The organism is Pseudomonas sp. B21-047 (assembly GCF_024748775.1).
GTDB lineage: Bacteria > Pseudomonadota > Gammaproteobacteria > Pseudomonadales > Pseudomonadaceae > Aquipseudomonas > Aquipseudomonas capeferrum.
Window position 1 is genome coordinate 2,215,373 of the sequence record NZ_CP087169.1, and the last position, 114,417, is coordinate 2,329,789.

The 114,417-nt window shown below is 58.1% G+C and carries 99 protein-coding genes and 3 pseudogenes (1 of these 102 running past the window's edge); 50 read left to right on the forward strand and 52 right to left on the reverse strand.

Annotation, left to right across the window (positions count from 1 at the left end; genetic code table 11):
- Window positions 1-2,398, forward strand: partial view of a TonB-dependent siderophore receptor gene (locus tag LOY26_RS10220; RefSeq protein ID WP_258714680.1) — the 3' portion only. The gene continues 80 nt to the left of window position 1, outside the view; only the last 2,398 of its 2,478 coding nucleotides appear in the window; its start codon lies beyond the left edge, outside the window; it ends in the stop codon at window positions 2,396-2,398.
- Between the two features lie 11 nt (window positions 2,399-2,409).
- On the opposite strand, the gene LOY26_RS10225 is transcribed toward LOY26_RS10220, so the two are convergent.
- A complete protein-coding gene (locus LOY26_RS10225) occupies window positions 2,410-2,850 on the reverse strand; it encodes a GNAT family N-acetyltransferase (RefSeq protein ID WP_186659974.1) in 441 nt (146 codons plus the stop codon).
- A 219-nt stretch (window positions 2,851-3,069) separates the two neighbouring features.
- Between LOY26_RS10225 and LOY26_RS10230 the strand changes: the two genes are divergently transcribed.
- The gene (locus LOY26_RS10230) at window positions 3,070-3,549 is read left to right on the forward strand and encodes a cysteine hydrolase family protein (protein WP_258714681.1); all 480 of its coding nucleotides are present in this window, start codon (window positions 3,070-3,072) and stop codon (window positions 3,547-3,549) included.
- A gap of 106 nt (window positions 3,550-3,655) precedes the next feature.
- Complete coding sequence (locus LOY26_RS10235; RefSeq protein WP_258714682.1) at window positions 3,656-5,506, forward strand: DUF3857 domain-containing transglutaminase family protein; 1,851 nt, start codon at window positions 3,656-3,658, stop codon at window positions 5,504-5,506.
- Window positions 5,507-5,591: 85 nt separating this feature from the next.
- Here LOY26_RS10235 and LOY26_RS10240 read toward each other — a convergent pair whose 3' ends face one another.
- From LOY26_RS10240 to LOY26_RS10260, 5 genes are all read right to left on the reverse strand, one after another.
- Window positions 5,592-8,042, reverse strand: coding sequence for a TonB-dependent receptor (locus LOY26_RS10240; protein WP_258714683.1), 2,451 nt, complete (start codon window positions 8,040-8,042; stop codon window positions 5,592-5,594).
- A gap of 96 nt (window positions 8,043-8,138) precedes the next feature.
- Window positions 8,139-9,086, reverse strand: coding sequence for a FecR domain-containing protein (locus LOY26_RS10245; RefSeq protein ID WP_186659982.1), 948 nt, complete (start codon window positions 9,084-9,086; stop codon window positions 8,139-8,141).
- Window positions 9,087-9,088: 2 nt separating this feature from the next.
- Window positions 9,089-9,619: a sigma-70 family RNA polymerase sigma factor gene (locus LOY26_RS10250; RefSeq protein WP_186659984.1), complete on the reverse strand. Its 531-nt coding sequence runs from the start codon at window positions 9,617-9,619 to the stop codon at window positions 9,089-9,091.
- A gap of 96 nt (window positions 9,620-9,715) precedes the next feature.
- Entirely contained in the window at window positions 9,716-12,517 is a 2,802-nt protein-coding gene (locus LOY26_RS10255) for an amino acid adenylation domain-containing protein (RefSeq protein WP_258714684.1), read from the reverse strand.
- A 138-nt stretch (window positions 12,518-12,655) separates the two neighbouring features.
- Window positions 12,656-13,354 carry a pirin family protein gene (locus LOY26_RS10260; protein ID WP_033697268.1) on the reverse strand — a complete coding sequence of 233 codons (699 nt, stop codon included), beginning with the start codon at window positions 13,352-13,354 and terminating at the stop codon, window positions 12,656-12,658.
- 175 nt (window positions 13,355-13,529) lie between these two features.
- Between LOY26_RS10260 and LOY26_RS10265 the strand changes: the two genes are divergently transcribed.
- The 4 genes from LOY26_RS10265 to LOY26_RS10280 all read left to right on the forward strand — a co-directional run bounded on the left by LOY26_RS10265 (window position 13,530) and on the right by LOY26_RS10280 (window position 19,572).
- On the forward strand, window positions 13,530-16,046 hold the full coding sequence (locus tag LOY26_RS10265) for a UvrD-helicase domain-containing protein (RefSeq protein ID WP_186666078.1): 2,517 nt from the start codon (window positions 13,530-13,532) through the stop codon (window positions 16,044-16,046).
- A 215-nt stretch (window positions 16,047-16,261) separates the two neighbouring features.
- Window positions 16,262-17,182 carry an alpha/beta fold hydrolase gene (locus LOY26_RS10270; RefSeq protein WP_186659992.1) on the forward strand — a complete coding sequence of 307 codons (921 nt, stop codon included), beginning with the start codon at window positions 16,262-16,264 and terminating at the stop codon, window positions 17,180-17,182.
- Between the two features lie 76 nt (window positions 17,183-17,258).
- Window positions 17,259-17,693 (forward strand): VOC family protein, encoded by a 435-nt coding sequence (locus LOY26_RS10275; protein WP_258714685.1) that lies wholly within the window; start codon window positions 17,259-17,261, stop codon window positions 17,691-17,693.
- A gap of 199 nt (window positions 17,694-17,892) precedes the next feature.
- Window positions 17,893-19,572, forward strand: coding sequence for an MFS transporter (locus tag LOY26_RS10280; protein WP_258714686.1), 1,680 nt, complete (start codon window positions 17,893-17,895; stop codon window positions 19,570-19,572).
- A gap of 68 nt (window positions 19,573-19,640) precedes the next feature.
- Here LOY26_RS10280 and LOY26_RS10285 read toward each other — a convergent pair whose 3' ends face one another.
- Together LOY26_RS10285 and LOY26_RS10290 are read right to left on the reverse strand one after the other, a co-directional pair.
- Window positions 19,641-20,210 carry a hypothetical protein gene (locus LOY26_RS10285; protein ID WP_186659998.1) on the reverse strand — a complete coding sequence of 190 codons (570 nt, stop codon included), beginning with the start codon at window positions 20,208-20,210 and terminating at the stop codon, window positions 19,641-19,643.
- 83 nt (window positions 20,211-20,293) lie between these two features.
- Window positions 20,294-20,680 carry a VOC family protein gene (locus tag LOY26_RS10290; protein ID WP_186660000.1) on the reverse strand — a complete coding sequence of 129 codons (387 nt, stop codon included), beginning with the start codon at window positions 20,678-20,680 and terminating at the stop codon, window positions 20,294-20,296.
- A 215-nt stretch (window positions 20,681-20,895) separates the two neighbouring features.
- Between LOY26_RS10290 and LOY26_RS10295 the strand changes: the two genes are divergently transcribed.
- Window positions 20,896-21,801, forward strand: coding sequence for a LysR family transcriptional regulator (locus LOY26_RS10295; protein ID WP_033697274.1), 906 nt, complete (start codon window positions 20,896-20,898; stop codon window positions 21,799-21,801).
- A 31-nt stretch (window positions 21,802-21,832) separates the two neighbouring features.
- Here the strand turns inward: LOY26_RS10295 and LOY26_RS10300 are convergent, their stop codons facing one another.
- Window positions 21,833-22,306: a YMGG-like glycine zipper-containing protein gene (locus LOY26_RS10300; RefSeq protein ID WP_047583536.1), complete on the reverse strand. Its 474-nt coding sequence runs from the start codon at window positions 22,304-22,306 to the stop codon at window positions 21,833-21,835.
- 166 nt (window positions 22,307-22,472) lie between these two features.
- Here LOY26_RS10300 and LOY26_RS10305 point away from each other — a divergent pair, with 166 nt between their 5' ends.
- On the forward strand, window positions 22,473-23,690 hold the full coding sequence (locus LOY26_RS10305) for an MFS transporter (RefSeq protein WP_186660002.1): 1,218 nt from the start codon (window positions 22,473-22,475) through the stop codon (window positions 23,688-23,690).
- A 13-nt stretch (window positions 23,691-23,703) separates the two neighbouring features.
- Here the strand turns inward: LOY26_RS10305 and LOY26_RS10310 are convergent, their stop codons facing one another.
- The gene (locus tag LOY26_RS10310; RefSeq protein WP_186701760.1) at window positions 23,704-25,485 is read right to left on the reverse strand and encodes a phosphoethanolamine transferase CptA; all 1,782 of its coding nucleotides are present in this window, start codon (window positions 25,483-25,485) and stop codon (window positions 23,704-23,706) included.
- Window positions 25,486-25,735: 250 nt separating this feature from the next.
- Between LOY26_RS10310 and LOY26_RS10315 the strand changes: the two genes are divergently transcribed.
- Window positions 25,736-25,897, forward strand: a complete 162-nt coding sequence (locus LOY26_RS10315; protein ID WP_186660006.1) for a DUF2986 domain-containing protein — start codon at window positions 25,736-25,738, stop codon at window positions 25,895-25,897.
- 20 nt (window positions 25,898-25,917) lie between these two features.
- On the opposite strand, the gene LOY26_RS10320 is transcribed toward LOY26_RS10315, so the two are convergent.
- On the reverse strand, window positions 25,918-26,295 hold the full coding sequence (locus tag LOY26_RS10320; protein ID WP_186666073.1) for a hypothetical protein: 378 nt from the start codon (window positions 26,293-26,295) through the stop codon (window positions 25,918-25,920).
- Between the two features lie 174 nt (window positions 26,296-26,469).
- Complete coding sequence (locus tag LOY26_RS10325) at window positions 26,470-27,075, reverse strand: biliverdin-producing heme oxygenase (RefSeq protein ID WP_186660010.1); 606 nt, start codon at window positions 27,073-27,075, stop codon at window positions 26,470-26,472.
- Between the two features lie 137 nt (window positions 27,076-27,212).
- Between LOY26_RS10325 and LOY26_RS10330 the strand changes: the two genes are divergently transcribed.
- Window positions 27,213-27,704 (forward strand): GNAT family N-acetyltransferase, encoded by a 492-nt coding sequence (locus tag LOY26_RS10330; RefSeq protein ID WP_033697279.1) that lies wholly within the window; start codon window positions 27,213-27,215, stop codon window positions 27,702-27,704.
- Window positions 27,705-27,707: 3 nt separating this feature from the next.
- Here LOY26_RS10330 and LOY26_RS10335 read toward each other — a convergent pair whose 3' ends face one another.
- Complete coding sequence (locus tag LOY26_RS10335) at window positions 27,708-29,087, reverse strand: APC family permease (RefSeq protein ID WP_186660012.1); 1,380 nt, start codon at window positions 29,085-29,087, stop codon at window positions 27,708-27,710.
- A gap of 354 nt (window positions 29,088-29,441) precedes the next feature.
- Between LOY26_RS10335 and LOY26_RS10340 the strand changes: the two genes are divergently transcribed.
- The 4 genes from LOY26_RS10340 (at window position 29,442) to LOY26_RS10355 (ending at window position 33,869) form a co-directional block, all read left to right on the forward strand.
- The gene (locus LOY26_RS10340) at window positions 29,442-30,227 is read left to right on the forward strand and encodes a response regulator transcription factor (protein ID WP_258714897.1); all 786 of its coding nucleotides are present in this window, start codon (window positions 29,442-29,444) and stop codon (window positions 30,225-30,227) included.
- A 45-nt stretch (window positions 30,228-30,272) separates the two neighbouring features.
- On the forward strand, window positions 30,273-31,655 hold the full coding sequence (locus LOY26_RS10345) for an aspartate aminotransferase family protein (RefSeq protein ID WP_033697281.1): 1,383 nt from the start codon (window positions 30,273-30,275) through the stop codon (window positions 31,653-31,655).
- A 54-nt stretch (window positions 31,656-31,709) separates the two neighbouring features.
- Entirely contained in the window at window positions 31,710-33,203 is a 1,494-nt protein-coding gene (locus tag LOY26_RS10350; protein WP_258714687.1) for an aldehyde dehydrogenase, read from the forward strand.
- A gap of 219 nt (window positions 33,204-33,422) precedes the next feature.
- Window positions 33,423-33,869, forward strand: coding sequence for a GNAT family N-acetyltransferase (locus LOY26_RS10355; RefSeq protein ID WP_258714688.1), 447 nt, complete (start codon window positions 33,423-33,425; stop codon window positions 33,867-33,869).
- Here the strand turns inward: LOY26_RS10355 and LOY26_RS10360 are convergent, their stop codons facing one another.
- Together LOY26_RS10360 and LOY26_RS10365 are read right to left on the reverse strand one after the other, a co-directional pair.
- A complete protein-coding gene (locus tag LOY26_RS10360; RefSeq protein ID WP_258714689.1) occupies window positions 33,870-35,690 on the reverse strand; it encodes a DAHL domain-containing protein in 1,821 nt (606 codons plus the stop codon).
- Window positions 35,687-36,652 carry a cytochrome-c peroxidase gene (locus LOY26_RS10365; protein ID WP_258714690.1) on the reverse strand — a complete coding sequence of 322 codons (966 nt, stop codon included), beginning with the start codon at window positions 36,650-36,652 and terminating at the stop codon, window positions 35,687-35,689. The genes LOY26_RS10360 and LOY26_RS10365 overlap by 4 nt, the downstream gene beginning before the upstream one ends.
- 137 nt (window positions 36,653-36,789) lie before the next feature.
- Here LOY26_RS10365 and LOY26_RS10370 point away from each other — a divergent pair, with 137 nt between their 5' ends.
- Window positions 36,790-38,142 (forward strand): HD domain-containing phosphohydrolase, encoded by a 1,353-nt coding sequence (locus tag LOY26_RS10370; protein WP_258714691.1) that lies wholly within the window; start codon window positions 36,790-36,792, stop codon window positions 38,140-38,142.
- A 33-nt stretch (window positions 38,143-38,175) separates the two neighbouring features.
- Here LOY26_RS10370 and LOY26_RS10375 read toward each other — a convergent pair whose 3' ends face one another.
- The 6 genes from LOY26_RS10375 to LOY26_RS10400 are packed head-to-tail and all read right to left on the reverse strand — an operon-like array spanning window position 38,176 to window position 45,040.
- Window positions 38,176-38,547 (reverse strand): RidA family protein, encoded by a 372-nt coding sequence (locus LOY26_RS10375; RefSeq protein WP_186660031.1) that lies wholly within the window; start codon window positions 38,545-38,547, stop codon window positions 38,176-38,178.
- A gap of 27 nt (window positions 38,548-38,574) precedes the next feature.
- On the reverse strand, window positions 38,575-39,267 hold the full coding sequence (locus LOY26_RS10380; RefSeq protein ID WP_258714692.1) for a DUF3726 domain-containing protein: 693 nt from the start codon (window positions 39,265-39,267) through the stop codon (window positions 38,575-38,577).
- 2 nt (window positions 39,268-39,269) lie between these two features.
- The gene (locus LOY26_RS10385) at window positions 39,270-40,964 is read right to left on the reverse strand and encodes a hypothetical protein (RefSeq protein WP_186666056.1); all 1,695 of its coding nucleotides are present in this window, start codon (window positions 40,962-40,964) and stop codon (window positions 39,270-39,272) included.
- Between the two features lie 27 nt (window positions 40,965-40,991).
- Window positions 40,992-42,542 (reverse strand): BCCT family transporter, encoded by a 1,551-nt coding sequence (locus tag LOY26_RS10390; protein WP_186660037.1) that lies wholly within the window; start codon window positions 42,540-42,542, stop codon window positions 40,992-40,994.
- 55 nt (window positions 42,543-42,597) lie between these two features.
- Complete coding sequence (locus LOY26_RS10395) at window positions 42,598-43,584, reverse strand: dipeptidase (RefSeq protein WP_186660039.1); 987 nt, start codon at window positions 43,582-43,584, stop codon at window positions 42,598-42,600.
- Between the two features lie 13 nt (window positions 43,585-43,597).
- Window positions 43,598-45,040 (reverse strand): aldehyde dehydrogenase family protein, encoded by a 1,443-nt coding sequence (locus LOY26_RS10400; protein ID WP_258714693.1) that lies wholly within the window; start codon window positions 45,038-45,040, stop codon window positions 43,598-43,600.
- 95 nt (window positions 45,041-45,135) lie between these two features.
- Between LOY26_RS10400 and LOY26_RS10405 the strand changes: the two genes are divergently transcribed.
- Complete coding sequence (locus LOY26_RS10405; RefSeq protein ID WP_258714694.1) at window positions 45,136-46,017, forward strand: LysR family transcriptional regulator; 882 nt, start codon at window positions 45,136-45,138, stop codon at window positions 46,015-46,017.
- 33 nt (window positions 46,018-46,050) lie between these two features.
- Here the strand turns inward: LOY26_RS10405 and LOY26_RS10410 are convergent, their stop codons facing one another.
- Complete coding sequence (locus LOY26_RS10410; protein WP_033697288.1) at window positions 46,051-46,875, reverse strand: aldo/keto reductase; 825 nt, start codon at window positions 46,873-46,875, stop codon at window positions 46,051-46,053.
- Window positions 46,876-47,122: 247 nt separating this feature from the next.
- On the opposite strand from LOY26_RS10410, the gene LOY26_RS10415 reads away from it, so the two are divergent.
- Window positions 47,123-48,001 (forward strand): DMT family transporter, encoded by an 879-nt coding sequence (locus tag LOY26_RS10415; RefSeq protein WP_186666099.1) that lies wholly within the window; start codon window positions 47,123-47,125, stop codon window positions 47,999-48,001.
- Window positions 48,002-48,013: 12 nt separating this feature from the next.
- On the opposite strand, the gene LOY26_RS10420 is transcribed toward LOY26_RS10415, so the two are convergent.
- Window positions 48,014-48,919: a LysR family transcriptional regulator gene (locus LOY26_RS10420; protein ID WP_033699993.1), complete on the reverse strand. Its 906-nt coding sequence runs from the start codon at window positions 48,917-48,919 to the stop codon at window positions 48,014-48,016.
- A gap of 382 nt (window positions 48,920-49,301) precedes the next feature.
- Between LOY26_RS10420 and katG the strand changes: the two genes are divergently transcribed.
- From katG to LOY26_RS10435, 3 genes are all read left to right on the forward strand, one after another.
- Complete coding sequence (gene katG / locus LOY26_RS10425; RefSeq protein ID WP_186660051.1) at window positions 49,302-51,560, forward strand: catalase/peroxidase HPI; 2,259 nt, start codon at window positions 49,302-49,304, stop codon at window positions 51,558-51,560.
- Between the two features lie 221 nt (window positions 51,561-51,781).
- Entirely contained in the window at window positions 51,782-52,993 is a 1,212-nt protein-coding gene (locus LOY26_RS10430; protein WP_033697291.1) for a M24 family metallopeptidase, read from the forward strand.
- A 123-nt stretch (window positions 52,994-53,116) separates the two neighbouring features.
- Window positions 53,117-54,451, forward strand: a complete 1,335-nt coding sequence (locus LOY26_RS10435; protein WP_033697292.1) for an MFS transporter — start codon at window positions 53,117-53,119, stop codon at window positions 54,449-54,451.
- A gap of 52 nt (window positions 54,452-54,503) precedes the next feature.
- Here LOY26_RS10435 and LOY26_RS10440 read toward each other — a convergent pair.
- Window positions 54,504-55,497 (reverse strand): annotated as a pseudogene (locus LOY26_RS10440) (GlxA family transcriptional regulator).
- A 183-nt stretch (window positions 55,498-55,680) separates the two neighbouring features.
- Between LOY26_RS10440 and pssA the strand changes: the two are divergent.
- Both pssA and LOY26_RS10450 read left to right on the forward strand, forming a co-directional pair.
- Window positions 55,681-57,011: pseudogene (pssA, locus tag LOY26_RS10445) on the forward strand (CDP-diacylglycerol--serine O-phosphatidyltransferase).
- An 83-nt stretch (window positions 57,012-57,094) separates the two neighbouring features.
- Window positions 57,095-58,261: a GGDEF domain-containing protein gene (locus LOY26_RS10450; RefSeq protein ID WP_186660053.1), complete on the forward strand. Its 1,167-nt coding sequence runs from the start codon at window positions 57,095-57,097 to the stop codon at window positions 58,259-58,261.
- A gap of 42 nt (window positions 58,262-58,303) precedes the next feature.
- On the opposite strand, the gene ppnN is transcribed toward LOY26_RS10450, so the two are convergent.
- Window positions 58,304-59,677, reverse strand: a complete 1,374-nt coding sequence (gene ppnN, locus LOY26_RS10455) for a nucleotide 5'-monophosphate nucleosidase PpnN (protein WP_033697295.1) — start codon at window positions 59,675-59,677, stop codon at window positions 58,304-58,306.
- Window positions 59,678-59,832: 155 nt separating this feature from the next.
- On the reverse strand, window positions 59,833-60,894 hold the full coding sequence (locus LOY26_RS10460; protein WP_258714695.1) for a YeiH family protein: 1,062 nt from the start codon (window positions 60,892-60,894) through the stop codon (window positions 59,833-59,835).
- Window positions 60,895-61,006: 112 nt separating this feature from the next.
- Here LOY26_RS10460 and LOY26_RS10465 point away from each other — a divergent pair, with 112 nt between their 5' ends.
- Complete coding sequence (locus tag LOY26_RS10465; RefSeq protein WP_033697297.1) at window positions 61,007-61,894, forward strand: LysR family transcriptional regulator; 888 nt, start codon at window positions 61,007-61,009, stop codon at window positions 61,892-61,894.
- A gap of 89 nt (window positions 61,895-61,983) precedes the next feature.
- On the opposite strand, the gene LOY26_RS10470 is transcribed toward LOY26_RS10465, so the two are convergent.
- The 4 genes and pseudogenes from LOY26_RS10470 to LOY26_RS10485 form a co-directional block, all read right to left on the reverse strand.
- Window positions 61,984-62,676, reverse strand: coding sequence for a DUF421 domain-containing protein (locus LOY26_RS10470; RefSeq protein ID WP_033697298.1), 693 nt, complete (start codon window positions 62,674-62,676; stop codon window positions 61,984-61,986).
- Between the two features lie 12 nt (window positions 62,677-62,688).
- The gene (locus LOY26_RS10475) at window positions 62,689-62,925 is read right to left on the reverse strand and encodes a hypothetical protein (RefSeq protein WP_186659415.1); all 237 of its coding nucleotides are present in this window, start codon (window positions 62,923-62,925) and stop codon (window positions 62,689-62,691) included.
- An 81-nt stretch (window positions 62,926-63,006) separates the two neighbouring features.
- Window positions 63,007-63,534: pseudogene (locus tag LOY26_RS10480) on the reverse strand (nicotinate phosphoribosyltransferase); the annotation flags it as partial.
- A gap of 216 nt (window positions 63,535-63,750) precedes the next feature.
- Window positions 63,751-64,056 carry a winged helix-turn-helix transcriptional regulator gene (locus LOY26_RS10485; protein ID WP_258714696.1) on the reverse strand — a complete coding sequence of 102 codons (306 nt, stop codon included), beginning with the start codon at window positions 64,054-64,056 and terminating at the stop codon, window positions 63,751-63,753.
- A 468-nt stretch (window positions 64,057-64,524) separates the two neighbouring features.
- On the opposite strand from LOY26_RS10485, the gene LOY26_RS10490 reads away from it, so the two are divergent.
- Window positions 64,525-64,947 carry a hypothetical protein gene (locus LOY26_RS10490; RefSeq protein ID WP_258714697.1) on the forward strand — a complete coding sequence of 141 codons (423 nt, stop codon included), beginning with the start codon at window positions 64,525-64,527 and terminating at the stop codon, window positions 64,945-64,947.
- 150 nt (window positions 64,948-65,097) lie between these two features.
- On the forward strand, window positions 65,098-65,649 hold the full coding sequence (locus tag LOY26_RS10495; RefSeq protein ID WP_258714698.1) for an HAD domain-containing protein: 552 nt from the start codon (window positions 65,098-65,100) through the stop codon (window positions 65,647-65,649).
- 1,855 nt (window positions 65,650-67,504) lie between these two features.
- Here the strand turns inward: LOY26_RS10495 and metC (LOY26_RS10500) are convergent.
- Window positions 67,505-68,674: a cystathionine beta-lyase gene (gene metC, locus LOY26_RS10500; protein ID WP_258714699.1), complete on the reverse strand. Its 1,170-nt coding sequence runs from the start codon at window positions 68,672-68,674 to the stop codon at window positions 67,505-67,507.
- 348 nt (window positions 68,675-69,022) lie between these two features.
- On the opposite strand from metC (LOY26_RS10500), the gene LOY26_RS10505 reads away from it, so the two are divergent.
- From LOY26_RS10505 to kefC, 7 genes are all read left to right on the forward strand, one after another.
- Entirely contained in the window at window positions 69,023-70,501 is a 1,479-nt protein-coding gene (locus LOY26_RS10505; protein WP_258714700.1) for an amino acid permease, read from the forward strand.
- Between the two features lie 113 nt (window positions 70,502-70,614).
- Window positions 70,615-71,175 carry a TetR/AcrR family transcriptional regulator gene (locus tag LOY26_RS10510; RefSeq protein WP_063427219.1) on the forward strand — a complete coding sequence of 187 codons (561 nt, stop codon included), beginning with the start codon at window positions 70,615-70,617 and terminating at the stop codon, window positions 71,173-71,175.
- Window positions 71,176-71,896: 721 nt separating this feature from the next.
- Window positions 71,897-72,229, forward strand: coding sequence for a carboxymuconolactone decarboxylase family protein (locus LOY26_RS10515; RefSeq protein ID WP_014860758.1), 333 nt, complete (start codon window positions 71,897-71,899; stop codon window positions 72,227-72,229).
- A 43-nt stretch (window positions 72,230-72,272) separates the two neighbouring features.
- On the forward strand, window positions 72,273-73,379 hold the full coding sequence (locus LOY26_RS10520; protein ID WP_014860757.1) for an alkene reductase: 1,107 nt from the start codon (window positions 72,273-72,275) through the stop codon (window positions 73,377-73,379).
- Window positions 73,380-73,409: 30 nt separating this feature from the next.
- Window positions 73,410-73,628, forward strand: coding sequence for a 4-oxalocrotonate tautomerase family protein (locus LOY26_RS10525; protein WP_014860756.1), 219 nt, complete (start codon window positions 73,410-73,412; stop codon window positions 73,626-73,628).
- A 110-nt stretch (window positions 73,629-73,738) separates the two neighbouring features.
- A complete protein-coding gene (gene kefF / locus LOY26_RS10530; protein ID WP_258714701.1) occupies window positions 73,739-74,260 on the forward strand; it encodes a glutathione-regulated potassium-efflux system oxidoreductase KefF in 522 nt (173 codons plus the stop codon).
- Window positions 74,261-76,096, forward strand: coding sequence for a glutathione-regulated potassium-efflux system protein KefC (gene kefC, locus LOY26_RS10535; protein ID WP_014860755.1), 1,836 nt, complete (start codon window positions 74,261-74,263; stop codon window positions 76,094-76,096).
- A gap of 21 nt (window positions 76,097-76,117) precedes the next feature.
- Here the strand turns inward: kefC and LOY26_RS10540 are convergent, their stop codons facing one another.
- The 7 genes from LOY26_RS10540 to LOY26_RS10570 all read right to left on the reverse strand — a co-directional run bounded on the left by LOY26_RS10540 (window position 76,118) and on the right by LOY26_RS10570 (window position 82,290).
- Window positions 76,118-76,447: a co-chaperone YbbN gene (locus LOY26_RS10540; protein ID WP_063427272.1), complete on the reverse strand. Its 330-nt coding sequence runs from the start codon at window positions 76,445-76,447 to the stop codon at window positions 76,118-76,120.
- Window positions 76,448-76,510: 63 nt separating this feature from the next.
- Entirely contained in the window at window positions 76,511-77,209 is a 699-nt protein-coding gene (locus tag LOY26_RS10545; RefSeq protein WP_181097899.1) for a DsbA family oxidoreductase, read from the reverse strand.
- Between the two features lie 3 nt (window positions 77,210-77,212).
- Entirely contained in the window at window positions 77,213-77,803 is a 591-nt protein-coding gene (locus LOY26_RS10550) for a TetR/AcrR family transcriptional regulator (protein WP_063427213.1), read from the reverse strand.
- Between the two features lie 92 nt (window positions 77,804-77,895).
- Complete coding sequence (locus LOY26_RS10555; RefSeq protein ID WP_063427211.1) at window positions 77,896-78,669, reverse strand: SDR family NAD(P)-dependent oxidoreductase; 774 nt, start codon at window positions 78,667-78,669, stop codon at window positions 77,896-77,898.
- Window positions 78,670-78,760: 91 nt separating this feature from the next.
- Window positions 78,761-79,315 (reverse strand): OsmC family protein, encoded by a 555-nt coding sequence (locus LOY26_RS10560; protein WP_014860752.1) that lies wholly within the window; start codon window positions 79,313-79,315, stop codon window positions 78,761-78,763.
- 931 nt (window positions 79,316-80,246) lie between these two features.
- Window positions 80,247-80,897, reverse strand: a complete 651-nt coding sequence (locus LOY26_RS10565) for a response regulator transcription factor (RefSeq protein WP_258714702.1) — start codon at window positions 80,895-80,897, stop codon at window positions 80,247-80,249.
- 31 nt (window positions 80,898-80,928) lie between these two features.
- A complete protein-coding gene (locus LOY26_RS10570; protein WP_181097902.1) occupies window positions 80,929-82,290 on the reverse strand; it encodes a cache domain-containing protein in 1,362 nt (453 codons plus the stop codon).
- 295 nt (window positions 82,291-82,585) lie between these two features.
- Here LOY26_RS10570 and LOY26_RS10575 point away from each other — a divergent pair, with 295 nt between their 5' ends.
- Both LOY26_RS10575 and LOY26_RS10580 read left to right on the forward strand, forming a co-directional pair.
- The gene (locus LOY26_RS10575) at window positions 82,586-84,643 is read left to right on the forward strand and encodes a carbon starvation CstA family protein (RefSeq protein ID WP_181097903.1); all 2,058 of its coding nucleotides are present in this window, start codon (window positions 82,586-82,588) and stop codon (window positions 84,641-84,643) included.
- Between the two features lie 14 nt (window positions 84,644-84,657).
- Entirely contained in the window at window positions 84,658-84,858 is a 201-nt protein-coding gene (locus tag LOY26_RS10580) for a YbdD/YjiX family protein (protein WP_014860748.1), read from the forward strand.
- A gap of 83 nt (window positions 84,859-84,941) precedes the next feature.
- Here the strand turns inward: LOY26_RS10580 and LOY26_RS10585 are convergent, their stop codons facing one another.
- The 4 genes from LOY26_RS10585 to metC (LOY26_RS10600) all read right to left on the reverse strand — a co-directional run bounded on the left by LOY26_RS10585 (window position 84,942) and on the right by metC (LOY26_RS10600) (window position 89,451).
- Complete coding sequence (locus LOY26_RS10585) at window positions 84,942-85,391, reverse strand: DUF1641 domain-containing protein (RefSeq protein WP_181097904.1); 450 nt, start codon at window positions 85,389-85,391, stop codon at window positions 84,942-84,944.
- Window positions 85,392-85,421: 30 nt separating this feature from the next.
- Window positions 85,422-86,612 (reverse strand): FAD/NAD(P)-binding oxidoreductase, encoded by a 1,191-nt coding sequence (locus tag LOY26_RS10590; RefSeq protein ID WP_121161181.1) that lies wholly within the window; start codon window positions 86,610-86,612, stop codon window positions 85,422-85,424.
- A gap of 77 nt (window positions 86,613-86,689) precedes the next feature.
- Complete coding sequence (locus LOY26_RS10595) at window positions 86,690-88,120, reverse strand: amino acid permease (protein ID WP_258714703.1); 1,431 nt, start codon at window positions 88,118-88,120, stop codon at window positions 86,690-86,692.
- Between the two features lie 122 nt (window positions 88,121-88,242).
- A complete protein-coding gene (metC, locus tag LOY26_RS10600) occupies window positions 88,243-89,451 on the reverse strand; it encodes a cystathionine beta-lyase (RefSeq protein ID WP_181097906.1) in 1,209 nt (402 codons plus the stop codon).
- Between the two features lie 152 nt (window positions 89,452-89,603).
- On the opposite strand from metC (LOY26_RS10600), the gene LOY26_RS10605 reads away from it, so the two are divergent.
- A complete protein-coding gene (locus tag LOY26_RS10605) occupies window positions 89,604-90,062 on the forward strand; it encodes an Lrp/AsnC family transcriptional regulator (protein WP_099429028.1) in 459 nt (152 codons plus the stop codon).
- A gap of 92 nt (window positions 90,063-90,154) precedes the next feature.
- Here the strand turns inward: LOY26_RS10605 and LOY26_RS10610 are convergent, their stop codons facing one another.
- The 6 genes from LOY26_RS10610 to LOY26_RS10630 all read right to left on the reverse strand — a co-directional run bounded on the left by LOY26_RS10610 (window position 90,155) and on the right by LOY26_RS10630 (window position 94,700).
- A complete protein-coding gene (locus LOY26_RS10610; protein WP_258714704.1) occupies window positions 90,155-91,048 on the reverse strand; it encodes a DMT family transporter in 894 nt (297 codons plus the stop codon).
- A 77-nt stretch (window positions 91,049-91,125) separates the two neighbouring features.
- Window positions 91,126-91,524, reverse strand: a complete 399-nt coding sequence (locus LOY26_RS27035) for a thioredoxin family protein (RefSeq protein ID WP_408980761.1) — start codon at window positions 91,522-91,524, stop codon at window positions 91,126-91,128.
- A 17-nt stretch (window positions 91,525-91,541) separates the two neighbouring features.
- Window positions 91,542-92,090, reverse strand: coding sequence for an OsmC family protein (locus LOY26_RS10615; RefSeq protein WP_258714705.1), 549 nt, complete (start codon window positions 92,088-92,090; stop codon window positions 91,542-91,544).
- 51 nt (window positions 92,091-92,141) lie between these two features.
- Entirely contained in the window at window positions 92,142-92,837 is a 696-nt protein-coding gene (locus LOY26_RS10620; protein WP_181097909.1) for a DsbA family oxidoreductase, read from the reverse strand.
- Between the two features lie 94 nt (window positions 92,838-92,931).
- Window positions 92,932-93,264, reverse strand: coding sequence for a carboxymuconolactone decarboxylase family protein (locus LOY26_RS10625; RefSeq protein WP_014860742.1), 333 nt, complete (start codon window positions 93,262-93,264; stop codon window positions 92,932-92,934).
- Between the two features lie 683 nt (window positions 93,265-93,947).
- The gene (locus LOY26_RS10630) at window positions 93,948-94,700 is read right to left on the reverse strand and encodes a S9 family peptidase (protein ID WP_121161193.1); all 753 of its coding nucleotides are present in this window, start codon (window positions 94,698-94,700) and stop codon (window positions 93,948-93,950) included.
- Window positions 94,701-96,059: 1,359 nt separating this feature from the next.
- On the opposite strand from LOY26_RS10630, the gene LOY26_RS10635 reads away from it, so the two are divergent.
- From LOY26_RS10635 to LOY26_RS10645, 3 genes are read left to right on the forward strand one after another with little or no spacing between them, the layout of a single operon-like run.
- Window positions 96,060-96,293 (forward strand): hypothetical protein, encoded by a 234-nt coding sequence (locus LOY26_RS10635; protein ID WP_258714706.1) that lies wholly within the window; start codon window positions 96,060-96,062, stop codon window positions 96,291-96,293.
- 45 nt (window positions 96,294-96,338) lie between these two features.
- Window positions 96,339-96,899 carry a DUF4041 domain-containing protein gene (locus LOY26_RS10640; protein WP_258714707.1) on the forward strand — a complete coding sequence of 187 codons (561 nt, stop codon included), beginning with the start codon at window positions 96,339-96,341 and terminating at the stop codon, window positions 96,897-96,899.
- Entirely contained in the window at window positions 96,874-97,425 is a 552-nt protein-coding gene (locus LOY26_RS10645; protein WP_258714708.1) for a GIY-YIG nuclease family protein, read from the forward strand. The genes LOY26_RS10640 and LOY26_RS10645 overlap by 26 nt, the downstream gene beginning before the upstream one ends.
- A 202-nt stretch (window positions 97,426-97,627) precedes the next feature.
- Here the strand turns inward: LOY26_RS10645 and LOY26_RS10650 are convergent, their stop codons facing one another.
- Window positions 97,628-98,002: a hypothetical protein gene (locus LOY26_RS10650; RefSeq protein ID WP_258714709.1), complete on the reverse strand. Its 375-nt coding sequence runs from the start codon at window positions 98,000-98,002 to the stop codon at window positions 97,628-97,630.
- A 1,066-nt stretch (window positions 98,003-99,068) separates the two neighbouring features.
- Here LOY26_RS10650 and LOY26_RS10655 point away from each other — a divergent pair.
- The 7 genes from LOY26_RS10655 to LOY26_RS10685 all read left to right on the forward strand — a co-directional run bounded on the left by LOY26_RS10655 (window position 99,069) and on the right by LOY26_RS10685 (window position 108,182).
- On the forward strand, window positions 99,069-100,250 hold the full coding sequence (locus LOY26_RS10655; RefSeq protein WP_180688403.1) for a metallohydrolase: 1,182 nt from the start codon (window positions 99,069-99,071) through the stop codon (window positions 100,248-100,250).
- Entirely contained in the window at window positions 100,247-102,475 is a 2,229-nt protein-coding gene (locus LOY26_RS10660) for a Mov34/MPN/PAD-1 family protein (protein ID WP_258714710.1), read from the forward strand. Before LOY26_RS10655 ends, LOY26_RS10660 begins: the two co-directional genes overlap by 4 nt.
- 153 nt (window positions 102,476-102,628) lie before the next feature.
- Entirely contained in the window at window positions 102,629-103,711 is a 1,083-nt protein-coding gene (locus LOY26_RS10665; protein ID WP_258714711.1) for a ComEC/Rec2 family competence protein, read from the forward strand.
- Window positions 103,708-104,532 carry a hypothetical protein gene (locus LOY26_RS10670; protein ID WP_258714712.1) on the forward strand — a complete coding sequence of 275 codons (825 nt, stop codon included), beginning with the start codon at window positions 103,708-103,710 and terminating at the stop codon, window positions 104,530-104,532. The genes LOY26_RS10665 and LOY26_RS10670 overlap by 4 nt, the downstream gene beginning before the upstream one ends.
- Before the next feature lie 240 nt (window positions 104,533-104,772).
- Window positions 104,773-105,834: a competence protein ComEC gene (locus tag LOY26_RS10675; RefSeq protein WP_258714713.1), complete on the forward strand. Its 1,062-nt coding sequence runs from the start codon at window positions 104,773-104,775 to the stop codon at window positions 105,832-105,834.
- A 433-nt stretch (window positions 105,835-106,267) separates the two neighbouring features.
- Window positions 106,268-107,002, forward strand: coding sequence for an HNH endonuclease (locus LOY26_RS10680; RefSeq protein WP_258714714.1), 735 nt, complete (start codon window positions 106,268-106,270; stop codon window positions 107,000-107,002).
- A gap of 280 nt (window positions 107,003-107,282) precedes the next feature.
- Entirely contained in the window at window positions 107,283-108,182 is a 900-nt protein-coding gene (locus LOY26_RS10685; RefSeq protein ID WP_258714715.1) for a DUF5677 domain-containing protein, read from the forward strand.
- 482 nt (window positions 108,183-108,664) lie between these two features.
- Here the strand turns inward: LOY26_RS10685 and LOY26_RS10695 are convergent, their stop codons facing one another.
- Both LOY26_RS10695 and LOY26_RS10700 read right to left on the reverse strand, forming a co-directional pair.
- Window positions 108,665-109,357: a hypothetical protein gene (locus tag LOY26_RS10695; protein WP_258714717.1), complete on the reverse strand. Its 693-nt coding sequence runs from the start codon at window positions 109,355-109,357 to the stop codon at window positions 108,665-108,667.
- A gap of 178 nt (window positions 109,358-109,535) precedes the next feature.
- A complete protein-coding gene (locus tag LOY26_RS10700; protein WP_258714718.1) occupies window positions 109,536-109,754 on the reverse strand; it encodes a hypothetical protein in 219 nt (72 codons plus the stop codon).
- 336 nt (window positions 109,755-110,090) lie between these two features.
- Between LOY26_RS10700 and LOY26_RS10705 the strand changes: the two genes are divergently transcribed.
- From LOY26_RS10705 to LOY26_RS10720, 4 genes are all read left to right on the forward strand, one after another.
- The gene (locus LOY26_RS10705) at window positions 110,091-110,321 is read left to right on the forward strand and encodes a hypothetical protein (protein ID WP_258714719.1); all 231 of its coding nucleotides are present in this window, start codon (window positions 110,091-110,093) and stop codon (window positions 110,319-110,321) included.
- A 24-nt stretch (window positions 110,322-110,345) separates the two neighbouring features.
- Window positions 110,346-111,029 carry a metallophosphoesterase gene (locus tag LOY26_RS10710; RefSeq protein WP_258714720.1) on the forward strand — a complete coding sequence of 228 codons (684 nt, stop codon included), beginning with the start codon at window positions 110,346-110,348 and terminating at the stop codon, window positions 111,027-111,029.
- 158 nt (window positions 111,030-111,187) lie between these two features.
- A complete protein-coding gene (locus tag LOY26_RS10715; protein ID WP_258714721.1) occupies window positions 111,188-111,439 on the forward strand; it encodes a hypothetical protein in 252 nt (83 codons plus the stop codon).
- A 250-nt stretch (window positions 111,440-111,689) separates the two neighbouring features.
- The gene (locus LOY26_RS10720) at window positions 111,690-112,850 is read left to right on the forward strand and encodes a PIN domain-containing protein (protein WP_258714722.1); all 1,161 of its coding nucleotides are present in this window, start codon (window positions 111,690-111,692) and stop codon (window positions 112,848-112,850) included.
- A gap of 79 nt (window positions 112,851-112,929) precedes the next feature.
- Here LOY26_RS10720 and LOY26_RS10725 read toward each other — a convergent pair whose 3' ends face one another.
- On the reverse strand, window positions 112,930-114,102 hold the full coding sequence (locus LOY26_RS10725) for a phospholipase D family protein (protein ID WP_258714723.1): 1,173 nt from the start codon (window positions 114,100-114,102) through the stop codon (window positions 112,930-112,932).
- Window positions 114,103-114,417 lie beyond the last annotated feature (315 nt).

Below are 114,417 nucleotides of genomic sequence, written 5' to 3' on the forward strand. Positions count from 1 at the left end.
ACTGTTCAGCATCACCCTGGCGACCCCGCTGGCTGCGGTGATGATTGCCCAGCCCGCCGTCGCCCAGGCCCGCGCCGATGCCGCGTTCGACATCCCGGCCGGCCCGCTGGGCTCGGCGCTTACCCAGTTCGCGGCAGCGGCAGGGGTGACGGTCTCCTTCGAGCCGTCCTACGTCCAATCGCTGAGCTCACCCGGCTTGCATGGCCGCTACAGTGCCGAGGCCGGCCTGCGCCAACTGCTCGTGGGCAGCAAATTGCAGGTGCTGCGCCAGGCCAATGGCAGCTACTCGCTGCTGCCCATGGTCGGCGATGCCGCGACGCTGCAACTGGACAGCACCAGCATTACCGGCACCGCCGTGGAATCGGCCTATGGCCCGGTAAACGGCTATGTCGCCACCCGCAGTGCGACAGGCACCAAGACCGATACACCGATCCTGGAAATACCCCAGGCCATCAACGTGATCACCGCCGACCAGGTGCAGGCCCAGGGCGCGCGCAACCTGACCCAGGCACTGCGCTACACGCCGGGGTTGGCCACGGGCGGCTTCACCGACCGCAACACCATTGCCGACGAAATCACCAGCCGTGGCTTTGCCCCGACCCCGCTGTACCTGGACGGCGCATACGTGCCGTATGCCGGCAGCCTGGGCGGTGCACCGCAGATCGACCCCTACACCCTGGAGCGCATCGAGGTGCTCAAAGGCCCCTCGTCGGTGCTCTATGGGCAAAACCAGCCGGGCGGGCTGATCAACATGGTTTCCAAGCGCCCGACCCGCGAGCAGCGTAGCCAGGTCAAGCTGGGCGCCGGCAGCTACAACCGCGCCAACGGTGCCTTCGACACCAGCGGCCCCTTGGATGAGCAGGGCGAGTTTACCTATCGCCTGGTCGGTGTTGCCAACAAGGGCAACGAACAGGTGGCCCACGCCCATAGCGAACGCCTGCTGCTGGCACCCAGCCTGACCTGGTCGCCGAACGAGGACACCTCCTTCACCGTGCTGGCGCAGGTGCAGCGTGACGACGGCGCTGCCGATTACCAGTCGCTGCCGATGATCGGCTCGCTCAAGCGTGGCCCGACGGGCCAGCACATCGACCGCGACTTCTTCTCGGGCGACTCGCACTACAACGATTACAAGCGCAACCAGTACATCTTCGGCTATGACTTCACTCACCGCTTCAGCGATGACCTGGCCGTGCGTTCGACGGCGCGTTACACCGATGTGCGGGATCGCTACAAAGGGTTCTACCTGCGTAGCTTCGTCTCGGACGGCGACAGCGTCGATTACACCCGGGCCAACCGGGTCAAGCTCGACTGGCGCCAGCACAATATCGCCTACACCCTCGATAACAACCTGGAATACAGGTTCAACACCGGCGCGCTGCAGCACACCACGCTCGCAGGTGTGGACTACCGCCACTTCTCGCGCAAATACGATGGCTACAACGCCTACAACGTGTTGCCGGTCGACCTGTATGGCAAGAACAACTACGACACCAGCAGCGTGACCCCGGTGCTGGACACCCAATGGGACAACACGGTTCGCCAGACCGGTGTGTACGTGCAGGACCAGATCAAGCTGGACCAGTGGATCCTGACCGTGGGCGGCCGCCAGGACTGGGCCGAAATCGACAACAAGGACCTGCTGGCCAAGAGCATCGCCTCGCAGCGTGACAACAAGTTCACCGGCCGTATCGGCCTGACCTACGTCACCGAATTCGGTCTGGCGCCTTACGTCAGCTATTCGCAGTCGTTCTTGCCGACGCTGGGCACGGACTCCGCTGGCAAGTCGTTTGAACCGACCGAGGGTGAACAGTACGAAGTGGGGGTGAAGTACCAGCCGGCCGAGGGCACATTGCTGACCGCCTCGGTGTTTCAGGTCACGCAGAAGAACGTGCTGACCCAGGACGACGACAACCCCCAGTACCAGGCGCAGGATGGCGAGGTACGTTCGCGCGGCGTTGAACTGGAGCTCAAGTCCACCCTCGACAATATCGATGTGCTGGCCGCTGCAACCTACATCGACTCGTTCTATATCAAGAGCAACTATGGCGACCAAGGTAACCGCAGCGAATCGCAAGCGCCGGTTTCGGCCTCGCTGTGGGTGGATTACCACTTCACCCAGGCCATGCTCAATGGCCTGACATTCGGCGCAGGCGCACGCTATACCGGCCGCAAACCGGGTGACTCGTCCAATTCGTTCGACGTACCGGCGTATGCGGTATACGACGCCACCGTCAGCTACGACATGGGCAAACTCGACCCAAGCCTGCGCGGCCTGCAGGCCAGCGTGAACGTGCAGAACATCTTCGACCGCGAGTACGTGTCGGACTGCAACTATGCGTTCGGTTGCTACTATGGCCAGGAGCGCGTGGCCTCGGTGGAGATGACCTACGATTGGTGACCGGCGCGATTTCAGGAGAGGAATTTGACAAAGATGAGCTCTGGATCACCGTCATCCAGGTTGTCGATCTGCCCACTCCTGATGAAACCGAGTTGAGCCAGCACACCCTGCATCGGCGCATTTGAAGCATTGGTCGACGTGAACAGCTTGCCACCCCGGCACTGCGACTCCAGTGTGCGCATGATGGCCGCCGCGATACCGCGGCGGCGTGCCGATTCCTTCACCACGACCAGCGCAATGAACGGTTGATCGAAGAAGGTATCGTTGAGCACGCCATACCCTGTCAGCTGGGATGTATCGTGCGCGTCTGCGGCCACCCAGCATTGGCCGTAGGCGACCGCGTCTGCAATGAATGTTTGCCGTTGCCGATCACCCCGAGCGATCGCGTCCAGCGCAAAAAGCGCCTCGACGTCCTCGGGCTGGGCGAGTCGTATGGTTGATCGCAAGTCCATTATTGTTCACCTCTAGGCGTGCGTGCGCGATGTAAAAACTGCAGGTTCTTATGAATCAAATACGATGCATATAAGGCAGTTTTCAGAAAAATGCACCGTATACGATGCAGGGCGCATCGTCGGCAGCCTCGATGAGGGTAGAGCGCCCGTGCTATCAACAAACCCCAGCACGGGCGCCACGTTATACTTGGCGCCTTTTGCCCGTGGCCGGAGAGCCCTATGCGCCAGGTTTTGCTTATCGTCGATGTTCAATCCACCTTCAGCCCGCCCGAATGGTTGGTAGACGGTTTGCGGCGGTTGTCGGCGAACATCCCGACCGTCGCCTCGGTCGAACTGCACGATGAGCAGGTCACGCCGTTTCAGCGCCAGCTTGGCTGGCACCCGGCGGCCGAGGACGAGAGCCTGATCGAGGCGGACCAGGTGTTCGTCAAGCATGGCTACGGGCAGACCATCGAAACCCTCGAGTACATCAAGCAGCTGGGCGTGGAGCGGGTACTGGTGTGTGGCATGCAGACCGAAACCTGCGTGCTTGCCGCTGGCTTCGCCCTGTTCGATGCAGGGCTGGCGCCTACGCTGGTGACCGACATGACGGTAGGGTCATCGCTGGACAGGTCCGGCCAGTTGGGCATCGACCTGTGGAAGCATCACTTTGGCCAAGTGACGACCACTGCTGAAGTGCTGGCCTCGCTGCACGGGTGAGGGCAAAAGGCGCTAGCGGTGCAATCATTTTGCCATCGTCATTCGTCAATGAGTATCATTGTCGATTGATGGCAACTTTGATACACCTGGATCGAGAAGGATCTCCATGCTGAAAAAGTCTTACCTTGTGGCTGTGCTGCTGCCGGTTGCCATGAATTGGTGCGCCCTGGCGCACGCCTTCACCGACGGCACCGACCACTCCGCGACCCTGGAAAAGGTCGAGCAGACCTTCGTGGTGCAGATGGATGGCAGTAATCGTCTGGACGTCGACAGTGTGCTGTTGATCAACGAGGAGCGCGCGATCAAGGCCAGTGCCCAGCGCCCGGTGAGTTACAACCGGTCGCTGGAAACCCTGGATGTGATCGAGGCGTACACGCAAAAGCCCGATGGGCGCAAGGTGATGGTGGATGCCGCGCACATCAAGGAGCAGCAGGAGCAGGCATCCGCGCAGGCGCCGATGTTTCAGGACAGCGTCAACAAGGTGATCATCTTCCCTGAGGTTGCGGTGGGGGACCGTCTGGTGCTGCGTTATCAGCGCAACCGCTTCACGCCGCTGTTCCCTGGCCAGTTCGAAGACATCACCGTGCCGGAATTCCACCCGGTCGGGCAGTTCACGCTCATCTATGACATGCCTGAGGGCATGCCCCTGCAGGCTGATGCGCGCAACTTCAAGGCGTCGCTGCCGGCGGCTGCGCCAGGGCGCAAGGTCTATCGCTGGGATTACGTGCCGGCGGACCGTGCGCGGATCGAGGCGAGTGCGGTGTCCTACCTGGACTACGGGCACTACCTGGCGGTGTCGACATTCACCGATTTCAAAGCGTTCGCCCAGGCCTACCAGGCACGCGCCAAGGTCGAGGTCACGGCACCGATCCGCGAGTTGGCGCAACGCCTCACGGCCCATTTGCCCACCACGCGGGAAAAGGCACTGACGCTCAGTGACTGGGTGCGTGAAAACATCCGTTATGTCGCCGTGTATGTCGGCGCCGGTGGGGTAGTGCCGCACGCGGCGCAAACCGTGCTGGATAACCGTTACGGTGACTGCAAGGACCATGTTGCCCTGCTTGAGGCGCTGCTGACGGCGGCGGGGATCAAAAGCACGCCAGCCCTGATCAACCTGGGCAACGCCTACGTGTTCCCCAAGGTGCCCGCGCTGGGGGTGTTGAACCATGTGATCACCTATGTGCCGAGCCTGGACCTGTACCTGGACTCCACCGACCCGTCGATCGCCGCGGGCTACCTGCCGTTGGCCGTGTTGAACAAGCGGGTGCTGCTGACCGCGACGGGTGAGTTCGGGCGAACCCCGGCCATCCAGCTCAACAAGGTTTCCAGTGACTTGCAGTTCAAGGTCAAGGGCGATGGTGGCGCAGACTTCACCAACGTCGCGACCGTGCAGGGTTGGGCCAGCGAGGTCAGCCGCTATGGTGTGAAATCGATGAAACCGGCGGACCGCGACCTGCTCGTCGAGAAGGTGCTCGGTGCCTATGGGCAGCGTGGCAGCGGTACCTTCGAGGTGCGCCCGAGCAACGCCAATGGCGACTTTGTCAGCACCGTCGATGGGCGCACGGAAAACCTCGTCAACCTGCCAGGGCCTGTGGGCATGGTGGCCTTGAGCAGCCTGGCGGGGGGGATCTCGCAGAACGTCTACAGCTTTGCCATGGAGAAGGAACGCAGCCAGCGCTTCGTGTGCATTTCCAATGACACCGTGGAAAAGTCGCGCTTCGAATTCCCGCCTGAGGTCAGTGTGCTGGCGATCCCCAAACAAGTGCGTCTGCAGGACGCCAACGTTGAGTACAGCGCGCAGTATGCCCAGGAGGGCAATGCCGTAGTGATCGAGCGGCATTTCAAGTTCAGCCGCCCGGATGTGGTCTGCTCACCTGAAGATTTTGCCGCCATGAAGCCGGCCATCGAGGCGATGGTCAGGGACCTGCAGAGCCAGATCATCGTACAGGCCAGCTAGCCCAATCTGGCCGCCCCTGCAGCGCCGCCTCCTGGATCAATACGTAGCCATTGATTCATGAGGGGCGCTGCAGGTGGGGGCTTGCTCAGAAGTCCCAGCGGGTGGTGACCATCAGGTTGCGTGGCTCGCCATAGTAGGTGGTACCGAAGTTGCCAAGCCCGGTCAGGTACACCTTGTCGAACACGTTGTTGGCATTGACCGTGAAGCTCAGGTGCTCGCTGTACTGGTAGCGGGTCATCAGGTCCACCAGGGTGTAACCGCCTTGCTTGATGCGTGTGTAGTCGTTGGCGGCCGGGCTGTAGATGCTGCCGTAGAACCCACTCTGCCAGCGCAGCCCACCGCCGACGGTGATGCGGTCCAATGCGCCGGGCAACCGGTAGGTGTTGAACAGCCGCGCCACATGCTCAGGCTTGGTGGTCGCCAGCGGGAAGCCGAACAGGCGGTTGTCGTCAGCGTCGCGCGTACGGGCGTAGGTGTAACCGGCGGTGATGTTCCAGCCCGGGGCCAGTTCGCCTGCCAGTTCCAGTTCGACGCCCTGGGTGGTGGCACCGTCGATGGCGGTGTAGATGCCCTCGTTGGTGACCGGGTTGGTGCCCACCGAGGAGGCGACGTTGTCTTGCTCGATACGGAAGAACGCCAGCGTGGCGTTCAGCCTGCCATCGAAATAGGCGGCTTTGAGGCCTGCCTCATAACCATCGCCTTCCACCGGGTCGAGGGTGGCGCCGCTGACGTCCTTGTAGACTTGCGGCTGGTAGATCGAGGTGTAGCTGGCGTACACCGAGTACGTGTCGTCCAGGTCATAGACCACGCCGGCGTAAGGGGTGACGACGCCGTGCTGCTTGTAGCTGGCGTGGGTGTCATCCAGGGGCGAGGTCGGGTAGTAGTCCTGGTCGTCGTTGTACTTGAAGGTGCTGACCCGGGTGCCGAGGATCACCGAGAGGTTGTCGGTCGGCTTCAGGCGGGTGGCCACGTAAGCGCCGTTCTGGCTCTGGGCGGTGGTGTAATCGCCGTTCTTCGGGAAGTCCTGTTCCGCAACCTTGCCGTTCCAGTCGAAGATCGAGCCCGGTACCTGGGCGAAGGCGCTGCCGTCGTAGGTGTCGCCGGTCAGGCGCGAATGCGAGGTCATGAAGCCTGCGACCAGCTCATTCTGACGGCCGAACAGGGTGAAGGGCCCCGACACACTCAGGTCTGCGGTGTTCTGCACACGATGCCCTTCCCAACGCCCCCAATAGAAGAACATGCCTTCGCCGGTCGTGGCGTCGGGGTTGCCCCCACTGGCTGATGCCAGGCGGGTGTCATGGTCGCTGATCATGTGGTTGAGGCTGAGCTTGACCTTCCAGTCGTTGGCCAGCGCCTGCTCCAGCGAGCCGAAGTAGGTGGTGGACTGGAAGTCGCGGCGGCTCCAGTCGGCCCCCGGGTTGTGCGAGCGCGAGAAGTCGGTGCGGCTGCCGTCGGAGAAGTACGTCGGGTTACCGGTCCAGGACGAGCCGCGCGGGGTGGTGGTCTGGTTGTCGATGCCGAAGGTGAGCAGCGTGTCGGGCGTCAGGTCGGCTTCGAGAATGCCGTAGTAGACGTCCTTCTTCTGTTTGTAGTGATCCAGGTACGACTTGCGGTCCTGGTAGGCGCCGACGAAGCGGCCGCGCACGTTGCCGCTGGCATTGAGCGGGCCGGAAATGTCACCTTCGGTGCGGTAGTTGTCCCAGGAGCCAGCGCTGGCGGTGATCGAGGCCTTGAAGTCGTGGGTAGGCTTCTTGCGGATCAGGTTGACCGTGGCGGAGGGGTCGCCGGAGCCGGTCATCAGCCCGGTTGCGCCCTTGATGACTTCCACGCGGTCGTAGGCGGCCATGTCGACATGGGTCGCGCCTTCGTCGTAGACGCCGTCATAGATGGTGTTGACGCCATCGTACTGGTAGTTGGTGATGGCAAAGCCGCGCGCGGAATACTCCATGCGCTCGCTGTCATACGCCTGCACCGAAACTCCGGGGGTGTTGCGCAGCACTTCGCCGATGTCTTGCGAGCCGTGGTCGTCGATGGCCTGGCGGGTTATCACGCTGACAGACTGGGGCGTCTCGCGCAGGGTCAGCGGCAGCTTGGTTGCGGTGGTGGAGCCACCGGTGGTGTAGCTGCCAGTGCCTTCGGTGATGTTGCCCAGGCCTTGGCCGTCGATGCGGCTTGGGGCCAGTTCAACCACGTCACCCTGCTGGGTGGTGAGCAGCAGCGAGTAGCGGCCGTCGCTTTCCTTGACGGCCTGCAAGCCTGTGCCGCTGAGCAGAATCTGCAGGGCCTGGTCGACCGGGTACTGGCCATTCAAGGCCGGCGAGCGTTTACCGCGTGTCCACTGGGTGTCGAACGACAGCACAATGCCGGACTCTGCAGCGAACTGGGTCAATGTTTCGCCCAGGTCCCCTTGCGGCAGGTGGTAGTCATGCGCTTGCGCGGCGCAGGCTGCGCCCGGCCCACCGAGCAGAACAGTCAACAGCAGGCAGGTGCGCAGGTCTGGCGCGCTGAAGGGCCTGAGAGTGAAGCGGCAGGTCATCGTCGAGGTCTCGGAAAGGTAAAGAGGCAGCCACAGCTGGGGTTACCTATGAGTCGGATGAGCCGCGCGAAAGTGATCAGGCATTTTGCGTTTATTTCATGCGGCGGTAATCGTCACCCAGAAACGCGTGCGGCGCTGCACCTGCACCGGCAAGGAGGTAGCCAGTGCCCGCAAGATCTGTTCGGTATCATCGAGCCGGTAGGTGCCGCTGATGCGCAGCCCAGCCACCGACGGCGCGCAGTGCAGCCAACCTGGCCGGTACCGTGAAACCTCGGTGACGAAGGTGTCCAGGCGTTGGTCATTGACGATCAGCAAGCCTCTGCTCCAGGCGTCTGCGGCGTTGGCCAGCGTCTGCACAGCCGAAAAGCCCTTGCCATCGAACTGGCAGCTCTGGCCGCCGTGCACCTCCATGGCCTGGCCCGAGGCGAGCGTCACACGTGCCTGCTGGCCAAACACATCGAGCTTGCTGGCGTCATCGAACAGCCGCACGCAAAAGCGGCTGTGGCCAGCCGCGATGCTGCCGTGCCGGGTCACCACGCTGCAGCGTTGCTGCTCTGGCACCTCGACCATGATCTCGCCCTGGCGCAGCCGCACATACGGCTGTTCGCGGGTGTCATCGATATCAACTGCCGAGGCACTGTTGAGCAGCAGCGTGCTGCCGTTTTTCAGGGTCAGTGAGCGCTGTTCACCCACGCCACTGCGTACATCAGCCAGCAACGGTGAATACTGCATTTCGCGATAGCTACCCAAGCCCAGTGCACTGCCACCCAGCAGCACCAGCCCGGCCTTGACCACGCGGCGGCGGGTGGCGTGGCGGCCATGCGCCGCCAGCGACAGTACACGGCTGGTGGCCGGGGCAGGGGTTGCGCTCATGCGGGTCTGCAAACGTTCGGCCTGCTGCCAGGCCCAGGCATTGGCGGGCGCAGCGTTCAGCCATGACTGCCAGGCGCTATGGTCGCTGGGCTGCACTTCACCGCTGTTGAGCTGGCTGTACCAATGCGCGGCCTGACGCAGGGCTGTGCGCTGCTCGGCACTCAAAGCCATGCTCACTGGCCGTGGGTCAGGCTGTAGATCATGCAGTGTTCCGCCGCTTTGGCAATGTAGCGGCGCACCGTCACTTCAGAGACGCCCAACTGGGCGGCGATGCGTTTGTACGGCATGCCATCGACCTGCGACAGCAAGAATGCCTCCCGCACATTGGCGCCAAGCGCTGCCAGCATCGCATCCAGTTCAAATAACGTTTGCAGCAGCGAAAAGCGTTGTTCGGCCGAGATATCCAAGGCTTCGGGTTGCTCGGCCAGTACCTGCAGCCAGGCCCGCTCCAGGTGCACCCGGCGCAGGTGGTCGATCATCAGGCGACGGGCGATCGTGGCCAGGTAGCCCTTGGGTTCGCGGACCGCTTCGAGCTTGGCCGCCGCATCGGCGGCCGTCATCACGCGAACGAACACGTCCTGGACCAGGTCCGCGGCCAGGTGGGTACAGTTGACCCGAGGTGTCAGCCAGCCGTGCAGCCATTTGCTCTGCGCACGGTAGAGCTGGCTGACCTGGGAATTGAGGGCTACGTCCGGGGTGCTCATCCATGCCGCCTGAAAAGAGTTGCAAATGTTAATGGTTCGCATTTTATGCAAAGTGTTTCAGGCTTGGCAATCACCAGCGGGCGGGCAGTGCCTTGTTCATGAGGAGGTCGCGCGTTCCAAGGCCTGCGCTGCGCGCGCCTTCCTGCTCACGTGCCAGCGTGTCAGTACGCCGCGCAGCAGGGTGTTCCAGCAGTAGCTCAGCACCACGCCACCGACAAGCGCCAGGGCCACCGCGAACAACGGCTGATCGTAGATGTGGCGCGCCAGCGACTGGAACTGGAAGTGCGTCAGGTAGATGAACAAGGTCGACGACGCGATCATCGCCCCCGCCCTGGCAACCACGCCCGGCACGGGCACAGCGCGGAACCAGATCAAGGCGAGCATCGCCGGCAGGGCAATATCGATGTAGCTGGCAAACGCCTGCCAGCCGATGCCGGCAATGGCCACCAGGTCCAGTTCGGCAATCAGCAGTACCGCCACTGCACTGGCGACGCCTTTGCGCAGCATCGAGTCGGCGTAGTGAATCGCCATGCCCAGCACCATCACCGCCAGGTAATGCTGGGGCACGCGGTTGAGCAGGGCCGTGGCGTCGAAGACGAAATGGCTGAGCAGCAGATCCGCCACCACCAGCGCGCAGGCGGCCATGGTCAGCCAGCGGAACGGGTTGGCAAGGATCGCCTTGCGCACGCGTTTGAACGACAACACAAGGCCAATGACCAGGATCATCTGCACCAGCACTTCGATGTACCAGTAGGCGAAGATACCGACCTTGTCGGGGGGGAACCAGTTGGAGATCAACAGCAGCGATTGCCAATGTACCTGGTCGAACAGCGCCTGAACCAACACCGTATAGGCAATGGTCGGCACCGCGATGGCTGCCACCGACTTGACCAGCATACGGGCGTCACCGCGCTCGTCGATGGCCTTGAACTGGAACCTGGCCAGGCTGATGCCAGAGATCAGGAACAGCACCGACGTCTCGCCTGCGATCCGCCATTCGGAAAACACCTCCAGGTGGCCAACCACAATCAGGATGATGGCGATCATCCGCAGGAAAACCGGCACCTCCATGACCCGCATCGACCACTTCGAGGCCTTGCTGCGCTGCTCGGCCAGTTCGGCCAGGTCCTGGACCGGGATCATTTCCCAGCGATCCGGCAGGTGGCCGATCAGTTCTTCCAGCACCATCGACGCGCGCACGAACGACAATGAATCGCCGCCGAGCTCCACGAAACTGAGCCGGGCATCGATGCGCGAGGCCTGCAGGATCTGTGCCCAAGCGTCGGTCAGTTTCAGGGCGAGCGGTGACAGTGGCCGCGTGGCCGCGTTGTCGAGGGTGTCGCTGCTGTCGAACGCCGCTGGCAAGGCGCGTTTGTCGACCTTGCCGTTGGGTGTGAGGGGGATGCCGGGCACCAACAGGAACATCGCCGGCACCATGTAGTCGGGCAGCATGCCCGCCATGGCTTGGCGCAGTTCAGCGGTGGCTACGGGGTGCTCGGCAACGCAATAGGCAACCAGCCTGACCGTCGCGTTGTCGTGGTTGGCCAGTACCACGCACTGTTTGATGCACGGATGCTGGCACAGGGCATTTTCGATTTCCGCCAGTTCGATGCGGTGGCCACGAATTTTCACCTGGCTGTCGCCGCGCCCCAGGAAGCTGGCGCTGCCATCGGCCAGGTAAGTGCCGAGGTCGCCAGTGCGGTAGCAGCGGTCGGCCTGGGCGCCGGTGAAGGGGTTGGCCACGAACTTTTCTGCGGTCAGTGCCGGATCACCCCAATAGCCTAGCGACAGGTAGGGGCTGCGGATCAGGATTTCCCCGACTTCGCCGGCTTCGACCAAGCGGTTGGCTTCATCGATGATCAACAGCTGCGCGCCGTCTATGCCTTTGCCCAAAGGGATGCGGCTGTTGTCGGCGCCCGGGTCGAGTGGGTGGTACGCCATGGCCTGCGGCGTTTCGGTGGTGCCGTAGAAATTCACACTACTGGCGTTGGGCGCAATCGCGCACACCTGCTGGTACAGCGTAGGGCTGAGTGCATCGCCGCCCCAGAACAGGTAGCGCAGGCGCTCGAACACCTGCCCGTTCATGCGCGCGCCGGTTTCGATGAGCTTGCCCAGGGGCGGGGTCAGGTGGATGACCGACAGGCCGTGGTGGTGTATCCAGGCGGCCAGGCGCGACGGGTCGGTCAGGGTTGCCTGGGCCGGGCAGACGACCGTTGCGCCGATCGACAACGGCGTGAACACGTCCCGGTAGACCGGGTCGTGGCCCAGGCCCGAGAGCAGGGAAAAACAGTCGCCGCGGGTAAAACCCTGCTGCTGCACATGCCAGTCGATGAAATGCACCAGGGGCGCGTGGTGGGTGATGATGCCCTTCGGTTCGCCAGTGCTGCCTGAGGTGAAGGTGATATAGGCCGGCTGCGCGGGGCTAACCTCAGGCAGGGGCGACTGCTTGCTGGCGATGTGTTGCAGTGCTTGGTCGGGGCAGGGCGGCACGTTGACGGTGCGGGCAAGGCTTGGCTCGACCTGGGCATCGCCACAGCGCAAGACAAAGGCTGGTTGGAGGGTGTGGATGATCTGCGCAATGCGCGCAGCAGGGTAAGCGGCGTCGGCTACGGTGAAGGTCAGCCCGGCGCGCAAGGCGCCGAGCATGGCATACACCAGCGCGGCACCACGGCTGGCGACGATTACCAGCCGATCGGTGCCATTGGCGCCGTTTTCCAGCAGGTACGTGGCAATGCCCTGGCTGATGCGGTCTAGCTGGCCGTAGCTGCAGGTGGCGTCGTGGGCGATGATGGCGGTGGCATCGGGCGAGTGCTTTGCTTGCTCCACAAAGGCGTGAAAGATCGGGCGCTCGGCGCGATATTCCAGGTTCTGCGTCGGGTTCGGGCGCATATCCGGCATGTTGGGTGTTTGCTCCGCATCAACGGCAGGGGGTTGGCTGGATAGCACAACGCTAGTGCAGGCTGGCGTTTGGCGCCAATGCCCCTGCGGTGATTGTGTTGAGGCGGAATTTTGGGGCCGCTTCGCAGCCCCAGATCCTCAGGCAACATCCACCAGCACGATCTCGCTGTCTTCGATGGCCGTAACCCGCAACACTGCTTCTTGCTCGATGGCCAGCCCATCACGTGCCTTGACGCGCACGCCGTTGACCTCCACCACCCCCTTGGCCGGCACCAGATAACCACGGCGCCCGGCATCAAAGCGGTACTCGGCGCTTTCCCCCGCCTGCAACGTCGCAGCCACCAACCGTGCATCGGTACGAATCTGCAAACTGTCTTCGTCACCTGCACGTCCACTGGCCAGGGTCACGAAGCCTTCGCCACGTTCTCCTTTAGGGAAGGGCCGGCTGCCCCAGGTCGGCGCATCGCCCACCCGCTCAGGCACCACCCAGATCTGGAAGATGCGCGTATCGACGTCCTCCAGGTTGTACTCGCTATGGACGATGCCGGAGCCTGCACTCATTACCTGCACATCACCCGCTTCGGTACGGCCTTTGTTACCCAGGCTGTCCTGGTGGGTGATCGCGCCTTCACGGACATAGGTGATGATTTCCATGTCCCGGTGCGGGTGCGACGGGAAACCGCTGCCAGCCGCAATCAGGTCGTCGTTCCAGACTCGCAGGTTGCCCCAGTGCATACGGGCGGGGTCGTAGTACTCGGCAAACGAGAAATGGTGATGGGCATCGAGCCAGCCGTGGTTGGCGTGGCCGAGGCTTTCGAAGGGTCGCAGTTGCAGCATGGTCGTGCTCCTTGAATGGGTGGAATGGGGCCATGATGCGTCAAAGAAAGATCGAAAATAAGCGTAAATATCGGCTAAATATAATCAATTAAATTGATTGTTCTGGGTGCGGTGTTTTATCCGTTTCATCGCCTAATCCACTGATCTGCAAGCATTCGCTGGTGATTTTTAGTAGATGCGGCGAACATGGCACGCTGATTTGTTTTCCATCGGAGTGACCGTGGCCCACGAGCATCCCCAGGCGCCTGCCGACCTGACCCCACCTGCCCAGTTACCCTGGTTTCGCCGCCTGGCCGCCCGCCTGCTGGGCCGAGGCCTGAGCCGCCTGCAAGCCCAGCATCGCGACTCCTGGTTCCTCGGCCATGCCACGGGGCAGCGCAGTGGCCATGAAGACGGTGTGCGTGAAGGCTTCGAGCGCGGGCGGGTAGAAGGCTACGAGGCGGGGCGACAGGTGCTGGTCATTCGCGATACCCGCCCCGATACCGCCGCCGTGCCCGGCCAGGACAACAACCTTTTCGACGACTGGCGCCTGCCGTTGACCGCCGAACTGAAAAAGCGCTTCAAGGCAGATGTGGCGCAGCGCCTGCCGGCCGAAGCGCAACCCAGTGCGGCGCAGTGGAAGCTGATTTTCAGCGACACCCCCTCCACCTGTGTGGTGGCCGGGGCCGGGGCGGGCAAGTCGACCTCGCTGGTACTGCGGATTCTGCTGCTGCGCCATTACCTGGGCTACGAGCTGGATGCGATGACCGTGGTCACCTTCACCCGCGAGTCGCGCAGAGACTTCATCAAGCGCCTGTTGCAGGTGTTCGCCTTGTGGCAGATCGACCTGCAGCCCGCGCTTGCCCGTGAGCTGGTGCGCACCTTCCATTCGCGCATCTTGCCGCTGGTACGCAGCCTGCCAGGCTTTGGCCAGGTGCGTGCGTTCGAGACGCTGGGCAACGAGATGCCGGCCGGCCGTGAGGCCGAGGCCGAGAGCAACCCGTTCGACCTGCGCCTGAACGATGCGCAACGCCAGCAGCTCAACCTCTGCTACAGCACCTTGCTGGGCGAGAACCCGCGTTTCGCCGAGCTTGTTGGCCTGTTGCGCAGCGAGGCGTTGCAGCTCAAGCCGCTGGACCCCAACCACCCCGATGTGCAAAAGCGTGCGCAGGTGACGCAGTTGGCCGCCCAGCGCGACGAAGAGCTGTGCGATGTGATCGAGGACCTGTGGTTCGCTGCAGGTGCCTGGCCGATCAAGGGCATCGAGCCGTGTCGCGACACGCTCGAAATCCGCGGCAGCCGCTTCCATGTGCATGGCCGCCTGCAGGGGCAGGGTGCCTGGGTGGTGCTGGGCTTCGACCCCGCAGAGAGCGCGCAGTACCAGCGCCCCGGCGCCAAGCTGGCGGTGCGTGCCGAGTGGGCGGTCAAGCGCACCCTGTTGCAGGCGTTCTGCGACAAGCCCCTGATCTGGCTGGACAACTATGCAGCCGCCCGGCGTTTGGCTGCGTCCCTGGCCGGTGATGCGGTGGCCGGCCCCGGGTTCGAATACAAGGTCAAGGGTGAACTGGCCCCGGCACCGCTGCTCGACGCCTTTGTCGGCGCCGCCAACTTCATCGAAAACCTGGGCCTTGACGTGAGCAGCGCCGTGGCGGCGATGAGCTTCCCGGCAGGCGACAGCGACGGCCTGTTCTTCGAAGCGTTGGCCTTGTACTGGAAAGCCCTGGAGGCACATCTGCTGAGCCAGTCGCCACCGGTGATGAGCTACAACCGCATGTTCGCCCTGTTTGGCGAGAACAACCCGGAAAACCTGCAACTGCTGCCCGACCCCTTGCTCAGGCCGCTGGCGCACCTGATGATCGACGAGTTCCAGGACGTTTCGCCGCAGATCGTCAGCTGGCTGCGTGCCAGCCTTGCCGAGATCCGCCGGCGCGGGCCGTCGATGCACACCGGTCGTAACGCCCAGCATTCCTCGCTGTTGTGTGTGGGGGACGACTGGCAATCGATCTATGGCTGGCGCGGCAGTTCGCCGAAGTACTTCATGGAGTTCACCAAGGCATTCGTGTCGCCGGCCAACACCCGGGTGATGATGGTCGAGAACTACCGCTGCCAGCAGCAGGTGATCGACGCTGCCGAGTTCCTGGTCAAGGGCACCCCGGCGATCACCGGCAAGAAGGCCCGGGCCAGTGGGCCAGCAGCCGAGTTGCCGGGCTCGCCGGTCAAGGTGTTCGACCGTGATGAGGCGGCGCTGGGCGAGACCCTGATCGAGCATTATCAACGTGGCGAGTCGGTGATGATGCTGTACCGCAAGGGCAGCGACAAAGCCCTGATGAACGAACACCTGCAAGCGGTGCTGCACGCCGAGGCTGGATTGCCCGCCGAGCAGCGTCGGCTGCGGCAGCTGACTTATCACAGCGCCAAAGGCTTGCAGGCCGATGCGGTGTTCATGCTCGGCGACTGCCAATACCTGACCAGTTCGCCCTACAAGAACCAGGTGTATCGCTTGGCCGGCCTTGGTAAGCCCGGTGATGCCCAGGCATTCGATACGGCGCAGAAGGAAGAGGTCCAGCGGCTGGCCTACGTGGCGGTCACGCGTGCTGTCAGGCACTGCTATTGGCATGTGGAAGCGGCCAACAGCGAAGCGCCGGCGGCGCCCCGGGCGTCGGGCCAGGTGGATGGCCGGCAGGCCTTCTTCGAGGACCTGCGCGGCCAGTGACGTGCATGGGTGCACGGGTTTGAACCTGAGGGTCGGTGACGGCTAAGTCACAGTCGGTGACGGGCCAATCAGTCGCCTGCCGTTACGCCAAGGTAACCTGTCGGAGCCCCGTGCGGCCCGGCGCAAGGGTTGTCGCTGGCGATCTGCTTCGAAGAGGCCGGCGGCGTATTCGGCCTGGTGGGGTCGTGCCAGGCTTCAAGTCAGGAAGCGTACCCATGCGTGCAACACCCAAGGATCACCTGCTTGACCTCAATGGCATCCAGATTGCCATACGCTGCTGGGGCCCGGAGGACGGCATTCCCGTGCTGGCCCTGCATGGGTGGCTGGACAACGCCGCCTCGTTCGAGCGCCTGGCACCGATGCTCGATGGCTGTTTCGTGGTGGCCCCCGACCTGGTCGGCCATGGCCGTTCGGACCATCGTCGCCACGACAGTGGCTACTACCTGTGGGAGCACGCCGAGGACATGCTGGCGGTGACCGACGCCCTGGGCCTGGCGCAATTTCATGTGCTGGCGCACGGCATGGGCACCGGCGTCGCATCGCTGCTGGCGGCCATGACCAGCGGTATCGCCAGCATGGTTTTCCTCGATGGCATGGGGGCGCCGTTCACGGTCGCCGAGGATGACCGCGTACAGCACCTGGCCCGCGCCTATCGGCTCAAGCGCATGGTTCAGCGCAGCCAGTTGCAGGGTTTCTCCGAGCCCGATGCGAGCCGTTTCGACAGCCTCGCCTCTGCCCTGGAGCAGCGGCGCACGCGTCTGGATGGCGAGCTGTCGGAGGGCGCCGCACGGCTGCTGGCGCAACGCGACCTGTTGCAGCTCAGCGATGGCTATTGCTGGCGCCACGACCCGCGCCTGGTGCTGCCCGAGCCCATGCCGTTGACCGAGCGCGAAGCCTGTGACCTGCTCGGCCAGATCCGCTGCCCGCTGTACTTGATGTTCGGTCGGCAAGGCGCTTTCAGCGGCAACGCCTTTGCCCAGCGTGAGGCGGCCTTGCCCAGCCATGCCAAGGTTTCCTGGCACCCCGGCGGGCACCACTTCCACCTGGAGTCGCCCGATCGGGCCCTGGTCGATCAGCTTCTGCGGTTGTTGGCGCGGCACGAAGGCGGGGTACTGCAGCGGTTGGTCAACGAGTAGCGGGCAATGGCCAGCGCGCCGGGTACTGGGCTATGGTGGCGGTTCACCTCGCGCAGACGCCACAAGGAGCCCCCACATGCGACCGTTCGCCATCAAGCACATCGACCACCTTGTGCTGCGGGTCAGCGACCTGCCGCGCAGCATCGCCTTCTATGTGGATGTGCTCGGCTGCACAGTCAGCAGGGTGCGTGAAGACCTGGGCATGGTCCACCTGGCCACGGGGGCGGCGATGATCGACCTGGTCACGCTGGACGGTGTGCTGGGGCAGCCCGGTGGCGCTGCGCCGGGCGCAGAGGGGCGCAACCTGCATCATTTCTGCCTGCGTATCGAACCCTTCGATGAACAGGCATTGACCGCTTACCTGCGCGCTGCGGGGGTGCAGGTGGAGCCTGCCGAGAAGCGCTACGGCGCCGAGGGCGAGGGGTTGTCGTTGTATTGCTTTGACCCGGACGGCAACCAGGTCGAGCTCAAAGGGCCGATTCCGTCTCCCGAGGCGTCGAAAAGGCAATGACGTGCCCGTTGTGCCAGTTCGCCATCACGGCGGGTGGATATCCCGGTAAAGCCGATTATGCTTCAGATACTTGCTGCGATCCGAGGCGGCCCGCCTCGTCGTGCTTCGCGCAACCAATGAAAGCCCTAGGGCCTGGGTGCGACGGTGAAATGGGTGTGAGGTGCTCCGGCCTGGGATAACAACAAGACGGAGGCAACCCATGGCGGTTATCGACAGCGCATCCACGGGCAGTAGCGCGCCCCAACGCGGTATTACCCGGGAGGAGCGCAAGGTTATCTTCGCCTCGTCCCTGGGCACAGTGTTCGAATGGTACGACTTCTACCTGTACGGCTCACTGGCCGCGATCATCGCCAAGCACTTCTTTGCCGGCGTCAACGAGACCACCTCGTTCATCTTCGCCCTGTTGGCGTTTGCCGCAGGCTTTGCCGTGCGGCCGTTTGGCGCCATCGTTTTCGGCCGCCTGGGCGATCTGATTGGGCGCAAGCACACCTTCCTGATCACCATCGTCATCATGGGCCTGTCCACCGCGCTGGTCGGGTTACTGCCCAGCTATACGACGATCGGCGTGGCGGCGCCGGTCATCCTCATCACCCTGCGCCTGCTGCAAGGCCTGGCACTGGGCGGTGAATACGGAGGGGCGGCAACCTACGTGGCCGAACATGCGCCCAAGGGCCGGCGTGGCTTCTTTACCGCCTGGATCCAGACCACCGCTACCCTGGGCCTGTTCCTGTCGCTGCTGGTGATCCTGGCTTGCCGCACGGTCCTGGGCACCGAGGCCTTCGAAGCCTGGGGCTGGCGCATTCCGTTCTTGCTGTCGATCCTGTTGCTGGCCATCTCGGTGTACATCCGCATGCAGCTCAACGAGTCGCCGGTGTTCCTGAAGATGAAGGCCGAGGGCAAGGCGTCCAAGGCGCCACTGACCGAATCGTTCGCCCGCTGGGAGAACCTCAAGGTGGTGATCATGTCGCTGCTCGGCGGTACCGCCGGCCAGGCCGTGGTGTGGTACACCGGGCAGTTCTATGCGCTGTTCTTCCTGTTGCAGACATTGAAGATCGACCCACAGACCGCCAACCTGCTGATTGCCGGTTCGCTGCTGATCGGCACGCCGTTCTTCATCATTTTCGGCAGCCTGTCGGACCGCATCGGGCGCAAGAAGATCATCATGGCTGGCTGCATCATCGCGGCGCTGACCTACTTCCCGATCTTCAAGGCGCTGACCGAGTACGGCAACCCCGACGTGTTCGTCGCCCAGGAGCAGAACCCGGTAGTGGTGGTGGCTGACCCCGGCCAGTGCGCGTTCCAGTTCGACCCGGTGGGCAAGGCCAAATTCACCAGCTCCTGCGACCTTGCCAAGAGTGTGCTGGCCAAGCGCGCGATCCCTTACTCCAACGAAAAAGCCGAGCCTGGCAGTGTGGCGCAGATCCGTATCGGCGAGCGGGTGATCCCGAGCTTTGACGGCCGCAGCTTGGCCGCAGCCGACTTCAAGGCGCAGAACGATGCCTTCACCGCCACCCTTGGCGGTGCGCTGAAAGAGGCGGGCTACCCCGAGAAGGCCGACCCTGCGAAAATCAATTATCCGATGGTGCTGTTGCTGCTGACCATCCTGGTGATCTACGTGACCATGGTCTACGGGCCGATTGCGGCCTGGCTGGTGGAGCTGTTCCCGGCGCGCATCCGTTACACCTCGATGTCGCTGCCGTACCACATCGGCAACGGCTGGTTCGGCGGCTTCCTGCCGACGGTGGCGTTTGCCATGGTGGCGGCGACCGGGGATATCTACTACGGCTTGTGGTACCCGATCGTGATCGCGCTGATGACGGCGGTGCTGGGGATCTTCTTCATGCCGGAGACCAAGGACCGGGACATCAGCCACACCTGATCCTGTCGCTGTATGCAGGAGCGCCCTGGCACGGGCGCCCCTGCAAGGGCGCATGGCTGGAAGCGGCGTCAGTCGAAATAGCCCCGCAGGGTAAAGGCGTACCCGGTATCTACCTCTGCGGCTTCAGCCCGGCTCCAGCGCTTGCTCAAGACGAACTCGAACGCCGGCTCGTACAGCCCGTCGCGCACCACCGCACCGCCGAGCACCTCCACGTCGTACCAGCCATTTTCCAGCTCGATGATCGGCCTCCCCGGCGCCTGGTAGCGTGCCAGCAGGTCGCCGAGGGTCTTGTTGGTGAAGTGCTGCAGGATGCGCCAGGTATAAAGCATCACCGCACGGTGCTCGACGTGCAGTACATACCCAGAACGCTGATGCTTCAGCCGGCTGCCCGGTTCACGCAGGGCGGGTGGGTGGCCATCGAGGGTGAAGATGATCCGGTAGGGCAGGTTGTCGATGCCCGCCATGGGTAGCACCACGCCTTCGCGTACTGCCTGATCGCCGCTGTCGTCATGGGTGAATGCGTGGGCCAGGTCGTCGGCCAGGCCGTTTTCCTGCTTGAAGCGTTCGAGTAGCTGGATGTCACCGACCAGGAAGTAATCGATCAGGTCGTTGAGGACTTCACTGAATTCGTGGCGCATTTGTTTTCCTTGTCAGGTGCGCAAGTGAGCAATGGCAACGCTAGCGGAGGGCGGGCCACAGGTGCCCGCCGGGCGGGCGGTTGCTAGTGTTTCTGGGCGATCTGGATCAGGTTGCCGCAGGTGTCGTCGAACACTGCCACAGTGACCGGCCCCACCACTGTGGGGGGTTGGGTGAATTGCACGCCGGCCGCGCACAACCGGGTGTACTCGGCCTGGATGTCGCGCACGCCGAATGAGGTGACGGGAATGCCGTCTTGCTTGAGCGCTGCCTTGTACACCTTGGCTGCGGGGTGGGCATCGGGTTCGAGCAGCAGCTCGACGCCATTGGGGTCGTGAGGTGAGGTGAGGGTCAGCCAGCGGTGCCGGCCCAGGGGGATGTCATGTTTGGGCATGAAGCCGAGCACGTAGTGATAGAAAGCCAAGGCCTTGGCCTGGTCGTCGACAAGGATGCTGGTGACCACGATCTTCATAGGCACACACCGTTTGCGGGGCTCGTTCACTCTTAGTAAAGACGCTCGGGCCTATTTGACCAGTGGCAGGCTTCACAGGGCGCCAGTCGCCGGCTACAAAAAACATGCTCAAGCCATAGGTAAATCCTTCATCGGCCGATCCCCCGGCAGCCAGGCCGCACGTTACAGTGACAGGCAAAATCCCCGAGCGCCCAGACAGCGCCAGAGAGGTACCTGTGGCTTCCTATACCTTGCGACAACTCAAGTATTTCGTCACCACCGTGGAGGCCGGCAGCGTCGCCGAGGCCTCGCGCCAGCTGTACATCGCCCAGCCGTCGATTTCCACGGCAATCAAGAGCCTGGAAGAAAGCTTTGGCGTGCAGTTGTTCATCCGCCACCACGCCCAAGGTGTGTCATTGACCCCCAGCGGCAAGCGCTTTTACGCCAAGACCAAATCGCTGCTGCAAATGGCCCACGAGTTCGAGCAGAACGCACTGGCTGACAACGACACCGTGGCCGGGCAGATCGACATCGGCTGTTTCGAAACGGTGGCGCCGCTGTACCTGCCGCGGCTGATCGCCGGTTTTCGCGAGCGTTACCCGGGCGTCGATATCCGCCTGCGCGATGGCGAGCAGCAGGACCTGATCCAGGGCCTGACCGCCGGCACTTTCGACCTGGTGTTTCTCTACGACCACGACCTTGATGGCACGATCGAGGCCGAGCCACTGATGCCGCCGCAAAAACCCTATGTGCTGTTGCCCGAAAAGCACCGCTTCGCCGGGCAAAGCCAGGTGTCGCTGCGCGACCTCTGCCCCGAGCCGATGATTCTGCTGGACGTGGCACCCAGCCGTACCTACTTCGTCAGCCTGTTCAACGAAATGGGGTTGACCCCCAACATCGTCTTCAGCTCGCCGTCGATCGAGATGGTGCGCGGCATGGTCGGGCAGGGGTTCGGCTTTTCGTTGCTGGTGACACGCCCGCATTCGGAGTGCACCTACGACGGGCAGCGCCTGGCGATGGTGGACATCGCCGAGCCGGTGGCGCTTTCAGGGCTGGCGGCAGCCCGCTTGAAGCGGGTACAGCTGACCAAACCGGCGCAGCTGTTCGTGGAGTTCTGCCGTGAAGAACTGGCCAAATTCTGATGCGCGCCGCTGGGCTGACCGTGCCTGAGGGTCAAGGGTTGAGCTGATACCCGCGCCCCTGCAAGCAACCACTGTACGCGCTGGCATGGGCCGAGCTCTGCGCCTGGTCCTGCGTGCGCCGATCCTCTCGACGGTCCTGGCGCTGGCGCATGCCACCGACCGCAGCCCCGGCGGCGGCGGTTTCACCGGCACGGTTCTGCCGGTACGCCTGCTTGGCATCGTCACTGGCCCGGTCATACACCTCGTCATGCTGATTGCCACGCACCTGCGCACCTACGGCACCTGCGGCAGCACCTGCCGCTGCACCGCGAACCCGGCCACCGACGTGGGCATCGCTGGAAGTCGCGGTGCTGTTCGCGGCATTGGTTGCGACGCTATTGCACTCATTGATGTCCTGTTGCATCTGCTGGCTGCTCTGGCCCTTCAGCGGCACCACTGTCTGCGCCTGGGCGGCAGGTGCTGTGCATAGCAGCACCAGCAGGTAACTCCAAGTAAACGAACGCATGGCACACCTCCTGTGGGCGTGACCCCCTTTCACAGGATAGTCCGTGCGAAACAAAACACCGACTGCTCTCGGACTTGCGGGCCGTTTTACATTCATTGCGTATGATAATAAGATCATAATCATACGAAGTGTATGTAAAACGTTTTTTCCTTAAGGAGAGCCGATCATGCTCAGCCCCTACCGCCAACTGTTCCAGGCCAAAGGCACGGCAGGTTTTGCCCTGGCTGGCCTGGTGGCTCGCTTGCCCTTGCCGATGATGGGCATCGGCATCATCACCATGTTGGCGCAACTGCGCGGCAGCTATGGCCTGGCGGGCGCCGTGGCGGCGACGTTCGTGTTGACCTATGCGCTGATGTCGCCTCAGGTGTCCGCCCTGGTCGATCGGCACGGCCAGCGCCGTGTGCTGCCTGTCGCTGCCGCCTTGAGTGTGCTGGGCATACTGTTGCTGTTGGCGTGCAGCGGGTGGCAGGCGCCTGACTGGAGTCTGTTCATCGGGGCCGCGCTGGCAGGCTTGATGCCCAGCCTGTCGGCGATGGTGCGTGCGCGCTGGACGGCGCTTTACCGGGGTACACCGCAGTTGCAGATGGCCTATTCGCTGGAAACGGTACTCGACGAACTCACCTTCATCGCTGGGCCACCGCTGTCGGTAGGGCTGTGCGTGGGGCTGTCGCCCCAGGCCGGGCCCTTGGCTGCGGCGGTGCTGCTGGCGATCGGGGTGTTCGCGCTGGTCGTTCAAACCGGCACCGAGCCAGCGGTGGACGCAGACGCAGGCGCTTTGAATGGTCAGGGGTCGGTGTTGCGGCGCTTGGAGGTACAGTTGCTGGCACTGTTGATGGTAGCCATGGGGGTGATCGTGGGCAGCGTCGATATCGTCAGTGTGGCATTCGCCGAACAGGCCGGCATGCCGGCCGCGGCCAGCCTGGTGCTGGCGTGCTACGCCATTGGCTCATGCGCGGCGGGGCTGGTGTTCGGTGCCTTGAAATTGCCAATGCCGCCGCACCGGCTGTTGCTGCTCGGCGGCCTGGCGACGGCGGCGACGACCCTGCCGTTGCTACTGGCGGGCAGCGTTTTCGCGCTTGCAGGCGCCGTGCTGTTGGCAGGCCTGTTCTTCGCACCGACCCTGATCGTGGCGATGTCACTGGTGGAGCGCAGCGTGCCCGCGCACCAGCTCACCGAAGGCATGACCTGGCTGTTGGCCGGGCTGAATGTCGGCGTCGCGCTGGGGGCTTTGGCCTCAGGGCAGGTGGTCGACCTGCTGGGGGCCACGGCGGGCTACCAGGTGGCCGTGGCCGCAGGGGTTGCCGTTGCACTGGTTGCGCTGTGCAGTTACCGGCGCCTGGGCGCGGTGGCCGGTGCGGCACTGCCAGGCGCTTGCACCGGTTGATAGCACCGGTCGATCAGTTGAGGTTGTTGCCTGGCTGCGCCTTGGCGCTACTGGCAGTCTCCTGCACCCGTGCGGCCTTGTCCTGGGGCAGTTTGTCGAACTCGCGCAGGCCGTTGTTGCGGTAAGGGTCACCGATCCAGCGCGGCGCCACCACGAACTGCGAGTTGACGATGCTTTTTGCCGGCTCGTAGTGGTCATAGCTGAGCCCGGCCAGGTCGGACAGGGTGTGGATCAAGTGCGAGCTGCTGTAGGGGCGGTTGGCCATGGCCTGCAGGTCGCGTGGGTGGGCCGCCTGCCAGCTCGGCGAGGTCCAGAGCAGGAACGGGATGGTGTACATCGGTCGGGTCGGGGCACCTTCGTTGCGCCCCAGGCGGTCATGATCGCCAGAGCTGTAGACATCTTCGCCATGGTCGGAGAGGTACAGCAGGAAGCCGTTGGGGGTACTGGCCGAGTAACGCTTGATCAGGCTGGCGACGACGTGGTCGTTGTAACGCACCGCGTTGTCGTAGAAGTTGTAGGTTTCTGCCTGGCTCTGCGTCAGCTTGGCCGGTACGCCCTGGCGATCGCTGAAGTGCTGGTAGGTTTTCGGGTAACGGTAGCGGTAATCCATGTGCGTACCCAGCAGATGGATGATGATGAACTTGTTCGGTGCAGGGTCTTGCAACGCCTTCTGGAACGGGTCCAGCACCACCTCGTCGTACTGGCTGGCATTCTGGTTGCGCTGGTTGTTCAGGTAGACCGGTGCGTCCGTTTGCTGGGAGAAGGTGGTCAGCATCGTGTTGCGCTTGGTCATCGTCTGCTGGTTGGTGATCCAGAAGGTCTTGTACCCCGCCTGTTTCATCAGGTTGATCAGCGACGGGTCGGTGAGGAAGCGGTCCGGGTGCTGTTCGTCACCGAAGGTAAGGATCTGCTGCATCACTTCGATGGTGTAGGGGCGCGGCGAAACGACGTTTTGAAACACTGTCAGGCCCTTGTCGCTGGCCGCCAGCGCGTCGAGATTCGGTGTGGTATCGCGCGGGTAGCCATACAAGTGCATGTGCTCGCGGGTGGTCGATTCGCCCAGCACCAATACCAGGGTGCGCGGTGTGTCACCGCTGCTGTTGCGCAGGTTCTGCAAGGGCGGCAGCGCGGCGTTCTGTGCCAGCAGCTGCTGCATGTTGTTCAGTTGCTGGCGATATTGCTTGTAGCCAACCAGCAGTTGCCAGGGCACGGCGGGCTCCATGCGCTGCTGGACCTTTTCTGCGGCGTCGAGGAAGTTGCGTTCCTGGGTAACCATCTGCTTGTAGAAGGGGTAGACCAGGTTGGCCAGCAACAGCAGGACAACTACCGGGATTCGGCTGCGCATAGGCAAGGTGACCGGGCGCACGCGTTTCCACAGCACCACGGCAACCAGGCTGTACAGCAGCAGCGCCAGGCCCAGCCAGAGGCTGAAATACTGGCTGAAGTATTCGCCGGCCTCGGCGGTGTTGGACTCGAACATCACGAAGATGACGCTTTGCGAGAACTCCTGGCGATAGATGCCGAAGTAGCTCAGGCCTACCAGCGAAGCGCCCCACAGCACCAGGCCGATGACCGCCGAAGTGGCCCGGGTGAAGCGCGGCAGCAGCAGCACCGGGGCCAGCCACAGGCTGCTGAGGAACAGCGCATCGCGAAAACCGGCAAACCCTGTGGTACCGCTGAACAGCAGCAGCGCTTGGGTTACGCCGGAAAAATACCAGAAGAACAGCAGGAGCCAGCCCAGGCCGGCCCAGTCCACCCGTTTGCGCGGGGAGGGGGTTGTTGTAGTGTCTGACACGTATGCCTCGTTGAACCTTGGCAGCCACCCAATGTGCGGGCGGCCGGAAAGGGCGTGACGCTAATCTGATGGCTGTGAAAATAACGTCAATGCCGTTGGCAAGGAGGCCCAGCCGTATTGCGCCATTGCGCGAACTGCCAAGGGCGCCAACGCCTGTCCTGTAATGGCTGCGATAACTTAACCCGTGGTCCCCGCCACGCGTGCAGGTATGATGTCGGCAGCGTAACCAGACCTACAGGCGCAGTGGAATATGAACCGTCGTAAAAAGATCAAACAGTTGATGCAGGCGCATGCCAAGAAGGCCAGTGCCAAGCTGGCGCCCAAGAGCAAGCCCAAGTACATCAGTAAAGCCGACCGGTTGAAGCTGGCAGCCGAAGCTGCCGAGGGTGCGGTTGTAGACGCCCAGAGCTGAGCGGGTGAGGGCTGGACGTATCAACGGCGATAGTAACGATGGTCGTCCTGGTAGCGGTGATGCATCGCCCGCTCATGATGACGTTCCCAGTCCCGCCGGCGTTCCCAGTCGCGACGTCGCTCGGCTTCTCGGCGGGCTTGTTCCCGGCGCCACTGGTCCCGGCGCCAGTCGCCTCGGTGATCGTGCCAACGGTCGTCGTGCCGGTAGCGGTCATCATGGGCGAGCAAGGGCGCTGAGTGCTCGCCAGCCAGGCTGGCCACGCTGGGCCAGGGGGATTCGGCAGGGGCTGCGACAGGCGAGGCAGCGTTCGGGGTTTTCATTTGTGATGCGGATGCCGAGCCCACCGCCGCGAAGGTGAACAGGCCGAGAAGCATCAACCGTGCGACATGCATTTTCATCAGCGAAGGCAACCTCTGGTAAACCATTTTTCCTGAGCACATAGACCTTTAAATTGGGAAAAGTTCTGGTGAGGTAGGTTTGATGGTTGTCTTGGGCTCGGGTGCTCGCGCGGTGTTTTGGGGGTTCCTGGCTTGAGGTTTTTAGCGCCTGTGAGATCCAATGCCAGGCACCAGTCAGCCCCCCACACCGTCACCCCCGGCAAACACCGCACGCAAATGCCCCCGATAACTGTCAAACGCCGCAATCACCCCTACAATCGCCTCAGCCTCTTCCCCGGCATCAAGTGCCAGGCCATCAACCCTGGCAACAAACTCCCGCCAGTGCAGGGCACGCCCGTCGGGATGGGGCGCCAGGTGCCGAGCCCCCTGGTTGCCGTCAAGGCCCAGGCGCTGGGTTTGCTTGAACAAAAACGCCGCCCCAAGGTTCGACCCCTCGCTGCAATACAGCCAACCCAAAGCCTGGGCCGGGCTGGCAATGACCGTCGGCGGCGCCGAAGGCAGCGCCAGGCCCAGGTCAAGCAGATCGCGCTCGACCGCCGCGAAGCGCGACAATTGCATCAGCCCTGGCAGGCGATCGTTGAGCAACTCATCGTGGTACAACGCCAGCAGGCTGCCATGGAAGCGGTGTTGCACCTGCAGAAAGCGCGCATAGCGCTCACGGTCTTCGAAGGGGCGTGCGGCCATGACCAGTTCATCGACACTGTCGTGGTCGCGGCTGCTGGACGCCTTCAGGCGCGCGCAGCGGCCGGGGACGGTGAGACGCGTGGCGGTTGCAGTCATCGGGGATTTCCATGTCGAAGTGGCAAAAGGAGCATGGTAATAAGATCACTCAGCCTAGGAAACGATCCTGTCACGCCGAAAATAAACGGCAGTGATTTATCATGCAGTCTGTTGTCATGTCCCAAAGGAGTCAGCGCATGAGCGCCCCCCAGTTCCGCAACCCCGAACCTACCGACGCTGAACGCTGCTACGCGATCGAAATCGGCGCCTATGAAGGGGATGAAGCGGCAACCCTGGAAAAAATCCGCACCCGCATCGCGCAGTACCCTGAAGGGTTCCTGCTGCTCGAAGCCGAGGGTGAAACCGTCGGCTTCATCAACAGTGGCTGTGCCCATGACGTGGTCATGTCCGACGAAGCCTTCAAGGAACTGGTCGGCCATGACCCGGCGGCGCCCAACGTGGTGATCATGTCGGTCGTGGTCGACCCCGCCCATCAGGGCAAAGGCTATGCGAAGCTGCTGATGGGCGCGTTCATCCAGCGCATGAAGGCGCAAGGCAAGCAGACCATCCACCTGATGTGCAAGGAACAGCATGTCGCGTTGTACGCCAAGCTCGGCTACGCCTACGTTAAACCGTCGCCGTCCGACCACGGCGGCATGGCCTGGCACGAAATGCTCATGACGCTCTGAGCGTCATTCGGCCATCTGCAACTCGGGCAGTTTCACCCGAAACGCCCGGGTCAGCCCGAGCAGGCAGAGGAAGCCCACGGCCATCCAGCACAGCCCGATGGTGAACGACAGGCTCGACAGGCTGCTCCACAGCCAGAGCGTGCTGAGAAACCCCAACCCTGGAATCGCGCCATACAGCAGGTAATTGCGGGTGCCGCGCAGCTTCTGGTCGACCAGGTAGTGCTTGACCACCGCCAGGTTGACTGCCGAAAAGGCGAACAGCGCACCGAAGCTGATCATGTTTGCGACTGTGTCCAGGGTGATGACCAGGGCGATCAGCGAGAGGATGCTGACCAGCATGATGGCCGCAGCCGGTACGCGTTTTTTCGTCACCAACTGGCCGAACACCCCTGGCAACGCACCATCGCGGCCCATGGCGAACAGCACCCGCGACACGCTTGCCTGGGAGACCATGGCCGACGCGAAGCAGCCGGCCACGTAGGTGGCGGTAAACGCCGTCACCAGCAGTTCACCGCCGACCCGGCGCATCACGTCCACCGAGGCCGAATCGGGGTCGGCGAAGGCGCCCCACTCGGGGAAGACCCTCTGCGCGCAGTACGACACCACCAGAAACAGCAGGCCACCGATCAGCGACACGGCCATGATCGCCAGTGGGATGCGAAACGTCGGGTTGCTGGTTTCCTCGGCCATGGTCGAGACCGCGTCGAAACCAAGGAACGACAGGCACAGCACCGCGGCACCGGTCATGATTAGCGGCACGCTGAACCCTTCGTGGTGGAAGGGGGCAAGCAGTGACACCGGCGCCGATTGACCTGCCAGGTTGTTGATCGACAAGCCGACGAACACGACGATGAACACCAGTTGCACAACCACCAGGATCCAGTTGACCCGGGTAATCGACTCGATGCCGATCAGGTTGAGGAAGGTCACCAAAGCGATGGAGCCGGCGACCCATACCCAGGCGTGGATGGCCGGGAAGTACTCCGACATGTAGATGCCGATCAGCAGGTAGCTGAGCAACGGCAAAAAGATGTAATCGAGCAGCAGCGTCCAGCCGGCCATGAAGCCGATGTGGGTGCCAAATGCCTTGCGGGTGTAGGTGTACACCGAGCCGGAGTAGGGGTGCGCCTGCACCATGCGGCCGTAGCTGTAGGCAGTCAACAGCATGGCGGCGAGGGTCAGCAGGTAGGCGGTGGGCAGGTGCCCCTTGGTCATCTGGGTGACCAGGCCATAGGTGGTGAACACCGCCAGGGGCACCATGTAGGCAAGGCCGAACAGCACCAGGGCGCTGAGCCCCATGGACTTTCTGAAGCGGCCGGAAGACGCGGAGGGTGACGAGGCGTTGGCGGAGTGGGTCTGGGCCGTAGTTGTTGTTGTATGCATTGCGAACTCCTGAAATCGGATGCAGGACGCCGCAGTATGCGAGCGGGCTCGATACTGTTGAGGGGCCATGAAAGGAGGCTGGGCCAGCTTGGGTTGCGCAGCCCTCAGGGGTGGGGCCGGACGATGCTCCCATACCCCGGGCCTGCTCGAAATCACCCTTTGGGGTGAGCCGCTGGTCGCCTGAAAACGCTCACCCCAAAGGGTGATTTCGGTCTTCGCCTGGCCATGGGAGTATCTGGAAACAACGCGCCGCCCCGACGGCGATACCGTTTTCCCGCTACCGGCAGATTTCCAGTGACCAGTGATCAATTGGCTTCAACACAGTGGTTCGAGCACATTGCCAGGGTTACCGACATGATCGGCCAACCGGGCTTTGCCGCCACCTTGTTCGCAGCGCTCGGGGTGATCCGGCCCATCCAGGCCACCACGGTCTACCTCTACCCGCATGACGGCATGCCATGCGCGTTGTTCGAGCAGGATGACAAGGCTCCCTGGCAGCCAGAAGGCAACGTCAGCCGCTACCTTTCCGGCTTCTATCTGCTCGACCCGTTCTACGGCGCCTGCGTCGAGCAGGTCGCGTCGGGCTGCTATGGCCTGTTCGACGTGGCGCCCGACCACTTCGAAGTGAGTGAGTACTACCAGTCGTTCTACCGCCATTCACACCTGGAGGATGAGCTCAATTACATCCTGCAGGTCGCGCCCGGCCAGAGCCTGGCAGTGTCGCTGGCCTTCACCGACAAGTTGGACGCCCCAAGCCGCGACCTGTTCGGGCGCATCACGCCCTGGGTGCTGGCGGTACTCAGCAAGCACTTTGCCGGGCTGGGCAGCCGCGGTGGGCGTTTCGAGAATGTGCTGGAGCAACGCATCCATGCCGCCCTCAACAACTTCGGCAGTTCGTTGCTGACGATGCGCGAATGCCGCATTGCCCAGCTCATCTTGCGTGGCCACTCGACCAAGTCCCTGGCCGAGCGCCTGGGGGTTTCGGAAGACACCATCAAGTCACACCGCAAGCATGTCTACGCCAAGCTCGACATCGGCACGCAGTCCGAGCTGTTCTCCTTGTTCATCGACGCGCTGGCCAATGCCCAGGGCGTGCTGGGCAAGGACCCGCTGGAAAGCTACATGGGCAGGCTGCGCTGAGCGCAGTCGCCTCGCCCGCCCCTATAACCACAAGGAAACCCGCCAATGAACGCGCCTTTTGCCCCCAAACGCCAGACCCGTGACTACCAGGCCGCTGACGCGGCGCACCACATTCATGCCTTCCTCGACCAGAAGGCGCTCAATGCCGAAGGCCCGCGGGTCATGGTCGGTGGCGAACGGCTGCACCTATGGGACAGCGAGGGCAAGCGCTACCTGGACGGTATGTCGGGCCTGTGGTGCACCCAGTTGGGTTACGGCCGCAAGGACCTGACCGCCGCGGCCGCCGCACAGATGGACCAACTGGCCTACTACAACATGTTCTTCCACACCACCCACCCGGCGGTGATCGAACTGTCCGAATTGCTGTTCAGCTTGCTGCCAGGCCACTACAGCCATGCGATCTACACCAACTCCGGGTCCGAGGCCAACGAAGTGCTGATCCGCACCGTGCGCCGTTACTGGCAGGTGGTCGGCCAGCCGAACAAGAAGGTCATGATCGGCCGCTGGAACGGCTACCACGGCTCGACCCTGGCGGCCACGGCCCTGGGCGGGATGAAGTTCATGCACGAGATGGGCGGGCTGATCCCGGACGTGGCGCACATCGACGAACCGTACTGGTACGCCGAGGGCGGTGACCTGACCCCGGCCGAGTTCGGCCGGCGCTGCGCGCTGCAGCTGGAGGAGAAGATCCTCGAACTGGGCGCGGAAAACGTCGCAGGCTTTGTCGCCGAACCCTTCCAGGGCGCTGGGGGCATGATCTTCCCGCCGGAAAGCTACTGGCCCGAGATCCAGCGCATCTGCCGCCAGTACGACGTGTTGCTGTGTGCCGACGAAGTGATCGGCGGCTTTGGTCGCACCGGCGAGTGGTTTGCCCATGAGTATTTCGGTTTCGAGCCGGACACGCTGTCGATCGCCAAGGGCCTGACCAGCGGCTACGTGCCCATGGGTGGCCTGGTGTTGAGCAAGCGCATCGCCGAGGCACTGGTGGAGCGCGGCGGGGTGTTTGCCCACGGCCTGACCTATTCGGGCCACCCGGTGGCGGCGGCGGTGGCCATCGCCAACCTCAAGGCGCTGCGTGACGAAGGCATCGTGCGTCAGGTCAAGGACGACACCGGGCCGTACTTGCAGCGCATCCTGCGCGAAGTGTTCGCCGACCACCCGTTGATTGGCCAGGTGCAGGGTGCCGGCCTGGTGGCGGCGCTGCAGTTTGCCGAGCACAAGCCCAGCCGCAAGCGTTTTGCCAACGAGAACGACTTGGCCTGGCAATGCCGCACCTTCGGTTTCGAGGAAGGCTTGATCATTCGCTCGACGTTGGGGCGGATGATCATGGCGCCGGCATTGGTGGCCAACCGCGCCGAGCTGGACGAGCTGGTCGACAAGACCCGCATTGCCGTGGACCGCACTGCCAAGTTGGTGGGCAGGCTCTGAGTATCTGGGGCCGCAAGGCAGCCGCAACATCCAAGACAGTCGTATGGAGCGCAAATGAAAAGTCTCGAATACTGGCAAACCCGCGCCGCAGGCCTGCGTTTTATCGACAAGGCCTTGATCGGCAGCCAGCAGGTGAGCGCCAACTCCGGCGCCACCTTCGCGGCCATCAACCCGGCCACCCAGCAGGTGCTGGCGCAGGTTGCCGCCTGCGCTGAGGCCGAAGTCGACCTCGCGGTGGCCTCCGCACGGCGGGCCTTCGAACAGGGCGCGTGGTCGCGCATGGCCCCGGTCGAGCGCAAGAAAGTCCTGCTGCGCCTGGCCGAGCTGATCATGGCCAATCGCGAAGAGCTGGCACTGCTGGACTCGTTGAACATGGGCAAACCGGTGATGGATGCCTACACCCTCGACGTGCCTGGCTCGGCCCATGTCTTCGCCTGGTACGGCGAGGCGCTGGACAAGCTGTACGATCAGGTGGCCCCCACGGCGCCCAACGCGCTGGCTACGATCACCCGCGAAGCGCTGGGCGTGGTCGCCGCCGTGGTGCCGTGGAACTTCCCGCTCGACATGGCCGCGTGGAAGCTTGCGCCGGCACTGGCCGCCGGCAACAGCGTGGTGCTCAAGCCTGCCGAGCAGTCACCGTTCTCAGCGCTGCGCCTGGCGCAACTGGCGCTGGAGGCCGGTTTGCCGGAAGGCGTGCTGAATGTGGTGACTGGCCTGGGTGAACAGGCGGGTCGGGCGCTGGGTTTGCACCCGGACGTCGACTGCCTGGTGTTCACCGGCTCTACCCAGGTCGGTAAATACTTCATGCAGTACTCGGCGCAGTCCAACCTCAAGCAGGTCTGGCTGGAGTGTGGCGGCAAGAGCCCGAACCTGGTGTTCGAAAACTGCCAGGACCTGGACCTGGCGGCGGAAAAAGCGGCATTTGGCATCTTCTTCAACCAGGGTGAGGTGTGCTCGGCCAATTCGCGCCTGTACGTGCAGCGTTCGATCCACGATGAGTTCATCGAACGCCTGCAAGCCAAGGCCCGCCAATGGATGCCAGGCAACCCGCTGGACCCTGCGAGCCGCGCGGGTGCAATTGTCGATGCCGAGCAGACCGGCCGCATCAAGGCCGCCATCGACCATGCGCACGAGCAGGGCGCCCGGCTGGTGTGTGGTGGCCGGCGCCTGACCCTGGGCGGGTCGGACAACTACATCGAGCCGAGCATTTTTGCCGGGGTCGAGGCGAGCATGAGCCTGGCCCGGGAGGAAGTGTTCGGGCCGGTGCTGGCGGTCAGCGCGTTCGACAGCGAGGAGCAGGCCGTGCGCTTGGCCAACGACAGTGTCTATGGCCTGGCCGCGTCGGTATGGAGCGATGACTTCAACCAGGTGCATCGCGTGGCGCGGGCGTTGAAGGCGGGCACCGTTTCGGTCAATACGGTGGATGCGCTGGATGTCACGGTGCCCTTTGGTGGGGGCAAGCAGTCGGGGTTTGGTCGCGACCTGTCGTTGCATTCGTTCGACAAATACTCGCAGCTCAAGACCACTTGGTATCAGCTGCGCGCGTGACGCAGGCCAGTTCATACGTATGCGGCGCCTGGCTTGGGGTTGGCGGTGGTGCGGAGATCGAGGGCAGCCCGCCCCCCGAAAAACCAAGACAGGCACCTAGCCGCCATCGCCCTATCTCCCGACATGAGGCCAACGGCCAAGGCTGAGCCACAGGTAGGGCGTGCGCCGCACCCGTGAATGCATGCATTATCCGGTTTCGACAAGACAAGGACGACGACCGTGCAAGTACGCAAGCTGACCCACGATGACCTGCCCCACGCCAGCGCCCTGTGCCTGGATGCATTCACCCAGGCCGTTGCGCCCTCGCTGTCGGCACAGGGGGTGGAAACCTTCGCCAAGGTAGCTGCGGCGCAGGCGTTTGCCGAACGCATGGCCGGCGACAACCTGATGCTGGTCTGTGTCGCAGAGGGAGTGATCACCGGGCTGATCGAACTCAAGCAAGGGCGCCACGTGGCGATGCTGTTTGTCGCGCCGAGTTGGCAGCGTCGGGGCGTGGGCACGCGCCTGATGAACGCAGCACTGGAGCAGGCGAGAGCGGCGGTAGTGACGGTCAGCGCATCGTTGAGCTCGGTGGCCGCCTACCAACGCTACGGATTCGCACTGGCAGGGGATGTAGGCGAGATTGCCGGGCTGGTCTATCAGCCGATGGAAAAGCGCCTGCCTTGATCAACGAATGGCCGCTTGTGCCTGGCGCACCGGCAGTTCGACCCTGAACGTGGTGCCCACGCCGACCTCGCTGTGCACATGGATCTCGCCGCAGTGGCGCTTGATGATGCCGTACGACAGCGACAAGCCCAACCCGGTGCCTTGGCCGACCGGCTTGGTGGTGTAGAAAGGGTCGAAGATCTTCTGCAGGCTTTGTGCAGGAATGCCGCAGCCATTGTCGGCCACTTCGATCCACACCTTGTCGTCGTTGGCGCAACCGGTGCGCACGGTGATGGTGCCACGCTCGGTGCCCATGGCGTGGGCGGCATTGACCACCAGGTTCATGATCACCTGGTTGATTTGTGACGGCAGGCACTCGACCTCTGGCAGCACACCGTATTGCTTGACCAGGTCGGCCTTGTACTTGAGCTCGCTGGCTGCGATGTTCAGGGTCGAGTCGATGCCCTGGTGCAAGTTGGACCATTGCCAATCCTGGCTGCTGTCCACCCGCGAAAAGTCTTTGAGGTCCCTGACGATCTGCCCGACGCGGCTGATGCCGTCCTTGGACTCACTGATCAGCAACGGAATATCGTCGAGAATGTATGCCAGCTCCATTTCGCTGCGCAGCTTCACCAAGCTCGCCTGCAGCGTCGCCGGTCCGATGGCCGGCTCTGCGTCACGGTAGGCCTTGAGCATGTCCTGCAAGCGGGCGAAGTAGCTGCCCAGCGCCCCCAGGTTGGAGGAGACGAAGCCGATTGGGTTGTTGACCTCATGGGCGATGCCCGCCGCCAGTTGGCCAAGGGAGGCGAGTTTTTCTGATTGCACCAGCTGGCTTTCGAGCAGCTTGCGTTCATCGATCTCGCGCTGCAGCGCCGCGCTGGCCTGGGTCAGTGCCTGGGTGCGGCGCGCGACCCGTTGTTCCAGTTCATCGTTGGCGACTACAAGCGCGCGGTTGACCCGGTTTATCTCGCCGAAGCTGCGCAACAGCCACACCGCCATGTACAGCAACAGCAAGACCAACAGGGTAGAGAACACCAGCAGGTAGAAGTGGTAGCGCTGATTGACCAGCAGCGCCGTGCGTTCGTCACGGTCGAGCATCATGGCAATGGCATCCAGGTGCGCGGCGACCGGCAAGGCGCCGATCTGCTCAAGCAACTGATTGACCTTGGGCTGCTCGCGCAGGATCAACGCAATGTGGTTGCTGAGGGTGTCGATGGGCGCATGAAACTCCAGCGGCAGGCGCTCTTTGTTGACCGCCAGCTTGTTCAGGCCGACGAGGATGTCAGCCGCCTTGTCATCCGTGGTCATCTGGGCGAACTCAAGGCTGCTGAGCATCAGGTCGTAGGTGTCGGTAGAAATGTTGTGCAAGCGCAGTGCGTCGGCATCGGCCAACTGCCCCAGTTGTGCCTGGATACCGTCGGCGGCGGCGGGCAGAAACGCCAGGGAGTTGCGCAGCACGGCGTTATGCGACTTGAAGCGCTCGACGTAGTTTGCCTTTTCCTCGAACGCCTGCTGGTAGTCGGCGTAGGCCTGGCGCCATGCCGGGGAGTCACCGTGCTGGTTGCGGGTTTCAATGCTTTCGAAAGCCCGCCACAGGCGCTTCATCTCGACCACTGGCCAGACCAAGGGGTCGTAGTTGTAGTTGATGCTGGTGCGGGCCTTGAGTATTTCGTTTTCCCATTGCGAGTCGTTTTGCTTGATCTGCCGGATCAGGTCACGGGCCTGGGTGTAGGTACCGCTCTCGTCGGCCTTGGACATCAAGTACAGGTAGATCAGCACCGAGGCCAGCAACACGGCACTGGTCGTCAACAACAGCAAGCTGCGGCGGCGGGTCAGCCTCATAGGGGTTTGCCCTCCCATTCACCGGTCAGGGTCTTGAGAAACTGAATGATCAGCGCTTTGTCGTCGGTGCTTGGCGTGCGCCCCACTTGGTAGCGGAACATGACGTCCACCGCCGCTTCCAGGGTCGGCGCCGAACCATCGTGAAAGTACGGGGCGGTGACCGCGACATTGCGCAGGCTGGGCACCTTGAACACATGCCGGTCTTCTTCATCGCCGGTCACGTTGAAGCGCCCCAGGTCGGCAGGCATAGGGTTGCCGCGGTCAGCGAAATAATCGCCCAGCACGCCGAACTTCTGCAGCATGTTGCCGCCGATATTGACGCCTTGGTGGCAGGCAATGCAGCCGTACTCCTGAAACCGCGCGTAGCCGTATTTTTCGTCCTTGCTGAGGATCTCGGTGTCGCCCTGCAGGTAGCGGTCAAAGCGTGAACCCGGGGTCAACAGCGTGCGTTGAAAGGTGGCCAGCGCGTCCTGAAGGGTGTGTTCATCCACCGCCTTGCCATAAGCTTTGGCAAACTTTGCGCGGTAGCTTGGGTCTGCGGCGATGCGCTGCACAACCACCTGCCAGTCGCTGCCCATTTCGCCTGGGCGCTGGACCACCAGGTGGGCCTGCTCTTCGAAGGTTTGCGCACGACCATCCCAGAACTGGCGAAAGTTCAGGCTGGCGTTGAACACGCTGGGGGTATTGACCGGCAAGGGCTTGCCATCGACGCCGAGCGAGCGCACCTGGCCGTCGGCGCCCCCCTGGTCAAGCCGGTGGCAACTGGCACAGGCCAGGCTGGCGTTGCTCGACAAGCGCGGGTCATTGAACAGTTTGCGGCCCAGTTCGACCCGCTCAGGCGCTAATGCAGGCACCGCGGGCAATGGGGTGAGGGGCCCGCCAATGGCCTGTGCCAACCCAATCGAAGGCACCAGGAGCAACAGCACGCCCGCGCACGTGCGAAACGGCGGGTGGATAGGCATCGGGCAACCCTCCCTGGTGACAACGCGCTATGCCGCTGAGAATAGTCAGTGCCGTGCGCCAGCGCTAACCGGTGGGGCAAATGTCATCTAGCCTGTAATCAAGGACCCGTTTGATTACCCGGTGCACGGAGGGGACCATGGAACAACCGGTAATGGATGATGTGGCCGACAGCGCCTGTGAGAAAGCCGTTGTGCTGCTGGTCGACGACGAGGCCTCGATTCTCAACAGCCTGCGCCGGCTGCTGCGTGGCCAGCCCTATGATGTGTTGCTGGCCGAAAGCGGCGCTCAGGCCCTTGAACTGCTTGAACAGCACCCCGTCAACCTGGTGATCAGCGATGCCCGCATGCCCGGCATGGATGGCGCGACCTTGCTGGCCCAGGTGCACCAGCGCTTTCCCGGCACCTTGCGCATCCTGCTGACCGGTTATGCCGACATGGCCACGATCACCAAGGCAATCAATGACGGCCAGATTCACCGCTACATCAGCAAACCCTGGAATGACGAAGAGATGCTGGTGACCGTGCGCCAGGCTTTGGCCTTGCAACACTCGGAAAGCGAGCGACGGCGCCTGGAGGCGCTGACCCAGGCACAGAACCAGCAGTTGAAGGTGCTCAATGCCAGCCTCGAACAGCGTGTCGCGGCGCGCACCGCCGAGCTGCAGCAAACGGCCGACATGCTCGACCTTGCCTACGAAGAGCTCAAGCACAGTTACGTCACCGGCACCGAGGTGTTCTCGCTGCTGGCCAACCTGCGCCTGCCCAAGCCCAAGCAGACCAACCGCCAGGTCATCGAACTGATTCGTGTGTACTGCACCCGCCATGGCCTGGACGAAGCCAGCCGCCGCGACCTGACCATGGCTGCCGCCCTGTACAACATCGGCAAGATGAGTTGGACCGACAGCATGCTGACCTGCCCGGTAGACCTGCTGCCGCATACCGAGCGCGACCTGTACCGGTCGTACCCGAAACAGAGCGAATCGCTGGTGATGACCCTGGAGCCGATGAAAGAAGCGGCGCAACTGATCTTGCACCATCAGGAACGTTGGGATGGCAGCGGCTTCCCCGACCATCTCAAGGGCGAGGCCATCCCCCTTGGGGCGCGCTGGTTGAAGCTGGCCGTGGACTTCATCGAGTTGCAACGCGGCCTGGTGCTGGAGCGGCAGATGAACAGCGATGAGGCCTTGATGTACATCCGCAAATACGCAGGCAAGCTGTATGACCCGGCGCTTGTGGAAGACTTTGTAAACGTCTGCGCGGAGTTTCTCAGCGATGTGACCCTGGCCGACCCGACGGTGCAGGCCCTCGGTACCCGCGACCTGGCCGCCGGCATGGTCCTGGTGCGCAATCTGAATGCGGACAACGGCATGCTCTTGCTCAATGCCGGCAAGGTGCTGAGTACGGCGTTGGTGGAAAAGCTGATTGCCTTCGAGCAGATGGAGGGGGGCAAGTACAGCGTGTTCGTTCGTGTCCCCGAGGGGGCTGTGACTTGAGTCCCCCGGCTTGAGGCCTCCTAGCCTGACGCCTTACACGCAGGCATACACCACCAGCTCCACCAGCATTTCCTCACGCGCCAACCCCGCCACCACGACCGCTGCCCGGTTAGGGTAGGGCGGCTGAAAATACTCGGCATACAGGCTGTTGACCGTTGCCAGGTAGCTGCGGTCGGTAACGTAGATAAGCACCTGGGTCACGGCGTCCAGTGACGCGCCCGCAGCCTCCAGGGTGTGGCGCAGGTTGTCGAGGGTCTGGCGAGTCTGCGCCTCGATGCCACCGGCGACCACCTGGCCCTGGGCGTCGATGGGGATTTGTGCCGTGTACAGCGTGCCGTTACCCACCACCGCCCATTCCAGCGGCGCTTTGGAGGCATACAGATCAGTCTTGATGGCATGTTTCATGGGTAATTCCTTGAGTGTTCGAAGTGCTCAGTCGGCATCGCTACCGCCACCTGCGCCATGCTGACGCGAGGCATCGGTGCTCTCGACCAGGATCTGCTCGGCAAGCTGCTTGAGGCGCTGCCAGGTGTGCGCTTGCACCGTGAACCCCAGGCTGACCGGGGCATGGGGGGCAACCGGGTGGGCCGTTTGCAGAGGGCGATTGAGCAGCACCGTGATGCTCTGGTCGACTGCTGCACCGGCGCAAGGCTGGTCGTCGCTGAGCAGTTGCGGGCGGGTGGCACCCGCAGCGAAGAACGCCGCATGCTGCTGGCGCGCATCGCCCCACCGCGCCTGTACCTCAAGGCCCAACTCGGCGGCCCGGCTCAGGTAGCCCAGCAATAACACGCGGTTGTGGCAGTGCTGGATGCGCAGCACGCCGTGGCCAACCTGCAACGCCTTGTCCATGGCCAGCTCCACCACGGTCGCCGCGCAGCGCAGCACGCTCTGGCCTTGGCAGTCGATCACCAGCAGGGCGCTGTCTTCCAGGCACAGGGTGTAGGGCTGGGCTGCTTCGTGGTGCAGGTAGTCCAGGGCTTTTTCCAGCGTGCCCAAGCCGTCCAGCCCTTGAAGGTGCAGCCAGCCGACCAGCTCGGCGGCGTCCTCGCAGTCTCCGGCGGCAAAGCCCATGCCTTCGAAGGCCTTGCGGCACATCACCTGGATTTCGTTGAGTGACACGCGCATTGTCAAAGGCCTCCGTGCGGCATGACGGCGAAGTTCCAGTCGTCGTCGAACGGCTGGCCGATTTCACTGACCAGGGGCGCGCCCTGGAACAGCGTAATGCGCACCCAACGGCTTGATTTGGGGTCGAACTTGCCGGCGCCGAAAAACGCCAGTTTGCAGCGCAGCAGGTGGATGGGCAGCATGTCGCTGGCCAGCAGGTTGGCGCGTATTTCGCCATAGGCACTCTGCGCCATGCCTTGCAGGCGACGCACCGTGCCCTTGAACCCCGGCTGGGCGATCAGGAAGTGTGCCGTCAGTGCCTGAGGTTGTGCGCGCAGGTGTGCGAGCAGGGCCCGGTGGCAACGCTGGATATTGCGCGCGATGCCCAGTTGCATTTCTTTCTCGGCGCCAGGTTCTTCACTGCGCATGCCCAGGCGTGGCTCTTCCTTTTCTGCTGAGCGGTACCAGAAGAAGTGCTCGGCCTCGACGTTGTCAAAGTCGTAGGCCAAGGCCCAGGCATAGTGCGTTTCGATAAGCTCGCGCAACTGCCCCAGCGGCATCTGTGCATCCAGGCGCCACCCTTCGACGACCCCCATTTGCTCGGCCAGCGGTGCAACCTGTTCGGGGTAAAGCTCCAGCAGTACGCTCACCAGCAGTTCCTGGCAGCCCACCCCCGCGTGTGCCTCGCCCCAGGCCTGCACGCGTTGCCACAGCCCTTCGCTGCAAGGCTGGCAGGCGAGCCAGTCGGCCAGTTGAGCCAGCTCGACGAGGGTCTGTTGGTCCTGTTGATGTTGGCGCTGATCTTCGGTGCGGGTCTGCTGCAGATGCTCACGGGCACGTGCCAGCAGGTTGTGCAGGCGGGCCAGCGTTGCCGGCGCAGGTGTTTGAGCCAGTACCCGCGCCAAGGCGGTTTCCCGCGTGTGGACCCAGCGCTCGACCAGTTGCGGGTGGTTGATCAGGAACGGCGCCATGCCCAGCCCGGTGGCATTGCCCACCCCCAGGTAACGTTGCAACGCTACATCCAGGGGGGCTGCGCGATGCGGATTGAGCGCACGGGCCATGTGCTCGATCTGCTCGATGCTGAAATGGCGCAACAGGTACACCGTGAACATCTGTGCGCTGAAAGGCTGATTGAAGTCTGCGTTGCCTTGCAGGCAGGCGAAGTCGGCGATGCCGAACTTGCCATTGCCGTACACGGCGGTGGTGCGATAAAGGTAGCCGACCTCGGCCAGTTGCTGCGCGGCAGGCTGGTGACCTTCGGCTAACGCCGCGAGGAAGCGGTTGAAGTTGCGCAGGCTACGGTTGGCACGTGACAGCACCAGTACGCGGGCGTCGAAGCGCCCGGCTTCCTGCAAGGGCACATTGCGCTGCAGGTCGGCCAATTGCGCGTCATCGACATCGCCGGCAACCAGCACGAAGGTCACGTCCCATTGGTCGGCGATCACCCGGTCGCTGCGCTTTTCCGGGGGCAGGTAAGCCGAGAAGAGCACGCAATGGTAATGGGCGTGCGGCGTGTCGATCCGGTAGATGGCGGTACCGAAGCCCTGGTGGTCGAGGTCGAAGCGCCAGCGTCGGATTTGCCAGCGCTGCGTCATCATCCGCCGCATGCTGCTGCGCACGAAGCTCAAGGGGCTTTGGAAGTGGCTGCCCAGGCGGGCCAGGTCCATGACCTGGCTGGCCGGGCGCAGTGGGGCGGTTGCAAACACGGGGTTGGGCATTGTTGTTGTACCTGCATGCTTCATGGTTCAGACGCCTTGTTCGCGGGCCATGTGGCGGGCGATGCGCACCGCATCCCACAACGCTGGCAGGATCACCAGCGACACCGGCACCGCAGTAATGACGATAAAGGACTGCAAGGCCGTCACCCCGCCCGCGCCAATGGTGATCAGCACCACCGCCGCCAGGCCCATGCCGATGGCCCAGAAGCCGCACAGCCACTTCTTCGGTTTATCGTTGCTGGACATCGCCAGGGCCACGGTGAAGGCCATGGCATCACCGTTGGTAGCCACCGAGATGAAGCTCAGGAACAGAAACAGCGCACTGATCAGGCCGCCCAGCGGCAAGTTCTGCGTCACCCCCAGCAGCAAGTCTTCCGGTTGGGTGCCATGGGCAGTAACGATGCCCGGTGTCTGCAGTTCCAGGCCGATGCCGGTGCCACCCACCACGGTGAACCAGAACATGGTCACCAGCGGGGCGATGATCGACAGCGTCATGATGATCTCGCGGATGGTGCGCCCGCGCGAGATTCGGGCGACGTACAGCGCGACCATCGGTGCATAGCCGATGAACCAGCCCCAGTAGAACACCGTCCACCAGTCCAGCCATTTCGGGTCGGCGCGAAACAGGGTCATGGGGATGAAGTTTTCCACGTGCAGGGCGAACGCTGCCGGGAAGCCGCCGAGGATGAACAGGGTCGGCCCGAACACCACCATGAACAGCGCCAGGCCGATCATCAGCCAGACATTGATCTCGCTGACGAAACGAATGCCCTTGAGCCCCACCAGGCACGATACGGTGTACATCAGTGTGACCAGGACGATGGTCAGTGACTGGGTGAGAATGCCGTTGGGCACACCCCATACGGCGTGCAGGGCGCTGCTGATCTGCAGCCCGAGGAAGCCGATCGGGCCAATGGTGCCGGCGACCACGGCAATGATCGAGGTGGCGTCGGCCAGGGTACCGATCGGGCCTTTCAATGCACGCTCGCCGAACAGGGGGTAGAGCAGGGTACGTGGCGCCAGTGGCAGGCCCTTGTCGTAGTGCAGGTGCATCAGCACGATCGCCAACAGGCTGCCGAGCACGGCCCAGGCCAGGAAGCCCCAGTGCACGAAGGACTGCGCCAGTGCTGCGGTTGCTGCGGCTGCGCTGTGCGGTTGTACGCCGGCGAACAAGGGCGGCGGGCTGGCGAAGTGCATCAGCGGTTCGGCGGCGGCCCAGAAGGCACCGCCACCTGCCAGCAGCGCACACATGATCACCGCAATCCAGTTGAAGGTGCTGATGTCCGGGCGCTGAGCCACACCGCCCAGGCGCACCCGCCCGCAGCGGGAGAAACCAATGCCAAGGCTGACCGCGAAGGTCGCCAGCATCAGCACCTGCCAGTACAGGCCGAAGAACTTGGTCGACCAGGCGAACAGCGTGTTGACCAACGCCGACACCGCATCGATGTCGACCAGCGCCGCAATCAGGAATGCGCCAAGAAAGCCGCCGCTGATCAGGAACAGCGGCCAGTCGATGTCCCGTGCCAGTGGCAGGCGCATGGCCTGGCCTTCGGCCGGCAGGGTGGTGGGGTTTTTCATGATGCCTCCGGAACCTGCGATTGTTGTTATTGTTGATGCTGTCCTTGCGTAGGGCTCAAGCTGGCGCCGGGGTGGCGGTCTCCAGCAGGCGCAACCAGTTCAGCCCCATGATCTTGCCTACCTCGTCTTCGGCAAAGCCCCTGGCACGCAGGCCCCGGGCGATGTTGGGGAAGTCGCGGCTGTCACGGAACCACTGCAGGGGCGCCGGCCAGTTGGCGTTGTCCTTGGACCCCTCGCCGTAGTCCTTGTCCTTGCTCCAACGGCCGTTGCGCATCCACTCCAGCACCGCCAGTGGTTGTGCCTGGCACAGGTCGGTGCCGATGCCGATATGGTCCACACCCATCAGGTCGGCGGTGCGCGCGACCATGTCGCAGAAGCTTTCCAGGCTGCAGTCCGAAGCACCCTTGAGGTGGAACGGGTAGGTGCTGAAGCCCAGCAGGCCGCCGGATTCGGCGATACCACGCAGCACGGCGTCAGACTTGTTGCGCTTGGCCGCATGGAAGCTCGACGGGTTGGCGTGGGAGATGATCACCGGTCGGCTGGACAGCTCGATGGCCTGCAGGGTGCTGCGTTCGGCACTGTGCGACATGTCGATCAGCATGCCGACCCGGTTCATCTCGGCGATTACCTGGCGGCCGAAGCGGCTGATGCCATTGTCCTCGTGCTCGTAGCAACCACTGGCCAACAGGCTTTGGTTGTTGTAAGTGAGCTGCATGACGAACACGCCGAGCTGCCGGAATACCTCTACCAACGCAATGTCGTCTTCGATCGGCGAGCAGTTCTGGAAGCCGAAGAAGATGCCCACCCGGCCTTCCTGCTGGGCCAGGCGGATATCGCCTGCCGAGCGCACCGGGCGGATCAGCTCGGGCCAGGTCTCGAAACGGCGGTTCCACTCGCCCAGCCGTGACAGGGTTTCACGGGCGTTTTCGTGGTAGGCAATGGTGGCGTGAACGGCGCTCAGGCCACCGGCCTGCATCTGCTGGAATATTTCCGGGCTCCAGTTGGAGTATTGCAGGCCGTCGATCATCAGGATGTCGTGCATGGTCCGTACTCCTTCAGGGCCGCAGGTAGGTGGTCTTGACCACGGTGTAGAAGTCGCGGGCGTACTGGCCTTGTTCGCGCGGGCCGAAGCTTGAGGCTTTGCGGCCGCCGAACGGCACGTGGTAGTCGGTGCCGGCGGTCGGCAGGTTGACCATGACGCAGCCGGTCTGGGCGCGGCGCTTGAACGCGCTGGCATGGCGCAGCGATTGGGTGATGATGCCGGCGGTGAGGCCGTACTCGGTGTCGTTCAGGGTCGCCACGGCCTCTTCAAAGCCGCTGACGCGGATCACGCAGGCGATCGGGCCGAACACTTCTTCACGGTTGATGCGCATGTCGTTGCGGCTGTCGATGAACAGCGCAGGGCGCATGTAGTAGCCGTCAGTTTCCAGGTGCAGGCGTTCGCCGCCTTCGATCAGGGTCGCGCCTTCTGCTTGGCCCAGGCGCAGGTACTCCAGGTTTTGCTCCAGCTGTCGTGCTTCGGCCACCGGGCCGATCTGCGAGCCGGCGTGCAGGGCATGGCCAACCTTGAGCTGGCGCATGCGCAAGCGCAGGGCTTCGACGAAGCGGTCGTGGATAGCGTCGCAGACAATCAACCGTGAAGAGGCTGTGCACTTCTGGCCAGTGCCGAAGAAGGCACCGTTGAGGGCGCAGTCCACAGCCAGTTCAAGTTCGGCGTCATCCATCACCACCAGGGCATTCTTGCTGCCCATCTCCAGCTGGCAGCGCACCAAGTTACCTGCGGTGGCCACGGCGACCCGTCGGCCTGTCTGCAGTGAGCCGGTGAAGGTCAGCGCGTCGATGTCAGCGGATTGCACGAGGGTTTCGCCGACACTGGCGCCGCTGCCCATGACCAGGTTGAAGGTGCCGGCCGGCAACTGCTGGCGGCTGATGATTTCGGTCAGTGCCCAGGCGCTGGCCGGCACCAGGTTGGCGGGTTTGAACACCACGGCATTGCCGAAGGCCAGGGCCGGGGCGATCTTCCAGGCGGCAGTGGCCATCGGGAAGTTCCAGGGGGTGATGATACCGACCACGCCCACCGGTTCTCGGTGCACTTCGATGTCTACGCCCGCGCGCACCGACGCTGCGGTTTCGCCCATCTGGCGTAATACCTCGGCGGCGTAGTAATGGAAGAACTGACCACTGCGGTTGACCTCGCCGATGCCCTCGGCCAGCGGCTTGCCTTCTTCACGTGAGAGCAGTTCACCCAGCTCCTGCTTGCGGGCGATCAACTCATCGCCAATCGCCATCAGCGCTTGCTGGCGCGCCTCCAGGCCAATGGCCGCCCACTGTGGTTGTGCGGCTCGGGCCGCCTGAATGGCCTGCAGGGTCTGCTCGGTGCTGGCTTGATGGTAGTCACCGATCAGGTCGCTGATGTCCGAGGGGTTGTGGTTGGCAAGGGTGGCCTGGCCTTCGCACCACTGGCCATCGATGAAGTTTTTGTAGGTGTTGTGTGACATGGATGAAAGCCTCTGTTTGCCTGGCGTTCATCTTGCGAGCAATATGGCCCAAATAAAAATTAATAAAAAAAATGCTTCGATAAGGAAAGCTAACCATGTTGCCCGAGCTGAAAATCACCCAGCTGCGCTACTTTGTGCTGGTCGCTGAACTCAAGAGCTTCCACGCCGCCGCACGCCAGGCTTGCCGCACCCAGCCGGCGATTTCACTGGCGGTGCGTGAGCTGGAGCAAAAGCTTGACCAGGCGTTGGTGGAGAAGGGCGGTGGTCGGGTCGAGTTGACGCCGTTCGGCGAGCATTGCCTGCCCCTGTTTCGTGGCCTGCTGGAGCACCACGACCGCATTGCTCGGGAGGCCACTTTGCTGGCCCGGCACGAGATCGGCCAGGTCAGTATCGCCACCGTGCCATCGGTGGCCAGCCGCCTGCTGCCGGGGCCTTTGGCGCGCTTTGTGGCCGAGCACCCGAACGTACAGGTCAGCATCCAGGACGGCACCGCTGAAAGCGTTCAGCATCTGCTGGCACACGGGCAGGTGGATTTTGGTATCAGCAGCCTGTGGCTGAGCGATGAGCAGATCGCCTTTGTGCCGATCATCCACGATCAGGTCGGTGTGGTGTGCCGGGCCGACCACCCCTTGGTGCTGGCCGGTGCGACGCTGCACTGGTCACAGTTGCAGGGGCTGGCGATGATCCGCAACGGCACCTCGCGGTTGCTCGAAGGTACGGATGCCGAGCGCTTGCTCGCCCACAGCCGGCTGTTTGTCTCGAACATGATTTCGCTGATTGCGATGCTGGAGGAGGGCGTGGGTATCAGTACCCTGCCGTACCTGGCGTTCCCGCAGGAAAACGACAAGCTCGCATTCCTGCCCCTGGCGGCGCCGAAGGTAGAGCGGCAGATTGGCATGCTGACTCGCAAAGGCCGCAGCCTGTCGCCGGCGGCGCAGGCTTTGCTTGGGTTCTTGCAGGCGCAGATGGTGCAGTAAGGTGCGCCCAACCGTATAGGCTGGGCGTTGGCCTTAGCTGTTCCAGTCGGGTGCAAAATCGGGGCTTACCACGCGCTGATCCTTCGGCAAGCCTGCGATCAACGCCCGGTCTTCATCATCCAGCCGTACCTCCAGCGCCGCCAGGTTCGCCAGTTGGTTTTCGCGGCTGCTGGCCTTGGGGATCACCGCGACGCCGTCCTGGTCGAGCAGCCACTGCAGCGCCACCTGGCTTGGCAGTACGCCGTGCTTGCGGGCAATCGACTGGATCACCGGCTGCTGCGCCGCCTGGCCACGGGCCAGCGGGGTATAGGCGGTAAGCAGCAGGTCATGGCTGCGGGCATAGTCGAGCAGCGGTTGCTGGTCGAGCAGCACGTGGTACTCCACCTGGATAGCCGACAACGGCGCGCCCAGCGTCTCGATCACCTGGCGCAGCAGGCCGAGGGGGAAATTGGCCACGCCGATGCTGCGCGCCTTGCCCTCGTCACGCAGCGCTACCAGGGTCTCGATGCTGCGGGCCAGGTCCCAGTCCTTGCCGGGCCAGTGGATATGAAACAGGTCTACTTGGTCGGTGCCCAGGGCGCGCAGGCTGTCTTCCAGTGACTGACGCATGGCCTTGGGTTCAAGGCGATCCCACCACACCTTGGTGGTCAGGTGGATCTGCTCGCGTGGCACGTCGCTGTCGCGCAGGGCTTGGCCCACGGCGGATTCATTGTCGTAGGCAGTGGCGGTGTCGATGTGTCGGTAACCCAGTTCCAGGGCCTGGCGCACGGCGTGGGTGCACTCGGTGCCGGTCATCGGCCAGGTGCCCAGGCCGATGCAGGGCAGGTCCAGGCCGTTGTGAGTGGTGAGCCTTCGCATGACGATTCCTTGTAGTGGTTACAGAGTCCGTAACGGATGGTCTTCGATCAGCCCGGTGCGAACCATGCGCGGCAGGCGGAAAGTGGTCGATCAGCGAACGGAAATTGCTTTTGGCCTGGACAGGCGGCAATTGAACTTCCTTATGCTCGTGCATCTCTTCTAGAATTCCAGCTGTTACATCCGCCAGGCCAGCCCTGTGCGGCTTTCCCTGGGCGCTGCATTCAGCCGCGCCGCCGTCGAGAACGCCATGAGTTCCAGCACACCGCTGTCCGGAGTCAACCAACCGCTGCGTGGCATCGCCCTGGTGGTGGTGGCGACGTTCCTGTTTGCCAGTCACGATGCCCTGTCCAAATTCCTCGGTGGCCTGTACCCGATCATCATGGTGGTATGGGCGCGCTATCTGGTGCACACCTTGCTGATGGCCGGGATCTTCCTGCCCAAGTCGGGCCTCAATGTGCTGCGCACCCGCCGCCCGCTGTTGCAGACCCTGCGTGCCCTGAGCCTGTTGAGCACCAGCCTGTTGTTCACTACCGGCCTGCAGTATCTGCCGCTGGCCGAAGCCACTGCGGTCAACTTCCTGGCGCCGGTGCTGGTCACGGCCTTGTCGGCCCCGCTGCTCAAGGAGCGGGTGACGGTGGGGCAGTGGGTGGCGGTGGTGATGGGCTTTATCGGCGTGCTGGTGGTGGTGCACCCCGGCGGCTCAATGTTCACACCGGCAATCCTGTACCCCTTCGGCTCGGCGCTGGGCTTTTGCTTCTATCAGTTGCTGACGCGGATTCTGGCCGCTCACGACAGCCCTACCACCAGCAACTTCTATGCAGGGCTGTGCAACACCCTGGCGATGAGTGCGCTGGTGCCGTTCTTCTGGGAGGTACCGCGTTGGGACCACGCGCTGTTGATGCTGGCGCTCGGCGGGTTCGGCATGACCGCCCACCTGCTGCTGACCCAGGCGTTTCGCCATGCCGCCCCCGCGCTGCTGGCGCCGTTCAGTTACTGCCAGATCGTGTTTGCCGGGCTGCTCGGTATGTTGTTCTACAGCCAGGTGCCGGACAGCCTGAGCCTGGTGGGCATCTCGATCATCTGCCTCAGTGGCCTGGGCGCCGCCTGGATGCAGCGGCGCAAGTGAAATTGCCCGTGTTCACGGCAACGCCATGAACTGCAGGATACGCTCGCGCAGCCAGCGTTCGGCCGGGTCGTTGTCCTGGGCGCCACTCCAGACCATGGACAGCTCCGCTTCGGTGATCTCGAAGGGTGCCGGGTCGGCGCGCAGGCTGCCGTCATCGGCCAGGGCGCAGGCGGCGTAGTCCGGTACCGTGGCGATCAGCTCGGTGTTGCGCAGCAGCGCACGCAGGCTGCCGAACTGCGGCACGGCCAGCACCACCTTGCGGCAACGGCCGATGCGCGCCAGGTCGAGGTCGATATTGCCGCTCATGTCGCCAGAGAACGACACCATCACATGCGGCCGGGCGCAGTACTCGTCCAGGGTCAGTGGCCCCGGGCGATCGTCGGCGCGCAGCACCCGTACGCCAATGTCGCGCAACTTGCGGCGCTTGGCGGTGGCGGGCAGGTCGGTGGTATAGCTCACCCCAACCGAAATCTCGCCGCTGGCCAGCAGCCCCGGCATCAACAGGAAATTGGCCCGCCGCACCACCACGCTGATCTCCGGCGCCTCTTCGCGCAGGGCCTGGAGCAGGGCGGGGAACAGGCCGAACTCGGCATCGTCCGACAGCCCGAGGCGGAATACATTGCAGCTGTTGGCCGGGTCGAATGCCCGCGCTCGGCTGATGGCCGAGGAGATCACATCCATGGCCGGCCCCAGCTCGGTGAAAATCTGCATCGCCCGCGGCGTGGGCTCCATGGCCCGGCCATTGCGGATCAACAACGGGTCGTCGAACAGCTCGCGCAGGCGGGCGAGGGCGGCGCTGACGGTGGGCTGGGTGATGAACAGCTTTTCACCGACGCGGGTCAGGTTGCGTTCGATCATCAGGGCTTCGAACAGCACCAGCAGGTTCATGTCGACGCGGCGCAGGTCGTTGCGGTTCATGGGGCATGGCTCACGTTGGCTGGAAGGTTCGCGGTGCATTGAAGCACGGCGCCGGCCGTTGTGCCTTGTATGGATGTGCCGGCCTTATGGCGGGCCGGATCGGCGCTGACAGAGCCAGCCTATTACGCCGGAATACTGGCTCTATTAGAAGTCTGCCCAAGCTCGACTAGTCTTTCCTCTGGCCCTGCGAATTGCCCATGTGGGCGGCGTCTGAGCACCTGTATTCAAGACCCTGCCGCCATGGCGTGACAGCGTTGCAAGCCCCGTGTCGGCAAAAGACCGACCCGACCTGATGAGGGGTAGGCACGAGCCCCAGTGCTCGGCTGATAGAACACCTGGCATAGACCGGAAATCTGGATAACCGACCCAAAGGTACCCACAGATGTCGAACGAATCGAAATGCCCGTTCCATCAAACCGCAGGTGGCGGCACCACCAACCGTGACTGGTGGCCTGACCAGCTCAACCTGAGAATCCTCCACCAACATTCGTCCAAGTCCGACCCGATGGACCCGGACTTCGACTACGCCAAAGCCTTCAAGAGCCTCGACTTCCAGGCCCTCAAGCAAGACTTGACGGCCCTGATGACCGACTCGCAGGACTGGTGGCCCGCCGACTTCGGCCACTATGGCCCGCTGTTTATCCGCATGGCCTGGCACAGCGCCGGTACCTACCGTATTGGTGATGGCCGGGGTGGCGCAGGCTCTGGTCAGCAGCGCTTCGCGCCGCTCAATAGCTGGCCGGACAACGTCAGCCTGGACAAGGCCCGGCGCCTGCTATGGCCGATCAAGCAGAAGTACGGCAACAAGATTTCCTGGGCCGACCTGATCGTGCTCACCGGCAACGTCGCGCTGGAGTCCATGGGCTTCAAGACCTTTGGTTTCTCGGGCGGGCGCGCCGATGTGTGGGAACCGGACGAAGACGTGTACTGGGGCTCGGAAAAGGTCTGGCTGGGCGGCGACACCCGCTACGGCAAGGAACAGCTCAAGGCCCAGACGCCCGGCCAGGGTGACCTGGTGGCCGAGCCTGCCAAGCATGGCGAAGAGCAAAGCCGCGACCTGCAGGCCGAGCGCAACCTGGAAAACCCGCTGGCCGCCGTGCAGATGGGCCTGATCTACGTCAACCCGGAAGGCCCGGAAGGCAACCCCGACCCGGTCGCCTCGGGCAAGGATATCCGCGAAACGTTCGGCCGCATGGCCATGAACGACGAAGAGACCGTGGCCCTGATCGCCGGTGGCCATGCGTTCGGCAAGACCCACGGCGCCGGCCCCGCCGACAATGTCGGCGCCGAACCCGAGGCCGCCGGGCTTGAGCTGCAGGGCCTGGGCTGGGCCAACACCTTCGGCACCGGCAAAGGCCCCGATACCATCACCAGCGGCCTCGAAGTGACCTGGACCTCGACGCCGACGCGCTGGAGCAACGAGTACCTCAACAACCTGTTCAACTTCGACTGGGAACTGACCAAGAGCCCGGCCGGCGCGCACCAGTGGCGGCCGAAGGAAGGCAAGGGCGCCGGCACCGTCCCGGATGCTCATGACCCGGGCAAGAAACACGCACCTTCGATGCTCACCTCCGACCTGGCGCTGCGTTTCGACCCGATCTACGAGCCGATCGCCCGGCGCTTCAAGGACAACCCCGAGCAGTTGGCAGACGCCTTTGCCCGCGCCTGGTACAAGCTGATCCACCGCGACATGGGTCCGCTTGCGCGTTACCTCGGGCCGGAAATGCCCAACGAGGTACTGCTGTGGCAAGACCCGTTGCCCAAAGCCGAGCCCTCGTCGCTGAATGAGCAGGACATCGCTGCGCTCAAGGCCAAGGTGCTGGCCTCGGGCTTGAGCGTGGGTGAACTGGTGTCGACCGCCTGGGCGTCGGCTTCCACCTTCCGCGGGTCGGACAAGCGCGGTGGCGCCAATGGCGGGCGCTTGCGCCTGGCGCCGCAGAAAGGCTGGGCTGCCAACCAGGGCGTGGACAAGGTACTGGCGGCGCTGGAGAAAATTCAGGGCGAGTTCAACAACGGCGGCAAGCAGGTCTCCCTGGCCGACCTGATCGTGCTGGCCGGTACTGCAGCGGTGGAAAAGGCCGCCAAGGATGCCGGTTACACGGGCAGCGTGGGGTTCCGCCCCGGTCGCGTCGACGCGACCCAGGAACAGACCGACGTCGAGTCGTTCGCGGTGCTGGAGCCGCTGGCGGATGGCTTCCGCAATTTCACCAAGGACCGTTACAGCGTCAAGGCCGAGAAGCTGTTGCTGGACAAGGCGCAACTGCTGACCCTCACCGCCCCCGAGCTGACCGCGCTGATCGGTGGCCTGCGCGTACTGGGCGCCAACCAGGGTGGCAGCAAGGACGGCGTGTTCACCGACCGGCCCGGTACCCTGAGCAACGACTTCTTCCGCAACCTGCTGGACATGGGCGTGGAGTGGAAGCCGACCTCGGCCGACAACGAAGCCTTCGAAGGCCGGGACCGCAAGACCGGGCAGGTGAAATGGACTGGCAGCCGCGTCGACCTGGTGTTCGGCTCGCATGCCCAGTTGCGCGCGCTGAGCGAGGTATATGGCAGCAGCGATGGCCAGGCCAAGTTCATCAAGGACTTCGTTGCTGCCTGGGTAAAAGTGATGGAGCTTGATCGCTTTGATCTGAAGTAACGCCATCAGTACGTGGGGGCGCTGTGCGCCCCATTCGCGGCGCAAGGCCGCTTCCACAGGGTGTGGGGGCGGCCTTTTGTCGCAAATGGCCGGCAAAGCAGCCCTGGCCATCCCGCCAATTCCAGGTCGGATAGATACAAAAGCGTCCTTGTTCGTTCTGTTGCAATGCTTCTCAGGCGGCCGGCCTGAACAGCGTGCTCACAACGACAAGGAACCCGACCATGCAAATGCCAAAGACCCTGAAGATCCGTAACGGCGAAAAGGTCAAAGCGACTTTCTCCGCACAGGAATACGCAGCCCGCCACGCCCGTCTGCGGGCCTACATGGCCGAGCAGGACATCGAGGCGGCGATCTTCACCTCGTACCACAACGTCAATTACTACAGCGACTTCCTCTATTGCTCGTTTGGCCGCCCGTACGCGCTGGTCGTGACCCAGGACAAGGTCGTCTCGATCAGCGCCAATATCGATGGCGGCCAACCTTGGCGGCGCACGGTCGGCACCGACAACATCGTCTACACCGACTGGCAACGCGACAACTACTTCGTCGCCATCCAGCAGGCGCTGCCGCTGGCCTCGCGCATCGGCGTGGAGTACGACCACCTCAACCTGCAGAACCATGGCAAGCTCGCCGCCTGCTACCCCAAGGCCGAGTTGCTGGACATCGGCGCCCCGTGCATGCGCATGCGCATGATCAAGTCCGCCGAAGAGCAGGCGTTGATCCGCCACGGTGCCCAGGTGGCCGATATCGGCGGCGCTGCGGTGGTCGAGGCCCTGCGTGAGCATGTGCCAGAGTACGAAGTGGCCTTGCATGCTACCCAGGCCATGGTGCGTGAAATTGCCAAACGCTTCCCCGACGGCGAACTGATGGACACCTGGACCTGGTTCCAGTCCGGGCTCAACACCGATGGCGCGCACAACCCGGTTACCAGCCGCAAGGTCGGCAAGGGCGAGATCCTCAGCCTCAACTGCTTCCCGATGATCGCCGGCTATTACACGGCGCTTGAACGCACCCTGTTCCTTGACCATTGCCCGGATGATCACCTGCGCCTGTGGCAGGCCAACGTCGAGGTGCACGAAGCAGGGCTGAAACTGGTGCGCCCGGGCATGCGCTGCAGCGACATTGCCCGTGAGCTGAACGAGATCTTCCTGCGTCACGACCTGCTGCAGTACCGCACGTTCGGCTATGGCCATTCGTTCGGCACCCTCAGCCACTACTACGGCCGCGAGGCGGGGCTCGAACTGCGCGAAGACATCGACACCGTGCTGGAGCCCGGCATGGTGGTGTCGATCGAGCCGATGATCATGCTGCCCGAGGGTCGGCCGGGTGCTGGCGGCTACCGCGAGCATGACATCCTGATCGTCAACGACAACGGTGCCGAGAACATCACGCGCTTCCCGTATGGCCCGGAGCACAACATCATTCGCAAATAACGCCCGGTGCCGGCCTTCTTGGGCGGGGGGTTGCCCCGCAAAGAGGCCGGCACGCACACCACAATAATTACTGAATGACCATTAGACCCTGCCTCCAATTAGAAGAATCAGAGGGTACCCGTCATGTCCAGCACCACCCTGAACGCTTCCACTCTCGACGGCTCCGCGCCTAGCGCCGAACGCCAGGCCTTGCGCAAGGCCGCGCGCGCCAGTTTCATGGGCAACTTCGTCGAATGGTTCGATTACGCCGCCTACGGCTACCTTGCAACCATCATTGCAGCTACGTTTTTCCCGCAAACCGACAAGACCAGCGGTTTGCTGGCAACCTTCGCGGTGTTTGCCCTGTCGTTTCTCGTTCGCCCCTTGGGCGGTGTGGTCTGGGGCCATTTCGGCGACCGCCACGGGCGGCGCAACGCGCTGTCGTTGTCGATCCTTATCATGTCGATTTCGACCTTCTGCATCGGGCTGCTGCCCGGCTACGCGCAAATCGGCGTGTGGGCGCCGTGCCTGTTGTTGTTGATCCGCCTGGTACAGGGCTTTTCTGCTTCGGGCGAGTACGCGGGGGCGTCGGCGTTTCTGGCTGAGTACGCTCCACAGGGCCGGCGCGGGCTGTATACCAGCATCGTACCGGCCAGTACGGCGGCGGGGTTGTTGTTCGGCGCGGCGTTCGTGGCGGTGCTGCATGAGGTGCTTAGCAGCGAAGACCTGCACAGCTGGGGCTGGCGGCTGCCGTTTCTGCTCGCGGCACCCTTCGGCCTGGTAGGCCGATATATCCGCATGAGCCTGCAGGACACCCCCAAGTTTCTGGAGATGGAGCAGCGCCTGGAGAACAAGGCCTGCATGGCCCCGGCGCCGATCCGTGAGCTGCTGACCGCGCACCGCCGCAGCCTGGCCATCGGTATCGGCGTCACCTGCCTCAACGCGGTCGCGTTCTACCTGCTGCTCAGCTACATGCCCACGTACCTGTCCACCGAGCTGGGCATGGGCGAGCGGGATGCCTTCATCGCCTCGACCGTCTCGCTGGCCACCTACATCGGCCTGATCTTCCTGATGGGGCGGCTGTCTGACCATTTCGGCCGCAAGACCATGCTGGTGATCGCCTCGCTGTTGTTTCTGGGGCTTACCGTGCCGCTGTTCACCCTGCTCGATGGGCAGCCACTGCTGGTGATCCTGGCCATCCAGATCCTCTTCGGCGCGATGCTGGCGATGAACGACGGTACCTTGCCGTGCCTGTTGGCGGAGATCTTCCCGACCCGGGTACGGTTCAGCGGCTTTGCCCTGAGCTTCAATGTGGCCAATGCCTTGTTTGGCGGGACGGCGCCGTTCATTGCCACCTGGTTGATACAAGTGACCGGCAGCAAGCTGGCGCCGGCCGGGTACCTGCTGGCGGCGGCACTGGTGGCGCTGGTGGCGATGTTGATGTGCCGGGAGACGGCGCATGCGGCCTTGAAAGACTAGCGGGCTTTGCCGGCCGCTTCGCGGGGTTACCCGCGAAGCGGCATCACCTCACTCAGTGCAACGAAGCCTGGCGCCGCTCCCCCAACGGCGACAGCCCAAAGAAGCGGCTGTAGCTCTTGGAGAAATGCGCCGGCGAGCTGAAGCCGCACGCCAGCGCCACCTCACGTACCTGCACATCGCTGCGCAGCAGCAGCTCCCGCGCGCGCGACAGCCGCAACTCCAGGTAGTACTGGCTGGGTGTCCGCTGCAGGTATTTATGGAACAACCGCTCCAACTGGCGCACGGTCACCTCGTTGAGGCTGGCCAGCTCCTCCAGCCCCAGTGGCTCTTCCAGGTTGGCCTCCATGATCGCCACCACCTGGCTCAGCTTGGGCTGGGCGCTGCCGAGCAACGTGCGCAGCGGCACCCGCTGGCGTTCGCGCTCGCCACGCACCCGGTCGCACAGCAGCAGCTCGGCCGCCTTGGCGGCGATGCCCTGGCCACCTTCCTCACGGGCCACCAGTTGCAGCATCATGTCCATGGCCGCCACACCGCCCGAGCAGGTATAGCGGTCGCGGTCCAGTTCGAACAGCTGGCCGGAAATGACGATACCGGGGAACTGCTCCTGCAAGGTCTGCATGTCTTCCCAGTGGATGGTACAGCGGTAGCCTTTGAGCAGCTCGGCCTTGGCCAGCAGGTAGCTGCCGGTGCAGATGCCGCCCAGCGGCAGGCGTTGACGGGCCAGTTGGCGTAGCCAGTCGATCAGTGGCCGGGTGCCACGGCTGCGGTCGATCGGGTTGGCACCGACCACCAGCAGGGCGTCCAGCGCAGGGGCGTTGTCGATACTGTGGTCAGGCAGCACGCGCATGCCGTTGCTGGCCATTACCGGCTCGTGGCTGGCGGCGATCAGCACAGTGCGAAACATCGGGCGGCGGGCGGCCAGGTTGGCCATGCGCAGGGTCTCCACCGCCGACGCCAGGGCCGATGGTGGTGAAGTTGGGCAGGATCAGAAAGCCGAAGGTCTTGACGGTGCAGGGTGATACGGGTGCTGTAGCGGGGTGGACCATTGCGATCTTCCTGTGCAAGCTGAGGCATAGTTGGTCAGGGGCAGTGAAAAATCCAAGCCTCGCGTGTTTCTTGTTGTTATGGGTCGTTGCCGGGTCGATCTTACACCCCCGGCGCAGCGGCCAGGAATGGCTCCGCCGGCTGGCGGCTGCCAACAGTGATTGCCTATAGAAGGTGAACGTTCAGTGAACCCCGAATCCATGCTGGCGGCATTGCCAGGTTTCGCCATGACACCCCGCGTCGATCGAGGTGCTGCCCGATGCCAGGGCCTACCGCGCCTGCCTGCTCGAGCGCATCAGGGCGGCGACCCGGCGTATCGTCATCGTCGCGTTGTACCTGCAGGAAGACGAAGCCGGCCAGGAAGTGCTGGATGCCTTGTACCAGGCCAAAGCCGCGCGGCCAGGCCTGGAGATCACCATCGTGGTCGACTGGTTCCGTGCCCGGCGCGGCCTGCTGGGGGGAGGGCGGCAGCCGGGCAACGCTGCCTGGTATCAGGCCCAGCGCCAGCACCATGGCCTGGACATCGTCATCCATGGCGTGCCCGTGCAAACCCGCGAGCTGTTTGGTGTACTGCACCTTAAAGGCAGCATCATCGACGATTGCGTGATCTACACCGGCGCCAGTCTCAACAACGTCTACCTGCACCGTTTCGACCGCTACCGCCTGGATCGCTACCACCTGTTCCACTCACCGGCCCTGGCCGATGCCATGGTCGATCTGGTGCGTCGCCTGCTGCACCACACTGCCACGCCGCGCCTCGACCTGCCGGCACCGCCCTCGTCCCGCAGCCTGCGCGGCGACATCCGGCGCTTGCGCGCGCGGCTGCGGCGCATGGCCTATGACGTGCCTGCCAGCGCGTCGGGGCAGGGCCTGCGGGTGATCCCGCTGCTGGGTGTCGGGCGCGGCAATCTGCTCAACCGGGTGCTTTGCGCACTGCTGGGCGCTGCGCGCACGCAAATCGTCATCAGCACGCCGTACTTCAACCCGCCACGGGTATTGATGCGCGAAATCGACCATGCACTCGACCGAGGCGTGCGGGTGGAGTTGATTGTCGGCGATCGTACCGCCAATGACTTCTATATCGCGCCCGGCGAGCCGTTCAGTGCCAGCGGCGCGTTGCCTTACCTGTACGAGGACAACCTGCGTGCCTTCACCCGCCGTCGCCAGGCCGCCCTTGCCAGTGGCCAGCTTGAAGTGCGTATCTGGAACGACCCAGGGCACACCTTCCATGCCAAGGGGCTGTGGGTCGACCAGCGCTACTCGCTGTTGACCGGCAACAACCTGAAACCCCCGAGGGTTCAACCTGGACCTGGAAAACGGCCTGCTGATCGATGACCCCGAGGCACAGTGGTTAGTGCCGCGTGAAGCCGAGTTGGCGGGGTTGCGCCAGCATGCGCGCAGGATCGATTCAGCTGCCGAGCTGGGGGTCAAGGCCGAGCACCCCAAGGAAGTGCGCAAGTTCTTGCGGCGGTTGCGCTACAGCCGCCTGGAACCGTTGATCAAGCGGGTGCTGTAACGCTGGTGAGGGGGCTCTGAAAAAGTCTTGCAAGCGCATACAATCAGGCCTTTTCCACGTTAACCAGATAGGCCAAACCGTCCATGGCGCTTGACCCCCCAACGATGCTGACAATCACCATCGCCCTGGCAGCTGCGGCTGCCTTGTACCTGGCGATCGAGTGGCGCAGTGTTCGCGAGCCTTCGCTGCTGTTCTGGAGCGCCGGCTTCGCCACGATCACCGTCGGCTCCACCCTGGCCCTGTTGCGGGGCATCGGCTTGCTGCTGATCGGTATCTGGTTCGCCAATGGCTTGCTGGTGGTGGCGCACGGGTTTTTTCTGCTGGGGGTGTTGCGCTTCACCCAGCACCGCCTGTCGCGCGCCTGGCTGCTGATGGTAGGGGTGTGGTTCGCCTTGCTGCTGTTGCCCGCCGGCCCGGAGTGGTCGAAGGTGATGCTGATGGTCAACTCGTTGCTGGTGGCGTTGCTGACGCTCAAAGCCAGTTTTCTGTTGAAGCCCCACGGCAGGTCGTTGAGCGTGGGCGCGGTGCAGTTGCGTTATGTGCTGCTGATTCATGGCCTGTTCTATGTGGCGAAGGCGATCATTGCGATTGCCCCGGGCACGCTGATTGACCTGGCGACGTTTGGCGGGCTGATCATCCAGGTTTCCCTGGTCGAGGGGGCGATGGCAATCATGCTGATTGCGCTGTCGATGACCGGCACGGTGCGTTATCGCCGTGAAGAGCGCATCGCCCGGCTGGCGGCACGGGACCCGCTGACGGCGTTGTACAACCGCCGCGCGCTGGAAGTGCGGGCGACGCACTTTTTCAAAGAGGTGAGCCCGGCACGGCCAGGCGCCTTGCTGCTGATCGACATCGACAATTTCAAGCTGGTCAACGATTTGCACGGGCACATTGCCGGTGATCGGCTGTTGATCGCCTTGAGCGAGATGATGCGTGCGGTGTTGCCGGAGCGGTCACTGGCGGCGCGGCTTGGCGGCGACGAGTTTGTCATCCTGCTCAGTGCGGCGACCAGCGAGCGCGTGGTGGCGCTGGGCAGCCAGTTGCGTGAACAGTTTCAGCAGTTTGCGCTGCAAACGGTGCCCACGCCGCAGGCCGTGACCTTGAGCATCGGTGCCAACCTGTTCGACCAGCCGCCCGCGAGCCTGGCGGCGTTGATCGAGCAGGGAGATGTAGCGCTGTATCAGTCCAAGCGCGGTGGGCGCGACAGCATTCGCCTGGTTGACCGGACGCTGGTCAGCTCGGGTAGCTAGCAACGCTTGACGCTGGGGGCCGCAAAAGCGGCCCCCAAACACTCAGGTCACAACCTGATAGCAAGGCACATACGCCGCGCCACCCGGCAGTTTCATCCGGTGCTGGTCGACAAACGCCTGCAACAGGTGCCCCAGCGGCGCCAAAACCGCACTGTCACCACGGATCTGGTACGGCCCGTGTTCCTCGATCAGGCGGATGCCCTTGTCCTTGACGTTGCCCGCCACAATCCCGGAAAACGCCCGGCGCAGGTTGGCGGCCAGTTCATGCGGCGGCAGCTCGCGGCGCAGGGCCAGTTCGGCCATGTTGGCATGGGTCGGGTCGAACGGGTGCTGGAAGCCCTCGTCGATCTTCAGCAGCCAGTTGAAATGGAAGGCATCGTTGCGCTCGCGGCGGAACTGCTTCACCTCCTTGAGCCCTTCGACCATCTGCCGCGCCACTTCGGCCGGGTCATCGATGATGATCTGGTAGTGGCGCTGGGCGGCGTCCCCCAGGGTGGCGCCGACGAACGCGTGCAACTGCATCAGGAACGGCTCGGCACTGCGCGGCCCGGTCAGCACCACCGGGAAGGGGAGGCCCTGGTTGTCCGGGTGCATGAGAATGCCGAGCAGGTAGAGGAACTCCTCGGCTGTACCGGCGCCGCCGGGGAAGATAATGATGCCGTGGCCGACGCGGACGAAGGCTTCCAGGCGTTTCTCGATGTCCGGCAGGATCACCAGTTCGTTGACGATCGGGTTCGGCGCCTCGGCAGCGATGATGCCCGGCTCGGTCAGGCCCAGGTAGCGGCTGCCGTGCATGCGTTGCTTGGCATGGGCGATGGTGGCGCCCTTCATCGGGCCCTTCATCACCCCAGGGCCGCAGCCGGTGCAGACGTCCAGCTTGCGCAGGCCCAGCTCGTGGCCGACCTTCTTGGTGTACTGGTATTCCTCGGTGCTGATCGAGTGGCCGCCCCAGCACACCACCATCTTCGGCTCTACGCCGGGGCGCAGGGTGCGGGCGTTGCGCAATAGGTGGAATACGTAATCGGTGATGCCCTGGGAGCTTTCCAGGTCGATGCGCTGGCTGGCCAGCTCGCTTTCGGTATAGACGATGTCGCGCAAGGCGCTGAAGAGCATTTCGCGGGTGCTGGCGATCATCTCGCCATCGACGAAGGCATCGGCTGGGGCATTCAACAGCTCCAGGCGTACGCCGCGGTCTTGCTGGTGGATGCGCACCTCGAAGTCCTTGTAGGCCTCGAGGATGGTCTTGGCATTGTCGACATGCGCGCCGGTATTGAGGATGGCCAGGGCGCACTGGCGGAACAGGGTGTAAAGGCTACCGGTACCGACTTCACTCAGTTGCTGCACTTCACGTTGCGACAGCGTCTCCAGGCTGCCTTTGGGGCTGACGGATGCATTTATGACATGGCGTTGAGGCATCTAAGTCTTTCCTGTGCGGGTAAAACATCCTTCTTTGACACCACCATACCGAGAAATGCACGCGACAACGAGGGGGCACCGTGGAAAGATTCTGCAGACGGAGTGGGCGGCTTCGCGGGTAAACCCGCGAAGCCGCCCACTCCGAGCTTGCATGTTCAGCCGAACAGTTTTTGCACCCCGAGGGTAATGGCCAGCCCACCGCCCACCAGCCACAGGTTGAGTATTGCCCCGGTAATCAGCGCCCGTGGCCCCGCCTGGCGGATCTGGCTGAAGCGCGTCTCCATGCCCAGCGCTGTCATGGCCATGGTCAGGGCAAAGGTGTCGAGCGTATTCACCACCTGGGTCACACTGCCAGGCAGCACCTGCAGCGAGTTCACCAGCACCAGCGCCAGGAAGCCGAAGGCGAACCAGGGCATGGCGATGCGCCCGTTGCCTTGCCCCTGGCCAGGCTGGCGCGCGCGGCTGATCCACAAGCCCAGCACCAGCAACACCGGCACCAGCAGCATCACCCGGGTCATTTTGACGATGGTCGCAATGTGCGTAGCCTCGGGGCTGACGTTGCTCGCAGCGCCGACCACCTGGGCTACTTCATGGATAGTGCCGCCCAGGAACAGCCCGGCGCCCAGGGTATCGAGGTGCAGCCAGCCGGCATTGATCGCCAGTGGGTAGAGGAACATCGACAGGGTACCGAACAGCACCACGCTGCCGACCGCCATGGCGCTCTTGTGCGGAGCGCTGCGCAGCGCCGACTCGAAGGCCAGCACCGCAGCCGCGCCGCAGATGGCACTGCCGGCGGCGGTGAGCAGCGCGGTGTCGCGGTCCAGCTTGAGCAGCTTCATGCCACACCAGAGGCCGATCAGCAGGGTGCTGACCACCACCAGCAGCGACACCGTCAGCCCCGACCAGCCGACTTCGGCGATTTCCTGCAGGCTGACCCGCAGGCCGAAGAAGGCCACGGCGATGCGCAGCAGCCCGCGCGCCGAAAAATTGATGCCCGCCGCCCAACTGGCCGGCACGCCATCGCGCAGTGCATTGCCATACAAGGCACCGGCAACGATGCCGACGATCAAGGGGCTGATACCCAGGCTGGCGATGGCGGGCAAGGCCGCCAGCTGGGTGACGGCAAGCGCGAACAGCGCGACGAACAGGATGCCATTGAGCCGCCCTCGGGTAGAGAGGGTAGGCGTATAGGCGGGGTGGGACGGAGCCGTGGCCATGTGAGTCCTCCGGAAAAGGTGTTTCGACAAGGCCTACGTTAATCTGGTTATAAGCTTATAAAAAATCGTAATTTAGGATGTGAAGTATCCATTTTGCTGATATTTTCAATTCATGACCCCAGAACAACTGATAACGTTCGCCACGGTTGCCGAGCACGGCAACATCAGCCATGCGGCCCAGGCGTTGCACCTGTCGCAGCCGGCTGTGTCCGGGCAGCTGAAGTTGCTGCAGGAGGCGTTCGGCGAACCGCTTTATCAACGCGCCGGCCGTGGCGTGCGGCTGACAGCTGCGGGTGAGCAGCTGCTGGCCCATGCCGAGCGACTGCGCGACACCTTTCGCCAGGCGCAAGCCCTGCGCGAGGCTATGCGCGGCCTGGAGCGCGGCACACTGCGCATCGGCGCCAGTACCACCCCGGCCAGCTACCTGTTGCCGTACCTGATCGCCGACTTCCATGCACGCTACCCCGACGTGTCGGTGAGTACCTCCAATGGCAATACCGCAGAAATCGTCGCCGCGCTGGGCAGTGTCGACATCGCCCTGATCGAAGGCCCCCCCGGGCAGGAGCTGCCCCTGGGCACGGGGGTGACGCCGTGGCGTGAAGACGAGATCGTCGCCATCGTGCCCAGTGGCCATCCGTTGGCAGGTGACGAGCCGCAGACCCTGGAGGCTGTGGGGGCCTACCCCTTGGTGCTGCGCGAGAGTGGGTCAGGGGTGCGGCAGATTGTCGAACGCGCGTTTGCCCGCAGTGGCGTGGCAATGCGCGTGGGGCTGGAAATTGCTGGCGTGGAGGGGGTAAAGGAAGCGGTGCGGGCGGGGATGGGCATCGGCTTTGTGTCGGCCATGTCGATTCGCCATGAGGATGGCGCGTTGCGGCGGCTGCGGATTGCGCCGCAGCCACTGGTGAGGCGCTTTTCCATCCTGATGCCCCATGCCGCCACGCCTTCGCGGGCGGCGGCACGGTTTATGGCGTTGTGCGTTGGGGAGCTTGAAGTGGGTTAGGTCTTGCGGGCGCCCAATGCATTTCGCGCGCCGCCCGGCTTCGACGGCAGTCAATAGCGTTGGGCCAAGGTCGAGGCTGAGCACGCTGCCTAACGATTGCGTAGCGTGTCCAGCGCTGGGGACCAAACGACATGGCCACAGCGCTCACATGCGACCGAGTCGTGCGCCCCATGGTAGGTTGGAAAACCACAGCCCACGCAACAGTAAAGGCCGGCAGAAGGTGGTGAGGAGTATTGCGGACGATGCTCGAAAGGGAGCACTGACAAGCCCGCCTTGGTGTCCTCCGGCTCATAGAAATACAAACTGAGCTCACCGTCAGTTTCCAACAAGCCCAAACGTACCTGTCCCAAGTGCTCTACACCGCGCTGGCGTAGTTCCATGAAAAGTTCATTCGAGGAAATGTTCATATTGCGCAGCGAATGGATCTCGTACATTCCGTCCTTCACCACCGTTATCGGCAATCCATCAATCCAGGCTTCACACGTCTTGCTCCGCTTCATGAGGTAGACCGTACCCCGATACAACAACAGGAGCGTCAAGAAGACCAGGGCCACCGGCAGCAGCGGAACATCCTCGTAGAAGGTCACATCGCCGGCAGCGGAGCCGAGGGTCAGAATAACGACCAGCTCGAAGCGGGAGAGCTGTTTGATTCCGCGTCGGCCACTGAATTTGAGGAAGAAGAAGACGGCTGCAAATGCGGCCAAGACCCTAAGGGCGACCTCCAGAAGAAAGGTCACAGGCAGATCGCCCAGCAGCATCCGTTGAAGGTCGAAAGATACCATTTGTTTTCCTCGTTAGCGGCCACCGCTGTGGTGAATCCACACCGCATAGGCCGATTTCAATGATTGAGGCAAGCAAGGAAGATCTCGCTTCAACGCAGCCTGGGTTTCCGGGCCTCGCACCCACTCGGTTAACCATGCGATAAGCAAAAGGCGAGTCACTGGACATGGGGCTACTTGGCGTTCGAGTTCATCTGCGATCTGAGCGAGCCCCTCTAGGGTTTCATCCAGCTTAGTGATCTGATCTTTCATGGGTTGGACTCCAATAACCGTTTCGCTTGACCGCTTCGCATACACCTCTTCCACTCTAGTAGGCGCTCACAGTGACAGGGCTCAAGCTACCTTGAACACATGCTTCAGATAAGCCACGAAGTTCTCATCCCGGCACTGCGTCTTGCCCGGGCTATCACTGATCTTCGCCACCGGCGCACCATTGCAGGCCGTCATCTTGATCACGATGTTCATCGGTACGACACCTGGGATATCGCAAGTAAGATGGGTGCCGATGCCAAAGCTCACATTGATCCGTTCATGCAGCGCGCGGTACAGGCCAAGTGCCTTGGCAAAGTCCAGCCCATCGGAAAAGATCAACGTCTTGCCCTGCGGGTCGATGCCCAGACTTTCATAGTGGGCAATGGCCTTCTCTGCCCAGGCTAGCGGGTCGCCAGAGTCGTGGCGCAAACCGTCGAACAGTTTGGCGAAGTACAAATCGAAATCGCCCATGAACGCGTCCATGGTGATGCAATCGGTCAACGCGATGCCCAGCAGCCCGCGATATTCGCGTACCCAGCAATCCAGCGCGGCCGCCTGGCTGTCGACCAGCCGCGGGCCAAGTTGCTGGTGGGCCATGAACCATTCGTGGTTTTGCTAATTTGCTGAAAATCGCATGGATGTTGCCAAAAATGCTCGCTCGCTTTCGGGCGTTCCAAACTGAAATTTTTCAATGGCTTACCTCATGCACCTTGGAATGCCCACCCATTTCAAGCTTAAAGGGTGCGATTTTGATGGGGAGTGAGCCTGAGTCGTCATTCGGCCCTCAGAAGCGTCATTGAAGATAGCGGCAATTCCAGGGTTTGATCAGCTTGCTGGTTTGGTAAGAAACCGCTGCACAGTCGTTTTTGACACGCCCAGCTCTTGGGCAATCTCAGAGTTCGACATGCCGGCCTCCTTCAAAAGGGGAGCACGTTGGAGTGCGGCCTGGATGTCGCGAGTAGCAGGTCTACCAATTGGTCGCTCGGGCTGCGCAGCGATGTTCTCGATGACACCATCCTGCTTGAGAGCGTTGAGCTTGGACGAGATGCGCTTGAGCGCGACATCGACAGGCTCACCGGAGTGAGCAGAGTGGGCGAGCAGGAGAAGCAGAGCGGGGTCGACTTCGAGCATTGTTGCTACGTTAGAAAGCGTGTCTATCGTCACGTTAGCCTTCCCGCCCTCAATGCGGCTTCTTCCCCTCCGACCGATCATCGTCAGATCGTCCTGAGTCATTTTCCGGTTTTGTCTCAATGCTCTGACAACCGCAGCCATGGCCTCGCTAAGAGACATGTTCTTCACCCGTAAAAGACAGGATGAAGCCACATTGCGTCGATCCATAACACGCCATATAATGACCATTAAGGATCGCTAGCCTCTATTCTCTATGCGCAGAAATTATGCGGGGTAGGCCTGCACCCAAAATTCAGGCGGTTTCAATATATGCCATAAATTGACAAAAGTTGGGGTGGAGGTACAGATCCCTTCAGCCCATATGGTGGCAGTTTGGCAAGTCTGAATATGTGTCTGGCGACACTTCACTGCAAGGCGCTGACTTTCGGCCAAGCCCTAATGTGCGAGTAAAAATGAAAGGATCGAAAAATGTTTGTCACCCATGAGTCATGGAGTTCGAATGCATCTGCATTGTTAGGTGAGGGCCACACGTGCATGAGGATTGTGGAATGGCAAAGCTACTACCACTTCTATCAGGTTGTGGTAGAAGAATTGGAGAATGGAAAATTAGCATCGCGTCAGTATTTTTTAAGCGATGTGAATGTGCTTGAAGATGTTCTAGAAAAACAGTCTGAAGATCTTAAAGTAACTGAGGTTCTGTTGATGAGTCCTGCCTGGATGAACGGAGGTGGTGGTTGGGCTATGAATAAGGTCTTAAGTTTGATCGTCGGGCGCGGGGAGGAAGGCGGTAAAGTTTCGATGCATAAGGTTGCAGAGGGTGTTGTTTATACTTCGCCAGCAGGTGGGAAGATTGATACGCTCGAAGAGGAGGGTTTTAAGGTTCTTATTTAAGTCTTCTATGAAATTGCTGGGTTCTTTGGGTTGATCTCTAGCGTTAAACAGAAGCCACGCTTCGCAAGCTCGCGTGAATTTCCGAGGTTTTTAGGCAGTGCGTGGTCACGAGGAGGCGTGTGTGAGTATAGCCATAGCCGGGGGCATATCATGATCAACTCTGTACGACCTCGAGTGATTCGACCAGACGACGTGATCTTGTTTTTGGATTTCGACGGGGTGCTTCATCCTGATGCAGCTTTCCGAACCAAACATGGGATTGAGCTTAGAGCTGAGGGTAAGCTCATGATGCACGCGCCAATCCTGTATGACATTTTGCAGGACTTTCCGATTGTCAAAATCAGTTTATCTACGTCCTGGGTGCGGATGCTCGGGTATCAAAGAGCTCGTGCAGCTTTGCCAGTGAATCTTCAAGATCGCACAGTTTCGGCGACTTGGCATTCCCGGATGCGGGCTACGGTGAGGGAAGGGTATGACCTTTTTACTCGCTATGAGCAGATATGTGGCGCGGTGACTCGTGCAGGGATCACCCAATGGATTGCGATCGATGACGATCCAGATTTTAGCTGGCCAGAGCATGACGATAGGCTTGTGAGGTGTGACCCAAATCTCGGGCTTGGTAGTAAGCAGACTCAACTCGAACTAAGAGCCAAACTGCAACTTCTCGTTAAGATGAGAGGTTGTGATGAAGCTCAGCGGTGAGTCAGAACCAAGCGCGGTTACCGATGTGCTCTGCGATGTCTGCGGAGAATCGACGCGTGTAGCAGGTGAGTTTCAGTTCGCTACCTTGCAGGCATCCTGGAGAGAGGGATCAGAACACAGCGGTGAAGACTACGAGCTGCACCTTTGTGAGAGATGCTTTTTTACTCAAGTAGCAGGTATGAAGCGCATGAGGTGGCTCGGGTGCATGTTCGAAGATGCCGGTGATTCGCTTCTGCAGGATGAATCGTATGGGCGAGTTTGGACGGCGAGCAGGGATGACGCGAAGGACGAAGAGTGAGTGTCGTCTTCTGTCTTGATCATTAGGCTATGAGAGGTGCTACATGGCTAGGAAACGAGCTCCGTTGTCTACGTGTCATGCTGACCGGAATGTGGCTGCCGCTTTGCCAACTAGTGTTGTCAACGCTATGCGGCGAGATTTCGGGGTGCCGGTTACAGCATATATTTCGGCGGCTGCTTATGGGCCAGGGGATCTCTATCTGGAGGGAGTGGTCTTCGCCGATCGAGGAGGACGTTTCGATGACGGTGACACTATACGCACGTCAATCATCATGCATAGTTCGACTGTTCAAGGCTTCTTGGTTGTACAGACGTTGAGTAGCATTTATGTGGTTACCGATTGGCTCGGTGGAAGATTTTCTGACACTAAAATTTCTAATCACTGATCCATTCTAAACGCTGTTGCGTGGCCTTGCGGTTCGTCTGTAGTGAAGTAAGCTGAACTGTGTTCTATCTTGACCCTACGCGCTTCCATCTTCACTGCGCGTTTTTATGGCGGAGTATTTTTCGACTAACTGCTAAGTAACCGATGCATTTTGGCCTGCAAATTGTCTGCTCAGAATAGCAGTTCGCTTCCACCACCTCTGGCTCACCTTCGGCATCAGGAATGGGATTGAAACCATCCAGGGGGCGCAGCCTGAAGTATGCTTCGCGGGGGGGGGCAGTGTGGCTGACCTGATCGCCGTCAGGGACTGGCTACCCGCACAAAATAAACACATTACCCAGTATGCGATCACTTTCCCAACGCGTTCAGTGGAGCAGGTGGGGTTAGCGCAGGTCATCCGAAATGGCGCACCAGGAGGGTATGTTCTGAGGAGCGAATCGCGCCCAATTGAGGCCAAATGCGAGGAAGATGAAATCTCGGGGGGAGTAGCTGTGAGGCTCTAGGTCAAGGGTTGGAGTGGGTAGAGGAATCGATCCCTCACCGGTAACTGGGGAAGCTATAGTTGTACCATTAAACTACACCCGCTTATTTCAACCAACTTTCTCGGCTACTGTAAGAAACTTGGGGCTAAGTCAACATCTCGGTGCGGTGCTGTATTCCCGCGCTCAGCGTGGTATGGCGTCCCATAAGGGTACGTTGGCCTGTTGCTTTAATGCGTGCAATGCACTGACAAATTTTCTGAGACAATGTGCAATACAAACCCTCCATCACAGTAAATGGTGGTGAGGGTTCACCTTAGCTTGGACTTTGGTTCAGTTTGTCGTCAGGCACGCGGTCAGCTATGTCAACGACGTCATCATCCAGATCTGGCACACAAAATATGCACTCATTAGGATCAATCTGGGTTCCTTCTATATAACGAACTCTTCTGTTGGCGGATGATCGGTTGATGCTAACTCGAAAAGTTGGCCGATTGGGTGGGCTGCCGTTTTTGTCCATAATACTCTTCCTCATCAAATTATGTCGGTTGGTACAATGCGAAAATTAAGCCTATCACTAGGTAGGCGTCTTGTCAAGTTTGAGTGTTTTAGTGGTCGCCATGCTCTTCAAATTATAACTAAGCTGTAAGGCGCAGCCTGATATTTCAGGCTGCGCTTAAAATATTTCGCGAGCTTAAGGTTTTAGCGAGTTGTACTTGGAAAAGCCTAACTCTAGGTCTTCAATGAGATCATGTGGGCTTTCAAGTCCAATGTGAAGCCTAACTAGGTGTCCCTGTACCTCCCAGGCGGTTTCGCTTCTTACCAGACTCGGGTTTGCTATCATTGCCAAGCTTTCATAGCCACCCCAGGAGTAGCCAATAGAGAACAATGACAAGTTATCTAGCAGCGCATCTGCCGCTGCTTGCGTTGACGGCTTGAGGACAAATGAAAGCAAGCCTGAAGCACCCTTAAAATCTCGCTTCCATAGGTGGTGTTGAGGGTGGGACTCTAAGGCAGGGTAATAGACTGATTCAACATCAGGGTGATTATCCAGCCACTTAGCCACAATAGTTGCGTTCTTGAAGTGTCGTTCAAGCCGGACATCTAATGTTCGCAGTCCTCTGAGCGCGAGGGCCACGTCATCAGGGCTTGCGAACAGCCCCATGTTGAAGTGATAGCGCTTCAAGCGATCCCAGGCTCGCTTGGATGCCGATACCGTTCCGATGACAGCGTCGGAATGGCCGACAATATACTTTGTCGCTGCCATGATGGACAAGTCGACGCCGAGATCTATTGACGGAAAGTAAAGTGGTGTGCCCCAAGTATTGTCAGCAATTACGAGTATGTCGTGCGCATGAGCGATCTTGGCAATTGCTGGAATGTCTTGAATTTCCAAAGTTAAAGAGCCAGGTGACTCTGTATAGATAGCTTTAGTATTTGGCCTCAAGAAGTCAATGATGCCTGACCCTATTGTGGGGTCATAAAACGAGACTTCGATTCCTAGGCGCCGACCTTCGCTTTCACAGAATGTCCTTATAGGGGCATATACATTGTCGGCCACGAGCAAATGATCGCCAGCGCCGACCACCGCAAGAATGGCGGTAGTACAGGCCGAGAGGCCTGATGGGCATATCACTGTGCCTTCCGCTCCCTCAAGTTGGCGCAATGCCTGACTCAAAGCCTCCGTAGTGGGGTTATTCCAGCGACCGTATACGTATTTCTGGCGCCCCTCACGCATCGACTCACAGGTGGGGAACGCCACCGTAGAGCCCCGATAAATTGGCGTGTTGACAAACCCATGGTGTTGCTCAGGTTGGACGGAGGCCTGAGCAAGTAACGTTTGTACGTTATTGTATTTGTTCATCTTACCTTCCAGAACGTTGGCTTAGGGTGTGGGCGAGAGCGCCACCGGCAGGTTCAAGGTTATTCATTCCTTTGATAAATGTCTACCATGTGGTTGGGATCTGTTGAAACACCCAATGAATTCAATGGCATAGGATAATTTGTAATTTTTTGTTGAAAGCCATCCATTCGGATGGTAGGTTTTTGTTGTGTCGTCATGCTCGCCTGGGGTTGAGCGGGTTTTTCATTCAATGCTCCGGTGTTGCGACATTTAAAAATAATAATGCTTCATAGTTGTTTTGGGATCTGCCGCAAGTTTAGGTTTGCAAGAAATAATACAAAAACTGCAAATTCATCGCTTAGGTGACACATGAAAAGCCAAATTGAAACATCGCAGTCCGCATTCAAAGCTAAAAGTGGCGATCTAAAAAGTCAGTCAGAATGGCTCGAATCTCACGAGAGCGGATATTCAAAGCACTTAAAGAAGCGGCATGTGCAGATGATGGCGCTTGGAGGGGCAATTGGTACTGGCTTGTTTTTGGGGGCCGGTGCCAGGTTGCAGATCGCAGGGCCCGCACTCGCTGTTGTGTACTTGGTGTGCGGGGTTTTCGCTTTTTTTATACTCAGGGCGCTTGGTGAATTAGTAATGCACAGACCGAGTAGTGGGAGCTTTGTTTCTTACACTCGTGAGTTTATGGGTGAGCGTGCTTCCTTCGTCGCAGGTTGGATGTATTTTCTAGTCTGGGCACTGACAGGTGTTGTCGATATAACCGCAATTGCGATTTACATGAAGTATTGGGGTGTGTTCGCAGATGTGCCCCAGTGGGTGTCTGCACTAAGCGCATTGGGCGTGGTCACATTGATGAATATGGTGGGTGTGAAGTGGTTCGGGGAGATGGAGTTTTGGTTTGCGGTGATAAAGGTTGCCGCAATTAGCATCTTTTTGATTGTGGGCTCGTACTTTTTTGCTACGGGTCATGAGGTAGGTGGGACTATCCCTGGGTTGCACCTAATTACAGACAACGGTGGTATATTTCCCCATGGTTTACTGCCGGCTGTAATAATCGTGCAGGGTGTTATATTCGCATATGCGAGTATAGAGTTGGTTGGAACCGCGGCTGGCGAGACGGCGGATCCCAAGAGTGTTATTCCCAAAGCAATCAATGGCGTGATTTGGCGGATAAGCCTATTTTACGTTGGCTCTGTATTTTTGTTGGTTACTGTTCTTCCATGGACTGCCTATAGTGCGAATGTTAGCCCTTTCGTAACTTTTTTTGAAATGCTCGGAGTTCCAGGTATTGGTTCCATCATGAATATTGTCGTGATGACAGCCGCGCTCTCAAGCTTGAATTCAGGGCTGTATGCAACTGGGCGGGTTTTGAGGTCGCTTGCGATGGGTGGCTCTGCACCAAAAATCTTTAAGCGTATGAATTCACAAGGGGTACCTTACATGGGAATCCTAGTGACCATGGGTATTAACGTATTTGGTGTATTTCTGAATTACTTGATTCCATCACAATTGTTCGAATTGCTGTTGAATATGGTTTCCTTGGGTATACTTTCTACATGGGCCTTTATTGTTCTGTCGCAGTTAAGGTATCGGCGTGCAGTAAAAAAAGGGGAGGTCGCAATGGTGGATTTCAAAATGCCAGGCGCGCCGTTCACTTCATGGTTGACCCTTGCTTTCCTGCTTGCTGTACTAGTTCTATTGGGCTTTGACTACCCTAATGGTACGTATACTGTCCTTTCGATTCCGGTGATAGCAGTTGTCCTACTCGTTGGGTGGTCGAGAGTCGTTCGTGCGAAAGTCAGGGCTGATGAAGAGGTGAAAGCCGTACAGGCCACGTAAAAACGGTTTTGGGCGATTAGGGGGCGTTTCATGGTGTCCCCTTGTCGCTCTATGAGTTGAATCACTGCCCTAATGCAGTTAATATGGCTCTATCAGAAAATCAAGGTAAAGTCATGAGCACGCGTTCCGATCTCCTCATTACTGCTGAATTACTATTGCGTACCAAGGGTTACGCAGCATTTAGCTATGCAGATTTAGCGGATGAAATTGGTATTAAGAAAGCAAGCATTCATCACCACTTTCCGACGAAAGAAGGGCTCGGGATCGCGGTGATTGAGAGCTATCTCTTTAGATTTGAGAAAAATCTAGCTTTAATCAATGAACAAAACGCTGATGCGCTAGACCGCTTAGAGGCTTTCGCCTCATTGTTTGTTGATAGCTCGGAAAATGGAATGCTACCTCTCTGTGGTGCGCTTGCAGCAGAGTTGTCCGCCTTGCCAGAAAGTCTCAAAGAGCTTACTCAAAAGTTTTTCCAAATTCATCTCCTGTGGTTAGAAAGCAATTTGATCAAAGGTCAAGCTGAAAATCTGATACGCGGCGATCTAAATCCAAATGAAATTTCAAGAGCGATTTTGAACATTCTAGAAGGTGACAGTTTTGTTTCTTGGGCGATGAGCGATAAAGTAGGCTCGCAATCCGGCTTCAGCTTGATTATGAGAAGTATCATTGTCTGATCGGTGCGATTCACACCTATCAATGCATCGTAATTCGTACCTGATTGCCCACCTGCCAGGGTGGGCGTCACCCATGTAGATCTCCTTTGTAGCCCGTTCTCCTTCTGCCTGCCTCCGTTCTCCCAGCCTTACGGCCATTTGTTCCTACGATTCTTTATCACCTGCTGCCCATCCGGACGAGCGGTGCATACCCCGCGCGTATAACCAATGCTCAGAGCAGAGACGACGTCGCTGAGCAGACCTAAATCAGGTGATTTAACGATACCGGTCGAAAAGCTACCTATCGGTCGGTATTTGTGTGTTTCCCACCGTTTTCCAGCCGCAGATGAGAACAACAGTCTCATCGGCATTGGCGTAGGTGCCCGGCAGTAATTTGCTCAAGCTGTTTCTGGAGACGCTAGCGAGGGCATCGTGAGCTTCGTCGACCCGATAGGGGCACCGAACCCGCTCCCGAGCTGTAGTCACTCGATACACCTTGGGTGTGCAGTCCAGCGTCCATTCAATGCTTACAGTGAGCTACCTGTAGGTAGGCGCGCAGTCATGGACAGGCGCCTTCGTCCCACGTTTCGCTGGCCACGTATCGATACTGTCACCTCAATCATGCGTAATGACGTGAATTTCGCATGAGGCGTTGCAAGCCTACCAACTAGATGGTAGCGTATGTCCATTGTCGAAACAAACCCGCGAACCTGCCGGGCGTTAACGCCCATGTGAGAGCCTCATGCAAGATTGGAAGCAAACCCGCAAAGACATCAACACTCGCCTCGTAGAGCTCAATGGCCTGTCCCCTGAAACCATGAAAGGCATGGCTGCGCTAGGCGCTGCTGGTGGGAAGACGAATCATCTGGATGCCAAAACCCGCGAGCTGATTTCTTTGGCTGTAGCTGTGACCACTCGCTGCGACGGGTGCATCGCCTTCCACGCTGCTGAGGCTAAGAAGCTCGGCGTTACAAGTGAAGAAGTCGCCGAAGCACTGGGTGTAGCCATCAACATGAACGCCGGTGCCGCTTTGGTGTACAGCACCCATGTACTCGACGCTTTCGATAAGTCCTAAGCATAACGCCGACTTTCCTTCCTAGACGATTTCGAGAGTAATCATGAATAAGCTTTTCACACCTTACGATCTGGCTGGCATTCCCCTGAAAAACCGCGTTGTCATGGCGCCCATGACTCGCACCCGAACTCTGAACAACATTCCAAATGAGTCCAACGCGCTGTACTACGCGCAACGTGCTTCTGCCGGCTTGCTGATCACCGAAGGCCTGCCTATCTCCGATGAGGCTCGTGGCTATCTGTACACCCCTGGCATTTACGAAGATGTGCACCTACCAGGCTGGCGCAAAGTCACTGACGCGGTGCACGCCAAGGGCGGGAAGATTTTTGCACAGCTCTGGCACGTGGGCCGCATGTCCCACGTTTCGGTACATGGCATGGTGCCTGTATCCTCCGGTACGGTGCCTGCGGTGGATACCACGGTGTATGCCTGGATCGAACCGGGCAAATCTGGGCCTGTTCAACCAAGCGAACCACGCGCCCTGGAAACTGAAGAAGTGAAACGCGTCATTGCGGATTTCGTTAAATCCGCGCGGATGGCGATGGATGCAGGTTTTGACGGTATTGAGATCATGGCAGCCAACGGCTTCCTGTTCGATCAATTCCTGAGCAGCGCCCTGAACACTCGGACTGATCAGTACGGTGGCTCTATTGCCAACCGCCAGCGCTTCCTGCTGGAAACGATTGACGCCATTGCTGCTGAGATCGGTGGTTCGAAGATTGGCGTTCGCTTCTCGCCGTTTGGTCGCCTGTACGACTTCGGTGTTTACGAAGGCGAAGAAGAAACCTGGATGAGCATGGCGGCTGCCCTCAATGAACGAGAGCTGGCATTTGTTCACCTGAACTACCAACCAACCATCTTGGCCGCGCAAACGCCACCAGGCTTCGGTGCTGCGTTCCGCGAGGCTTACAAAGGCACCTTGATGGCTGCGGGCGGCTTCACCAAGGAAATCGCAGAGTCTGAGCTGGCTAAAGGCGAGCTAGACCTGATTGCCTTCGGCACCGCCTATATCGCTAACCCTGATCTTGTAGAGCGTATGCAGAACGATTGGCCTCTAGCCGAGGGTGATCGTGCGACCTACTACGGCGTAAGCGATTCGATTGACAAGGGTTACACCGACTACCCGGAATACGCAGCAGCAAAAGCCTGATATTCCATCCCAAACATTTAGGAGAACACCATGCCACTCGTAACTATCAAGGGTATTGAAGGGGTTTTTTCTGACGAGCAAAAAGCTGAGGTCATTCGCAAAGTGACTGACGCCATGGTGTCGGTGGAAGGGGAAAATATGCGTGCCCTGACCTGGGTAATTTTCGAAGAGGTCAAGAGCGGAGACTGGGGCATTGCTGGCAATCCAGTCACTGCCCAGGATGTGTTGAAGCTGCAAGCAGGCCAGTAAAGCTTCATCGCTGAACCAATAGCTCCCTGATCGTTGAGTGCATTTTACGCTCAACGACCAGGGGGCTTTTTCCGTTATTGTAGAATGCCAGGTTGGTGGGGTATCACGCCATGATTCTGATCATTTACGCCCATCCTTATCCTGAGAAATCCAACGTAAACAAGTTCATGCTCAGGTTCGCAGCAAATAGACCCGATGTTGTAATCCGCTCCCTGTACGATTTATACCCAGATTTCAATATCAACGTTGAAGCTGAACAGGAGGCCGTTGAACAAGCAGATCTGCTGGTTCTGCAGCATCCCTTGTATTGGTATAGCTACCCGCCACTTTTGAAGTTGTGGATTGACAAGGTCTTCACACGGGGCTGGGCATACGGCAATGGTGCTACTGCTTTAAAAAATAAAAATCTACTGTGGGTCGTGACCACGGGCGGAGACCATGATCATTTTGAAGGCGGCGACCACCCAGGTTTCGCCGTGCTGTCCCAGCCCCTTCAAGCAACCGCAAATTACTGTGGAATGCGTTGGTTAAGTCCAGTAGCAGTTCACGGCACATACAGAGCAGATCAAGCCGGACTGCTCAGGCAGATCCGTCATTACGGCGAGCTTTTGGCCTCGTGGAAGGAAGATTAAATGGACACTCACAGCCTGATTGAAATGCTTATCTATCTGGGCTCAGCTGCCTTGATAGTCCCAATTGCCGTTCGGTTAGGTTTAGGCCCGGTTCTGGGGTATCTGATTGCCGGCTGCTTAATTGGCCCGTGGGGCTTGAAGCTTGTAACCGATGTTGAGTCCATACTGCACTTTGCTGAAATTGGCGTGGTGTTGATGCTGTTCATCATCGGTCTTGAACTCGACCCCAAGCGTCTTTGGTCTATGCGTCGAATGGTGTTCGGTGGAGGTGCGCTGCAGATGCTTGCATGTGGTGCAGCCATCGCAATATTTTGCGCTGCACTAGGCTTGAGCTGGACAGCTGCGCTGCTTGTGGGACTGACGCTGAGCCTCTCGTCTACAGCCATCGCCATGCAGGCCATGAATGAGCGGAACGTGACCTCGACTGCGGTGGGTCGAAGCAGCTTTGCCGTGTTGCTTTTCCAAGACATCGCGGCGATTCCCCTCGTGGCGATGATTCCACTGCTGGCCGCAAATGGCGGTACGCCCTCGGGTTCGGAGCTGGCCCTGTCCATCGCCAAAATCGTTGGTGCAATTGTCGCAGTTGTTCTCTTGGGTCAGTACGTATCTAGACCCGTCCTTCGCTTTGTAGCGCGCTCTGGCCTGAGGGAGATCTTTAGTGCTGTCGCCCTTTTCCTGGTATTCGGGTTCGGCCTCTTATTGGAAGGGGCAGGCTTATCCATGGCCATGGGGGCTTTCTTAGCGGGCGTTCTATTGGCCAGTTCGGAATACCGTCACGCCCTGGAGAGCGATATCGAACCTTTCAAGGGACTCTTGCTGGGTCTGTTCTTCATCGGCGTAGGCATGTCGATTGACTTCGGAACGCTGATCGATGCCCCTTTGAAGGTCATCACTCTGACGTTGGGCTTTATCCTGATCAAACTGCTCGTGATCAAGCTTCTGGGGCGCTTCCTGAGTGTCCCCAGTGATCAGCGCTCATGGCAGGCGGTGTTCCTGGGCCAAGGCAGTGAGTTTGCCTTTGTAGTATTTGGCGCAGCGACAGTCGCCGGCATCCTGGTCGACCCCTGGGGTAAAAGTCTGACGTTGGCGGTTGCGCTGTCCATGTGTGTAACGCCTCTGCTGATCCTCTTGCTCAATCACTTGGACTCGTCGGGCAAACAGGGCAGCAAGGAATCAGACATCATTGATCAGAGCAATCCTCGGGTCATCATTGCTGGCTTCGGTCGGTTCGGTCAAATCGCTGGGCGTCTGCTGATGTCCTGTGGCTTTGAGGTAGTGGTCTTGGATCATGATCCCGACCACATTGAGACACTGCGAAAGTTCGGGGTGAAGGTGTTTTACGGGGATGCTACACGTCTCGATCTACTTCACGCTGCGGGTGCCGCGAAAGCCGTGGTGCTGATCAACGCTATCGACAATCAGGACGATAACCTGGCACTGACCGAGCTGGCCCAAGAGCATTTTCCATCCCTAAAACTGGTGGTGCGCGCTCGTGATATGGGGCACAGCATTACCTTGCGCCAGATGGGCATAGAGGCCGTGGAACGGGAAACCTTTGAAAGCGCGTTGTCTCTTGGGCGAAGAGCCTTGGAGCAACTGGGTGTAGGGCGCTACGAGGCTCGTGAGCGTGCGGATCGGTTCCGTCGCCTGAATTTGGAAATGCTGGAAGAAATGGCCGCTCAACCTGTTGATGACACCGAATTCAAGTACGACGCTTACAAACGAGCGAACGCTTTACTGACGGAAATTTTCAACGAAGATCGTGCTCACCCAATTGACACAGGCCCAGGAGAAAATGGTCTAAGAAACCGCGAGAATAATGACCGAACAGATTGACGAGTTACGGAGGATGCTCGGTCAGCAAGCATCTTCCAGCTCAGCAATAATCGCTTTCTTCAAGGATGAAACTGACTTAGACCCTGCGAAGATTTTCAGTAATCGGCCTTCGTGAAAAACCGCCAAGGATGGCACAGAGCGGATGCCATACATCGGCGCAATTGTCGGAGACACCGCAATATCAATCTTTCCGAATACCGCTAATGAATGGAGTTTCCCCTCCAGCTCCAAGAAGATCGGCTTCATTTCTTTACAAGGTTTGCACCAGGAGGCTGAGAACATTACGACACTGCTCCCTTTGGCTACGAAGCGAGCAAATTGGGGAGCGCTCAACTCAACGATACGACTCATCTGGATTTCTCGTTCTGTATTAAGGGCAGGCGGCACCTTCAGAGTGCCTCCATTCATTGCCAATCAAATCTTGCAGCCATCGATGCCGCAGACCTGTCCAGTGGGTGAGCTGTCGTCGACTTGCATGCTCTCAACCATGTGATTAAGTGCTTTAAGAAACGTAGCTTCAGGCTGCGCACCTACCACTGAAAATTCATTGTTGAACACGAAAAGCGGTACGCCAGCGCCCAATTGGGCGGAAAACTGCTCATCCGCCTCCATTTCAGCGCGCAGCTCTGCAGATGACCAAGCCAGTTGGATTGACTCGTCCGACACACCTGCGTCTTTAGCAATCGCTGCCAAGCTGGTGCGATCAAAGAGGGATTTGCCGTGACTGGTACTTTGCTCGTACAGCGCCTCTACGAGCCGCGTTTTTACTGCCGAATCTTCAACAGCTTTCACTAGCACATGAGCGTCAGTGGTATCGCCAAACATCATGGTGTCAAAGCAGTAATCCAACCCGTCGACCTTGCCATAGTTACTGACTGTACCCATCATCGCCAAAGCGGAGTTTGCGTTGCCGAGCTTACGTTTCAGGGCCGGGATCATCGGCTCAGGAGTGTGGTTAGCAGCCAGCCGATAGGCCCGAACGTTGACTTGCACGTCGTCCTTCTCTGAGAAGCTTTCAAGTGCTTTCTCAAAGCGGCGCTTGGCTATCCAGCACCAAGGGCACACATAATCAGACCAGATGTCGACTACATATTTTTTCGATGAGTTTTGCATAATTTAGCCTGCGCGAAGGAGGGAAGCCTGCATTGCCGCCATTTCAAGCAAATGGTTAAAGCCAGCCAGAGGGTCGGTTGATCGACCGAGTGTCCAATCAATAAGGCTTGCCCCCTCCAGCATGCTCAACAGCATGAAGGCGAAGTTCTCAGCCGTTGTTCCCAGCGACCATCCGTGCTGGCGGACTGCGTCATTCAGAGTGCTTTGGAGCCAGGCGAGCTGAGAGTTGAAGAAGTCCCGCGTGAGCCCTTGGAGCGACAATGGCAACGCAGCCATTTCCGCAGCCAATGCGCCGCATAAAGGCAGCAGCCCCTCATTCGCGCTGATCACGAATAGTCGGGAAAAGGCCTGTAAGCGCTGCAATGGCTCGGGATGCAAGGCTTCGATTGATGCCAGCGTTTCATTGAACCGGGAGATATAATCGCTGATCAGTTCTGCGCCCAAGCACTCCTTCGTAGGAAAATGATGGTGAATGCTGGCTTTTCTGATACCGATCTTCGCAGCGAGATCAGCGTAACTGAATGCTGAGTAACCCTTTGAACGCATCTGGGTTTCCGCGTAACTCATAAGCGCAGCTTTTGTCGTAATAGACATTTGAAACTCCTACAGCCAGCACCTTTCACCGGAGTCAGCGCACTGAGAAAGCGCCTCAACAGGAGGCGCCATACGCAGGGCTTGCTAGGGTATTAGGCGCGTACTGCCATCACTCCTGCATCAACGTCCCAGATAGCACCTGTCACCCAGGAAGTTTTATCCGAGAGCAAGAAGAGGATGGTGTTGGCCACGTCTTCGGGAACACCGACTCGCCCCAGCGGGTGGAAATCGTTAAGAGACTTCATCGCATCGGGGATCGCGTCCTTGTCCATGAAACCTTCATAGATTGAGGTATGGACGATGCCAGGCGACACCGCATTGACTCTGATGCCAGAGTGCGCCAGTTCAATTGCCAAATTTCGGGTGACTGCGTGCAGGCCCGCCTTGGCCATCGAATAAGCAGTCGCTGGAGAGCCGGCCAGTGCAGCTTGTGCGCCAATCGAACCGACGTTGACAATGGAACCTTCGCGCTTGGCGGCAAGCATATTCTTGACCACGGCCTGAGTGATAAAGAATGTGGCGCGGTTCAAATCCAGATACATGTCGTAGTCAGCCTCATCGTGCTCGATGAAAGGCTTCGGAATGAATATGCCTGCAGAGTTCACCATGAAGCCAATGTCGCTGTGGTTGGCATTGATTTCGTTGCGTACGAAATTCATTCCTTCTTCGGTCATCAGGTTCGCAACGATCACCGATACGTTCCCCAATGAACTCAGTTCAGCGCGAACAGCGTCGGCTTTGTCCTGCTTGCTGCCAGTGAGTACCACGCTGCCACCAGCCTTCAAAAACAGGCGCGCCGTTTCCAGGCCCATGCCGCTCGTGCCGCCGACGACCAACAGTTTTTTGCCATTAAAAAAATCAATCATTGCAGACTCCGGTTATCCCGACTTCGTTAAGAGCGGCACCAGCAGGTTTTCTGCTGATGCACGCTGGGCTTGGATGTGACGCGGCTAAGGATCAGCCCTCGCGCACTTCGAGGGTAGGCACCATACGAATGGCTTTGGAGAAGTTCGCGTAGTTCACCGAAGTCTTAAGCACCACCTTGTGCAGCTCTTCCACACGCTCACGGGAGGCATCGGTGTGCAGGCGGATTACGACACTTACCTCGTCGTAACCTGGGTTAACGCTTTCATCGATGCCCAAGAAGCCACGGAGATCGAGAGTGCCGTCAGTCTCAATTTCCAGGCTGTGGATCTTGATGCCCATCATCGCGGCATTGGCGGCATACCCGACCGACATGCAGGCGTTGAGAGCAGCCATCAGCAGCTCCTGAGGGTTAGGTGCGGTGTTTTGGCCCAGCAATTCATTTGGCTCATCGGCGGCGATTTCAAAATCACGCGAGTAGGTTTCACCGGCCAGGCTGTAACGGCTGACTTTGGCCACAGTGCGGGTCTGGCCTTTCCACGCGGTCTTAACGTTGAAACTGGCGTGACGCTTGCTCGCATCCTCAGCAACGCCTTGGGCAAACTGTTGCAGGGCTGCTACGTCAATACCGTTCAGGTTGTTTGTCATTTGATAAGTCCTATGTGCAACACATTTATGGGTGGTGTTCGCTGAGGAATCACTCTACCAACTGGTAGGGTGGCTTGCAAGGAATTATTTCAAACAAGGCGCCATGTCCCCATGTGACGACCTTTCCATCCTTAGCGCTTCGTACCTGGCGGGCGCGCGGGATAATGGCTCCCGAGCCGGGTAGGCGACTGCAAACCCTTTCTTTCGCATCATCTAGATCAACGCAGGATCAGCAGGCCGCATCCTTCCAAGGTCAGCAGCGGGTATCGAGGTGATCCCGTAGGATGAGGCGGTAGCGGTTCAAGGAAAAAATTCCAAGTTACTGTTTTTATTATTAAAATTAGCGAGGTGGTAAATGCTTGAGGCTGGCAGCACTTTTGTCTTCGCCCAGCAGGGGCTTATGAATATGAGAAGCGTACCAGGATAGGAAATGGATGCAGGCATGGAGAAAGTACAAGGGTGTGCAGCCCCAGGTTGCCTGGGCATCCATTGAGGTCGGAGCGGTATCATGAAGACGCCAACACACCTGCTTACCGGCTATCAGCCTAGCCCTCCTCGTATGCGATTCGATGCGCGAAGTTCGCACAAAGCACACCTATCGAAGGTGGAACTGCCCATCAAGGGAGGCTCTCACCTAGGCCGTTGAGCGTTTGACCGAGGCAAAAGGCATGGTGTATGCCCTTGTAGAAGAGATTCTGTACATGATAGTGAGAGTTTTTCGTGCAAGGCTGCGCTATGCATTAGTAAAAAACTCAGTCGGCGAACCCTACGCGCTGTTATCCGCGACTGCTGATAACATAGTCGCGTCAACCCTCAAAACGAAATCTACAATTATTATCGCGGGCTATGATAATTTCGGTGATGCTGAGCTGTTTCATATTGCATGTTAATCGGTTTGATTTCAGTGTAGTCGGGTGTGTTAGCTAATTATTCAGGTCTTCGCCGCTGGTTGGCTGGAAATTATTCCATGGTCGATGGCATATTTTACCAGCGCTACAGGTTTGTCGATTTTTAGTTTTCGTCGAATACTCAGGCGGTGAGTCTCTACAGTCCTGACGCTTATGTTAAGCTCTCGGGCCATTTCTTTGTTATTCAGTCCCTGAGCCATTTTATAGAGAACTTCGCTTTCCCTCGGTGTTAGTTCGCTTGAGTTGCCGTCATCAAGGAGAAGTTTTTGCGCTATTTCTGCACTATAGAAAGTACCTCCATTTGCGATTGCTTCAATTGCAGCGACGATTTCTCTTGAGGGTGAGTTTTTTAACACATAGCCGCTTGCACCCGCACGCAGTGATTCGCTGACATATTCCTTGCTGTCATGCATGCTGAGTACTAGAACCCGCAGTAAAGGATACCTTTCGCGTAGTGTTCGTGTGAGTACAAGACCGTTTATGTCCGGTAGGTTGATGTCTACTAGAAGTAGATCAGGCTTGCACTGATCAACCATTTCCATGGCGTGTGCGCCACATTCAGCTTCACCCACAACAGCCACGTTGGGTACTACCGAAAGCAGCGCCTTAATCCCGTCGCGAACGAGCGAGTGGTCATCGACCAGGGCTAAACGAATTTGTGCTGTTAGGCTCATGGGGGTGTCCATTGTTATCGAATTAGGTGAGTCAAACTTTTTTACAGGGAATACTCATTGGAATCTCAATATCGACCTCACTTCGGCCTGGTGCAGAGGCCAGATGTAGTCGACCACCCAGGTGTTCGACGCGTTCCCGTATATTTCTGAGCCCGATCCCAGCGTGGCGACGCTCAACTTCATCAACATTAAAGCCAATTCCATCGTCGCTTATTCTCAAGCGAACAGATTGCTCGGTTCCATACAGCGTAATGGCAACATCGTGAGCTTGAGCGTGTCGCTCGATGTTGGATAACGCCTCCTGAACAATTCGAAAAAGCGAGACGGGCACCCCATCGTCCAGCAGGCACTCAAACTCATTAGTCTCAAACGTTACCCGCAGTCCACTGCGTTGCTCAAACTCCTCAGACAATTGTCCAATCGCGGCAGGAAGCCCCAGGGTGTCCAAGAGCGAAGAGCGAAGGTCGTGTGAGATGCTCCGAACCTCACCAATGGCCTCTCCAAGCCGCTCGGTAGCCTCTTTCAAGATAACTGCACCTGGGCTTTCTCCGTTTTCGAGCAGAAAGCTTGCTAGCTCAAGTTTGTATTTTATGGACACGAGGACTTGGCTAATTCCATCATGCAGCTCGCGAGAAACGCGCGAACGCTCCTCTTCCTGAAGGCTCACAATTCGCTGGTTCAAGCGTTGTAGCTTGGTGTCGGCTAGCCGATGCTCACTCAGGTTCAACGTCATTCCGCTTGCAAATACTAACAAGACTGCCACAAGGGCTACGACAGCAATTGACAACATCGTTTTGCGGATGCCATGAGCCACTTCATCACGAGCTTGCTGAGTGGCTTTTTCAACGTCTTCAAGGTAGATGCCCGTACCGATCATCCACCCCCATTGTTCCAACATTACGACGTAGGCGAGCTTTTCGGTCACTCTCCCGGAGGAAGGCTTGCTCCACGCATAGCGTTGGAAGCCCTCACCAGACTTGGCACTCTGGAGCAACGCTTGAATCACTAGGAGACCGTGTGGATCCCTCATATCCATGAGGTCTTTGCCGACCAGCTCTGCCTGCCGTGCATGCATCAGACTACGGCCTTGGCGATCGTAGACGAAAAAATAACCATTGATGCCAAAGCTCAGCTTCCTCAGCTCGTCTAGGACTTTTTGCTTAGCATGGTCATCGCCATGGCCATCGTTGTAGAGGGGGGCGATCAAGCTCCTCGCCATCGCTACGTAGTTTTCAAGCTCTGCGCGCTTACTGACCAAAATACTGTCTTCGATCAGTTGTGCTTGCTGGTCACCCAGCTGGTTGTTCAGGGAGATGACAAGCGCGCAGATAGCGGCAATAGCCAGTACAAGTGGCAAGATCCCCAGGGCGACAATTTTGTGTTTGAGCTGCATTCCTACTCCTGTCCAGACCTTATACGCGACCAGCAGTCTTGGATGCTGCGATCAGAGGCCACTGGGACTTCAGCATCTTATGTCAATCCCCGATGCACCGAGTAGCCGAAAGCGGCTAGCGGTCGATAGACCCGATCGCATAGCCGGTAGCTCAGTAGAACTACGTAGGCTTGTGGGCGTAGTTCTGCGGATTTATTTGTAGTGGGTATACGCGGATATTGGCCGCTGCCGCGAAGCGGACACAAATATAAAAATCACGGTCGACGACCTACAGGCTGTCGACAGGAGACACGTAATGACCCATATGGCCAAACACATTGCCTGGTTTGCCGTGGCTGTTCTGGGAGCATTCGCGCTTAGCGTCGTGGCCTTGCGCCGCGGCGAAGCTATCAATGCTCTCTGGATCGTAGTCGCAGCAGTCGCCATCTATCTTGTCGCATACCGATACTACAGTCTGTTCATCGCCCAGAAAGTGATGCAGCTAGACCCTCGTCGAGCCACTCCCGCCGTAGTCAACAACGACGGCCTGGATTATGTGCCGACCAACAAACATGTGCTCTTCGGGCATCACTTCGCTGCCATCGCTGGTGCGGGGCCTTTGGTTGGGCCGGTACTCGCTGCCCAGATGGGCTATTTGCCTGGTACGCTTTGGCTGATAGCCGGCGTGGTGCTTGCCGGCGCGGTACAAGACTTCATGGTGCTATTCCTGTCTACCCGCCGCAACGGTCGCTCTTTGGGGGACATAGTGCGAGAGGAGATGGGCAGAGTTCCAGGAACGATCGCGCTGTTCGGCTGCTTCCTGATCATGATCATCATCCTTGCCGTATTAGCGCTGATTGTGGTCAAGGCGCTGGCCGAGAGCCCTTGGGGTATCTTCACCGTCATGGCCACCATTCCGATCGCCATGTTTATGGGCGTCTACATGCGCTATGTTCGTCCTGGCCGCATCGGAGAGATCTCGGTAATTGGGGTGTTGCTGCTGTTGGGCTCGATTTGGTTGGGGGGGCAGATTGCTGCCGATCCAGTTTGGGCCAAGGCTTTTACCTTCACCGGTATTCAAATCACCTGGATGCTCATTGGCTACGGCTTCGTCGCTGCGGTGCTACCCGTCTGGCTGATCTTGGCTCCGCGTGACTACCTGTCCACGTTCCTCAAAATTGGCACGATTCTCGCGCTTGCTGTCGGAATTCTCGTCACTATGCCCGAGCTGAAAATGCCGGCGTTGACTCAGTTCACCGATGGGACAGGGCCGGTGTGGAAAGGCGGCTTGTTCCCGTTCCTCTTTATTACCATTGCCTGCGGTGCCGTCTCGGGATTCCATGCGCTGATAGCCTCTGGCACAACACCTAAATTGCTTGCGAGCGAAGGCCACGCCCGTTACATCGGCTACGGTGGCATGTTGATGGAGTCCTTCGTAGCAATCATGGCTATGGTGGCTGCGTCGGTGATTGAGCCTGGTGTGTACTTCGCCATGAACAGCCCTGCGGCTATCGTTGGTGGTGATGCAGTGTCCGTAGCGCAGACGGTTAGCAGTTGGGGCTTCACCATTTCCCCGGCTCAGCTAGAGTCGGTAGCTAAAGATATAGGTGAAACCACCATCCTCGCTCGCGCAGGAGGGGCACCAACGCTAGCTGTGGGCATTGCCCAAATTTTGCATCACGTCCTGCCGGGCGAGAACACCATGGCGTTCTGGTACCACTTTGCAATCTTGTTCGAAGCGTTATTCATCTTGACCGCTGTGGATGCTGGCACCAGGGCAGGCCGCTTCATGCTGCAGGATTTGTTAGGTTCATTTGTTCCTGCCCTGCGCCGTACAGAGTCATGGACTGCAAACCTTATTGCCACCGCTGGCTGCGTGGCATTGTGGGGCTATCTGCTCTATCAGGGCGTGATCGATCCGTTGGGTGGTATTAATACGCTTTGGCCGCTGTTCGGCATTTCCAACCAGATGTTGGCAGGCATCGCTTTGATGCTGAGTACCGTCGTGCTTATCAAAATGAAGCGTCATCGGTATATCTGGGTGACCCTGCTACCAGCGATCTGGCTGCTGATTTGCACTACAGCTGCAGGATTCATCAAACTGTTCGATGCTAACCCTGCTATGGGCTTCCTGGCGTTGGCACGTAAGTACAGTGATGCGCAGGCCAATGGTCAGATTTTGGCGCCGGCGAAGGACATTTCGCAGATGCAGCATGTGATCTTCAACGCCTATACGAACGCTACGCTCACAGCCCTGTTCTTGCTTGTTATGTTTAGCATTTTGTTCTACGCGCTCAAGGTCGGGATTGCAGCGTGGGGTAGCAAGGAGCGTACGGATAAAGAGTCGCCTTACCTAGCACTGCCTGATGCATAAAGGAGGGGTGTAACGTGTTCAATGACCTGAGTCGCCTCGGTAAATACCTGGGTCAGGCAGCGCGTCTGATGGTGGGCATGCCTGACTACGACACTTACGTCGAGCACATGCAAAACAAGCACCCTGACAAACCTCTGATGTCATATGAGGAATTCTTTCGGGAGAGACAGGAAGCTCGATACGGCGGCGGCAACGGTCAGCCACGTTGCTGTTAGTACCTTGAGGTATTTTTCTGCGTAGTCAATCGCGCCCGATGCAATGCATCGGGCGCTTTGCGTCTTGGTCTGCGAAAACGGTGTCAGTCTTCTAGATGGTTAGTAACGCCATGGTTGAGTTGCTTTCCGAGTGCTCCCGAAAATTCCAACGCAAATGCTAGTCCCCGTCTGACATCCGGATCAGAGGTCATCCGAAGCAAACGGACTAAAGAGGGGGGTTCCGAAAGCTTGCTTACCTGGGCGCTTGCAACGCGAGCCGCGTTACCCGCTAACCATGCAGCCGACGAGCCTTCTTCGAAGACATTTGCTAGCTTTTCGACCATGTAAGAATCGCTCATGTCGACGATGTCGGTCGCAACTGACATTAGGTCGACCAGTCTTGAGAGTCGATCTCCGGCCAAGAGGGGCTCAAGCTTTACGACAAGCGACCTGAGCCCTTCGAGCGCAGCCTCGCTAAGTTCCAACGATTCCGAAATCGAGGGCGCTCCCGGTTTATTTTTCGAGAGGCTTCCTTGTTCAGGGAGTGAGCTCATCTGAGGTGTCCTGTAAAATTATTGATCGTGTTACACCAGGCCGCGCGCGACCGCCCAATATATGCCTCTATTGAAGCTTTTCCTCATAAGTCCGCCAATCTTAGTGGGGGGCGTAGGCTTTACATCATTTTCATAGTCGTACCAGAGCGGCATTCCTGCCTCTAATCCCATTTGCGCAATTGCAGCAACCTTGCCCTCATAACTGTCGCAAGTCCGCCCGAAACGAAGCTCGGAGGCTATGTTATTTACTACAACAGGGGACTGGCTATGGCACGCGCCCCCGGCCTTGCTCACGGGAAGATCAACGGTATCGCCCAGGACATATACGTTTTCTAAACCATATACTTTCATGGTTTGATAGTTTGTAGGGAGCCACCCTTCATCATCTTGAGCTTGCGACAGTCCGGAGTTTCTAACTGCGTCTACTGCGCGGATAGGTGGAGTGGCCATAAGAATGTCGAAATCTTCCGCTCCGCCTTCTTCTGAAAACGCGATATTGCTTCCCGGATCAACTCGGTTAAGCGTAAAGCTTCTCTGGTGCTTAATGCCCCTCTGTTCAAATATACTGGGCAATACTTCGCAGGTGTCCTTCTGCAAGAAAAGACAGTTTCGTAACAGTTGAGCTACGGTAGGGTATGTATAGACGATTTCCACTTTGTCTCTAACGCCGCGTTTACGTAGCAGGTCGTCAAGCATTAGCGTAGTCTCAATGGGTGCAATACCACATTGGTGAGGTACATTGGGGGTCTTGGGGAATGTTACGGTGACTAGAATTCTGCCTTTTTCTATAGACTTCAATTTATCTGCAAGCTGCCGCGCAGGCTCATATTGATAAAAATGATCACCGCCTTCTTTTAGGCCATCGATTCGCTCGGGGCTTGGTACACAGCCTGTGGAGATAACGAGTTGGTCGTATCCGTATACTTTTCCGCTTTTACATTTCACGCGGTTCTGGTTGTATTGGAATTCCTCGACCTCTTCTATAAGGAAGTCGATCTCAGGGCGGAGTAAGCTGCGCTGAGGCCGCCGGAGCTCATTTTTGAAGAAACTGTCAAAGGCAATGTACATGAACGCAGGTTTGTAATAGTGCCAGGGAGAGTTGGACAGCATCAAGATTTCCACCTTGCCACTGCGTATCTCAGGGTAGAGTTTGGTGGCAAGATGATTGGCAGTCATTGTGCCGCCAATACCGCCGCCGACAATAATTATCCGATGTGGCATGTGCTCTCCATAGTCTGAGCTAAATGAAGGGCCAGTCGCGTATTCAACGAGACTGGCCAAAATGGGGCGCTAGTGAATTAGATCGAGCGAATGCCTCCTTTCAATGCGCCGTCCGCAGAAGTATTGAGCTTTGAGTGTTTTTTGGAATATAGGAAGTAAATTGCGGCTCCAACGAGCAGCCATGCGCTGAATGCAATCCATGTGTGCAGTTTTAGATACGACATCAGCGTAATGCAGGCAATAATTGCGAGTGCTGGTACGAGCGGTACGAGCGGGCACTTGAAGGCGCGTGGCAGATCGGGGCGCTTCTTCCTAAGCACGATTACAGCAAACGAAACTAGGCAGAATGCAGCTAGCGTGCCTATATTCATAAGTTCGGCAAGTACATTCAGTGGGACTACTGCTGCGATAAGACCAAAAATGATGCCGATCGCCCAAGTAGTGAAGAATGGTGTGCCATATTTAGGATGTACTTCGGAGAACTTAGAGGGTACCAGTCCATCGCGAGACATAGCGAAGATAATTCTGGATTGCCCATAGAGCATTACAAGCACACCCGTTGTCATACCCAAAATAGCACCTAGGTCGACGAAGCCCGCTACCCAGTTCTCACCTGCATACTGGAGGGCGAGCGAGACGGGATGGTCGATGCCGAGGAACTCCCGGAATGGAACGATACCTGTCATGATCATGGATACAACTACGTACAATATCGCGCATATGCCCAGTGAACCGATAATCCCGATAGGCAAATCACGCCCAGGTCTTTTGACTTCCTCAGCTGCAGAAGATACTGCGTCAAAACCAATGAACGCAAAGAACACTAACGCTGCTGCGCTCATAATTCCATTGAACCCAAAAGGCGCGAAGGGCTGCCAGTTCTCGGGCTTTACGTGTCGGGCGCCGACGATAATGAACAAAAGCACTACTGCAATTTTGAGTGCCACCATAATGTTGTTGATTTTAATAGATTCACGTATTCCAATAGAAAGCAGCCAGGTGATTACCATCATGATGATAAACGCAGGCAGATTGAAGAATGTGCTAACGCCCGGTAGCGCCCCAGGTGCTGCAGTCAACGCAGTGGGTAACGATAATCCGAACCCGCTTAGCAGGGATTGAAAGTAACCAGACCAACCAACAGAGACTGCTGCGCTCGCCAGGCCGTATTCGAGCATAAGATCCCAGCCGATCATCCATGCAACAATCTCCCCAAGTGTGAAATAGCTGTACGTATAGACGGAGCCTGCTACTGGAATGCTTGATGCAAACTCTGAATAGCAGAGTGCTGCAAGCCCACATGCTAAAGCAGCGATGATAAATGAAATTGTTAATGCGGGCCCAGCTGTTAGAGCTCCTGTGCCCGTTAACACAAAAATACCTGTTCCTACAATGGCGCCCACACCGATAAAAATCAAATCGACTGGCCCGAGTACTTTTTTCAGAGATGCTTTGGAGTGCTGTAATTTGCTTATTTCTTCTAAGCTTTTTGTTCTAAAAATGCTCACATTTGCCTCCAGTTTTATTATTTGCGGCAGTGCGTGATGACGGGTGTAAACTGTCGGCGTCCCTGGTCGTAATATGTGCCAAGGTTCGTTCTCATGCCCGTTTAACTAGTGATAGATCATTCTTAAGACTGATTGCGAATTAGGTCGAATCTATCAAAGCCAAGTTTTAGGTCGGCGATAAGATCTTCTGGGCTCTCCAAACCGACATGAAGTCTAATGAGGTGACCTTCTTCCTCCCAAAGCGTTGTAGTACGAATTTTTCGTGGATCTACTGTCATCGCTAGGCTTTCAAAGCCACCCCATGAATAGCCGAGTCCGAAAAGATTCAGATCATCAAGAAGGGCTTTGACTGCTTCAATGGGAGCGGATTTGGTAACAAACGATAAGAGGCCGGTTGCTCCGGTAAAATCTCGGCGCCATAGCGAGTGATTTTTGTGGGATGGCAGACCAGGGTAAATGACGCGAGAAACTTGGTCTTGTTCTTCCAGCCACTTGGCCACACATAGCGCACTGCGTTGATGGCGCTCCAGACGGACGTCCAATGTCCGGAGTCCTCGTAGAGCCAGATTCGCGTCGTCTGGGCTTACATATGTGCCCGATTGGAAATGGTAGGCTTTTAGTTGAGGCCATGCGCGTGATGATGCTGCGATAGTGCCGATAAGAGCATCAGAGTGACCTACGATATACTTGGTGGCGGCCATAATCGAGAGATCAACGCCATGATCGATCGCTTTGAAATACAGCGGTGTCGCCCAGGTGTTATCGAGCAGAACCAGCGCGCCATGGGCGTGTGCGGCCTTGGCGATTGCTGGGATGTCTTGAATCTCGAAGGTATGTGAGCCAGGCGACTCAGTAAACACTGCCTCAGTATTAAATTGGAAAAGCTCAGAAATGCCTGCTCCAATTTGAGGGTCGTAGTAGGTTGTCTGAATGCCCAGCCGTTTTCCTGCGGTATCCAAGAAATGGCGTGTCGGGGCGTAAACGCTGTCAGGTACCAGGATATGTTCGCCTGATCCCACCACGGACAGTATCGCGGTAACGCATGCGGACAGGCCGGAAGGGCACAGAACAGTCCCAGTAGCGCCTTCTAGCGCTGATATAGCTTCACAAAGGGCCTCGGTCGATGGATTGTTCCACCGCCCGTACTGATAGCGCTGGTCGCCATTCTGCATACAGTCGACGTTTGGGAATACGACTGTCGAACCTCGGTAGATAGGAGGGTTGACGAACCCATAGTGGTCTTCGGGGTGGCTACCTGCGTGAGCAATGACCGTCGCGCTTGATGCAGTTAACTTATTGTTATTCAAGGCTTTTCTCTCTGATCGATACATGACTAGATCAGCTAATTATATTTGTTCTATAGAGAAATTTTCTTTCGTATATTTCTTGCTAAGCGGTTTTTTGGTGAATATTATTAGGCGTTTCTAGTGTGGCTTCTTGTCCCATTAACCCAGATTTTTCTGCCATTGCCCGAGACATCCCGATGATTGAGCTGGATAAGGTGGATCGTATGATCCTTGAGATCGTTCAGTTGAACGGTCGTCTCACCAACGCTGAGATCGCAGCTCGCGTCTCGCTTTCCGCCCCGGCAAGCTGGAAGCGATTGAAGCGACTTGAAGAGGAGGTGATCGAGGGGTATCACGCTTCGCTTAACCGAAAAGCTATTGGTTTGAATGTTTTTGCTTTCATCAGTATTACGTTGGATACACACTCAGAGGAGGCGATGGATAACTTTGAGAAGGGGATAAATTCCCTGCCGAGTGTGCTTTCTTGTCATAATATATCTGGGAAGTATGACTATTTACTGCAGGTGGTGGTTAAAGATATGGACGATTTCCATCAGCTGGCTATGTACAAGATACGCCGTTTGGGGAATATTAAGGAGATGTATACGGGCTTTTCTCTCAAAGAGATAAAAAGATGTCCGACGCTTCCTTTGTAAGTGCCAATGTGACGCGCAGTGTGTAACTTGTCCCAGCAATTGATGCAGTGCGTGCAGCTCAAAATCGAATGAGTTGCACGTTTCGATGCTTTTCAGTCTCGCGGCTTTAGCGAAGGTGTTTGCTTAGCCGACAATACCAGAGCTATGCCACCTAGTACTGTCAGTGAGCTCAGGCCAAGGCGAGTGGTGAAGGTTTCCCCCAGCAGTAGAACTCCGGCAATGGAGGCAATCACTGGGACTGTAAGCTGCACAGTGGCTGCTCGGAAAGATGAGAGATGTCGAACCGCCGCGTACCAGATAGCGTACCCCGCGCCTGATGCGATGGTGCCTGATGCGATGGCATAAGTAATACCGACAACGTCTGCATGGAAAGAGGACATGAAGGGCAGTGCGGTAAGCACGATTAGCGGAACAGACATCATGAAGTTGCCACCTGTAGCCGCTAACGGATCAGCTAAGGCTTTTCCTAGGATTGAGTAGACTCCCCATGCCACCCCTGACGCGAGCATCATCACTGCGCTTGCCAGGGGCGGGGCGCTGGATCCTGGAAGAAGGAGTATGACAAGGCCTGCAATCGCCAGCAGTAAGCCTAGCAATGCCAAGGCGCCCATGCGCTCTCCCTGGAGAAATCCGTACCCAAGCATGGTTAGCTGCACCGCGCCGAACAGAACAAGCGCGCCGGTACCGGTATCCAGTTTCAAATACGCGTAGGAAAAAGCGAAGGCATAGACATAGAGTGATACGGCGCCTCCCCAAGAGCCTGCGCTCTTTTTCGCTGGTCGCTGAAATTTGAGAATCATCCATAGGATCAGTGCACCACTCACCAAACGTATGACACTGAAGCTAATCGGATCGATGGCGCTGTGCCGCAATGCGACCCGACACAGAACTGAGTTCGCTGCAAACGCTATCATCGCGATGGCCGTCAGGAACACAACGCGATGTACTTGTTTGGTGGTCAAAGCTGGAGATAGAGGGGTATTCAAGAGAATTCTTCCACTGGGTAGGGTGAGATTTCCTAAATGAGCATCCGTTGAACGTGCCTCAGAACTTTCAGGACGATTCAATCTATGTACTTTAGTTCGATTTCCAGAGTTTTCTGCAGTTCGCTGTATGAGCTCGCACCCATGATCAGCTTAGAGAGAATCCCGTCTCTAAATACTGCGATTGACGGAACACCATTGATATTCATTGCTTTCGCGACCGTCGGAGACTGTGAGACATCAACGTGTCTAAATGTCGCGAGTTGAGAGTATGCATCAGCGAGTTTTTCGAAAACTGGCTTCATCCCGGTGCAAGGGCCGCACCAAGGGGAAGAAAAGCAGATAAGATGAATTCTATTGGGTGCACTGAGTTCTCTATGGAGTCCATTAGTGTCTAATTCGTAACTTTCATTCATGGATATATGTACAGTTTTTTCAAAGTGCAGCGCAAGGTCGCCAGAGCTTCGGCGACCCTTCATCTGTGATGCTGCCAGATTTATATGATCTCCAGTTTTGGCGATACTTTAATTTCTCTCGCCATATTATGGAAGTTTGGTGAGGTTTTCATGACGTGTGCATGAAGCTCTTCGATTTGATCCTGTGAGGCGTCTGCGCAAATTTTTACATTGTAACGTACTTCGTTGACCCCAGGATTAAGATTTTCATCAAGTCCTAAGAAACCAGCCAGGTCGAGATCAGTGTCCGTTTCAATCTCAAGACTTTTCATCTTGATGCCCCTCGCCGCAGCGCCTGTTACGTAGCCTACCGACATACATGCATTCAAGGCAGCAAGTAACAACTCCATTGGGCCAGGCGCTGTATTTTCACCTAGTAGCTCAACAGGCTCGTCCGAGACTATCTGGAAGTCTCGCTCCATTTGCCGACCGGCGAGACTGCATTGAGTAACATTTGTAACGCTTTTGGTTTGGCCCATCCATTTAGTCTGGACATTGAAGCGGACTTCAGCGTTTGTGTGATCCGCTGCTACGTCGCGAGCGAAGTTTTCTAGATTAGTAACGTTGATACCATTCACAATGTTGCTCATACTGACGGCCTACAGAAATTAATATTTATCGTTAACGTGCGGACATGTTGATCAGCTGTCGCATCCGTTAAGGCCGCAGGTTTGCCCTTGGAAGGACTCACCTTCGGTGGCACTCGAATACATTCGTTGTAGCGCCAGTTTGAACGCGTCAACGGTTTGAGCTCCCGAGATGTAGAAACCGTTGTTGAAGACAAACAGAGGAACGCCGTTCGCGACCTCGCGAGCCTCTTTCTCATCCTTAGCAATTAGATTGGGCAGCGTCTGATCATTCCAAGCGTGCTGTACGAAGCTTGCTGAGATACCCACTTCTGCCGCAATTTCCGACAACGAGTTCTCTTCGAAGATGGAGCGTCCATCTGTGGTGCAGGCCTCATAAAGGCGTTCGCTGAGAGCCTTCTTGATATCGTTATCGTCGACCGCTTTGACAAGAGCGTGTGCCTTAGTAGTGTCTCCAAATAGCATCGTGTCAAAGCTGTAAACAAGGCCGACTTCTCTGGCATTAGAAGTGACAGCTTCGATCATCCCGTTTGCAGATTGTTCATTGCCAAACTTTTGCACAAGAACTTGCTTTATCGGTGCGGCTTTTTGGCCAACAGCGAGCCGAAAGGCCTTGTAGTTAACCTGAACCACGTCTTTGTGTTCAAAATCGGCGAGAGCACTTTCGAACCGGCGCTTCGCAATCCAGCACCAAGGGCAGACGAAGTCCGACCAAACGTCAATCGTGATTAATTTGGATTCTGCGCTCATTTGTATCACCTTAAGATGCTCAGCACTCTCGCTATGAGTGTGCGGGACGAACTCGAAAAAATGGGCTGCTCGTTAGGGGAGCAGCCTCCTCAGGTCATTCCTTGTCGAAGGCGTCTAGCACGTGAGTGCTATAAACCAAGGCTGCGCCTGCGTTCATGTTGATTGCGACTCCGAGAGCTTCTGAGACCTCCTCAACTGTGACACCAAGCTTCTTGGCTTCGGCGACGTGGAAAGCAATGCAGCCGTCGCAGCGAGTGGTTACCGCCACTGCAAGTGAAATCAGTTCGCGGGTCTTCGCATCGAGGTGGTTGGTTTTCGCGCCGGCCCCGCCCAGCGCCATCACGCCCTTGATGGTTTCCGGTGAAAGCGAGCCGAGCTGCATAACGCGAGCATTAATGTCTTGTCGTGCTTTTTTCCAGTCTTGCATGTGATCCTCGCAGCTACGCCAAGGCGTAGAAATGAAAATGTTGAGTATGGTTTCTTGCGTGCAGGCTTAGCCCACCATCTAGTAGGTAGAAGTCGCAATGCCCTTTTCAACCTGCATTCGTCCGGTCAGCAGGCAGGAGCAGCCCATGCGACGCTGAGCCTGAGATCTGCAAGCGGCTCCACATCTCGATTTCAATGCATTTCAGGTGCGTAGCTGCTCCCCTGGGATCAAGCTATCTTTGCTCTCAGTGCTGTCGGTAGGTTAGGCGGCTCCTGTAACGGATGTGAGTGGAGCCGGCATTTCAGGTAAGCGCTTAGGCTGTTGCGGTTGGTCTGACGGGTAGGTGAGTGGCCAGCAGTAGAGCACTAGGGCTTCACGATTAGACTTCGGGGCTGGGCTTATAATGAATGGACGCAATATTAGTAGCCGGTGCGCCAGCTTCTCGTATCCAGCTTCCGCAGGAATTAGCTAGCTCCGATTAGAGCTAGCGCGAAAAATGTCACCAAAATTATCAAGAGTATTATTGATAGAGAGCTACTTCCGGCATTTGCTTTTTCTTGTCGCTTTGCCGACTCACTGTCGCAAAAAGTAGGACATACTCTTCTTTTTTCTCTCGCCTGCTTTAGGATCAAAATTGAGCAGTACCTCATATAGGTATTCCTTTATGTGATGATTCTATAAGGCTATAAGTATCTGGAACTCCAGGCGGTAATGCATGAGGCAACATACTCTGCGTCTCGGCTGTTTGTAAGTAAATGGTCGGCAGAGTCCAGCGATATGAAGCTCTTCGGGTGTTTAGCTGTCTGGTAAATCTTCTGTGCTTGTTCTATGGATACAACATTGTCGGTAGGTGAGTGAAAAACAAGCAGTGCGCGTCGGAGGTTCGCGATGCTTTTATCCTGCTGCTGACTTTCAATATCCTCGAGGAACTGATTTTTTATAGTGAACTCCCTTCCTCCAAGCGTAACTCTATATTCACCAATGTCTCTGATAGCTTCTACTTGACCCTTGAACTGCTTCATAACATGGGTCGCATCAGCAGGAGCTCCGATTGTCACAACACCTTTTCCCTCAGGGATGTGCTTAGCTGCTGCGATGACTGCAGCGCCCCCCAAGCTGTGGCCAATCAAAAGGGATGGAGCCTGATACGTGTTGCGTAAATAATCCGCCGCAGATACCAAGTCAGCAACGTTTGATGAAAAATTGGTATTGGAGAAGTCTCCGCCACTCCCGCCCAGACCCGTGAAATCAAAACGAAGTACAGCGATATTGTTGTCGACCAGCGCCTTCGCAATACGCGCAGCTGCTTTAATATCTTTGCCACAGGTGAAGCAGTGTGCGAACAATGCGTAAGCACTGGGTGACTCAGGGGCTTCAAGCAGTCCTGAAAGGCTCGTACCCTCAGCGTTTAGGAACGTGATCTTCTGTTTGCTCATGATGAATTCCATGGGAAGCATTAACTGGCGTTAGGTTCTCACTGTGGCTGCATAGCAATGCAAGCTCCAAACCGTGAGGTATCAGAAGCCTACCACCTAGTAGGTATGCTGGCAATCTTGGCTGCTCTGCATCGTCTTTGGTGACTAAGCCCTATGCAATGCATATAGCGGTTATGACGGGAGTGAACGGGTAAACACCCAGTGCTCAGTGACGTGTTAGTACGATCCTGGAAGAGACCTGGAGCAGTGATGAACCGTGGCCAACAACCAAATCAGGATCGAAGCCTAGGCTCGATTGAGCTGATGCCAATTTTCCAGCGGGCGGATCGGCCGAATGCTCTTTGTAGTCAAGGCACTAGAAAGTAGGGGGGCACAGAGCCTGGGAGGATTGGGGTTTGCGAGGCTTGCGAGCAGCGATGCAATGGATGGCGTTTTCCAATCCCGGCACGCCCCCATCGCATCCCAGGCCCTCAATTTCTGAACGAAGGTCGTGGATAAGCTCGGCAGCTGGTCTGCCTGACTCTTGGCTCAGAGTGAGAGTCAGCAACGTCAAAGGGCTCAGCTCAAGCCGTTGGCTCACTTGTTCGAGCTTATCCAGCGTCAGGCTAGATCGAGCGCCCTCCAATTTGGAAAGGAACGTCCGACTCGTATCACCAAAGTCGCGTTGCGAGAGTTTGCGCTTGCAGCGAAGCGCTCGAAGGACGATGGCGAATGATGATTTCAATGACATGTGCGGCTCCTTCGAATACGCCTTTCCTCAGTGATCTTCACGCAGCAACCGCTGCTCCCCCTGAGCTTCGCGACTAGCTGAGCTAGGTTGTTGGTGGGGGCAAGCCACTCCGCCCAAACACTGTTGATGAGTACAGTATATCTCGCTAAGCTCGATTGGAGAACATTTGTACTCTTGGCTGTGACGAGCGTTATGAAGAACTCATATGAGACCGTCGACGACCGCTTCGCTTTGTTTCGCGTTAAGGAGCTGTTGGAGCAGCAGTGCCTCCTTCTTGAAAGCGAGCTTGTCGTAATGGGGGGGAGTTGACGACCTCCCGCGAGAAAATTGCCACATTGGTCTTGATGTGGACGGGCATCAAGGAAGAGCTACGGCAATCTGAGGCGGCGTTGAGTAACGCAAGGCAGCAGCTTGATATGAGCTCCACGGCACGATCGTAATTCCCTTTACCCTTGCTGCCTTCCGTGATGGCTTTATGATTTCACTCCGGTTACGCTCATTCGCAGCAGGGAAGAGGTGCATTGAGCTAACGCTGGAAATGCTCCGCACGGCAGATCATTGTAGGGCGATCGCATACCTACCTCGTGCTTCTCCGCTCTAAGCATTCGATTCAAACGAGGAAGGATCCCATGTCGTTTAGCGACTATCTGAAAGGCCCAGCCCATCGACAGCGTGCTGAAGCTCTTGGCGCACAGCTTGCGGAGCTTCAGGTGCAGCATACGCAACTGCAAGAGCTCGTTACGAAGATCGGCGCCATGGATGTGGTGAATGTCCAGAAGCTGATTGAGCAAGAGCAAGCGAGGCTGACGGGTGTACGCGAGCAAACCCAACGTGCTGAAAGGGAGTTGGCGGCTCTCGCCTAGCGCTCCACTGATCTGCAGGGGCAGATACTCGTTTGGGAAGAGACGTTGCTCCTGGAGAGCTTCGCCCTCTATGAGCCTAAGTTCAAGCTAACCAGCAGCCAGGAGTACAAAGCTCGACTGGATCACGTCCGTGATCGTCAGAAAGTCCTGATCAAGAATGGGCAGGCGGCCACCGGCAACATGAACTGGACGGTGAACAACAGCCAGGCCCAAGGCCGTAAGCTCGTCAACGACATGATCAAGCTGGTGATTCGCTCGTTCAACAACGAAGCTGATGCCTGCGTGGCAAACGTGAAATTTGACAACGTCGAGCTCGGCGAAAAGCGAATCCTCAAATCGTTTGAAGCTTGCAACCGGCTAGGCAAGATCATGAGCGTAGAGATTTCTGGGGTCTACCTCGACCTTAAGCTCGATGAGCTTCACCTTGCTCATGAATTCCAGATCAAGAAGCAAGAAGCAAGAAGAAAAGGAAGAGGCAAAACGGGCCCGGGAAGAGCTGCGAGAGCAGCAGAAGCTCGAGCAAGAGATTCGCGCGGCGCGAGAGAAAATCGCCAAGGAGCGGAAGCACTTCACTACGGCAATGCGCGACCTCCAGGCTCGTCTTGAGCAAGTGCAGTCTGATGAGGAGCGCTCGGCACTGCTGGTGAAGTTAGCCGAAGTTGAGGCAGATCGAGCCGAGCTCGAGAGCGAAGAAAAGCTCATTGATTACCGCGAGCAGAACGCCAAAGCCGGTTATGTGTATGTGATTTCTAACCTGGGAGCGTTCGGAGAGGGCATCTACAAGATTGGCATGACTCGCCGCCTGGAACCCATGGATCGGGTAGATGAGCTGGGTGATGCATCGGTGCCATTCTGGTTCGACGTGCATGCGATGGTTTTCTCGAACAATGCACCAGCGTTGGAGGCAAAGCTGCACGATCACTTCGCTTCAGGTCGCCTCAACAAGGTCAATGGGCGCAAAGAGTTCTTCCGGGCTGACATCGCTGAGATCGAGATAGTCATTCGAGAAAATTACGATGCTGTCGTCGAGGTCACCCATGAGGCGCCGGCAGAGCAGTACCGTGAAAGCCTTCGTATGGAATTGCCCAAGCCAGCAATTCAGCAAGCAGAGCGTGTGGCCGCGCACGGCTAACGGGGCAGGGACGACTTTGCCTTCAAAAGCCTACCGCACCTACCATCCCGGTTACCTCAGCCATCAGGTATGTAGTGCATTGGTCTAGTCCTTGGTCTGGGAGGGGCACTGAATAGTACCGCTCCCTGATGAGCAGCCGAGGCCAACCATGGGTTCAAAAAGCTTGGTCGGCCTCTAAGGCGGAGACGTGGGCGAGACGGTCTTAGCTCACTGGCGAAATCAGCCCGAGCTCGCCCAGAGCTTTCAGGCCCTCGGTGTCCACGACTCGAGCAATGTCCAAAGGTGTCCAGGTCGAAATCTCTAGCCTAAAAATTTCGCTCGAGCGAAAAGGCATTGTCGACATTGCATCGAGCATGCCTACCCTTGAGTTTTGGTAGCGATCGACGTCGTCTAGCTGCAGAAAATAGCAGTCGGCGTACTCGGAGAAGACCAGCTTAGCTGAGGCACGGAGGCGCAGGTGCTCGCGCAGCAACTCGAGGGCAAAACCTGAACCCCTTACCGCATCAACGGCGACAACCAAGCGATTCGGGCACAACGGCAGATCATGCGGAGTTGCTTCTTTAGGTAGTTCACTCATGGCTGATGCGCACCGCGATTCATCTCGTTCAGCTGGCTCATGATTGCTCCTGTCCTTAACGTGTTCTCTGTCTACCGAGTGAGCAATTATCTGCTCCCTTGCGGTTTACAGGGTACACGGCATTCCGCTACATCGCCTATCCCCGGAGGGGCTACCCTAGCGTGACGTTCTGGCCCACATGACGGATTTGATCACTGGGAGGGCGTCCAAGACCTAAAAAATTCCACTATCCTCTCGAATGGATGGTTAATCGTTGTGCTAGTGATCATTTGAATAACCCTCAAAAAGACATTCTCCTATAGCAGAAATGATCATTTGAATGTTTCTCAGGGCTTGTGCGGTAATGGTTTAACTTTTGGGTCAGATTTGAGGCGAGATTAGTTCTTGTGAGTCCTGGCTAGAAGGGGCAGTTAACCAAGATTTTTGTCGTAAATTTGACAGTAAGATGACGACGATTCTCAGGCGGTTAATTCCACTGCGACATTATCCGTCGCAGTGAAGAAAGTGCTTCCCTATAGCTATTGTAACAATTCATTTCAAGAAAAATCCGTTAACCCCTTGAGTTATGCGGGCTGTGCATCCGTCCAGTAGTAAAATTGGATCCAGGTGTGCATTTGCGCACAAGATAATTGAGCGACAGACGCTTGCGGGCTCACTTGGTTTTGAATATGTTGTAGCTTCCTCAGGGGTATGGCACTAGATGTAGTGTTCCCTGACGGCCTCGAAACGGATTTCTTGAGGTGGTGCTTGGTGACAGGGAAGCCGGTTGGCTATCCCGCCCCGGCGGCCAGCGAAGAATTGATGAGCTGATTTACGGCTCAAGTGCTCGATTAGTGGCTGGTGTTGGTATGCCTACCAACGCATGATCCGCTCGCCGAATTCATTCAGTTCTCTCGAAATCCGCTCTCAGCACCTTTGCGTTCCTATAACTCGCCAAAGCGATGAGTCACCCGCGCTTAGTTGTATCAGCACGATGACGCATAAACACAAACGTTTTTCAGTGAATGGAAGATGACGCTCAGCTATTGCCAGAGAGTTATTCTACCTATGGTGCATGGAGGTTCGAGTGGCCGCTAAATTTACTTTCTTCCAAGTCGGTAATGGGGATATGACCCTAGTGCGCTTGGCAGACTTCAACGTCACAACTATCTTGATCGATTGCCATATTCGGTCGAAAGCTGATGACCCAAACGATGACACCCCCGATGTGGCTCGGGCTCTGCGTGAGCGGCTGTTACGTGACGACAAGGATCGTCCTTACGTTGACGCCTTCATGCTGAGCCACCCCGACAAGGATCACTGCGGTGGGCTGAGCAAGCATTTCTGGCTGGGCCACCCCGACGAATACCCGGATGACAAAAAGGATCGTTGGGAAAAGCGCATCATCATCCGAGAGCTCTGGTCGTCACCACTGGTTTTCCGGCGGCGGTCGAAGAATCACACCCTTTGCGACGACGCGATTGCGTTCAACAAAGAAGCGCGTCGGCGCGTTCAGTACTGGCGTGATCACCGCTGGGCGTCTAGCGGTAACCGCATCAAAATCATGGGTGAGGACGTCGACGGCAAGACTGATGACTTGCGCTCGATCCTGGTTAAGTCAGACGAGTGGTTCAGCGACATCAATGGGTCTTCTTCGTCAGTGTTCAGGGCTCAGCTCCTGGCTCCTGCACCTCATGAAGATGATGCGAATCTGGAAGAGCAACTGACCAAGAACGAGTCCAGTATCGTCATGAATATGGAGATCTGGCCATCGCAGTTCAGCAGCAAGCGTACCCGGTTTTTCGTCGGTGGCGATGCGGAGGTTCTGATCTGGGAGCGAATGTGGGAACGCTTTGAGAATGCGCCTGAGACTCTCGCTTACGATTTGCTCCTCGCACCGCACCACTGCTCATGGCACACACTTTCCTGGGACAGCTGGTCGGGCAAGGGCGAGGATGCCAAGGTATCTGAGGCTGCGCGCAACGCTCTCGGCCAGGCCAAGCAGTCTGCGACTATCGTCTCCAGCAGCAAGAAGATTGTTGACGATCTCAACGATCCGCCTTGCATCCGTGCGAAGCGCGAGTACAGGGCGATTCTGCGTGAGGTGGATGGCTGGTTCGCTTGCACGGAAGAGAATGGTTCCAAAGGCGTGCTCGAGCTGGAGTCGGCCTCTGACGGTACCGTTATCAAAGCTGCAGTAGCGGTTGCGGCAGCAGCGACGTCGGCTGCAGCAGCTGCAGCACCTCGCGCGGGTGCCCTTAAAAAATGACCAGTCTCTATGTGGTGGGTGAGTCAAAGGGCGAGCAACCCGAGCCTATTCATGCTCGCACCCGAGCGTTGGTGAAAGCGTGTAAGACGTTCTCGGGCGTCGAGTTCCTGGAGCTTCGCCAAGAAAGCGAAGCCGGCGGTGTGACGGAGTACGTCGTGATCGAGGCGGGCGACGGAACGATTGTTGGGGCCAATCCAGGTGGCATCCACCGCGTAGAAGCGCTGGCAATTGCTGTGAACCCGATGCTTCGCGTCCAGGTGACCGTTCACGCACTTCGCCACGACTTTCCCGGGCTTTCACATCTCCATCGCTCAACACCTGGCATGCCAAAGGTGCTCTGCCTATACGACGTAGATTGGAGTGCTGTCGAACGGATCTGGACAGCTGAACGCTTTCTAGAGCGTTTGTTCTGGTGGCTGCGCCAAGCATCGGAGCTGCGCCTGCACCGTGATGATCAGCCGTTGGAGCAGCTGTTTTATACAAGCCCTTTCCAACTCATTTTGCCTGCGCTTGATATGACCAAGTTGGCGAGTGGTGAATCCAAGCTGCGCATCGATATGACTGATAACAGCGACAAAGTCACGCTGCGTGCGGTTGTGGATCCCGAAGCCTCCAAGAAGCAATCCAGCTACAAACTGATCAATATCATGGTGCCGCCCGTGGAGTCGAACTCGGTGGTCATGTTCCCGACCACCCTGGGTGAGCTACATGATCAGTTAGTGGAATGGGGTAGCGAACTCTCCCAGCAGCTTGCGAACACTGTCCGTGAGGCAGGTTCCGAGGGATTCAGTAAAACGTCCCAAAGCGATAAGCAAGGGATGTTGATCCTGGCTTGGGTACCTCGGCTTCGCAATGGTGAATTCGAGCGCATGGATGTGAAAGGCTACATGCTGGAGGTCAACCTCTTCGACCTAGCAGCTTCGTTCGAGATGCTAGCACCGCCGACCCCGCAGGGCATCTGCTATCCAGTTGTGCAGCTTGGAGGCTATACGGGGGAGATTTGGAAAGGCCTCGGCATTCTACCCGTGGAGGTTCGAGCCTCCCTAAACGCGGAGTTTGCCAGAGACCTGTCTGCTGTTGATCCTGCGACCGCTACGTTCAAGGGCGTCCTGGCCGGGACGGGAGCACTTGGCGGCATGCTCGCAGACATATGGACTCGCATGGCATGGGGTGCCTGGACGTACGTTGATCCAGATCTGCTTCTACCGCACAACGTGGTCAGGCATATCGCTGACAATGACTTCGTAGGCTTTCGCAAAGCAGATGTGCTTAAAGCGATGATGGGGCACATCTATCCTGGGGAGCCGCTGCCTACGGCTATCTCCAAGGACATCTTGGCCAATGATGAGCGCATTCATCAGGCTATCGAGCAGGCCGACCTGTTAGTCGACGCAACGACTACATTGGCTGCGCCTCGCGACTTGGCGCTAAGGAATCACAAAGCACGAATCGCCAGCGTCTTCCTCTCGCCGTCGGGGATGTCCAACGTCATTCTGCTTGAAGACTCGGCACGTACGCAGCGTGTTGATGCGCTGGAGGGGCAATACTACCGCGCTGTACTCAACAGCATCTGGGGCGAATCCCATCTCATGAACCACTTGGGTGACCGGTGGGTGGGCGGTGGTTGTCGGGATGTCTCGTTCCGTATGTCTAACGAAAATATTCATGTCCATGCGGGCCTGGTCTCGCGTCGCTTGCGCAAAGCGGTAACGCAGGCTGAGGCGCAGATCCTGATCTGCGCGATGGATGACGAATCCGGCAGCGTTCAATCCCATCAAGTGCAGGTGCACCCCGTTACCCAAGCAGCGGTGGGAGAGTGGACGGTCAAGTATGACGGCGGGTTCACTGACAAGATCAAGGCCCAAAGGCTTGCAGCCCTACCCAACGAAACCGGAGGGTCGCTGCTCGGCATCACCGATCTCAAGACGAAGACCATCATTCTGGTAGATACCCTGCCGCCACCCCCAGACAGCGAGTCGAGCCCCACGCACTTCATCCGAGGTAAGGAGGGCCAGTTGGAGGCTCTTAAGAGAGTACATGGCCTGACTGCCGGGATTGTCGATTACGTGGGCGACTGGCATTCGCATCCAAATGGTTGTTCGGCTATGCCCAGTGCCGACGACCACGCCCTTTTCGCCACCTTGGTGAGCAGAATGAGGGCGGAAGGTCTGCCGGCGATGATGATTATCGTTTCCGATGATGATTTAGGTGTGTATGTCACCTAAAAGCTGAAGGTTTTAGATCAGGCATTTCCAGAATTATTGCGAGTAGCAATAGCAAAAGACTGTCTCCTGGTTTGGCTACAGCTAGGCATCGGCGGGAATTTACAACAATTCAGGCCTGTAAAAGCTAGGCAAAAAAGACGCGAGGTGTGCGACGTGGTAGAGAGCATTGAGATCGATTTTCTTCCGGTGGGAGAGGGCGAGCATAGCGGAGATGCTATCGCGATTCGCTGGCGGGAAGACGGCCAGTTTAAAGTGATGATTTATGACGGCGGCACACAGGCTTACGGCGCGCAGTTGGTCAAGCATGTGCAAGAGCACTTTCAAACAAGTTATGTCGACTATGTTGTGAATTCTCACCCTGATAATGACCATGCCGGAGGGTTACTGCACGTCTTGACGACACTCACTGTTGGTGAGTTGTGGATGCACCGTCCGTGGGAGTACAGCGATCTGATTCGTGATTATTTTCACGACCGCAGGATGACCGATGAAAGCCTTGCAAAGCGGCTGAAGCAGAAAATGTCGGCCGCCTACGCGTTGGAGCAAGCCGCATTGGAGCGTGGAGTTACGATCAGGGAACCGTTTTCGGGAGACCAGATTGGAATTTTCACCGTCTTGTCACCAGGCAGGTATCGGTACGTACATAATTTGATTCCGGCATTCCAGAAATCTCCTGAGCTTAAAGAAAATCAGAGTACTGCGGCCGCTGCACTCGACGCGGTCAAAGGCGTTGCAAGTTATGTAGCGGCGAGATGGGGGTTCGAGTATCTACCTGAGTCAGTGAAAACGTCCGCAGAAAACGAGAGCAGTGTCATCCTCTTCGCGTCGATCGGTAAAAATGGGTACCTACTTACAGGGGACGCAGGCATCGAGTCGCTGCGAGCTGCTGCAACCTTTGCCTCTGAACGAGGGATTGATCTGCCTACGCGCGTGACCTTCGCTCAGATCCCTCACCACGGTGGCCGACACAATGTCTCAACTGAAACGTTGAACATGCTTGTAGGCAACCCGCTAGAAGCGCGTCCAGAAGATCCTGTCCGTAGGGCGTTTGTGTCGGCGGCAGCCTTAGCGCCACGCCATCCCAAAAAAGCTGTAACAAATGCATTTGTCAGTCGTGGCTTCAAGGTGGTTAAGACCAAAGGAAAGCATATTGTTCACCGCTCTCCTGGCGCGCCTGAGCGTGAGGGATGGGGGCCGGCTACCTACGAGCCGTTCTATGAGGAAGTCGAAGAATGAGTGGGGAAGCTAGCGTCTCAGGCATCGCTAAAGCCATCAGTCAGTTTTCTGACCCTTATGAACGCCAGGCCCGTCTGTATCCTGCTCTGCTGGCTCTGTCTCCAATGATTGTCACAGTGGTGGCGCTGTACGGAGATAAACTCGGGCTGATTTCAGGGATCGTATCTCTGCTAATCGTCTTAGGGGGACTTTTCATGCTTTCCGACTATGCCAGGAGCCGGGGTAAAGCAAAAGAACAGGCGTTGTGGCAAAAATGGGGCGGGGCGCCCAGCACTCAGGTATTACGCCATCGCAACGGGACATTCGAGCGTGGTGAGCTCTTAGGTTATCACTCCAAGCTCGCCACGCAGCTGGGCAGGCCCTTTCCCTCAAGCGCAGAGGAGGCATCAGACTCGCAGAGGGCCGATGAGGTGTATGCGGAGGCATGTGGGATGTTGCGTGGCGCAACGCGGGATACCAAGAAATTCAAACTTTTGTTCAAGGACAACATTTCTTATGGGTTCCGCAGAAATGCTTTAGGGCTTCGAAAGGTTGCCGTCGCTTCGGCTATCTTCAGCCTGATCTGGGTCGCGGTTCGCCAGGGCCCTTCGATGTGGGTATCCCGCTATCAAGAGGCGACGACTCCTGAGGCGTTTTTCTCTGTTGGCGAAGTCACCGCAATAGGAGCGTCGCTAGTCATGCTGCTGATCTGGACGACATATATAACGGAAAAATCGGTACGCGATGCAGCCTTTTCCTACGCCCGAACGCTTGTTTCTGCTAGCGGACTGCTGGCTGCAAAGCCGAAAGCCAGTCGTGCAAAGAAAGAGAAAGTTAAGTGAGGCCACCCATTTTAATTCTGCTAATTGTAGTGGTGGAATGGGTGGCCACTTAAGAGACACCATGGCGGGTTGATCAATGCTGGTTGCATTGACCGGTACGGTAGATTTGCGTGGGGCCTCCTTATCTTTGTTTTATCTAAATAATTTTATTGAATCTCCGATGGTTGTACAAATGAGCCTCGGTGGCGTGACTCCTAGCCGCCCTATTAACAGCGTACTAATCACGAACAGGAAGCTGTAATGTCGCATATAGAGATTGACTTCATCGGTGTAGAAACTTCGAGAAGTGGTGATGCAATTATCATTCGTTATAATAAAAATGGAGTTGCTGGGGTTCATGTAGTGGATGGAGGTTACATTGATACTGGAAATCAGATCATTCAGCAGCTCCGCCAATTCTACGATACTGTTCGAGTTGAAAACGTTGTCCTTACACATCCAGACCTTGATCATGCAAACGGACTGAGGGCAGTGCTGGAGGAGTGCGATGTCGGTACTCTGTGGCTCAATCGCCCCTGGCTATATGCCGACGAGTTGATAGATAAATTTGCCACTTATAACTCCGTTGACGCACTTGAACGCAAGCTTCGATCGGTGTACAGCGCTAGTGCGAAGCTGGAAGAGATCGCAATTCGAAAAGGCATACCTATCAAGAGTCCGTTCCAGGGAAGCATGATCGGCATTTTCCATGTCCTAGCGCCCACGAAGGCTCGTTATCTTGACTTGATCGTGGACTCGGACAAAACGCCCGAGGCGGAAACCTCTGTTGTAGCAGAATCACTTGAGGCCTTTGCCAAGGCGTTTCGAGCAGTCACAAATCTAGTTAAGTCAGCGTGGGGCGACGAGTATTTTCCTTCGTCTGGAACCAGCAACGAAAATGAGATGAGTGTTGTTCAGTATGCGGAGGTGAATGGGAAGGTTATTGTGCTTACCGCTGATGCTGGGCGTGAAGCTTTGGCGGAGGCGGCTGCCTATGCGCCTTATGCCGGACTGGTACTTCCTGGCGTTGATTTGTTCCAAGTCCCTCACCACGGGGGGCGACACAATGTCTCAACCGAGTTGTTGGATCGTTGGCTTGGTACTAGGCATCACGCCCCCGGAGAGTACAATTGGTCTGCAGTGTGCAGCTCCGCCAAGGCAGATGAAGATCATCCTCGAAAATCCGTGATGCGAGCGATGATGCATCGCGGAGGGCAGTTCTCTGCCACTGAAGGGCAAAATATTGCATGGATGGAAGGGATTGAACGTGAAGGGTGGGGGCCGGTGCCTCAGACGCCATACCCCGAAGAGCAGGAAGAATAGAACTGAAATATGAGACTGTCTTCCTCATAGGAGCTCCTCGCGTCTCGGGCTTGTAGTGTCTGCAAAGGGTCGAAGCTGGCTAGTCGCAAACGGTTCTCAGATCCAAAGCTGACCTTGAGTTTGTCTCTCTGAACGAAAACAGTAGGCAAAAAAGCGAGAGAAGCTAGGGACGCTCACTCGACGGGATGTATGAATGACGCGCATTCAGCATTAGCGGCAATAATCTCATCCTCACTCTCAAAGGGTGATGGGAAAGTGGGTACTGATCTCCTGGCATCGAAAATTGCAAGGGCATGCTCACCACCCAATTGGTTTGAGGTGAGAAAGACGTGTCAATCCGCGTAGCTTTAGGGGGCATTAAGCAAGCATTGAATTATGCAGTCATCACGGGGTAGATTAGTTTTTAAAGATAGCCTGAGGATCGCACCTTCACATGTCTGACTCAAAATCTCTTAAATCAGAAATCGAACGTTTATCGCGTCAGCCTGGTATTCCGGGAAAAGGCTATTACCGCCTCACACGACTCGCAAACGACGAAGGTTTACTACTCCAAAGCGCTCATACTGAATGGCTGGCGTTTACTAAGTCAAAACCGCAGCGGGAAATTAGAGAAGCATCGCTTTTAGATGGCCCTAAGTGCCGCGAAATTCATTATTCCATGGGCGAAACATGCTTAATGATTAACCATGAGGAAGACCTCAAATTTTGGTACGCTTTCGGAGGAAACGCTGTAATCGTTGAGGACGTCGCTCAGGCTCGGCTTTCGGCTGAAATTGGGCCGCGAGAGAGTGCGACAGCTTCCGGTGCCTTTGGATTTGTCGACGTTTCAGGGCTGTCTGAAGCCCAATGCCAACACGCACCGTCAAAGAAACTACGGATGAAAGTGCTGGATCGGGATGGTCGACGCTGCTTTATTTGTGGCCGCTCCCCCGCCAACTATGTTGACGTTGAGCTTCATGTCCATCATATTGTACCGTGGGGTAGCGGGGGAATTACTGAGCAAGAAAATCTTGTAACACTTTGCGGGACTTGCCACGGCGGCTTGGATCCTCATTTTGATTGGGGGTTGGTATTCGGTGTTAAAGAAAAGTACTACCCAGAAAGCACAGATTATTCCAAGCAATTGAAGAATTATCAAAAATGTGTCCGCAAGGGCATGCAGGCATAGAATACGGACACCTCAGCGTGTGATTGATAACTGCAGTTGTCATTGCCTTGATAATTCGGCCGCCTGCAGTCTCTTGGCCACTAGCTTATCAAAGCGATCGCAGGTCTCACAGACTACCTCATTCAGGGTGTGCTAATAGCGCAGGTTGGTTAACCTTAAAGGCAAGAATATTTTTCGTATTGTTAATACTCACAAGCGTATATAATCTGCGACCTATGAGGTCGACGTGGAAAACTGTTCGAATTAAATGGTATTTTGTTTGGCCGGAATCTAAAGTGTTATGGATCTTAAAGCGATATCTAAATTTACTGAAGAGCACCTTGGGCATAAAAAGCAATTGACAGTACTTGACGAGTGTCAGAGCGGTGTTTTTAAGTCCTTGACTTCGTTGGACTTTGATAAGGACGGGGAATATACACTATTGCCCAAGATTGCTTTGTATACAATGGCCGTCAATCTCAATGAGCTGAATGAAGGGATGGTGTGCTGTCTTAAAGCTAAATGTTACTCTGCGGTAGAGGCTCTGGCGAGGTGCTCGCTTGAGAATGCTATAAATTTGCTATTGATAGTAAATGACTCGACGACTACTCGTTGTCGGTCACTTCTAGTGCATTACTTGAAAGAGGCCAAAAAACGAGCTGGTCACTGGGTGACATTTGCGAAAAGTGAATCGGATCCAGAGCGGGTGGAGCGCGCCGAATCATTTTTTAAGTATGTTGCCTTGATGCAGCATCACCTTAAGAGGCTGAACGGCAATCGAAGAATTCCAGGATGGCCAGATGCAAGAAGCCGATTCATTGCTGTCGGCCTAGAACGACAGTATCATATATTATTCGCACCATCATCTGACTCGATTCATGGCTTTTCGGAGGATGTTTTTAATCGGACGCTTAATGAACTTGGGAACGAAGATCAACCAACCAAAGAGGCGGCTCACGCGGCTACTGATGCTGAAAAAATATCTTTCTCTATCTACCTCGCGGCAAGTTCGATCACCATGTTCTGTGAGGTGGCTTCCATTCTAGCATCTAAAGTGGAGCGGATGGATATCGAAGATGAAATTAATGTGTTCCTCTCCAAAATGCACGGCGTGCTTTCTGAGCATGAGTCTTTAGCAGATCATTACTATAGGACTCGACCAGAAATCCCAGATTATACGTCTGAGATCAATGAGATCTAGCAAGTACACCCGCTTAGTCACTTTGGCGGGAAACAAATTGAGAGATCGCGGGCGGAGCGCGCCGGCGTGGCGTATGGAAACCCGAAGGGCAGAGCCATCGCAAGGCGATGGCTCTGTTCACGATAGCCGAGCCTGGTAGGGCACGCCCTCAACGCTCACAAGGCTTTCAACATGCGCTCCAAGCTCTGATGCTCCCATGTAGATAGAAGGGCAATCGGATCTGTCCGATCACCAGGATCGAACTCCCAGCAGTCCCCGTCCGGGCTCACACACCGCTCGCAGTAGTCCAGCTCATCACAGTCGTTGTAGATCGTAATCCGCCATCCCTCTACGTCCACTTCGAAATGGCAGGCGTACACCTGCTCCCAAGACTGGTTACCTGCCTTGGTCATTGTTCGCCGTCCGAGCACCACTTCTCGCAACACCTGGCAGACCTCTCGAGCCGTCAGTGTGAAAGCATTAGACTCGTCCACCGCATCATATTAACCTGAGACTTGCACAGGTATGCCATCCACTATCTCGTAGCGCCGAGCAATCACAGACATCGGGTGGGCAATAAACCTATCTACTGACGTAATTTCCGTTATGTCCGATATATCACCAATGTTTAACTCTAACGCGCCTCTGTCGTTTAGGGCCTCGAGTTGAGCGCCAAAGCATAATCGGTATTCTCGTTGCCAAGTGTAGTCAATCGGCTTACGAAATAACCCAATGGCACCGCTGTAGTCGGTGAAATCTACGTAATCGACCTGCCCGTAGCCGCCTTCGAAAAAGGGGGAGTTGTACAGGTGAGGGTGGTTTGAGATAGCTAGTGAAAGCCTCTTGGAAAACTCCGCTATGTTTGTTATCCGTAGGACATGGGTACCGAACTCCTGGAACCTCTCGCTGAATCGGAGTAAACCGTTCTGGAGCCCGGGGATCTGGCCGTTCGGTGCAGCTGACACAGACCCGAAGCAGTACAACATTACGGTTTCAGGGCGTGGCAAATTCAGAGTCATGATTGTTTCGGGGCCTAGAACAATCTCATCCTGGCCTTCGATCTGAAGCGCGAGCTCGCTCACAACTCCATTCCTGATCCCGGAGCTGAGCTTCAGGTATACCTTCTCCAGCTCGTCTCTTCGAAGCGCAGCCCCAGCTTCGCCTTCTAGCTTTGCAAAATAGTCAACGCTGTTCATGTAAATCAAACCGCGTTGCAGTGCTTGCAGTCGATCCAGATTGGCTACCTTAAAAAGCATCCAACATTGCCTGTTCGGAGTACGATCAGGTACCGCTTGCATTTGCACTTCCCCAGTTATCATTCTGACTTCCTAATGATCACTCAGCACTGCGTCGATTGTTCGGGTAGGAGCCCGCCTAAGGTTTTACGCTCGCCGCTACCAGTTCCGCTATGCCTTTCCGCACGGCATCGATATTGTCGTCCAAGGTGGCAAGTGCCCCATTGACGTTGTCCACAACCGTGGCCGCGCCTCTATCGCCAACCCATTTGGCTAGCTCTTCGACTGCGGCACGCAGTGCGTCCTGGTTGTGGTTTAAGCGCTCAAGGACTTCAGCAGCTGTCCGTAGCTCTTTCATGATTAGCGTGTCCTGATGAGGTTGGCAGCAGACCTTGTATCACGGCCTACGTTAGAAAAGCCGCATCTGATCGTTACGAAACCACATTTCGCAACAAGCGGAGCGCGTAGGCGTGACGGATGGACGCCCGAAGGGCCGAGACCACGGCGCACGCCGGGGGCTTGGTTCACGACAGCCGGCTCCGAAAGGGCACGCTCAAGCTATTAAACAAGAGCATCAGTAACCCCCCGCAGGGCTTCGTGCCCCTGTAAGCTCATGCAGAGCTATAGACCCATTCAGATCTGTCGCTGGTTAATGACCATTTTTAGGGAGCAGCACCTGGTGTTCAGGACGTTGATGGAGTTGAACTATGTGGTGAGCGTGGCTTTCACTGTACTCGTGCTCGTTTTTATACCGTGCGCGATCCTTAGCCTCGGAGTGCTGCTCGTCCTCGGCATCGATGACCGTTTTGTGAGCCCCGTTGTGGCTTACGTGGCGCTCCCAGAGGCAATTGTCATCAGCGGGTATTTGCTGCTTCGCTACTGGCGGCAAATCACCGAAATCATCGAGTCGATCACACCGTGGTGATCTAGGAACGCGTGGGGGAAACGAGTGATTTGGTTTCTGGGCGACGTACATGGGCGCTTTGATCATGTGATCCGGCTGGTGAAGCTCCACCGTCCCGAGGCAGTGGTCTTCCTGGGTGACCTTGAATGTAGCTTACCCTTGGACATGATCCTGCGCCCGATCCTCGACATTACTGAGATCTGGTTCATCCACGGCAACCACGATTCCGGGTTCCCGGCTTACTGGCATAACCTCTATGGCTGCGGCCTTGCTGAACGCAGCCTTCATGGCCGAGTAGTTGAGATTGCTGGCCATCGCATTGCAGGTCTCGGTGGCACCTTCGAGTCCCAAGTCTGGCTACCAGGCAGCCTTGATACCGGCATTCAGAATTACCAGGACTTCCTTGAGCGCCTGACGCTTAGGCCACAGCCCGCAGACATACTAGCGACAAAAAGGCAGCATGCACTGTCAGCAATTTACCCGGATGACTACTTCTCGCTCGCGATGGAGAGGGCGGATATCCTAGTCACTCATGAGGCTCCTAGCTGCCACCCTCACGGTTATTTAGAGATCGACGAGCTCGCCCAGGCAATGGGCGCAAAAATGGTCGTGCATGGACATCATCATGATTGCCTAGATTACAGGTCTGACTGGCCGAAGCTAGGTTTTGAGGCTCATGGAGTAGCGTTCAGATCCATCATGGCCATCGACAGTTCGGTCATCAGCTAAGGCTAGGTGTCTGCGCGGTGTCTCAGCTGCTTGGTCATAGCCATCGGCGTTTCGGGCTCGAAGAGACCGGCTGCATCATCCCGAAGCTTTTTATCTTGAGCTTCTAGGGTAGGGAGCGAGCAGTTGCGTCTTGTGATCGTCGCGGAGTGGGGGAGTGCATGAAGGTTGATGAGTTGATCCAGTTGCTACAAGCGTTCGACCCGGAGATAAAAGTGCTGATGACACGTTCAGATACGGGCCTAGAGGACGTTGTCGCGTGCTATGAAGACCTGGTTTGCCAAGGGCGGGTGGCCGGGTATGACCAACTCGATGACTACGTTCTGTCAAAAGGCGCAGACGCAGGCACTGCTGAGAAAGTGATCGTGATCGACATATGCGAGCGTCTGGAGGATTGGAAGACCAAGCAGTGAGAGTCGGCACAATGGCCGATGAGGCGAATGATCGGCCAGCGATGGGGGCTGTCTCTCTCAAGCAGGGAGATACTAGGCAGTGAGGGGAGGCAAGCGGGGGGATGTCGGTGGAGCGGATTGTCTACGATAATGGCGTTACGCTATGCTTGGATGTTGACATATCAAATGCGCTGGTAAAGGTGCAGTCATTGGGGGGAGACTCTCGTTGAATTTGCACTCTGAGTTAGCCATGCCTTAATCTTCAAGTAGGATGAAGTCTGTGAGAGTGTCGCTTGATACGAACGTGCTGCATCAAGAGGGGTTTAAGTCTCAGTCGATGCGCCTATTGCAGCGGCTAATTTCTGCAGGCTTCGTAAAGCTATATATCAGTAGAATCGTGCTTCGTGAGCACGACACAAAGCGACAGACCGAGACGTGCTCGAAACTGCAGAGCGCTCGGGACAATCTTCTAGAGATTAATAAAGCATTTTCCAAATCTGGCGCACAGATGAGCGTGCTTTCCAAACTGGAAAGTGAAATTGCAAAGTTGGCTCCAGATTTAGACGCAAATCGGGAAGCCTCTACCGAGGCTTGGTTACGTGATTTTGAGGTCGAGATCATAGAGGCGGATGCTAAAATATATGAATCGAGCTGGGATGACTACTTCTCCGGGGGAGGGGCATTCAAGCGACCTAAAAATCGCGAAGATATCCCTGACGCTGTCATAGCGAGATCATTGGAGCGCCTTGCTAGCGATGGCGGTGAGCTAACGTTCATTTGTAAAGATGGACAACTGAAAAAGTTTATGAGTGAGGTTTCCGGGGTTCAGGTCTTTAGTGAATTATCTGAGTTTATTTCGAGTACTGATGCCGTGAGGAAACTAGACGAGCTCGACTCTCATGACAAAGCTATTGAGGCATACAAAGCAGCCATAGGGTCTGACGAGTTCCTGACCGGTGTTGTAAAGTATTTTTCCGCTTCTGGCTCAGATTTCCAGTATGCGACCTGGCAGGGTGAAGAAATTGAGAATAAAAGCGGGCTGCCACTGGTGGCCTATGGAGACCCAGTAGTAAAAGGGGTGGTTGCGCCTTCGGTAACAAAACTTAGATTCGGGCCGGTAGCCTCTATCGCCCCGAGGCATTATGTCGTACCGATATCGTTTACGGCGAATGCACGTTTTATATTTCTAGCTGATTATAATGAATGGCTCCAAGCACCCGACGATGTCAAGGAGTGGGTTGATGTCATTTCTTCTGATCGGGTAGGGTTATGTAAGTTTTCGGCGCTTCAAACTTGTGATATCACTGGTCAGGTTGATATTCATTTATTGGAAAGCGTAACTCCCAAAGAGCTGTTGATACACGCCAAATACATAGGTGCAGATGACTCTCCTCTTGATATCGAATTTATTCCTGGGAAGGTGGTTGTTTAGAGGTCGGCTAATTTGAACTGAGGTGAATTTGGCTATTTAATCTCATCCACCTCAGTGCCATCGCTAATCGGCTGGTCATTCAGATTTCAACATCTGGGTTCCGGTGGCGCCAGATTACGGCGTCTAGCTCAGCTAAGTTTTTGGCTGGGTATTTTTTTGCACGGCTAAGGGCAATTCGAAGAAGGCGGGCAGATCGGATGTAGTTAGCTCCCTGGGTGGCACCTCGTATTTTTGAGACGCCGGTACCTTGAAGCCAATGTCGGATAGGTGAGTTAAGCACGTAATAGTCATCTGGGAAAAACTGACATAACATTTCCGAAAAAAGGGCTCCTCTGGTGCTGACACCTGCGACGGCCAAGCGATCAATTTCAAGTCTGACAACGCGATCCCGAGATATTTCTGTGGCGTCTAGTACACTTACGACGCTTTTAGCTAGCTCTTGAAAATTACTGTTTCTCCCTTGTCTCTCCCAGCCAGCGCCTTGAAACCGGTTACCCTTGTAGTAAGACCATAGACTGTTGAGCGTGTTGTAGAACCGTAAACTGTCGTTCACTCCCCATCTTTTTTTCTCGGAGGCGGATCTAAATTCTTTTTCTAATTGTGATCTGACGGCTGAGAATGCAAGCATCTGCTCTCGACGGAAATCCAAAATGTGCTTGAGTCCTCCGAGGGCATTTGGCTCGGGCAGTACTAGTTCGTATACATCCCCGTTGTCCTCGTTGCTATTTTGACCCATGCGCTTCGGCTTGCGGGGTTGTTCAGCTTCTTGATAGCTATCAAGCCAATTGGCATCCAAAGTAGCGCAGTTGTGAGCAAGCTGCTCGATCCATTTCTCAGCTGCGTTGAAATTTTTTTTCGCGATCAGCGAAAAGCCATTGGCCTCGTGGTTAGATGAGAAAGCTGCCTTTGAAAGATTTGAAGATCCCACCAGCGCGTAGCATGATCCATCCTCTTCACGCCAGAACATAGCCTTCGGATGAAAGCCATCAATACCTTCAGCCACGAGGAACTCCTCATGCCACTTTTCGGGAAGCCAATTGAGTACCTGTAAGCACGCAGCCTTACGAGTAATCCCGAAATCCTTACCGACGATGAAGGTAAATGTCTCGCACTGCTTTCCCAATTCCTCATCGATATCCCAATTAGTCAGATAGGCGCTGACGATGTAGAGGTGGGTCGAAGAGCGGAATGCGCGTCGATAAACATCCGCAAGCGTCGCCTTCGAGCTATCAGGGAGCAGCAGCAAATCCATACGGTCAATATCCAGGGTGTGTAGCAAATAGAGAAATGGCCCAGCTATGGTCGCCGAGCCGAGAGTGATTCAAGAACACTGGTGGGTGAAGCTGCGTAGCAGTGTAGTGGCGTTGAGCCATGTATGGTTACGCCATATTTGGATTTTTTCAAGCATGGGCTTATGCACTGCGAATCATATTTCATGAAACCCTCGGCATCGGCACGTGGGCCATCAGGCCGAGCGGGGATCAGATAGCGAAGAGGCGGGAAGATGGAAACTGCGCAGATGTCGTGTGCTGCGGTTTGGTTCTGAGCTCAGCTGTCGGCTCAAGCG

Coding starts and splice junctions, on each gene's coding strand:
- LOY26_RS10715 (WP_258714721.1), top strand. CDS start 111,188: ATGAAGGTTGATGAGTTGATCCAGTTGCTACAAGCGTTCGACCCGGAG.
- LOY26_RS10320 (WP_186666073.1), bottom strand. CDS start 26,295: ATGAAAATGCATGTCGCACGGTTGATGCTTCTCGGCCTGTTCACCTTC.
- LOY26_RS10620 (WP_181097909.1), bottom strand. CDS start 92,837: ATGAGCGCAGAATCCAAATTAATCACGATTGACGTTTGGTCGGACTTC.
- LOY26_RS10255 (WP_258714684.1), bottom strand. CDS start 12,517: ATGCCGGATATGCGCCCGAACCCGACGCAGAACCTGGAATATCGCGCC.
- LOY26_RS10470 (WP_033697298.1), bottom strand. CDS start 62,676: ATGGTATCTTTCGACCTTCAACGGATGCTGCTGGGCGATCTGCCTGTG.
- LOY26_RS10545 (WP_181097899.1), bottom strand. CDS start 77,209: ATGCAAAACTCATCGAAAAAATATGTAGTCGACATCTGGTCTGATTAT.
- LOY26_RS10635 (WP_258714706.1), top strand. CDS start 96,060: ATGTCGTTTAGCGACTATCTGAAAGGCCCAGCCCATCGACAGCGTGCT.
- LOY26_RS10565 (WP_258714702.1), bottom strand. CDS start 80,897: ATGAGCCTAACAGCACAAATTCGTTTAGCCCTGGTCGATGACCACTCG.
- LOY26_RS10385 (WP_186666056.1), bottom strand. CDS start 40,964: ATGCCCAACCCCGTGTTTGCAACCGCCCCACTGCGCCCGGCCAGCCAG.
- LOY26_RS10485 (WP_258714696.1), bottom strand. CDS start 64,056: ATGCTCGAAGTCGACCCCGCTCTGCTTCTCCTGCTCGCCCACTCTGCT.
- LOY26_RS10570 (WP_181097902.1), bottom strand. CDS start 82,290: ATGCAGCTCAAACACAAAATTGTCGCCCTGGGGATCTTGCCACTTGTA.
- LOY26_RS10400 (WP_258714693.1), bottom strand. CDS start 45,040: ATGTCACACAACACCTACAAAAACTTCATCGATGGCCAGTGGTGCGAA.
- LOY26_RS10700 (WP_258714718.1), bottom strand. CDS start 109,754: ATGAAAGAGCTACGGACAGCTGCTGAAGTCCTTGAGCGCTTAAACCAC.
- LOY26_RS10300 (WP_047583536.1), bottom strand. CDS start 22,306: ATGCGTTCGTTTACTTGGAGTTACCTGCTGGTGCTGCTATGCACAGCA.
- LOY26_RS10615 (WP_258714705.1), bottom strand. CDS start 92,090: ATGAGCAACATTGTGAATGGTATCAACGTTACTAATCTAGAAAACTTC.
- LOY26_RS10420 (WP_033699993.1), bottom strand. CDS start 48,919: ATGAACCGCAACGACCTGCGCCGCGTCGACATGAACCTGCTGGTGCTG.
- LOY26_RS10680 (WP_258714714.1), top strand. CDS start 106,268: ATGTCTGACTCAAAATCTCTTAAATCAGAAATCGAACGTTTATCGCGT.
- LOY26_RS10605 (WP_099429028.1), top strand. CDS start 89,604: ATGATTGAGCTGGATAAGGTGGATCGTATGATCCTTGAGATCGTTCAG.
- LOY26_RS10650 (WP_258714709.1), bottom strand. CDS start 98,002: ATGAGTGAACTACCTAAAGAAGCAACTCCGCATGATCTGCCGTTGTGC.
- LOY26_RS10515 (WP_014860758.1), top strand. CDS start 71,897: ATGCAAGATTGGAAGCAAACCCGCAAAGACATCAACACTCGCCTCGTA.
- LOY26_RS10525 (WP_014860756.1), top strand. CDS start 73,410: ATGCCACTCGTAACTATCAAGGGTATTGAAGGGGTTTTTTCTGACGAG.
- LOY26_RS10585 (WP_181097904.1), bottom strand. CDS start 85,391: ATGAGCTCACTCCCTGAACAAGGAAGCCTCTCGAAAAATAAACCGGGA.
- LOY26_RS10460 (WP_258714695.1), bottom strand. CDS start 60,894: ATGGCCACGGCTCCGTCCCACCCCGCCTATACGCCTACCCTCTCTACC.
- LOY26_RS10340 (WP_258714897.1), top strand. CDS start 29,442: ATGATCGGCCAACCGGGCTTTGCCGCCACCTTGTTCGCAGCGCTCGGG.
- LOY26_RS10625 (WP_014860742.1), bottom strand. CDS start 93,264: ATGCAAGACTGGAAAAAAGCACGACAAGACATTAATGCTCGCGTTATG.
- LOY26_RS10705 (WP_258714719.1), top strand. CDS start 110,091: ATGGAGTTGAACTATGTGGTGAGCGTGGCTTTCACTGTACTCGTGCTC.
- LOY26_RS27035 (WP_408980761.1), bottom strand. CDS start 91,524: ATGAAGGGTCGCCGAAGCTCTGGCGACCTTGCGCTGCACTTTGAAAAA.
- LOY26_RS10380 (WP_258714692.1), bottom strand. CDS start 39,267: ATGCGCGTGTCACTCAACGAAATCCAGGTGATGTGCCGCAAGGCCTTC.
- LOY26_RS10305 (WP_186660002.1), top strand. CDS start 22,473: ATGCTCAGCCCCTACCGCCAACTGTTCCAGGCCAAAGGCACGGCAGGT.
- LOY26_RS10415 (WP_186666099.1), top strand. CDS start 47,123: ATGAGTTCCAGCACACCGCTGTCCGGAGTCAACCAACCGCTGCGTGGC.
- LOY26_RS10240 (WP_258714683.1), bottom strand. CDS start 8,042: ATGACCTGCCGCTTCACTCTCAGGCCCTTCAGCGCGCCAGACCTGCGC.
- LOY26_RS10280 (WP_258714686.1), top strand. CDS start 17,893: ATGGCGGTTATCGACAGCGCATCCACGGGCAGTAGCGCGCCCCAACGC.
- LOY26_RS10390 (WP_186660037.1), bottom strand. CDS start 42,542: ATGAAAAACCCCACCACCCTGCCGGCCGAAGGCCAGGCCATGCGCCTG.
- LOY26_RS10695 (WP_258714717.1), bottom strand. CDS start 109,357: ATGAACAGCGTTGACTATTTTGCAAAGCTAGAAGGCGAAGCTGGGGCT.
- LOY26_RS10410 (WP_033697288.1), bottom strand. CDS start 46,875: ATGCGAAGGCTCACCACTCACAACGGCCTGGACCTGCCCTGCATCGGC.
- kefC (WP_014860755.1), top strand. CDS start 74,261: ATGGACACTCACAGCCTGATTGAAATGCTTATCTATCTGGGCTCAGCT.
- LOY26_RS10675 (WP_258714713.1), top strand. CDS start 104,773: ATGTCGCATATAGAGATTGACTTCATCGGTGTAGAAACTTCGAGAAGT.
- metC (WP_181097906.1), bottom strand. CDS start 89,451: ATGTATCGATCAGAGAGAAAAGCCTTGAATAACAATAAGTTAACTGCA.
- LOY26_RS10685 (WP_258714715.1), top strand. CDS start 107,283: ATGGATCTTAAAGCGATATCTAAATTTACTGAAGAGCACCTTGGGCAT.
- LOY26_RS10510 (WP_063427219.1), top strand. CDS start 70,615: ATGAGCACGCGTTCCGATCTCCTCATTACTGCTGAATTACTATTGCGT.
- LOY26_RS10575 (WP_181097903.1), top strand. CDS start 82,586: ATGACCCATATGGCCAAACACATTGCCTGGTTTGCCGTGGCTGTTCTG.
- LOY26_RS10540 (WP_063427272.1), bottom strand. CDS start 76,447: ATGAGTCGTATCGTTGAGTTGAGCGCTCCCCAATTTGCTCGCTTCGTA.
- LOY26_RS10375 (WP_186660031.1), bottom strand. CDS start 38,547: ATGAAACATGCCATCAAGACTGATCTGTATGCCTCCAAAGCGCCGCTG.
- LOY26_RS10490 (WP_258714697.1), top strand. CDS start 64,525: ATGTTTGTCACCCATGAGTCATGGAGTTCGAATGCATCTGCATTGTTA.
- LOY26_RS10260 (WP_033697268.1), bottom strand. CDS start 13,354: ATGCTGCAACTGCGACCCTTCGAAAGCCTCGGCCACGCCAACCACGGC.
- LOY26_RS10395 (WP_186660039.1), bottom strand. CDS start 43,584: ATGCACGACATCCTGATGATCGACGGCCTGCAATACTCCAACTGGAGC.
- LOY26_RS10345 (WP_033697281.1), top strand. CDS start 30,273: ATGAACGCGCCTTTTGCCCCCAAACGCCAGACCCGTGACTACCAGGCC.
- LOY26_RS10335 (WP_186660012.1), bottom strand. CDS start 29,087: ATGCATACAACAACAACTACGGCCCAGACCCACTCCGCCAACGCCTCG.
- LOY26_RS10235 (WP_258714682.1), top strand. CDS start 3,656: ATGCTGAAAAAGTCTTACCTTGTGGCTGTGCTGCTGCCGGTTGCCATG.
- LOY26_RS10270 (WP_186659992.1), top strand. CDS start 16,262: ATGCGTGCAACACCCAAGGATCACCTGCTTGACCTCAATGGCATCCAG.
- LOY26_RS10555 (WP_063427211.1), bottom strand. CDS start 78,669: ATGATTGATTTTTTTAATGGCAAAAAACTGTTGGTCGTCGGCGGCACG.
- LOY26_RS10590 (WP_121161181.1), bottom strand. CDS start 86,612: ATGCCACATCGGATAATTATTGTCGGCGGCGGTATTGGCGGCACAATG.
- LOY26_RS10725 (WP_258714723.1), bottom strand. CDS start 114,102: ATGGATTTGCTGCTGCTCCCTGATAGCTCGAAGGCGACGCTTGCGGAT.
- LOY26_RS10325 (WP_186660010.1), bottom strand. CDS start 27,075: ATGACTGCAACCGCCACGCGTCTCACCGTCCCCGGCCGCTGCGCGCGC.
- LOY26_RS10330 (WP_033697279.1), top strand. CDS start 27,213: ATGAGCGCCCCCCAGTTCCGCAACCCCGAACCTACCGACGCTGAACGC.
- LOY26_RS10495 (WP_258714698.1), top strand. CDS start 65,098: ATGATCAACTCTGTACGACCTCGAGTGATTCGACCAGACGACGTGATC.
- LOY26_RS10350 (WP_258714687.1), top strand. CDS start 31,710: ATGAAAAGTCTCGAATACTGGCAAACCCGCGCCGCAGGCCTGCGTTTT.
- LOY26_RS10560 (WP_014860752.1), bottom strand. CDS start 79,315: ATGACAAACAACCTGAACGGTATTGACGTAGCAGCCCTGCAACAGTTT.
- LOY26_RS10720 (WP_258714722.1), top strand. CDS start 111,690: ATGAAGTCTGTGAGAGTGTCGCTTGATACGAACGTGCTGCATCAAGAG.
- katG (WP_186660051.1), top strand. CDS start 49,302: ATGTCGAACGAATCGAAATGCCCGTTCCATCAAACCGCAGGTGGCGGC.
- LOY26_RS10230 (WP_258714681.1), top strand. CDS start 3,070: ATGCGCCAGGTTTTGCTTATCGTCGATGTTCAATCCACCTTCAGCCCG.
- LOY26_RS10370 (WP_258714691.1), top strand. CDS start 36,790: ATGGAACAACCGGTAATGGATGATGTGGCCGACAGCGCCTGTGAGAAA.
- LOY26_RS10265 (WP_186666078.1), top strand. CDS start 13,530: ATGCGGCGAACATGGCACGCTGATTTGTTTTCCATCGGAGTGACCGTG.
- LOY26_RS10360 (WP_258714689.1), bottom strand. CDS start 35,690: ATGAGGCTGACCCGCCGCCGCAGCTTGCTGTTGTTGACGACCAGTGCC.
- LOY26_RS10645 (WP_258714708.1), top strand. CDS start 96,874: ATGCGCGACCTCCAGGCTCGTCTTGAGCAAGTGCAGTCTGATGAGGAG.
- LOY26_RS10285 (WP_186659998.1), bottom strand. CDS start 20,210: ATGCGCCACGAATTCAGTGAAGTCCTCAACGACCTGATCGATTACTTC.
- LOY26_RS10315 (WP_186660006.1), top strand. CDS start 25,736: ATGAACCGTCGTAAAAAGATCAAACAGTTGATGCAGGCGCATGCCAAG.
- LOY26_RS10505 (WP_258714700.1), top strand. CDS start 69,023: ATGAAAAGCCAAATTGAAACATCGCAGTCCGCATTCAAAGCTAAAAGT.
- LOY26_RS10430 (WP_033697291.1), top strand. CDS start 51,782: ATGCAAATGCCAAAGACCCTGAAGATCCGTAACGGCGAAAAGGTCAAA.
- ppnN (WP_033697295.1), bottom strand. CDS start 59,677: ATGCCTCAACGCCATGTCATAAATGCATCCGTCAGCCCCAAAGGCAGC.
- LOY26_RS10245 (WP_186659982.1), bottom strand. CDS start 9,086: ATGGCTTTGAGTGCCGAGCAGCGCACAGCCCTGCGTCAGGCCGCGCAT.
- LOY26_RS10275 (WP_258714685.1), top strand. CDS start 17,259: ATGCGACCGTTCGCCATCAAGCACATCGACCACCTTGTGCTGCGGGTC.
- LOY26_RS10630 (WP_121161193.1), bottom strand. CDS start 94,700: ATGAGCAAACAGAAGATCACGTTCCTAAACGCTGAGGGTACGAGCCTT.
- LOY26_RS10520 (WP_014860757.1), top strand. CDS start 72,273: ATGAATAAGCTTTTCACACCTTACGATCTGGCTGGCATTCCCCTGAAA.
- LOY26_RS10290 (WP_186660000.1), bottom strand. CDS start 20,680: ATGAAGATCGTGGTCACCAGCATCCTTGTCGACGACCAGGCCAAGGCC.
- LOY26_RS10550 (WP_063427213.1), bottom strand. CDS start 77,803: ATGTCTATTACGACAAAAGCTGCGCTTATGAGTTACGCGGAAACCCAG.
- LOY26_RS10405 (WP_258714694.1), top strand. CDS start 45,136: ATGTTGCCCGAGCTGAAAATCACCCAGCTGCGCTACTTTGTGCTGGTC.
- LOY26_RS10475 (WP_186659415.1), bottom strand. CDS start 62,925: ATGAAAGATCAGATCACTAAGCTGGATGAAACCCTAGAGGGGCTCGCT.
- LOY26_RS10660 (WP_258714710.1), top strand. CDS start 100,247: ATGACCAGTCTCTATGTGGTGGGTGAGTCAAAGGGCGAGCAACCCGAG.
- LOY26_RS10450 (WP_186660053.1), top strand. CDS start 57,095: ATGGCGCTTGACCCCCCAACGATGCTGACAATCACCATCGCCCTGGCA.
- LOY26_RS10250 (WP_186659984.1), bottom strand. CDS start 9,619: ATGAGCACCCCGGACGTAGCCCTCAATTCCCAGGTCAGCCAGCTCTAC.
- LOY26_RS10670 (WP_258714712.1), top strand. CDS start 103,708: ATGAGTGGGGAAGCTAGCGTCTCAGGCATCGCTAAAGCCATCAGTCAG.
- LOY26_RS10435 (WP_033697292.1), top strand. CDS start 53,117: ATGTCCAGCACCACCCTGAACGCTTCCACTCTCGACGGCTCCGCGCCT.
- LOY26_RS10365 (WP_258714690.1), bottom strand. CDS start 36,652: ATGCCTATCCACCCGCCGTTTCGCACGTGCGCGGGCGTGCTGTTGCTC.
- LOY26_RS10225 (WP_186659974.1), bottom strand. CDS start 2,850: ATGGACTTGCGATCAACCATACGACTCGCCCAGCCCGAGGACGTCGAG.
- LOY26_RS10465 (WP_033697297.1), top strand. CDS start 61,007: ATGACCCCAGAACAACTGATAACGTTCGCCACGGTTGCCGAGCACGGC.
- metC (WP_258714699.1), bottom strand. CDS start 68,674: ATGAACAAATACAATAACGTACAAACGTTACTTGCTCAGGCCTCCGTC.
- kefF (WP_258714701.1), top strand. CDS start 73,739: ATGATTCTGATCATTTACGCCCATCCTTATCCTGAGAAATCCAACGTA.